General features: G+C 63.0%; 103 protein-coding genes (2 of these 103 running past the window's edge). 53 read left to right on the top strand and 50 right to left on the bottom strand.

Going from position 1 to position 114,321, the window contains the following annotated elements; genetic code table 11:
* Positions 1-165, bottom strand: the 5' end (the start) of a protein-coding gene (locus ASC48_RS05280) for a VOC family protein (RefSeq protein WP_055454723.1). It extends 219 nt beyond the left edge of the window; only the first 165 of its 384 coding nucleotides appear in the window; it begins with the start codon at positions 163-165; the stop codon falls past the left edge of the window.
* A 366-nt stretch (positions 166-531) separates the two neighbouring features.
* Between ASC48_RS05280 and ffh the strand changes: the two genes are divergently transcribed.
* The 4 genes from ffh to rimM are packed head-to-tail and all read left to right on the top strand — an operon-like array spanning position 532 to position 3,453.
* The gene (gene ffh / locus ASC48_RS05275; RefSeq protein ID WP_055454722.1) at positions 532-2,112 is read left to right on the top strand and encodes a signal recognition particle protein; all 1,581 of its coding nucleotides are present in this window, start codon (positions 532-534) and stop codon (positions 2,110-2,112) included.
* Positions 2,113-2,162: 50 nt separating this feature from the next.
* Positions 2,163-2,447 (top strand): chorismate mutase, encoded by a 285-nt coding sequence (locus ASC48_RS05270; RefSeq protein ID WP_094462857.1) that lies wholly within the window; start codon positions 2,163-2,165, stop codon positions 2,445-2,447.
* Between the two features lie 18 nt (positions 2,448-2,465).
* The gene (gene rpsP, locus ASC48_RS05265) at positions 2,466-2,837 is read left to right on the top strand and encodes a 30S ribosomal protein S16 (RefSeq protein ID WP_055454720.1); all 372 of its coding nucleotides are present in this window, start codon (positions 2,466-2,468) and stop codon (positions 2,835-2,837) included.
* 58 nt (positions 2,838-2,895) lie between these two features.
* On the top strand, positions 2,896-3,453 hold the full coding sequence (gene rimM / locus ASC48_RS05260) for a ribosome maturation factor RimM (protein ID WP_055454719.1): 558 nt from the start codon (positions 2,896-2,898) through the stop codon (positions 3,451-3,453).
* On the opposite strand, the gene ASC48_RS05255 is transcribed toward rimM, so the two are convergent.
* Positions 3,399-3,893 (bottom strand): VanZ family protein, encoded by a 495-nt coding sequence (locus tag ASC48_RS05255; RefSeq protein WP_055454718.1) that lies wholly within the window; start codon positions 3,891-3,893, stop codon positions 3,399-3,401. The genes rimM and ASC48_RS05255 overlap by 55 nt on opposite strands.
* A 246-nt stretch (positions 3,894-4,139) precedes the next feature.
* On the opposite strand from ASC48_RS05255, the gene trmD reads away from it, so the two are divergent.
* From trmD to ASC48_RS05225, 5 genes are all read left to right on the top strand, one after another.
* On the top strand, positions 4,140-4,838 hold the full coding sequence (gene trmD / locus ASC48_RS05250) for a tRNA (guanosine(37)-N1)-methyltransferase TrmD (RefSeq protein WP_055454717.1): 699 nt from the start codon (positions 4,140-4,142) through the stop codon (positions 4,836-4,838).
* Positions 4,839-5,063: 225 nt separating this feature from the next.
* A complete protein-coding gene (gene rplS, locus ASC48_RS05240) occupies positions 5,064-5,537 on the top strand; it encodes a 50S ribosomal protein L19 (protein ID WP_055454715.1) in 474 nt (157 codons plus the stop codon).
* A gap of 262 nt (positions 5,538-5,799) precedes the next feature.
* On the top strand, positions 5,800-7,212 hold the full coding sequence (gene leuC / locus ASC48_RS05235) for a 3-isopropylmalate dehydratase large subunit (protein ID WP_055454714.1): 1,413 nt from the start codon (positions 5,800-5,802) through the stop codon (positions 7,210-7,212).
* 284 nt (positions 7,213-7,496) lie between these two features.
* A complete protein-coding gene (locus ASC48_RS05230) occupies positions 7,497-8,054 on the top strand; it encodes an HNH endonuclease (protein WP_050474041.1) in 558 nt (185 codons plus the stop codon).
* Between the two features lie 141 nt (positions 8,055-8,195).
* Positions 8,196-9,641, top strand: coding sequence for a TadE/TadG family type IV pilus assembly protein (locus tag ASC48_RS05225; protein ID WP_055454713.1), 1,446 nt, complete (start codon positions 8,196-8,198; stop codon positions 9,639-9,641).
* A gap of 96 nt (positions 9,642-9,737) precedes the next feature.
* Here the strand turns inward: ASC48_RS05225 and acs are convergent, their stop codons facing one another.
* Both acs and ASC48_RS05215 read right to left on the bottom strand, forming a co-directional pair.
* Complete coding sequence (gene acs, locus ASC48_RS05220) at positions 9,738-11,675, bottom strand: acetate--CoA ligase (protein WP_055454712.1); 1,938 nt, start codon at positions 11,673-11,675, stop codon at positions 9,738-9,740.
* Positions 11,676-11,852: 177 nt separating this feature from the next.
* Positions 11,853-12,521, bottom strand: a complete 669-nt coding sequence (locus tag ASC48_RS05215; RefSeq protein ID WP_055454711.1) for a YggS family pyridoxal phosphate-dependent enzyme — start codon at positions 12,519-12,521, stop codon at positions 11,853-11,855.
* Between the two features lie 329 nt (positions 12,522-12,850).
* On the opposite strand from ASC48_RS05215, the gene leuS reads away from it, so the two are divergent.
* Genes leuS through holA form a run of 3 tightly spaced genes read left to right on the top strand, consistent with a single transcriptional unit; the run spans position 12,851 to position 17,063 of the window.
* Positions 12,851-15,457: a leucine--tRNA ligase gene (gene leuS, locus ASC48_RS05210; RefSeq protein ID WP_055454710.1), complete on the top strand. Its 2,607-nt coding sequence runs from the start codon at positions 12,851-12,853 to the stop codon at positions 15,455-15,457.
* The gene (gene lptE, locus ASC48_RS05205) at positions 15,444-16,007 is read left to right on the top strand and encodes an LPS assembly lipoprotein LptE (protein ID WP_055454709.1); all 564 of its coding nucleotides are present in this window, start codon (positions 15,444-15,446) and stop codon (positions 16,005-16,007) included. The genes leuS and lptE overlap by 14 nt, the downstream gene beginning before the upstream one ends.
* Before the next feature lie 12 nt (positions 16,008-16,019).
* Positions 16,020-17,063 (top strand): DNA polymerase III subunit delta, encoded by a 1,044-nt coding sequence (holA, locus tag ASC48_RS05200; RefSeq protein WP_055454708.1) that lies wholly within the window; start codon positions 16,020-16,022, stop codon positions 17,061-17,063.
* Positions 17,064-17,133: 70 nt separating this feature from the next.
* Here holA and ASC48_RS05195 read toward each other — a convergent pair whose 3' ends face one another.
* The 9 genes from ASC48_RS05195 to hemE form a co-directional block, all read right to left on the bottom strand.
* The gene (locus ASC48_RS05195; RefSeq protein ID WP_055454707.1) at positions 17,134-18,057 is read right to left on the bottom strand and encodes a ParB/RepB/Spo0J family partition protein; all 924 of its coding nucleotides are present in this window, start codon (positions 18,055-18,057) and stop codon (positions 17,134-17,136) included.
* Positions 18,058-18,167: 110 nt separating this feature from the next.
* A complete protein-coding gene (locus ASC48_RS05190; protein WP_019964314.1) occupies positions 18,168-18,992 on the bottom strand; it encodes a ParA family protein in 825 nt (274 codons plus the stop codon).
* On the bottom strand, positions 18,989-19,675 hold the full coding sequence (gene rsmG, locus ASC48_RS05185; RefSeq protein ID WP_055454850.1) for a 16S rRNA (guanine(527)-N(7))-methyltransferase RsmG: 687 nt from the start codon (positions 19,673-19,675) through the stop codon (positions 18,989-18,991). The genes ASC48_RS05190 and rsmG overlap by 4 nt, the downstream gene beginning before the upstream one ends.
* Before the next feature lie 13 nt (positions 19,676-19,688).
* Positions 19,689-21,569, bottom strand: a complete 1,881-nt coding sequence (mnmG, locus tag ASC48_RS05180; RefSeq protein ID WP_055454706.1) for a tRNA uridine-5-carboxymethylaminomethyl(34) synthesis enzyme MnmG — start codon at positions 21,567-21,569, stop codon at positions 19,689-19,691.
* Between the two features lie 347 nt (positions 21,570-21,916).
* Positions 21,917-23,269 (bottom strand): tRNA uridine-5-carboxymethylaminomethyl(34) synthesis GTPase MnmE, encoded by a 1,353-nt coding sequence (gene mnmE / locus ASC48_RS05175; protein ID WP_055454705.1) that lies wholly within the window; start codon positions 23,267-23,269, stop codon positions 21,917-21,919.
* Positions 23,270-23,505: 236 nt separating this feature from the next.
* Positions 23,506-24,081 carry a GNAT family N-acetyltransferase gene (locus ASC48_RS05170; RefSeq protein ID WP_055454704.1) on the bottom strand — a complete coding sequence of 192 codons (576 nt, stop codon included), beginning with the start codon at positions 24,079-24,081 and terminating at the stop codon, positions 23,506-23,508.
* A gap of 110 nt (positions 24,082-24,191) precedes the next feature.
* Positions 24,192-25,457 (bottom strand): transcription termination factor Rho, encoded by a 1,266-nt coding sequence (gene rho, locus ASC48_RS05165; protein ID WP_055454703.1) that lies wholly within the window; start codon positions 25,455-25,457, stop codon positions 24,192-24,194.
* A 280-nt stretch (positions 25,458-25,737) separates the two neighbouring features.
* Entirely contained in the window at positions 25,738-26,166 is a 429-nt protein-coding gene (hemJ, locus tag ASC48_RS05160) for a protoporphyrinogen oxidase HemJ (protein WP_019964308.1), read from the bottom strand.
* Positions 26,167-26,176: 10 nt separating this feature from the next.
* A complete protein-coding gene (gene hemE / locus ASC48_RS05155) occupies positions 26,177-27,205 on the bottom strand; it encodes a uroporphyrinogen decarboxylase (protein WP_055454702.1) in 1,029 nt (342 codons plus the stop codon).
* 432 nt (positions 27,206-27,637) lie between these two features.
* Between hemE and ASC48_RS05150 the strand changes: the two genes are divergently transcribed.
* The 5 genes from ASC48_RS05150 to dnaQ all read left to right on the top strand — a co-directional run bounded on the left by ASC48_RS05150 (position 27,638) and on the right by dnaQ (position 31,489).
* Positions 27,638-28,516 (top strand): pyruvate, water dikinase regulatory protein, encoded by an 879-nt coding sequence (locus ASC48_RS05150; protein WP_072242529.1) that lies wholly within the window; start codon positions 27,638-27,640, stop codon positions 28,514-28,516.
* A gap of 102 nt (positions 28,517-28,618) precedes the next feature.
* Positions 28,619-29,212, top strand: coding sequence for a Maf family protein (locus ASC48_RS05145; protein ID WP_055454701.1), 594 nt, complete (start codon positions 28,619-28,621; stop codon positions 29,210-29,212).
* A complete protein-coding gene (locus ASC48_RS05140; protein ID WP_208975536.1) occupies positions 29,209-30,051 on the top strand; it encodes a shikimate dehydrogenase in 843 nt (280 codons plus the stop codon). The genes ASC48_RS05145 and ASC48_RS05140 overlap by 4 nt, the downstream gene beginning before the upstream one ends.
* Positions 30,048-30,635 (top strand): dephospho-CoA kinase, encoded by a 588-nt coding sequence (coaE, locus tag ASC48_RS05135; protein WP_055454700.1) that lies wholly within the window; start codon positions 30,048-30,050, stop codon positions 30,633-30,635. Before ASC48_RS05140 ends, coaE begins: the two co-directional genes overlap by 4 nt.
* A 131-nt stretch (positions 30,636-30,766) precedes the next feature.
* Positions 30,767-31,489 carry a DNA polymerase III subunit epsilon gene (dnaQ, locus tag ASC48_RS05130; protein WP_055454699.1) on the top strand — a complete coding sequence of 241 codons (723 nt, stop codon included), beginning with the start codon at positions 30,767-30,769 and terminating at the stop codon, positions 31,487-31,489.
* 316 nt (positions 31,490-31,805) lie between these two features.
* Here the strand turns inward: dnaQ and ASC48_RS05125 are convergent, their stop codons facing one another.
* Positions 31,806-32,792 carry a 2-hydroxyacid dehydrogenase gene (locus tag ASC48_RS05125; protein WP_055454698.1) on the bottom strand — a complete coding sequence of 329 codons (987 nt, stop codon included), beginning with the start codon at positions 32,790-32,792 and terminating at the stop codon, positions 31,806-31,808.
* A 269-nt stretch (positions 32,793-33,061) separates the two neighbouring features.
* On the opposite strand from ASC48_RS05125, the gene ASC48_RS05120 reads away from it, so the two are divergent.
* Positions 33,062-33,616 carry an SH3 domain-containing protein gene (locus ASC48_RS05120; protein WP_055454697.1) on the top strand — a complete coding sequence of 185 codons (555 nt, stop codon included), beginning with the start codon at positions 33,062-33,064 and terminating at the stop codon, positions 33,614-33,616.
* A 385-nt stretch (positions 33,617-34,001) separates the two neighbouring features.
* Here ASC48_RS05120 and ASC48_RS05115 read toward each other — a convergent pair whose 3' ends face one another.
* From ASC48_RS05115 to ASC48_RS05100, 4 genes are read right to left on the bottom strand one after another with little or no spacing between them, the layout of a single operon-like run.
* The gene (locus ASC48_RS05115) at positions 34,002-35,054 is read right to left on the bottom strand and encodes a 4-oxalomesaconate tautomerase (protein ID WP_055454696.1); all 1,053 of its coding nucleotides are present in this window, start codon (positions 35,052-35,054) and stop codon (positions 34,002-34,004) included.
* Complete coding sequence (locus ASC48_RS05110) at positions 35,047-35,718, bottom strand: 4-carboxy-4-hydroxy-2-oxoadipate aldolase/oxaloacetate decarboxylase (protein ID WP_055454695.1); 672 nt, start codon at positions 35,716-35,718, stop codon at positions 35,047-35,049. The genes ASC48_RS05115 and ASC48_RS05110 overlap by 8 nt, the downstream gene beginning before the upstream one ends.
* Positions 35,719-35,721: 3 nt before the next feature.
* Complete coding sequence (locus ASC48_RS05105) at positions 35,722-36,684, bottom strand: VOC family protein (RefSeq protein ID WP_055454694.1); 963 nt, start codon at positions 36,682-36,684, stop codon at positions 35,722-35,724.
* A gap of 21 nt (positions 36,685-36,705) precedes the next feature.
* Positions 36,706-37,440, bottom strand: a complete 735-nt coding sequence (locus tag ASC48_RS05100; RefSeq protein ID WP_055454693.1) for a PIG-L deacetylase family protein — start codon at positions 37,438-37,440, stop codon at positions 36,706-36,708.
* A gap of 113 nt (positions 37,441-37,553) precedes the next feature.
* On the opposite strand from ASC48_RS05100, the gene ASC48_RS05095 reads away from it, so the two are divergent.
* The 5 genes from ASC48_RS05095 (at position 37,554) to ASC48_RS05075 (ending at position 42,788) form a co-directional block, all read left to right on the top strand.
* Positions 37,554-38,465: an NAD(P)-dependent oxidoreductase gene (locus ASC48_RS05095; protein ID WP_244270004.1), complete on the top strand. Its 912-nt coding sequence runs from the start codon at positions 37,554-37,556 to the stop codon at positions 38,463-38,465.
* Entirely contained in the window at positions 38,462-39,637 is a 1,176-nt protein-coding gene (locus ASC48_RS05090; protein WP_055454692.1) for a LysR family transcriptional regulator, read from the top strand. The genes ASC48_RS05095 and ASC48_RS05090 overlap by 4 nt, the downstream gene beginning before the upstream one ends.
* A 233-nt stretch (positions 39,638-39,870) precedes the next feature.
* Positions 39,871-40,368, top strand: a complete 498-nt coding sequence (locus ASC48_RS05085; protein ID WP_055454691.1) for a TRAP transporter small permease — start codon at positions 39,871-39,873, stop codon at positions 40,366-40,368.
* Complete coding sequence (locus ASC48_RS05080; protein ID WP_055454690.1) at positions 40,368-41,672, top strand: TRAP transporter large permease; 1,305 nt, start codon at positions 40,368-40,370, stop codon at positions 41,670-41,672. The genes ASC48_RS05085 and ASC48_RS05080 overlap by 1 nt, the downstream gene beginning before the upstream one ends.
* 126 nt (positions 41,673-41,798) lie before the next feature.
* On the top strand, positions 41,799-42,788 hold the full coding sequence (locus ASC48_RS05075; RefSeq protein ID WP_055454689.1) for a TRAP transporter substrate-binding protein: 990 nt from the start codon (positions 41,799-41,801) through the stop codon (positions 42,786-42,788).
* A 100-nt stretch (positions 42,789-42,888) separates the two neighbouring features.
* Here the strand turns inward: ASC48_RS05075 and ASC48_RS05070 are convergent, their stop codons facing one another.
* Positions 42,889-43,350, bottom strand: coding sequence for a MarR family winged helix-turn-helix transcriptional regulator (locus ASC48_RS05070; RefSeq protein WP_055454688.1), 462 nt, complete (start codon positions 43,348-43,350; stop codon positions 42,889-42,891).
* Positions 43,351-43,478: 128 nt separating this feature from the next.
* Here ASC48_RS05070 and ASC48_RS05065 point away from each other — a divergent pair, with 128 nt between their 5' ends.
* The gene (locus ASC48_RS05065; protein ID WP_055454846.1) at positions 43,479-45,395 is read left to right on the top strand and encodes an FAD-binding monooxygenase; all 1,917 of its coding nucleotides are present in this window, start codon (positions 43,479-43,481) and stop codon (positions 45,393-45,395) included.
* An 86-nt stretch (positions 45,396-45,481) separates the two neighbouring features.
* On the opposite strand, the gene fabI is transcribed toward ASC48_RS05065, so the two are convergent.
* The 3 genes from fabI to fabA form a co-directional block, all read right to left on the bottom strand.
* On the bottom strand, positions 45,482-46,294 hold the full coding sequence (gene fabI, locus ASC48_RS05060; protein ID WP_055454687.1) for an enoyl-ACP reductase FabI: 813 nt from the start codon (positions 46,292-46,294) through the stop codon (positions 45,482-45,484).
* Positions 46,295-46,372: 78 nt separating this feature from the next.
* Positions 46,373-47,587, bottom strand: coding sequence for a beta-ketoacyl-ACP synthase I (gene fabB, locus ASC48_RS05055; protein ID WP_055454686.1), 1,215 nt, complete (start codon positions 47,585-47,587; stop codon positions 46,373-46,375).
* Between the two features lie 111 nt (positions 47,588-47,698).
* On the bottom strand, positions 47,699-48,205 hold the full coding sequence (gene fabA / locus ASC48_RS05050) for a 3-hydroxyacyl-[acyl-carrier-protein] dehydratase FabA (RefSeq protein WP_055454685.1): 507 nt from the start codon (positions 48,203-48,205) through the stop codon (positions 47,699-47,701).
* Between the two features lie 500 nt (positions 48,206-48,705).
* On the opposite strand from fabA, the gene irrA reads away from it, so the two are divergent.
* Positions 48,706-49,146 carry an iron response transcriptional regulator IrrA gene (gene irrA, locus ASC48_RS05045; protein WP_055454684.1) on the top strand — a complete coding sequence of 147 codons (441 nt, stop codon included), beginning with the start codon at positions 48,706-48,708 and terminating at the stop codon, positions 49,144-49,146.
* Between the two features lie 4 nt (positions 49,147-49,150).
* Here the strand turns inward: irrA and ASC48_RS05040 are convergent, their stop codons facing one another.
* Both ASC48_RS05040 and nth read right to left on the bottom strand, forming a co-directional pair.
* The gene (locus ASC48_RS05040) at positions 49,151-49,687 is read right to left on the bottom strand and encodes a GNAT family N-acetyltransferase (RefSeq protein WP_055454683.1); all 537 of its coding nucleotides are present in this window, start codon (positions 49,685-49,687) and stop codon (positions 49,151-49,153) included.
* Positions 49,684-50,520, bottom strand: coding sequence for an endonuclease III (gene nth, locus ASC48_RS05035; RefSeq protein ID WP_055454682.1), 837 nt, complete (start codon positions 50,518-50,520; stop codon positions 49,684-49,686). The genes ASC48_RS05040 and nth overlap by 4 nt, the downstream gene beginning before the upstream one ends.
* Before the next feature lie 22 nt (positions 50,521-50,542).
* Here nth and ASC48_RS05030 point away from each other — a divergent pair, with 22 nt between their 5' ends.
* Both ASC48_RS05030 and ASC48_RS05025 read left to right on the top strand, forming a co-directional pair.
* The gene (locus ASC48_RS05030; RefSeq protein ID WP_055454681.1) at positions 50,543-51,082 is read left to right on the top strand and encodes a DUF2244 domain-containing protein; all 540 of its coding nucleotides are present in this window, start codon (positions 50,543-50,545) and stop codon (positions 51,080-51,082) included.
* 90 nt (positions 51,083-51,172) lie between these two features.
* A complete protein-coding gene (locus ASC48_RS05025; RefSeq protein ID WP_055454680.1) occupies positions 51,173-51,817 on the top strand; it encodes a DUF2799 domain-containing protein in 645 nt (214 codons plus the stop codon).
* A 15-nt stretch (positions 51,818-51,832) separates the two neighbouring features.
* Here ASC48_RS05025 and ASC48_RS05020 read toward each other — a convergent pair whose 3' ends face one another.
* Together ASC48_RS05020 and mutS are read right to left on the bottom strand one after the other, a co-directional pair.
* Positions 51,833-53,005 (bottom strand): MFS transporter, encoded by a 1,173-nt coding sequence (locus tag ASC48_RS05020; RefSeq protein ID WP_055454845.1) that lies wholly within the window; start codon positions 53,003-53,005, stop codon positions 51,833-51,835.
* Between the two features lie 232 nt (positions 53,006-53,237).
* Positions 53,238-55,982 carry a DNA mismatch repair protein MutS gene (gene mutS / locus ASC48_RS05015; protein ID WP_055454679.1) on the bottom strand — a complete coding sequence of 915 codons (2,745 nt, stop codon included), beginning with the start codon at positions 55,980-55,982 and terminating at the stop codon, positions 53,238-53,240.
* A gap of 144 nt (positions 55,983-56,126) precedes the next feature.
* On the opposite strand from mutS, the gene ASC48_RS05010 reads away from it, so the two are divergent.
* The 3 genes from ASC48_RS05010 to trpB all read left to right on the top strand — a co-directional run bounded on the left by ASC48_RS05010 (position 56,127) and on the right by trpB (position 60,377).
* Positions 56,127-58,409: an NADP-dependent malic enzyme gene (locus tag ASC48_RS05010; RefSeq protein ID WP_055454678.1), complete on the top strand. Its 2,283-nt coding sequence runs from the start codon at positions 56,127-56,129 to the stop codon at positions 58,407-58,409.
* A gap of 87 nt (positions 58,410-58,496) precedes the next feature.
* A complete protein-coding gene (locus ASC48_RS05005) occupies positions 58,497-59,156 on the top strand; it encodes a phosphoribosylanthranilate isomerase (protein ID WP_055454677.1) in 660 nt (219 codons plus the stop codon).
* Between the two features lie 15 nt (positions 59,157-59,171).
* Positions 59,172-60,377: a tryptophan synthase subunit beta gene (trpB, locus tag ASC48_RS05000; protein ID WP_055454676.1), complete on the top strand. Its 1,206-nt coding sequence runs from the start codon at positions 59,172-59,174 to the stop codon at positions 60,375-60,377.
* Between the two features lie 354 nt (positions 60,378-60,731).
* On the opposite strand, the gene ASC48_RS19490 is transcribed toward trpB, so the two are convergent.
* Positions 60,732-60,899, bottom strand: a complete 168-nt coding sequence (locus tag ASC48_RS19490) for a hypothetical protein (RefSeq protein WP_156367080.1) — start codon at positions 60,897-60,899, stop codon at positions 60,732-60,734.
* Positions 60,900-61,236: 337 nt separating this feature from the next.
* Here ASC48_RS19490 and trpA point away from each other — a divergent pair, with 337 nt between their 5' ends.
* The 3 genes from trpA (at position 61,237) to ASC48_RS04985 (ending at position 64,545) form a co-directional block, all read left to right on the top strand.
* Positions 61,237-62,064, top strand: coding sequence for a tryptophan synthase subunit alpha (gene trpA / locus ASC48_RS04995; protein WP_055454675.1), 828 nt, complete (start codon positions 61,237-61,239; stop codon positions 62,062-62,064).
* Between the two features lie 36 nt (positions 62,065-62,100).
* A complete protein-coding gene (gene accD / locus ASC48_RS04990) occupies positions 62,101-63,015 on the top strand; it encodes an acetyl-CoA carboxylase, carboxyltransferase subunit beta (protein ID WP_055454674.1) in 915 nt (304 codons plus the stop codon).
* A gap of 213 nt (positions 63,016-63,228) precedes the next feature.
* The gene (locus ASC48_RS04985; RefSeq protein WP_055454673.1) at positions 63,229-64,545 is read left to right on the top strand and encodes a bifunctional folylpolyglutamate synthase/dihydrofolate synthase; all 1,317 of its coding nucleotides are present in this window, start codon (positions 63,229-63,231) and stop codon (positions 64,543-64,545) included.
* A gap of 230 nt (positions 64,546-64,775) precedes the next feature.
* Here the strand turns inward: ASC48_RS04985 and ASC48_RS04980 are convergent, their stop codons facing one another.
* Positions 64,776-65,147, bottom strand: a complete 372-nt coding sequence (locus ASC48_RS04980; protein WP_055454672.1) for a cupin domain-containing protein — start codon at positions 65,145-65,147, stop codon at positions 64,776-64,778.
* A gap of 318 nt (positions 65,148-65,465) precedes the next feature.
* Entirely contained in the window at positions 65,466-66,992 is a 1,527-nt protein-coding gene (locus ASC48_RS04975) for a YifB family Mg chelatase-like AAA ATPase (protein WP_055454671.1), read from the bottom strand.
* A 156-nt stretch (positions 66,993-67,148) separates the two neighbouring features.
* Between ASC48_RS04975 and ASC48_RS04970 the strand changes: the two genes are divergently transcribed.
* Positions 67,149-67,970 carry a cyclase family protein gene (locus ASC48_RS04970; RefSeq protein ID WP_055454670.1) on the top strand — a complete coding sequence of 274 codons (822 nt, stop codon included), beginning with the start codon at positions 67,149-67,151 and terminating at the stop codon, positions 67,968-67,970.
* A 27-nt stretch (positions 67,971-67,997) separates the two neighbouring features.
* Here the strand turns inward: ASC48_RS04970 and gshB are convergent, their stop codons facing one another.
* From gshB to ASC48_RS04930, 8 genes are all read right to left on the bottom strand, one after another.
* Entirely contained in the window at positions 67,998-68,942 is a 945-nt protein-coding gene (gene gshB, locus ASC48_RS04965; protein WP_055454669.1) for a glutathione synthase, read from the bottom strand.
* A 204-nt stretch (positions 68,943-69,146) separates the two neighbouring features.
* On the bottom strand, positions 69,147-69,929 hold the full coding sequence (locus ASC48_RS04960; RefSeq protein WP_055454668.1) for a succinate dehydrogenase iron-sulfur subunit: 783 nt from the start codon (positions 69,927-69,929) through the stop codon (positions 69,147-69,149).
* A gap of 55 nt (positions 69,930-69,984) precedes the next feature.
* The gene (locus tag ASC48_RS04955) at positions 69,985-70,827 is read right to left on the bottom strand and encodes an FkbM family methyltransferase (RefSeq protein ID WP_055454667.1); all 843 of its coding nucleotides are present in this window, start codon (positions 70,825-70,827) and stop codon (positions 69,985-69,987) included.
* A 12-nt stretch (positions 70,828-70,839) separates the two neighbouring features.
* Positions 70,840-72,666, bottom strand: coding sequence for a succinate dehydrogenase flavoprotein subunit (gene sdhA / locus ASC48_RS04950; protein ID WP_055454666.1), 1,827 nt, complete (start codon positions 72,664-72,666; stop codon positions 70,840-70,842).
* 5 nt (positions 72,667-72,671) lie between these two features.
* On the bottom strand, positions 72,672-73,055 hold the full coding sequence (gene sdhD, locus ASC48_RS04945) for a succinate dehydrogenase, hydrophobic membrane anchor protein (RefSeq protein WP_055454665.1): 384 nt from the start codon (positions 73,053-73,055) through the stop codon (positions 72,672-72,674).
* 11 nt (positions 73,056-73,066) lie between these two features.
* Positions 73,067-73,471 carry a succinate dehydrogenase, cytochrome b556 subunit gene (sdhC, locus tag ASC48_RS04940; protein WP_019964266.1) on the bottom strand — a complete coding sequence of 135 codons (405 nt, stop codon included), beginning with the start codon at positions 73,469-73,471 and terminating at the stop codon, positions 73,067-73,069.
* Between the two features lie 253 nt (positions 73,472-73,724).
* Positions 73,725-74,660, bottom strand: a complete 936-nt coding sequence (locus ASC48_RS04935) for a glutaminase (RefSeq protein WP_055454664.1) — start codon at positions 74,658-74,660, stop codon at positions 73,725-73,727.
* Positions 74,661-74,702: 42 nt separating this feature from the next.
* Positions 74,703-75,371: a sulfate transporter family protein gene (locus ASC48_RS04930; RefSeq protein ID WP_055454663.1), complete on the bottom strand. Its 669-nt coding sequence runs from the start codon at positions 75,369-75,371 to the stop codon at positions 74,703-74,705.
* Between the two features lie 291 nt (positions 75,372-75,662).
* Between ASC48_RS04930 and ASC48_RS04925 the strand changes: the two genes are divergently transcribed.
* Entirely contained in the window at positions 75,663-76,391 is a 729-nt protein-coding gene (locus ASC48_RS04925) for a class I SAM-dependent methyltransferase (protein WP_055454662.1), read from the top strand.
* 12 nt (positions 76,392-76,403) lie between these two features.
* Here ASC48_RS04925 and recR read toward each other — a convergent pair whose 3' ends face one another.
* The 9 genes from recR to ASC48_RS04880 all read right to left on the bottom strand — a co-directional run bounded on the left by recR (position 76,404) and on the right by ASC48_RS04880 (position 86,289).
* Positions 76,404-77,012, bottom strand: coding sequence for a recombination mediator RecR (recR, locus tag ASC48_RS04920; RefSeq protein WP_050473994.1), 609 nt, complete (start codon positions 77,010-77,012; stop codon positions 76,404-76,406).
* 191 nt (positions 77,013-77,203) lie between these two features.
* Entirely contained in the window at positions 77,204-77,524 is a 321-nt protein-coding gene (locus tag ASC48_RS04915) for a YbaB/EbfC family nucleoid-associated protein (RefSeq protein WP_055454661.1), read from the bottom strand.
* Positions 77,525-77,541: 17 nt separating this feature from the next.
* Positions 77,542-78,621 carry a tryptophan--tRNA ligase gene (gene trpS / locus ASC48_RS04910; RefSeq protein WP_055454660.1) on the bottom strand — a complete coding sequence of 360 codons (1,080 nt, stop codon included), beginning with the start codon at positions 78,619-78,621 and terminating at the stop codon, positions 77,542-77,544.
* Between the two features lie 111 nt (positions 78,622-78,732).
* The gene (gene murJ / locus ASC48_RS04905; protein ID WP_055454659.1) at positions 78,733-80,343 is read right to left on the bottom strand and encodes a murein biosynthesis integral membrane protein MurJ; all 1,611 of its coding nucleotides are present in this window, start codon (positions 80,341-80,343) and stop codon (positions 78,733-78,735) included.
* A 22-nt stretch (positions 80,344-80,365) separates the two neighbouring features.
* Positions 80,366-83,185: a [protein-PII] uridylyltransferase gene (locus ASC48_RS04900; RefSeq protein ID WP_055454658.1), complete on the bottom strand. Its 2,820-nt coding sequence runs from the start codon at positions 83,183-83,185 to the stop codon at positions 80,366-80,368.
* Between the two features lie 129 nt (positions 83,186-83,314).
* The gene (locus ASC48_RS04895; protein ID WP_050473635.1) at positions 83,315-83,686 is read right to left on the bottom strand and encodes a helix-turn-helix domain-containing protein; all 372 of its coding nucleotides are present in this window, start codon (positions 83,684-83,686) and stop codon (positions 83,315-83,317) included.
* 37 nt (positions 83,687-83,723) lie between these two features.
* On the bottom strand, positions 83,724-84,338 hold the full coding sequence (locus ASC48_RS04890) for a Smr/MutS family protein (RefSeq protein ID WP_055454657.1): 615 nt from the start codon (positions 84,336-84,338) through the stop codon (positions 83,724-83,726).
* The gene (gene mltA / locus ASC48_RS04885; protein WP_055454656.1) at positions 84,335-85,435 is read right to left on the bottom strand and encodes a murein transglycosylase A; all 1,101 of its coding nucleotides are present in this window, start codon (positions 85,433-85,435) and stop codon (positions 84,335-84,337) included. Before mltA ends, ASC48_RS04890 begins: the two co-directional genes overlap by 4 nt.
* 128 nt (positions 85,436-85,563) lie before the next feature.
* Positions 85,564-86,289, bottom strand: coding sequence for a Tim44/TimA family putative adaptor protein (locus tag ASC48_RS04880; RefSeq protein WP_055454655.1), 726 nt, complete (start codon positions 86,287-86,289; stop codon positions 85,564-85,566).
* A gap of 277 nt (positions 86,290-86,566) precedes the next feature.
* Here ASC48_RS04880 and ASC48_RS04875 point away from each other — a divergent pair, with 277 nt between their 5' ends.
* The 3 genes from ASC48_RS04875 (at position 86,567) to polA (ending at position 91,289) form a co-directional block, all read left to right on the top strand.
* Complete coding sequence (locus ASC48_RS04875) at positions 86,567-87,052, top strand: FxsA family protein (protein WP_055454654.1); 486 nt, start codon at positions 86,567-86,569, stop codon at positions 87,050-87,052.
* Between the two features lie 157 nt (positions 87,053-87,209).
* Positions 87,210-88,205 carry an acyltransferase family protein gene (locus tag ASC48_RS04870; RefSeq protein WP_055454653.1) on the top strand — a complete coding sequence of 332 codons (996 nt, stop codon included), beginning with the start codon at positions 87,210-87,212 and terminating at the stop codon, positions 88,203-88,205.
* 75 nt (positions 88,206-88,280) lie between these two features.
* Positions 88,281-91,289 (top strand): DNA polymerase I, encoded by a 3,009-nt coding sequence (gene polA / locus ASC48_RS04865; protein WP_055454652.1) that lies wholly within the window; start codon positions 88,281-88,283, stop codon positions 91,287-91,289.
* A gap of 102 nt (positions 91,290-91,391) precedes the next feature.
* On the opposite strand, the gene ubiB is transcribed toward polA, so the two are convergent.
* Positions 91,392-92,975 carry a 2-polyprenylphenol 6-hydroxylase gene (ubiB, locus tag ASC48_RS04860; protein WP_055454651.1) on the bottom strand — a complete coding sequence of 528 codons (1,584 nt, stop codon included), beginning with the start codon at positions 92,973-92,975 and terminating at the stop codon, positions 91,392-91,394.
* Between the two features lie 3 nt (positions 92,976-92,978).
* Complete coding sequence (gene ubiE / locus ASC48_RS04855; protein WP_055454844.1) at positions 92,979-93,728, bottom strand: bifunctional demethylmenaquinone methyltransferase/2-methoxy-6-polyprenyl-1,4-benzoquinol methylase UbiE; 750 nt, start codon at positions 93,726-93,728, stop codon at positions 92,979-92,981.
* 268 nt (positions 93,729-93,996) lie between these two features.
* Here ubiE and mutM point away from each other — a divergent pair, with 268 nt between their 5' ends.
* From mutM to gyrB, 9 genes are all read left to right on the top strand, one after another.
* Positions 93,997-94,902, top strand: coding sequence for a bifunctional DNA-formamidopyrimidine glycosylase/DNA-(apurinic or apyrimidinic site) lyase (mutM, locus tag ASC48_RS04850; protein WP_055454650.1), 906 nt, complete (start codon positions 93,997-93,999; stop codon positions 94,900-94,902).
* 148 nt (positions 94,903-95,050) lie between these two features.
* Positions 95,051-95,824: an enoyl-CoA hydratase gene (locus tag ASC48_RS04845; RefSeq protein WP_055454649.1), complete on the top strand. Its 774-nt coding sequence runs from the start codon at positions 95,051-95,053 to the stop codon at positions 95,822-95,824.
* Positions 95,825-96,001: 177 nt separating this feature from the next.
* Positions 96,002-96,268: a 30S ribosomal protein S20 gene (gene rpsT / locus ASC48_RS04840; protein ID WP_019964246.1), complete on the top strand. Its 267-nt coding sequence runs from the start codon at positions 96,002-96,004 to the stop codon at positions 96,266-96,268.
* Positions 96,269-96,384: 116 nt separating this feature from the next.
* Positions 96,385-96,555 (top strand): hypothetical protein, encoded by a 171-nt coding sequence (locus tag ASC48_RS19485; RefSeq protein WP_156367078.1) that lies wholly within the window; start codon positions 96,385-96,387, stop codon positions 96,553-96,555.
* Between the two features lie 363 nt (positions 96,556-96,918).
* Positions 96,919-97,347, top strand: a complete 429-nt coding sequence (locus ASC48_RS04835; protein WP_055454648.1) for a rhodanese-like domain-containing protein — start codon at positions 96,919-96,921, stop codon at positions 97,345-97,347.
* Positions 97,348-97,514: 167 nt separating this feature from the next.
* Positions 97,515-99,002 (top strand): chromosomal replication initiator protein DnaA, encoded by a 1,488-nt coding sequence (gene dnaA, locus ASC48_RS04830; RefSeq protein WP_055454647.1) that lies wholly within the window; start codon positions 97,515-97,517, stop codon positions 99,000-99,002.
* A 211-nt stretch (positions 99,003-99,213) separates the two neighbouring features.
* Positions 99,214-100,332 (top strand): DNA polymerase III subunit beta, encoded by a 1,119-nt coding sequence (dnaN, locus tag ASC48_RS04825; protein ID WP_055454646.1) that lies wholly within the window; start codon positions 99,214-99,216, stop codon positions 100,330-100,332.
* Positions 100,333-100,771: 439 nt separating this feature from the next.
* Positions 100,772-101,884 carry a DNA replication/repair protein RecF gene (recF, locus tag ASC48_RS04820; RefSeq protein WP_055454645.1) on the top strand — a complete coding sequence of 371 codons (1,113 nt, stop codon included), beginning with the start codon at positions 100,772-100,774 and terminating at the stop codon, positions 101,882-101,884.
* A 175-nt stretch (positions 101,885-102,059) separates the two neighbouring features.
* Positions 102,060-104,513: a DNA topoisomerase (ATP-hydrolyzing) subunit B gene (gyrB, locus tag ASC48_RS04815; protein WP_055454644.1), complete on the top strand. Its 2,454-nt coding sequence runs from the start codon at positions 102,060-102,062 to the stop codon at positions 104,511-104,513.
* Between the two features lie 81 nt (positions 104,514-104,594).
* On the opposite strand, the gene ASC48_RS04810 is transcribed toward gyrB, so the two are convergent.
* A complete protein-coding gene (locus tag ASC48_RS04810; RefSeq protein WP_055454643.1) occupies positions 104,595-105,572 on the bottom strand; it encodes a sugar-binding transcriptional regulator in 978 nt (325 codons plus the stop codon).
* A 298-nt stretch (positions 105,573-105,870) separates the two neighbouring features.
* Here ASC48_RS04810 and ASC48_RS04805 point away from each other — a divergent pair, with 298 nt between their 5' ends.
* From ASC48_RS04805 to ptsP, 4 genes are read left to right on the top strand one after another with little or no spacing between them, the layout of a single operon-like run.
* Positions 105,871-107,280: a PTS galactitol transporter subunit IIC gene (locus ASC48_RS04805; protein WP_055454642.1), complete on the top strand. Its 1,410-nt coding sequence runs from the start codon at positions 105,871-105,873 to the stop codon at positions 107,278-107,280.
* Positions 107,277-107,744: a PTS sugar transporter subunit IIA gene (locus ASC48_RS04800; protein ID WP_055454641.1), complete on the top strand. Its 468-nt coding sequence runs from the start codon at positions 107,277-107,279 to the stop codon at positions 107,742-107,744. The genes ASC48_RS04805 and ASC48_RS04800 overlap by 4 nt, the downstream gene beginning before the upstream one ends.
* Positions 107,745-107,786: 42 nt before the next feature.
* Positions 107,787-108,074, top strand: a complete 288-nt coding sequence (locus ASC48_RS04795; RefSeq protein WP_050473617.1) for a PTS sugar transporter subunit IIB — start codon at positions 107,787-107,789, stop codon at positions 108,072-108,074.
* Positions 108,075-108,108: 34 nt separating this feature from the next.
* Positions 108,109-110,100, top strand: a complete 1,992-nt coding sequence (gene ptsP / locus ASC48_RS04790; protein ID WP_055454640.1) for a phosphoenolpyruvate--protein phosphotransferase — start codon at positions 108,109-108,111, stop codon at positions 110,098-110,100.
* Between the two features lie 123 nt (positions 110,101-110,223).
* On the opposite strand, the gene ASC48_RS04785 is transcribed toward ptsP, so the two are convergent.
* Positions 110,224-111,909 (bottom strand): tannase/feruloyl esterase family alpha/beta hydrolase, encoded by a 1,686-nt coding sequence (locus ASC48_RS04785; RefSeq protein WP_055454639.1) that lies wholly within the window; start codon positions 111,907-111,909, stop codon positions 110,224-110,226.
* Positions 111,910-112,197: 288 nt separating this feature from the next.
* On the opposite strand from ASC48_RS04785, the gene ASC48_RS04780 reads away from it, so the two are divergent.
* On the top strand, positions 112,198-112,671 hold the full coding sequence (locus ASC48_RS04780; RefSeq protein ID WP_055454638.1) for an arsenate-mycothiol transferase ArsC: 474 nt from the start codon (positions 112,198-112,200) through the stop codon (positions 112,669-112,671).
* Between the two features lie 146 nt (positions 112,672-112,817).
* On the top strand, positions 112,818-114,321 hold the 5' portion of the coding sequence (locus tag ASC48_RS04775) for a bifunctional DedA family/phosphatase PAP2 family protein (protein ID WP_082439984.1). Its footprint extends 518 nt past the window's final position; only the first 1,504 of its 2,022 coding nucleotides appear in the window; the start codon lies at positions 112,818-112,820; its stop codon lies beyond the right edge, outside the window.

The following is a 114,321-nucleotide window of genomic DNA, read 5'->3' as shown; positions in this document are numbered from 1 at the left end:
CTCGCAGATCCACACGGTAACCCCTTCGCCCTTGCCATCCTTCGAATATCCCTGCCAGCCGGGAAACTGCGCATGGGAAGCCCATCCAACCGTTGCCAGAACCGCATCATAAAAGGCGATGGAAGCAGCAAGGTCACGCGTGCCGAGGGTGATGTAGAAATTCATGATTGCCTCCCGTTGAAACTGTCCGGACCTTACGCCTTCAATAGGAACAAATAAAGAACATTGAGTCCGGAACGCGCGGAAATTCGCGCCAGTGCCCGGCTTTCCTTGACTCGCTTGCCGTTTCCGCTGTATGTCCGGCGCACTTCACGAAAGTGACGCCAGACATGATCAGCCGACCGGGACCCGCAAAGGTATAAAGAGCGCCCGGAGGTCAACACCCGGCAGCGCGATGCGCCCCCGGGTGTCAAACTGCTTTGTGCAAGGTTTCCCTGGCTCAAGGCTGGCGATCGGAACAGCGGCACCTTAGATGGAGGGGTACCGGCACGAGCGCCGGGGGCCGGACCGCAACACGAAAGGACGAGCGCCATGTTTGAAAGTCTGTCGGAGCGCCTCAGTGGCATTCTCGACAAGCTCACCGGCCGTGGTGCGCTGTCGGAGGCCGATGTCAACGAGGCCATGCGTGAGGTCCGCCGCGCGCTGATCGAGGCCGATGTTGCCCTTCCCGTGGTCCGCTCCTTCACCGACAAGGTGCGCAGCCGTGCCGTCGGCGCCGATGTGGTCAAGTCGATCACCCCGGGCCAGATGGTCATCAAGATCGTCCACGACCAGCTCGTGGAAATGCTCGGCTCCGACGCCGATCCGATCGACATCAACGCCCCCGCACCAGTCGCCATCATGATGGTCGGTCTGCAGGGCTCGGGCAAGACGACCACCACCGCCAAGATCGCCCGCCGCCTGACACAGCGCGACAAGCGCAAGGTGCTGATGGCCTCGCTCGACACCCGCCGCCCGGCGGCACAGGAGCAGCTGAAGGTTCTTGGCGAGCAGAACGGCGTCGACACGCTGCCGATCGTTGCCGGTCAGGGTCCGGTCGAGATCGCCCGCCGCGCCATTCAGGCCGCGCGCCTCGGCGGCTATGACGTGGTCATGCTCGACACCGCTGGCCGCATTCACATCGATGAATCGCTGATGCTGGAGATGGCCGAGGTCAAGGCCGCCGCCAATCCGCATGAAATTCTGCTGGTCGCAGACTCCCTTACCGGTCAGGATGCGGTGAACCTTGCCACCAGCTTTGACGAGCGCGTCGGCATCACCGGCATCGTGCTGACCCGTATGGATGGCGACGGCCGCGGTGGTGCGGCCCTGTCCATGCGCGCGGTCACCGGCAAGCCGGTGAAGCTGATCGGCACGGGCGAAAAGTCCGACGCGCTGGAGGATTTCCACCCCCGCCGCATCGCCGACCGTATTCTCGGCATGGGCGACATTGTCTCGCTGGTTGAGAAGGCTGCCGAAGCCATCGACGCGGAAAAGGCCGCGAAGATGGCGGCCAAGCTCCAGAAGGGCAATTTCGATCTGGAAGATCTGGCCGACCAGCTGAAGCAGATGGAAAAGCTCGGCGGCATGTCCGGCATGATGAGCATGCTGCCGGGCATTTCGAAGTTCAAGAAGCAGATGGATGCGGCGAATATCGATGAGCGCATGTTCAAGCGCCAGATCGCCATCATACAGTCTATGACCCCGGTGGAGCGGCGCAAGCCCGACATCCTGAAGGCCAGCCGCAAGAAGCGTATTGCCTCTGGTTCGGGCGTGGATGTGGCCGAGGTCAACAAGCTGCTGAAAATGCACCGCCAGATGGCCGACGTCATGAAAATGATGGGAAAAAACAAGGGCATGCTCGGCAAGATGATGGGCGCCCTTGGCGGCAGCATGGCCGGCGGCATGCCCAATATCGATCCCAAGCAGCTGGAAGAACTGGCCAAGAGCGGCAAGATCCCCGGCGCCGGTGACCTGCTGAAGGGCCTGCCCGATGGCGGCGCTGGTGGCCTTCCGGGTGGACTGCCTCCCGGCATGGGCGGCCTCGGCGGCCTGCCGAAGCTTCCGGGCCTGGGTGGCCTCGGCGGCATGGGCGGTTTCCCCGGCCTTGGAGGAAAGGGCAAGAAGCGATGAACGATCAGCACAAGACCGCCGCCGGCACCCTGCTCGGCGAAAGCCCCGCCATGACGGAGCTGCGCGCCCTGCGCGCCTCGATCGACAATATCGATGCCGCGCTGATCCACATGCTGGCCGAGCGCTTCAAGTGCACCCAGAAGGTGGGCCACCTCAAGGCCACTCATGCGCTGCCGGCCGCTGATCCGGCGCGCGAACAGATTCAGATCGAGCGGCTGCGGCGCCTTGCTGCCGATGCCAATCTCGATCCTGACTTTGCCGAGAAGTTCCTGGCGTTCATCGTCAAGGAAGTCATCCGGCATCACGAAGCCATTGCCGCCTCGAACGGCAACTGAACAACTGGAGAAACTCAAATGGCTACGAAAATCCGCCTCGCCCGTGGTGGCGCCAAGAAGCGTCCTTACTACCGCATCGTCGTTGCTGACGTCCGCGCTCCGCGTGACGGCCGCTTCATCGAGAAGGTCGGCTCCTACAACCCGATGGTTGCCAAGGGTTCCGCAGAGCGCGTCGTGCTCGACATCGACCGCGTCAAGCACTGGCTCGCCAACGGCGCAACGCCGACCGACCGCGTCGCCCGCTTCCTGGACGAGGCTGGCCTGCTGAAGCGTGAAGCCCGCAACAACCCGAAGAAGGCCGAGATGGGCAAGAAGGCTGCCGAGAAGGCCGCTGCTGCCAAGAAGAAGGCCGAAGAAGCAGCCGCTGCTGCAGCTGAAGCTTCCGAGTAATGCAAACTGCGGGCAGCGCCATGCGTGACATCAGCCTTGGGACACAGGAAGCCCGGCAATGACGAAAGCTCCTGAAAACAAGGTTCTGATGGCCGTGATTGGTGCCGCCCACGGCATTCGCGGAGAAGTGCGGGTCAAGCCTTTCGGCGATGACCCGCTCTCCTTCACGGATTATGGCCCGCTGGAAACCGCAGACGGCTCACGCCGCTTCACGGTTTCCAAAGCCCGAGTGCAGAAATCCGTCGTCGTCACCAAATTCAAGGAGATCGGCGACCGCAACGCGGCCGAAGCCCTCAACGGGCTGGAACTCTACATCCCGCGCGACCGTCTCCCCGAGACGGAAGAAGACGAGTTCTACCATTCGGACCTGATCGGCATGGATGCCGTGGATGCGGACGGAAATCCCGTCGGCAAGGTGGTGATGGTTCAGAATTTCGGCGCCGGTGACCTTCTGGAACTGCGTCCCGCCAGAGGCCGTTCCTTCTACATTCCCTTCACACGGGACTTCGTGCCCGAAATCAGCATGGCCGATCGCCGGATCGTCACCGCCATTCCGGACGGTTACCTGTCCGAGACACCGCGCGATGACGGGGATGAAGACAACCGGATAGGCTGAAGCTCTCCGAAGTCTCCCGTTTCGCCCGCTTGCCCTTCTGCGTCGATCTTCCGGCTTTCCATGCGCCACAGGGCAATGGCGGCAACGACCAGCACCACGCCGGTCCCATTGGCCACCGCGTCCAGCAGCGATGCATCGCGGCCGGGAAGGAACATCTGCACCCATTCGCCAGTGAAGCCCAGCGCCAGCGATGAGATTGCCGAAATCCGCAGGCGGCAGCAGAAGAAGGCGTGGATCGAAAGCATCAGCAAGCCGAAGAATCCGACATGCAGCATCTTGTCATATGGGTGCTGCAGGCCATGATTGAAGATCACCCCAGTCAGCAGTCCGAACAGGCACAAGGCCGCCAGAGGCAGCACGCGGCTGAGCGAAATGTCGATATAGTCCCGGTCCACATAATAGGCAATGACATGCGGCAGGGCGAAACGGATGCGGGGCAAGGGTCAACTCCGGTCTTGAGGGCCCCAGTCTCGGGCGGCAGGTGTTAAGGCCGGCTTGACCGCCGGGGCAAACCTGCCGGCATGGTTGATCACCCCCTTCCCCGATGCAGACAATCTGATCTTTTTCCGGCCATGACAGCCCGGCTGCCCTTGCCTATGCACTGCAAGATCCGTTTGCGTTGCAAAGCCGGACGTTTCATCGCATAGCAGCCGCAGGAATTGTGCCCCGCAGAACAGGAAACCGCGATGAGCTTTGCCGCGACCGTGCTGACCCTTTACCCGGAGATGTTTCCCGGCCCGCTCGGCATCAGCCTGTCGGGACGGGCGCTGAAGGAGGGCACCTGGTCGCTGGAAGCCCGGCAGATCCGCGATCATGCCACGGACAAGCACCGCTCCGTCGATGACACGCCGGCCGGCGGCGGAGCCGGCATGGTGCTGCGGGCGGACATTCTGGCCGCGGCCATCGACGCCGCCACCCTGCCCGGCGACACCCGCCCGCGCCTGCTGATGAGCCCGCGCGGCAAGCCGCTGACGCAGGCACGGGTGCGGGAACTGGCAGGCGGTCCGGGCGCCATCATCATCTGCGGCCGGTTCGAGGGCATCGATCAGCGGGTGATCGACGCGCGCCAGCTCGAGGAAGTGTCCATCGGCGACTACATCCTCTCCGGCGGCGAGATTGCCGCCATCACCGTGCTGGATGCCATCGTCCGGCTTTTGCCGGGCGTAATGGGCAATCAGGAGAGCGGCGAAACCGAAAGCTTCGAAACAGGGCTTCTGGAACACCCGCACTACACAAGGCCGGCCGAGTTCGAGGGCATGACTATTCCGGAGGTTCTGACCTCCGGCAATCACCGCAAGATCAACGAATGGCGCAAGGCAGAAGCCGAGCGGCTGACGCGGGAGCGGCGGCCGGATCTCTGGGCAGCCCATCAGGCGAAGGACTGACGCAGCTTTTCGGCCGGTTTTTCCAGATTCTGCATGACAAGGCAGCGGTCTTCCTGTAAGGAGCCAGCCGTTGTGGCCGGTTCTGTGCGCCGCGCATTGCTTTTGCGCGATCCTGCGGACAGCCGGGTGTCTCCAACATGGCCCGAAGACGGTGAACCCGTCCCTTCCACTTCACGTGGGCTGGACGCTCTGGCAGTCTTTGAAAACTGACAAGGGAAATATGCCATGAACCTGATCGAACAGCTGAACGCGGAAGAAAAGGCAAAGGTTGAAGCCGTCCGCAAGCTCCCCGAATTTTCTCCGGGCGACACCATCAAGGTCAACGTCAAGGTGACCGAAGGCAACCGCACCCGTACCCAGGCTTACGAAGGTGTCTGCATCGCCCGTTCCGGCGGCAGCATCAACGAGAGCTTCACCGTGCGCAAGATCTCCTACGGTGAAGGCGTGGAGCGCGTGTTCCCGGCCTGCTCGCCGATGATCGAGAGCGTTGAAGTCATCCGCCGCGGCAAGGTCCGCCGCGCCAAGCTCTACTACCTGCGCGACCGCCGCGGCAAGTCGGCCCGTATCGTCGAGGCCACCAATGTCCGCGCCAAGCGTCTCAACGAAGAAGCCCGCGCTGAAGCCATTGCTGCCAAGGCCGCTGCTGCTGCCGAGAAGACTGCTGCCGCCGAGGCTGCTGCCGCTGCTTCCGCCGAATAAGAACGGCGCTGCATCACAGATTTTCGGAAGGCGGTCTTCGGACCGCCTTTCTTTTTGCCAGCTTACAAGCTCCACGGCACGGCACCACTTGAACAAAGCTCAAGAGTGGCGGACTGCGAAGCATATTGACCCCCAGAATGCTTCGGGGCATTGAAGAAGCAAGACCGGAACAGGCTGGAAACGGCCAATCCGTGCAAGGGACAAGGGGCAGAACCGCCACGGCGGAGGATCAAGGCCCCGCCCGGTTTCAGGAGACACCCCGATGACCAAGCCAAGAACGCTCTACGACAAGATCTGGGATGACCATGTGGTCGACACCCAGGAAGACGGCACCTGCCTGCTCTACATCGACCGCCACCTCGTCCATGAAGTGACGAGCCCGCAGGCGTTCGAAGGCCTGCGCATGACGGGCCGCAAGGTGCGCCGTCCGGAGAAGACGCTGGCCGTCGTCGATCACAACGTGCCCACGACCGACCGCAGCCAGGGCATCGACGATCCGGAATCCGCACTTCAGGTGCAGACGCTGGCCGACAACGCGGCTGAATTCGGCATCGAATATTACAGCGAGCTGGATCACCGCCAGGGCGTCGTTCACATCGTCGGCCCCGAACAGGGCTTCACCCTGCCCGGCATGACCATCGTCTGCGGCGACAGCCACACCTCCACCCACGGCGCTTTCGGCGCGCTGGCCCACGGCATCGGCACCTCTGAAGTGGAACATGTTCTGGCCACCCAGACGCTGATCCAGAAGAAGGCCAAGAACATGCTCGTCCAGGTGGACGGCAAGCTGCCGGAAGGCGTCACCGCCAAGGACATCATTCTCGCCATCATCGGCGAGATCGGCACTGCCGGCGGCACCGGCTACGTCATGGAATATGCGGGCGAAGCCATCCGCTCGCTGTCCATGGAAGGCCGCATGACCATCTGCAACATGTCGATCGAAGGCGGCGCCCGTGCCGGACTGATCGCGCCGGATGAAACGACCTTCGCCTATATCCAGGGCCGTCCGAAGTCTCCGAAGGGCGAAGCACTGGAGCGCGCGATTTCCTACTGGAAGACGCTGCACACCGACGAAGGCGCGCATTTCGACAAGGTGGTGAAGCTGGACGCTGCCAACCTGCCGCCCATCGTCACCTGGGGCTCCTCTCCCGAAGACGTGATCTCCGTGACCGGCGTGGTGCCGAATCCGGACGACATCGCCGACGAGAACACCCGCAAGTCGAAATGGCGCGCGCTGGAATACATGGGTCTGAAGCCGGGCACGAAGATGACCGACATTCCGGTGGATGTCGTCTTCATCGGCTCCTGCACCAACGGCCGCATCGAGGACCTGCGCGCAGCCGCTGCCATGATCGGCAACGGCAAGGTGAAGGACGGCGTCAAGGCCATGGTCGTTCCGGGCTCCGGCCTCGTGAAGGAACAGGCGGAAGCCGAAGGCCTCGACAAGGTGTTCAAGGCGGCCGGTTTCGAATGGCGCGAGCCGGGCTGCTCCATGTGCCTTGCCATGAACGCCGACAAGCTGCAGCCGGGCGAGCGCTGCGCCTCGACCTCGAACCGCAACTTCGAAGGCCGTCAGGGCTTCAAGGGACGTACCCATCTGGTCTCCCCGGCCATGGCCGCAGCAGCAGCCATTGCGGGCCATTTCGTTGATATCCGCGAGTGGCAGAAGCCCTGATTCGCTTTACCTGGAAGCATGTGGACGGGCGCCCTCTGCGGCGCCCGTTTCTTTTTGGCCAAAATCCTTTCCCGGCTTTACCCTTGAAGCGCGAAGCCTTTTTGATTTCAGAGAGTTGATAGTCAGATGGAGCCTAGTAGGGCAGCTTCTCCATCTTCGGCACTACGGCGCTTTTACAGGCTTCACAAGAGTGTCACACCGGCACTACTATATGTCTCGCATGTAGAGGTAGAACCCGGCATCGGGTCTGCGGTGCCGGTACCTTGAGAGACAAGGAGCCGAAGGTGACGATAGCCGTACCATCGGGCGCCCATCCGGCCTTGGTGCTGAATGCGGACTACAGGCCCTTAAGTTATTACCCCCTGTCACTGTGGTCGTGGCAGGACACTATCAAGGCTGTGTTCCTCGACCGGGTGAATATCGTGTCGGAATACGAGACCACGGTTCGAAGTCCGAGTTTCGAGTTCCGATTACCCAGCGTGGTTTCCCTCAAGACCTTCGTCAAACCGTCGCGCCACCCGGCCTTCACCCGTTTCAACGTTTTCCTGCGCGACAGATTCCAGTGTCAGTATTGCGGTTCCCGCGAGGATCTGACCTTCGATCACCTGATCCCGCGCTGCCGCGGCGGCCAGACCACCTGGGAAAACGTGATCACCGCCTGTTCACCCTGCAATCTGCGCAAGTCGAACAAGTCCTGTGAACAGCTGGACATGTGGCCGATGCACATGCCGTTCAGGCCCTCCATCCAGGACCTGCACAACAACGGCCGCGGCTTTCCGCCAAACTATTTGCACGAAAGCTGGCTTGACTTCCTGTACTGGGATACTGAACTGGAACCGTAAACCGAGAATAACCGCCCCTGCGCAAACTGCTTAAACACTCGTAAACCAAGGATCGATTTCCGATCCGGATTGACTATAATTTTAGTGTTGCGCAATGAATTCCGGTGAATATGAACTCCAGAAAAGCTTTGGAGTTCACCCATGTACAGATTCAGATTCCGCCAGCTCCTGCGGATGATACGCCAGTACAGCCGGAACCAGAACGGCTCCATCCTGCCTCTGGCGGCCTTCCTGATCCTGTTCATGATCGTCATCGCCGGTTCGGGCGCCGATTATGGCCGTGCCGTTATCGTCCGCAGCGCAGTGGCAAATGCACTGGACGCCGCCGTTCTGAGCGTCGCCCGTCAGCTTTCGACCACCGTTCTCACCGACAGCCAGATCAAATCCGCGCTGGAGTCGGCATTCAACGCCAATCTGACATCGACAGGCGTGGACAACGTCCAGCTGGCAAATCTCAGCTATACGCTTGATCCGGCAGAAGGCATCATCACCGCCAATGTCACCGGAACGATCGATACCTATTTCATCTCCATCGGCGGCATCGGCCCCGAGACAATACCGGTACGCTCCTCTTCGCAATCCACCTATTCCAGGTTCGATGTGGAGCTGTCACTGATCGTTGACGTTACGGGATCCATGTCGGGAGACATGGATGCGCTGAAATCAGCAGCAAACAGTGTGGTTGACATTCTGCTGGCCGATCAGACCAGCAATTCCCTGTCAAAGGTTCGCATTTCGCTTGTTCCTTATAGCCAGGGTGTCAATCTCGGCAGTTACGCCAAGACCGTCACAAACGGCGCTGCCCTCGGCGCCAATTGCGTGACGGAACGCATGGGCCCTCAGCAATTTACCGATGCAGCCTATAATTATAACGGCACAAACTCAGAGTTCTTCGGCGGTGGCTCCAACGCCTGCTCCTCCGGCTCATCACTTCTGCCCCTGACCAGTTCCTCAAACGACTTGAAAACAGCCATCAAGAATCTGGTTGCCAGCGGCGGCACCGCGGGCCAGATCGGCATCGCCTGGGGCTGGTACACACTGTCGCCAAACTGGTCGAACCTCTGGCCATCCGCCAGCGCCCCCACCGCTTATGGCAGCAACAAGGTCAAGAAGATCGCGCTCATCATGACGGATGGTGACTTCAACGATTTTTATGACAAGACCTCGCTGACGCAGTCTGTTTGCCGTACCAGATCAGGTTATACAACAAGAAGTCCAACCTACAAGGGATACAGCTCCCACGACACAAGATCTGGTTATTACTGGATTTACGAAACTCTCACGGTTGGATGCAGCTCATCTACCAAATCATACTGGCTTGGACAGTATTTTAACGATGCAACGTACAATGATCAGCCGGCCGTTCGTGCAAGAAAATTCTGTGATGCCATGAAGGAAAAGAACATCACAATTTATACTGTTCTCTTCCAGAACACTTCTGGATCACTGCCCTCATCTGAGAAATTGATGAAATACTGCGCGACCAGCGAAGCAACTACCTATTTCAAGGCGACAGACAGCGCGACCCTGATCAACGCCTTCTCGAACATCGCACGGCAGATCCAATCGATCTATCTATCCAAGTGAGCCCCCGCCAACGGGAAAGGGCACGAACGAAAACAAAGGGCCCGCAACGCGGGCCCTTGATGCTTTGATGGTATAGATCGAGTGCGCCGGAGGGGATCAGGCCCGGTTCTGGCGGTTCTCGATCAAGTCATCCACCACCGCCGGATCGGCCAAAGTGGAGGTGTCGCCCAGGTTCTCGAAGCTGTCCTCGGCGATCTTGCGCAGAATGCGGCGCATGATCTTGCCGGAGCGGGTCTTCGGCAGGCCGGGGGCAAACTGGATGAGATCGGGCGAGGCAATCGGGCCGATTTCCTTGCGCACATGCGCCACCAGTTCCTTGCGCAGCGCCTCGCTGGGTTCCTCGCCCGCCATCAGCGTGACATAGGCATAGATGCCCTGCCCCTTGATGTCGTGCGGATAGCCGACGACAGCCGCCTCAGAGACCTTGGGATGGGCCACCAGCGCGCTTTCCACCTCGGCGGTACCCATCCGGTGGCCGGAGACGTTGATCACGTCATCGACGCGTCCCGTGATCCAGTAATAGCCATCCGCATCGCGGCGGCACCCATCCCCGGTGAAATACATGCCCTTGTAGGTGGAGAAGTAGGTCTGAACGAAACGCTCATGGTCACCATAGACCGTGCGCATCTGGCCGGGCCAGCTGTCGAGTATGACGAGATTGCCCTCCGTCGCTCCGTCCAGAATGTTGCCTTCCGCATCCACCACCGCCGGCTGCACGCCGAAGAAGGGGCGCGTTGCCGAACCCGGCTTCAGCGGCGTTGCGCCCGGCAGCGGCGTGATCAGAATGCCGCCGGTTTCCGTCTGCCACCAGGTGTCAACGATCGGGCAGCGCTTGTTACCGACCACGTTGTAATACCACATCCAGGCTTCCGGATTGATCGGCTCGCCGACCGAGCCCAGCAGGCGCAGGCTTTCGCGCGAGGTGCGGGTGACATGCTCGTCCCCTGCCCCCATGAGGGAGCGGATCGCCGTCGGCGCGGTGTAGAAAATGTTGACCTTGTGCTTGTCCACCACGTCCCAGAAACGGCCTGCGTTCGGATAGGTCGGAATGCCCTCGAACATCAGCGTCGTCGCGCCATTGGCGAGCGGACCATAGACGATGTAGCTGTGGCCGGTGACCCAGCCCACATCCGCCGTGCACCAGTAGATATCGCCGTCGTGATAGTCGAAGACATATTGATGTGTCATCGATGCATAGACGAGATAGCCGCCGCTGGTGTGCAAGACGCCCTTGGGGCTGCCTGTGGAGCCTGAGGTGTAGAGGATGAACAGCGGATCTTCCGCATTCATCTCCGCCGGGATGTTTTCGGCAGAAACTTTGGCCGCTTCCTCGTGATACCAGATATCGCGGCCACCGGTCATGGCAACGGTGCCCCCCGTGCGCTTCACCACGATCATCGTATCCACCGGCGCCTTTTCGGCCGCCCGGTCGGCATTGAGCTTCAGCGGCACGGTGCGCCCGCCGCGCAGGCCTTCGTCAGCCGTGATCAGGCAGGTGGACTTGCAGTCCGCAATGCGCTGCGCCAGGCTGTCCGGCGAGAAGCCGCCGAAGACGATGGAGTGGACCGCGCCAATGCGGGCGCAGGCCAGCATCGCATAGGCCGCTTCCGGGATCATCGGCAGGTAGATGGTCACCCGGTCGCCCTTCTTCACCCCATGAGCCAGCAGCACATTGGCGAAGGTGCAGACCTCGCGGTGCAGGTCCTTGTAGGTGATAATCTTGTGGTCCGCCGGATCATCACCTTCCCAGATGATCGCCGGCTGATCGCCGCGCGTCTCCAGATGCCGGTCGATGCAGTTGGCCGAGACGTTCAGCGTGCCGTCCTCAAACCATTTGATCGAGACATTGTGCGGGTCGTAAGAGGTGTTCTTGACCTTGCTGAAGGGCTTGATCCAGTCGATGCGCTTGCCGTGCTCCCCCCAGAAGCCTGCAGGGTCATCAACCGATTTCCGGTACATTTCCAGATATTTGGCGTTATCGGCGAGCGCACGCGATGCGACCTCGGCCGGAACCGGAAAAACGTTATCCGACATGCCTTCCTCCCAGGATGAAACAGGCGGGCATGCTCTTGGCGGCAACCCGCATTCCGGGCGCATTATGCTGCCGGGATGCAGGCAGGTCTATACGGGATCGCTCGAACTTTCGTAGAGTCTGCCGTGACTTGTGCCGAAACTGCTACATAATGCCGGGATTGCTGCGGCAGGATCCGTTTAACCTCTGCCTCCAAAGATGGCCGAACCGACGCGCACATGGGTGGCGCCGAAGGAGACGGCAATCCCGAAGTCGGACGACATCCCCATGGAAAGCTGCGTCAACCCATTGCGGCGGGCGATTTTTTCCAGCAGCGCGAAATGCGGGCCGGGCGCCTCATTGACGGGCGGGATACACATCAGGCCAGTCACGTTGAGGCCGATCTCTTCCCGGCACAGGCGGATGAAGTCATCCGCCTCCTTCGGCGCGATGCCGGCCTTCTGCGGCTCTTCCCCGGTGTTAACCTGAATGAAACACGGCAGGTCCCTGCCCTGCGCCGTCATTTCGGCCTTCAGCGCCCGGGCGATCTTCTCACGGTCGATGGTGTGGATCACGTCGAAGGTAGCAACCGCCTCCCTCGCCTTGTTGGACTGCAGCGGACCAATGAGATGCAGTTCGATGCCGGGATAGTCCGTCCGCAGCTGCGGCCACTTGCCCATGGCTTCCTGCACCCGGTTTTCGCCGAAGATGCGCTGGCCTGCGTCCAGTACCGGGCGGATATCTTCCGCCTCGAAGGTCTTGGACACGGCCACCAGGCAGACGCTGCCTGCCTCCCGGCCATGCGCGGCCTCCGCCTCGCGGATACCGGAGAGCACATCGTTGAGCTGGGCGGCGGCGCTGTGAGCCATGTCATGATCCTGATCGCAAGGGAAACGGGCCGAAGAATGCCAATCCGGCCATGGTATAGGGCGCGGGCAAGGCCGGTTTCAAGAGTTGAGCCGGGCCATGGCCTGACGCGCCTGCAAAATACGCCGCTTTTCCTGCCAACCGTGTTGACCCATGAGGGAATTTCTGGTGACAGTCCCGCAGACATGTTTTTGGTTTGTGCGCCGCCTCCCGGCGCGCAGACATCTGGTTTGCGCGCTCTCTGGCGCGTGAATTTACGGTTTGCGCGCTGACTGCGCGCGGGTTCTTGGTTCATGCGCCTTGAGGCGCAGGGGTTGAAACGGCGGAATTGATGGCAACGGAACGCTATAACGCGCGCGAAGTGGAAGCGCGCTGGCAGAAGCTCTGGGATGAGAAGGACGTGTTCAAGACGTCCAACGACGATCCGCGCGAAAAATACTACGTGCTGGAGATGTTCCCCTACCCGTCCGGCCGCATTCACATGGGTCATGTGCGCAACTATGCCATGGGCGATGTGGTTGCCCGCTACAAGCGCGCCAAAGGCTTCAACGTTCTGCACCCGATGGGCTGGGACGCCTTCGGCATGCCGGCCGAAAACGCCGCCATGCAGAACAATGTCCATCCCAAGGACTGGACCTATGAAAACATCGCCTTCATGCGCGGCCAGCTCAAGATCATGGGCCTGTCGCTGGACTGGAGCCGCGAATTCGCCACCTGCGACGTGGAATATTACACCCAGCAGCAGCGCCTGTTCCTGAAGTTCCTCGAGGCTGGCCTCGTCTACCGCAAGAAGTCCAAGGTGAACTGGGACCCGGTCGACATGACCGTACTGGCCAACGAGCAGGTGATCGACGGCCGCGGCTGGCGCTCCGGTGCCCTGGTCGAGCAGCGCGAGCTGACACAGTGGTTCTTCAAGATCACCGATTATTCCGAGGATCTTCTCGAAGCGATCGACACGCTCGACCGCTGGCCGGAAAAGGTCCGGCTGATGCAGAAGAACTGGATCGGCAAGTCGGAAGGCCTGCGCGTCCGCTTCGAGTTCACAACTCCTGCTCCGACCGGCGACAAGACCCTCGAAATCTTCACCACCCGTCCGGACACCCTGTTCGGCGCGTCCTTCATGGGCCTGTCGCCGGACCACCCGGTTTCGGCAAAGCTCGCCGAAACCAATCCGCAGATCGCCGCCTTCATCGAGGAATGCCGCCGCATCGGCACCTCGGCCGAGGCCATTGAAACGGCGGAGAAGAAGGGCATCGACACGGGCCTGCGCGTCAAGCATCCGCTCGATGCGTCCATCGAGCTGCCGGTCTATATCGCCAACTTCATCCTCATGGACTACGGCACCGGCGCCATCTTCGCCTGCCCGGCCCATGATCAGCGCGACCTCGACTTTGCCCGCAAATACGGCCTGCCGGTGCGCCCCGTGGTGCTGCCGAAGGATGCGGATGCGGCCAGCTTTACCGTGGCCGATGTGGCCTATACGGATGACGGCACCATCTTCAACTCCGGTTTTCTGGACGGCCTCAGCATTGCGGACGCCAAGGAAACGGTGGCGAAGAAGCTGGAAGCCATCGAGATCGATGGCGCACCTCAGGCCGCCCGTCAGGTGAACTACCGCCTGCGCGACTGGGGCATCTCGCGTCAGCGCTACTGGGGCTGCCCGATTCCGGTGATCCACTGCGATGACTGCGGAGTGGTGCCAGAAAACGATGCGAACCTGCCGGTCAAGCTGCCGGACGACATCAGCTTCGACAAGCCGGGCAACCCGCTGGACCGCCACCCCACTTGGCGTAACTGCAGCTGCCCGAAATGCGGCAAGCCGGCCCGGCGCGAAACCGACACCATGGACACCTTCGTGGACAGCTCCTGGTATTTCGCCCGTTTCACCGCCCCGCAGTGCGATCAGCCGACCGATCCGGTTGCCGCCAACGGCTGGCTGCCCGTGGACCAGTATATCGGCGGCATCGAGCATGCGATCCTGCACCTGCTTTATTCGCGCTTCTTCACACGTGCGATGCAGAAGGTCGGCGCGCTTGATCTGAAGGAGCCGTTCAAGGGCCTCTTCACGCAAGGCATGGTGACACACGAAACCTACAAGAGCGCGGAAGGCAAGTGGCTGAGCCCGGCCGAGATCCGCTTTGTGGAAGGTGCCGAGCGCAGGGCCGTGGAAGTTGCCACCGGCGCTCCGGTCACCATCGGCTCCATCGAGAAAATGTCGAAGTCGAAGAAGAACACGGTGGACCCGACCGACATCATCGAAACCTACGGCGCCGATACGGCCCGCTGGTTCATGCTGTCGGATTCGCCCCCCGAGCGTGACGTGATCTGGACCGAGGAAGGCGTTCAGGGTGCCTGGCGTTTTGTCCAGCGCGTCTGGCGCCTCGTGTGCGAGATCGCCGCCACCCCGGCCCGCAGCAGCACGGCACCGGAGTTCAGCGATGCCGCGCTGGAACTGCGCCGCACCACACACAAGACGCTGGCAGCAGTGTCGAAGGACATCGAGACCCTGTCCTTCAACCGGGCCGTCGCCCGCATCTATGAGCTGGTCAACCAGATCGGCAAGACGGTGCATGGCGGACTGACCTTCGAGGACGTGTCCTGGTCAGCGCGCGAAGCAGCGGAATGCCTTGTGATGATGATGGCCCCGATGATGCCGCATCTGGCCGAGGAATGCTGGAAGGAACTGGGCCACACCGGCCTCGTTGCCGAGGCCAGCTGGCCGGCCGTGGACGAAAGCCTGCTCGTCGAAGACAGCATCGTCCTGCCGATCCAGATCAACGGCAAGAAGAAGGGCGAGATCACCGTTGCACGAGACGCTTCCAACGAGGTGGTCGAAGCAGCTACTCTGGCCCAGGATTTCGTCCAGAAGGCGCTCGAAGGGCGCCCGCCCCGCAAGATCATCGTGGTGCCGCAAAGGATCGTGAATGTCGTTGCCTAACGCCTCTGGCCGCACTGGCGGCACCAAACTGACCCTTGCCCTGCTCGTTGCCGGCGCCGCCCTTCTGGGCGGCTGCCAGGTGCGCCCGCTCTATGGCAGCCTGACGCCCGGTGATGCCTCGACGGCATCCCATGTGCAAAGTGACCTGGCAGCTATCCGGATCGACACGATCGATACGCTCGGTGCCAATACGAGGCGGGTACTTCTGACGGAGCTGATGTTCAACTTCGAGCGCGGCAATTCAACGGCAGAAAAGAAATATGACCTGAGACTCGTCGGCAATGTCAGCTCCACGTCCATTGGTGTCGAGCAGCTGGCCGATGTCCCGGCCTCCTATACGATGACGATGAATGTCACCTTCGTGCTCTATGAAAGGGCGACACAGCGCACGCTGATGACCGGCAAGTCCTTTGCCAGCGCCTCCTATGACTTCTCCAGCCAGCGTTTCGCCAACCTGCGCGCCCAGCGGGATGCGGAAGAGCGTGTGGCCAAGCAGGTGGCGCAGGACATGACTGCCCGCATCGCCGGCTACTTCGCCACGCGCAAGTAAGGACAGGTTTCCGTGGTCGCGCTCAAAGCCGGTGACATTGACAGGTTTGTCGCCAAGCCTCCGGCCAGTGTCCACGCGATCCTCGTCTATGGCCCTGATACGGGCCTGGTGTCCGAGCGGACCCAGGCCCTTGTGGCCGCCGTCAGCGACGGCAACAACGATCCCTTCAGCCTCGCCAAGATCGATGCCAGTGACATCGTTTCAGACCCGAATCGTCTGATCGACGAGGCCCTGACCATTCCCCTTTTCGGCGGCAAACGCACCATCTGGGTCAAGGATGGCGGCGGCAAGAACCTGTCTCCGGCCGTCACGCCGGTCCTTGCCCTCACGGATTGCCCGGCCGTGGTCGTCATCGAAGCCGGAGACCTGAAGAAGGGCACGGGCCTGCGCAAGCTTTTCGAGGCCGACAAGCGCGCTGTTGCCATTCCCTGCTATGCCGACACCGCCCGTGACCTGGAAGCGCTCATAGACGAGGAAACCCGCCTTGCCGGGCTTACCATCAGCCGTGAGGCGCGCCAGAGCCTGCACGGGCTTCTGGGCGGTGACCGGATGGCCAGCAGGGGCGAGCTGCGCAAACTGTGCCTCTATGCCCTCGGCAAGGGCCGTATCGAGACGGACGACATCGAAGCCATCATCGGCGATGCCTCGTCCTTCGAGCTATCGGAGCTGATTGATGCGGCTGCAGGCGGCGACCTTGCCGCCCTTGATCACGGCCTTGAACGGCTGGAAGCAGCTGGCAGCAATGCCTCCGTCATCGCCGGTCAGGTGCTCGGCCACTTCCAGTGGCTGCACCGGCTGCGGGCAGACGTGGATTCCGGCGGACAAGCTGCCACCATCATCGAAAACGTCAAGCCACCGGTGTTCTTCAAGCGCAAGGCCGCCCTCACCCGCCAGCTGTCCATCTGGGCCGCGCCCGATCTGGAACGGGCCATGACACGGCTTGCCGAGACCATGCGCACCGCCCGCCTGAATGACCGGATCGGCATGCCGGTTCTGTCCGAAACGCTACTGACCCTCGCCCGCGTCGCCCGCGCCCGCAGCGCCGCCCGCCGTTGATCTTCCCCGAAACAAAAAACAGCCCGGATTCGCATCCGGACCGCTTCCGATTCGACTTCGTTAACGCCTGTTAACGTGTCTCGATGCCCAGCCTGCGGCACAGCTCATCCAGCTGCTCCAGCGAGGCATATTTGATCTTCAGCTCGCCCGCATCCTTGCCCGGCTTGTGGCCGATGGCGACCTTGAGGCCCAGCGTATCGGTCAGCCGCTTTTCAAGGGCGCGGGTGTCTGCGTCCTTTTCGGCCCGGGTCACCGGATCCTTGGGACCAGAGAGTTTGGAGAGGATTTCCGGGTCTTGAGCCAGCTTCTCCGCTTCGCGTACGGACAGGCCCTTCTCCACGATCAGCTCCGCCAGCGCCGAAGGATCCTCCAGCGTGATCAGCGCCCGGGCATGGCCGGCAGTGATCAGGCCTTCGGACAGATAATCCTTCACCGCATTCGGCAGCTTCAGCAGGCGCAGGGTGTTGGCCACGTGGCTGCGGCTCTTGCCGATGAGCTTGGCAAGTTCGCCCTGGCTGTAGTTGAATTCGGCCGTCAGCTGCTCATAGCCGAGCGCTTCTTCGATCGGGTTAAGATCCGCGCGCTGCACGTTCTCGATGATCGCCAGTTCCAGCGCTTCCTGATCGGTGATGTCGCGGATGATCACCGGCACTTCATGCAGGCCTGCGCGCTGCGCCGCCCGCCAGCGGCGTTCACCGGCGATGATCTCGAAATGGTTCGGCTTGCCTGCTGCCGGGCGCACGAGGATCGGCTGGATGATGCCCTTCTCCCGGATGGAGTCGGTCAGTTCCGTCAGATCCTTCTCCACGAAGGTCTTGCGCGGGTTGCGCGGGTTCGGCTCCAGAAACTCGACCGGCACCTTGCGCGAATCCCGCGGCGGCGCCTTGTCCGCGCTCTGTGCCGCCGGTTCTGCAGCCGTGGTAATGCCCGCATCACCGATCAGGGCTGCCAGCCCGCGTCCCAGCCGCTTGTTGCGTCCGCCTTCTTCCGCCATTGGTCTTCTCCGCTTGCGCGTCACATCATACGAATGAAAGAACGCGGGCCCTGCCCTCACAGGGGCTTTGCTCCGCGTTCCATGAAACTTTCAAGCCTGTGCCGTCAGCCTCAGGCTGCCACTTTCCGCAGCTCCCGCTCGCGCTGAATGATCTCGGACGCCAGCCGCAGATAGGCCTGGCTGCCTGCGCATTTCAGATCATAAAGCAGCGCTGGCTTGCCATAGGACGGGGCTTCCGAGATACGCACGTTGCGCGGGATGATGGTCTCATAGACCGCATCCCCCATCGTCTCGCGCACATCGGCCACCACCTGGCTGGAGAGGTTGTTGCGGCTGTCATACATGGTCAGGACGATGCCATGGATGGTCAGCTCGTTGTTCAGCGCATTGCGCACCTGCTCAACCGTGGAGAGAAGCTGCGACAGACCTTCCAGCGCGAAGAACTCGCACTGCAGCGGCACCAGAATGGAATGCGACGCCGACAGGGCATTGATCGTCAGCAGGTTCAGCGACGGCGGGCAGTCCACCAGCACATAGGTGAACTTCAGCTCCGCAAACAGCGCCGACGTTGCAAACCGCTCGATGGCCTTGCGCAGACGGTAGGCCCGATCGGCGCTGGAGGCGATTTCCAGCTCGAGGCCGAGAAGGTCCATGGTGGACGGTGCGACCCAGAGGCGCGGCACGGCGGTTTCCTTCACCGCTTCTTCCAGCGAGCAATCGCCGCAGAGCACGTCATAGGTCGAGAGATTCCGGTCGCGCCGGTCAATGCCAAGACCGGTGGAAGCGTTACCCTGCGGATCGAGATCGATCACCAGAACGCGTTCACCAATAGCGGCCAGCGCGGTGCCGAGGTTGATGGCAGTGGTGGTCTTGCCCACACCGCCCTTCTGATTGGCCAAAGCCAGCACGCGCGGCAATTCAGGAAGCCTGCTCATCCGTGGGATCCTTCCTTGATAGAACCGGCCTCGTTGGATCGGGGCGACACGCTGGAGAGGGTCAGCATGCGGCTCTCGGGATCAATGAGACTGATCCGTTCTACCAGATCAAAACTCCAGGCGTGAGACGCTTCATCAATCTCCCGCTGAAAATCGCGCCCTTTGTGGAAAACAGCCACAGCTCCCTCCGCGAGGAAGGGATGGGAATAGTCCAGAAGCTCGGCCAGAGAAGCCAGCGCCCGGGCGGAAACTGCATCCACCTTGCCATGGGGCCATTGTTGCGCCACCGATTCGATCCGCTCCGGCATCACCGTGCCTTTCGAACCGGTCTCGCGCAGTGCCGTGCGCAGGAAGGCTGCCTTGCGCTGATTGCTCTCGACGAAATAGACATGGGCCTCCGGCACCTCGGCCAGGAGGATGGCCGTGACGATGCCCGGAAAGCCTGCCCCGCTGCCGAGGTCCACCCAACGCCTTGCCTCCGGCCGGCACAGATGCGGCTGCAGACTGTCCGCCACGTGCCGCCGCCAGATCTCCGGAATGGTCGAAGGCGCAATCAGATTCTGGGCCGGCTGCCAGCGCAGCACAAGATCCACATAGATCTTCAGCCTCTCCTCAGTTTCACGTGAAACAGAAACAAACTCTTGCAGGATCTGAGGGCCATCCCTCAGGTTCTTCACAGCCATATCCACAGGCCCCTCAGGCGGCGCCGCGGCGTTCATGCCGCTTCACTTGAGACAGAAGCAGTGTCAGCGCGGCAGGCGTCATGCCATCCATGCGCGCCGCCTGCCCCATTGTTCCGGGCCGCACCAGTTCCAGCTTCTGCCGCACTTCATTAGACAGACCGGCGAGCGCGGAGAAATCAAAGTCCTCCGGAATGGCCAGCGCCTCATCCCGGCGCAGGGCAGCAATGTCGGAAGCCTGCCGGTCGAGATAGACCGAGTAGAGCGCGTCCGTCGCCACCTGTTCGGCAATGGCGGGTTCGACACCTGCCAGCTCCGGCCACACGCCGAAGAGCCGGTCAATGGTCATGTCCGGATAGGCCAGCAGATCGAAGGCACTGCGCCGCACCCCATCCTGATTGACCGGCAAGCCATGTTTTGCCGCTTGCGACGGGGTTACGGTCAGACCCTGCATCAGCTCGCGGGCCGCCTCAAGCTTACCGAGCTTTGCATCAAAGACCTCACGCCGGTCACTGCCGATGCAGCCCAGATCCAGACCGGCCGGCGTCAGCCGCTGGTCCGCATTGTCGGCACGCAGGGACAAACGGTATTCCGCCCGCGAGGTGAACATGCGGTAGGGCTCCGTGATGCCGCGGGTGACGAGATCATCGACCATTACGCCGATATAGCCCTGCCCCCGGTCCACCACGAAATCGCGCGAGCCGCCCGATGCCACAAGCGCGGCATTGAGACCGGCGAGCAAGCCCTGCGCCCCCGCCTCTTCATAGCCGGTGGTGCCATTGATCTGACCGGCCAGGAACAGCCCCTTGCAGCGCTTGGCTTCCAGCGTCGTCTTCAGCTCGCGCGGGTCCACATGGTCATATTCTATGGCATAACCGGTCTGCAGCACCTCGACCTTTTCCAGACCGGGGATGCTGCGCAGGAAGGCATGCTGGGCATCTTCCGGCAGCGAGGTGGAAATGCCGTTCGGATAGATCGTGTGATCATCCAGCCCCTCCGGCTCCAGAAAAATCTGATGCCCATCCCGGTCACCGAAACGGACGATCTTGTCCTCGATGGACGGACAGTAGCGCGGCCCCCTGCCCTTGATCTCGCCAGAATACATGGCCGAGCGGTGAAGGTTCTCGCGGATGATGCGATGCGTCTCTTCCGTGGTGCGGGTGATATGGCACGGCACCTGCGGCGTGGTGATCGCCGTTGTCAGCGTCGAGAACGGCACCGGCTCGTCATCACCCGGCTGCTCTTCCAGCCGCGCCCAGTCAATGGTACGGCCATCGAGGCGGGCGGGCGTCCCTGTCTTCAGGCGGCCGAGTGCAAAGCCGAGGGCTTCCAGCGAAGCGGAAAGACCCATCGCGGGCTGCTCGCCCACCCGGCCCGCCGGGATCTTGCGGTCACCGATATGAATGAGCCCGCGCAGGAAGGTGCCGGTCGTCAGCACCACCGCACCACAAACGATCCGGCGGCCATCCGCCAGTGTCACTGCCGAGACACGGCCATCCGCAGTCTCTAGGCCATGCGCCTCACCTTCGACGACGGTCAGGTTCGGCATCACCCGGATCTCTTCCTGCATCGCCGCCCGGTAGAGCTTACGGTCTGCCTGAGCCCGGGGACCACGCACCGCAGGCCCCTTGCGCCGGTTCAGCAGCCGGAACTGGATCCCTGCCCTGTCGGCAACCCGGCCCATCAGACCATCCAGCGCGTCAATCTCGCGGACGAGATGCCCCTTACCGAGACCACCAATCGCCGGGTTACAGGACATGACACCGATGGTTTCGAACTTGTGCGTCACCAGGGCCGTGCGCGCACCCATGCGCGCCGCAGCCGCAACTGCCTCACAGCCCGCATGCCCGCCACCGATCACCACCACATCAAAGGTCAGAGACTGATCCATCGCCATTCAAATCCCGATCCCGGACGGGCACATGACTGCACCCGCCAGCGCCGATCACCAGACAAGAGAAAATCACAGCCAGCACCCGAGACCCCTCACAAGGAACCACCAGAAAACAGACCGGCCAAACTGACTTCCTTATACGGAAATCACCTGTCAGGGGTCAAAGCCATTTCACGTGAATCACGCAGGCGAGACCGGAACGGATTCACGTGAAACATTCATCACGCCTCAGATATGATTCACGTGAAACACCCTCAAGACACATTCCGGAGGAGAGATGATTCACGTGAAACAGGCAGATCCATTCTTCGAAACCGGAGCCGAACCAGATTCACGTGAAACACCTCGCCTCACTTGCCGATGCAGAATTCCCGGAAAATCACATCCAGAAGATCTTCCACATCGATCCGGCCGGTGATCCGCCCCAGCGCATCAGCGGCCCGGCGCAGGTCTTCCGCCCGGAGCTCAGCCGGAAGATGATCCCGGCTCACCGCATCCTGCAGGGCACCTAGGCAATCAGTGAGATAATGACGGTGCCGTTCGCGGGTCGCGAGTGCCACCTCACCGCTTCCGAACATATCAGAAGCAAAACGTCCAAGGGCCTTAAAAAGGTTATCAAGACCGGTGCCTTTGGTAACAGATACAGGAAAATACAGCATCGTTCCGGAAAAGTTTCGTTTCGTAGGAGTCTCAAGATCTGCCTTGGTGGAGATGATCCAGACCGGAACCGATTCAGTGCGGATTGCCTCCGGCAGCCCTTGCCCTTCATCCTCCGGCAGAGGACCACCCGGCTCCACCGCCCAGAGGATCAGGTCTGCCGCCCGGCCCTTCTCCATCGCCCGGCGGATGCCTTCCTGCTCCACCCGCCCTGCCCCGCTGCGCAGGCCGGCCGTGTCGGCAAGCGTCACGGGATACCCATCAAGGTCGAGATGCACCTCGATGACGTCCCGTGTCGTGCCGGCCTCTTCGGTGACGATGGCCACTTCCCGTCCGGCTATGGCATTCAGGAGGCTCGACTTGCCGGCATTCGGCGCCCCCATCAGCACCACCAGCAGACCATCGCGCAGCCGCTCGCCGGAACGGGACCGATTCAAATGATCTGCCACTTCGCGCTTCAGAATGGCAGCTTCACCCCAGACCGTGTCTGCCACACTGCCAGGCACGTCCTCTTCATCGGCAAAATCGAAGTCTGCCTCGATCATCGCCCGCATGTGGACGAGCCGCTTACGCCAGCCCTCATAGAGCCGCCCCAGCGCCCCATCCATCTGCCGGAACGCCTGCCGCCGCTGTGCCTCGGTCTCGGCAGCGATGAGATCGGCCAGGCCCTCCACTTCGGTAAGATCCAGCCTGCCCTTCTCGAAGGCCCGGCGGGTGAACTCACCGGGTTCGGCAGGCCGCATGCCGGGCAGGTCCCCTAGCGACTTAAGAACAGCTGCCACCACTGCGCGGCCCCCATGGCACTGAAGCTCGACAACGTCCTCACCGGTGAAGCTGGCCGGACCGGGAAAGGTCAGCACCAGCGCCTGATCCAGCGGCTCCTGTGTCTGCGGATCCCGCAGCACCCTCAGAGCTGCCTGACGCGGCTGCGGCATGGAGCTGCACAGAGAGCCAAGAGCATCAAAGGCTGACGGCCCGCTCAAGCGGATCACGGCGACGCCGGAAGGAAGCGTACCGCTGGAAAGGGCAAAGATTGTGTCCTGCATGAGAGAAGCCTTGGCAGCTGAAAATCCATGCCAAGGCCCATACCTGCTTCGCCCTTCCCTGCAAAGGGGGAACCACCCAATCAATCCGCATCCGATTCAAATGAGCAGGATCAAATGTACCTCATCCCTCAATCGTCATCCCAGGCTTGGGCCGGGACGGTGACGATGGGGTCGATGACCTTCAATACGGACCCGATTCATTTTCTCCCCGCATCCGCCGGGGTGTTTCACGTGAATCAACGTGAAACATGTTCCGCTCCAAAAGCCTTCCAGTTCTCCCGAGAAAGCCGGTAGAGCACATGCGGCCTAAGGGGATGGTCCTCTGGTACGGACGGATGATCGAAGTCATCTGCCGGATCATGGCTCATGCCCAGCCGCTGCATCACCTTGCGCGATGGCGTGTTCGTCACGGTGGTGAAGGCCACGATCTCGTTCAGCTGAAGCGTTTCAAATCCGAATCGAAGCCAGCTTCCCGCTGCCTCGCTGGCATAGCCCTGCCCCCATGCGTGCCGGGCCAGACGCCAGCCGATCTCGACACAGGGCGTGAACGGCACTGGCTCTGGAAACACAGGACGCGACAGTCCGACCATGCCGACGAGGGTCCCATCCGCCTTGCATTCCACCGGCCGGAAGCAGAAGCCGTCCGCGGCTTCTTTCTCCCTCGCACGGGCGATCAGGGCTGCGGTCTCCTCAAGGGTCAGCGGTTTCAAGAAATAGCGCATGACCTGCGGGTCGCCGCAGAGCGCGGCAAAGGGTTCAAGATCTTCATCCCGCCAGGGCCGCAACACCAGCCGTTCCGTTTCGATGATCATAGCTGTTCTCCTACCCGAAACTGATTGATACGAAACCGAATCCATAGGCTCAAACAAAAACCCCCGGCCGTTGCCTGCCGGGGGTTTGAATGAACCGTATCCGAATCGGATCAGGTGTTCATGCTGTCGAAGAAATCATCGTTCGACTTGGTCTGTTTCAGCTTGTCGAGCAGGAACTCAACCGCATCGACTGTGCCCATCGGGTTGAGAATGCGGCGCAGGACGAAGGTCTTCTTGAGACGCTCCGGCGGCACCAGCAGCTCTTCCTTGCGGGTGCCGGACCTCTGGATGTCGATCGCCGGATAAACGCGCTTGTCGGAGATCTTGCGGTCCAGGATGATTTCGGAGTTACCCGTGCCCTTGAACTCTTCGAAGATCACTTCGTCCATGCGGCTGCCGGTGTCAATCAGCGCGGTGGCAATGATGGTGAGCGAACCACCCTCTTCGATGTTACGCGCGGCGCCGAAGAAGCGCTTCGGGCGCTGCAGGGCGTTGGCGTCCACACCACCGGTCAGCACCTTGCCGGAGGACGGCACGACGGTGTTGTAGGCACGGCCAAGGCGGGTGATGGAGTCGAGAAGAATGACCACATCGCGGCCATGCTCCACCAGGCGCTTGGCCTTCTCGATGACCATTTCGGCCACCTGCACGTGGCGGGCGGCCGGCTCGTCGAAGGTGGAGGACACCACTTCACCCTTCACGGTGCGCTGCATGTCCGTCACTTCTTCGGGACGCTCATCGATCAAGAGAACGATGAGATAGCATTCGGGGTGGTTCGTGGTGATGGACTTGGCAATGTTCTGCAGGAACACCGTCTTGCCGGTGCGCGGCGGCGCGGTGATCAGGGCGCGCTGGCCCTTGCCGAGCGGTGCCACCAGATCGATGATGCGGGAAGACAGATCCTTGGTCGCTGCGTCGGCGACTTCCATCTTGAAGCGCTCATCGGGATAGAGCGGCGTCAGATTGTCGAAATGCACCTTATGGCGGGTCTTTTCCGGATCTTCAAAATTGATCGTATTGACCTTGAGAAGCGCAAAATAGCGCTCACCCTCTTTCGGGCTGCGGATCTGGCCTTCGACCGTATCGCCGGTGCGAAGCGAGAAACGCCGGATCTGCGAGGGGGAAACATAAATGTCGTCGGGGCCCGGCAGGTAATTTGCGTCGGGCGAACGGAGAAAGCCGAAGCCGTCCTGGAGTACTTCAACAACACCTTCGCCGATGATCTCAACATCCTGGGCTGCAAGCCGCTTGAGGATGGCGAACATCAGCTCCTGCTTGCGCATTGTGCTGGCGTTCTCGACTTCGAGCTCTTCGGCGAAGGCCAGCAGCTCGGTGGGTGTCTTCTCTTTGAGGTCTTTGAGTTTCATTTCCCGCATCAATAGGGATCAATCTCTGTTGGAGGGTGGGTATGTGAAAAGATGCTTCTGATTCTGGAATGGGAAAACGGAAACAGAAGTGGAGACTGTCACGGAAGACCGGTCGAGGGGATAACCGGCTTTGCTTCGGCAGTGGTGTATCCGGGATTTGAGCCTCGGCGCACCTTACGTGAAGTTGACGCGGACCATAACTCTTAAAACGAAACCCCGCAAGAGCCTTTTGCTCTCGCGGGGCCGGTCAAATCGATTGTATCCGCTGCGTCAGAACGGCGCAGACATGTCAGAATGGCTTACCAATCACAAGAATGACGATAAGGATCATCAGAACCGTCGGCACTTCATTGAGGATCCGGTAGAACTTCGCAGGCTTTGTGTTTTCGTCACGTGCGAATACCTTCACCCGTCCTGCCAGATACCCATGGGCACCGCTCATCAGCAGAACCAGCGTCAGCTTCGCATGGAACCAGCCGTCCCTGAAGGCATTGATTTCATAGGCAAGCCACAGTCCGAAGATCCAGGATGCGATCATCGCCGGGTTGATGATTGCCTTCAGCAGCCGGCGTTCCATCACCTTGAAGGTCTCCGACTGGGCCGATCCCGGTTCGGCGCTGCAGTGATAGACGAAGAGCCGCGGCAGATAGAGCATCCCGGCCATCCAGGCGATGATCGAGATGACATGCAGCGACTTGAGCCAGAGATAGAGATCCATTTTATCCTCCTCAGCCCTGACGGACGCGTTCGACCATACGCGCCACATGCGCCGGATCGGTTTCAGGTGTTACGCCATGGCCGAGATTGAAGATCAGCGGCCCCTGCCCCAGCACCTTCAGAACGTGGGTGATGCCGTCATCAAGAGCGGCCCCGCCGGCCACGAGCCGCATCGGATCCAGATTGCCCTGCACCGGAACCTTTTTCTGGATCGCCTGAGCCACATGAACGGGTGCGGTCCAGTCCAGACCCACCGCATCCACGCCCGTGCCGGCCACATATGCCTCCAGACGGGCCGAAGAGGCCTTCGGGAAGCCGATGATGCGGGCGCCGGGGCGGGCACCCTTCACACCCTCGACGATCGCTCTGGTAGGCTCAATAGACCACCTGCGGAAGCCTTCCTCATCCAGAACCCCGGCCCAGGTGTCAAAAATCTGGACTGCATCGGCGCCTGCATCGAGCTGGCGGATCAGATAACGGATCGAGGCGGTCACCAGCTGATCGATGAACCGCTGCATCAGGGCCGGATTGCGGTAGGCACCCACACGCGCTGCCGTCTGGTCCTGTGTCGTATGTCCGGCGACCGAATAGCAGGCAACGGTCCATGGGGCACCGCAGAAACCAAGGAGCGTTGTCTCCTCAGGGAGCTCGCGGCGCAGCCGCGTTACAGTCTCGATCACCGGATCGAGATGCTTGTCTGCCCGTGACTGGTCCAGCTTATCAAGGATCGCTTTGCTCAAGGGCTCAAGCACAGGACCACGTCCTTCTTCAAAGCGTACCGGATAGCCGATGGCATCGGGAACGACGAAGATGTCCGAGAACAGGATCGATGCATCAAAGCCATAGCGGCGGATCGGCTGAAGTGTGACTTCGGTTGCCAGATCCGGATTGTAGCAGAAATCGAGGAAGTTCTTCGCCTTCGCCCTGACCTCCCGGTACTCCGGGAGATAGCGTCCAGCCTGCCGCATCATCCAGATGGGGGGCGGCCACAGGCGTTCGCCTGCGAGCACCCTCATGACGGCACGGTCGGATGACTTCATGGATTTGTCCTTTATCCCAGGCAGGCCCCTATAAAGGGAGTCTCTGATTGATTTGAATCTGTTTCTTATTCTTGTGAGTGGATTACCGGGATCATTCGTTGTCCACAATCGGTTCAGGTCATTTTCGCGCCGGGAGAAAACGCCGCAGTTTCTGGACAACAGATTTTATTAAAATTGTACGGAACCTGTTACCTGAATGAAATCAGAGGCATGGCCATTTTTTAAGGATCTCTTAAGGAATTGGGCATGAGTGGATAACCTGCCGGCAACGAGTCAGTCCATGTTAATCCACATGTGCGGGAAACCGTTTCGGCGCCGGTTGCCGGAAATTTACGCTCTGTTAAGAAGACAAAGCCTGCGGGCATAAATTTTGGCCTCCAGGGGCCACAAGGGTGATTTGTCCCCGCCCGTCAACAGCGGTGAGGTTTTGTTGTGGGAAAGTCGACACATTACTTTCACCTCCATCTCGTGTCCGATTCGACCGGCGAAACGCTGATGACGGTCGCCCGGGCGGCGACGGTCCAGTATGACGATGTGCAGTCTATCGAGCATCTCTATCCGCTGGTGCGCAGCCACAAACAGCTGGACCGGGTGACGGCTCAGATCGAGTCCGCTCCGGGGATTGTGCTCTATACTCTCGTCGATCCGGAGATTTCCGGCCGTCTGGAACGGTTCTGCCGCGAGATCGGGGTGCCCTTCGTCAACATCCTCGACCCGGTCTTTGCCGTCTTCCAGGCCTATCTTAATGTGCCGCTGACCCGGCGGATCGGCGGCCAGCACGCGCTGGATGCGGAATATTTCAAGCGGATCGACGCGCTGAACTACACCATGATGCATGACGACGGGCAGATCGCCGGAAAGCTGGAAGAGGCCGATATCGTTCTTGTCGGCATTTCGCGCACTTCCAAGACACCCACCTGCATCTATCTCGCCAACCGTGGAATCAAATGCGCCAACGTGCCGATTGTTCCCGGCATTCCCCTGCCGGACCAGCTTCTCGGCCTCCGCTATCCGCTGGTCGTCGGCCTCATCGCTTCGCCCGAGCGGATCCAGCAGATCCGCCAGAACCGGGTGTTGTCCCTGAATGCCGACGGTTACGGTGACACCTATGTGGACCGGCGGGAGATTGCCCGCGAGATTGCCGCGACCCGCCGGCTTTGCGTCGAACAGGGCTGGCCCTTGATTGATGTGACGCGCCGCTCCATTGAAGAGACTGCAGCCGAGATCATGGAGCTGTTCCGGGACCATCGTCAGACAGCCCGGGAAGCGGCGGCTTCTAGCCTCAGCCTGGGTCAATCAGAGCCTGACTGAGACTGGTTTCTTTGTTTTCGTTTGTCTTTTCGGGAAAACCGGTGCCCACTTCTCCCTGACAAACTCCAAGATCAAGACGGAAAGCCTGGAGGAATTCCCCATATGACCCTTGTTCTGGCCAGCGGCAGCAGCATCCGCGCGACGCTTCTGCGCAATGCAGGGCTTGATTTTGCCGTCGATCCGGCCGGCGTGGACGAGCGCGAGATCGAGCGCCCGCTGCTGGAAGCCGGTGCCGAACCGCAGGAAATCGCCCTTGTTCTCGGCAAGGCCAAGGCGCTGGATGTGGCGCTGCGCCGCCCCGGTGATCTGGTGATCGGCGCCGATCAGGTGCTGGGGCTCGGCTCCACCCGCTTCACCAAGCCCGCTGATCTTGCCGCCGCCCGCGCCCAGCTGGCGCTGCTCGCCGGCAAGACGCATGAGCTGCATTCGTCCGTGGTTGTGGCGAAAGGCGGCGAGGTGCTCTGGAGCCATATTTCCACCGCCTGCCTGCAGATGCGCGTCTTGAGCGATACGGAGCTTGATGCCTATCTGGCGATGGCCGGGTCTGCGGCCCTGTCGAGCGTCGGCTGCTATCAGCTGGAAGGCCTTGGTATCCGTCTGTTCGACCGGATCGAGGGCGATTATTTCACTATTCTCGGGCTGCCGCTGCTGCCCCTTCTTGGATTCCTGCGGGAGAAGGGAGAAATTCACCCATGACTGCCATCCGCCGCGCCGCCATCACCGGCTGGCCCGTCACCCATTCCCGTTCGCCCCTCGTTCACAGCTACTGGCTGAAGAAGCACGGGCTTGAGGGAGAATATATCCGGGTGGGCGTCGAGCCTGAGAGAGCTGAAGCCTTCTACCGGGATCTTGCCGCCGCTGGCCTCACCGGCGCCAATGTCACCGTGCCGCACAAGGAGCTGGTAGCCGGGCTTTGCGATTGGCTGGACCCGGCTGCCGAGGCCATGGGCGCCGTCAACACGCTCTGGCTGGAAGATGGCCGCCTGATGGGCGCCAACACCGACGGGCTCGGGTTCCTGGGCAATCTCGACCAGTGGGCCCCGGGCTGGGACAAGGCCGGCGGCACGGCCGTGGTTCTGGGCGCGGGCGGCGCGGCCCGTGCGGTCATCTGGGCGCTGCTGTCGCGAGGCTTCACACAAGTTCATGTTGTCAACAGAACCGAGGAAAAGGCCAGCATTCTTGCTGGTCATTTCGGATCCGCTGTTGTGGCTCATGGGTGGGACAAGCTGGGGACAGTGCTTGGACAAGCTTCTGTCCTCGTCAACACCACATCACTGGGCATGACCGGCAAGCCGCCGCTGGAAATCGATCTTGCCCCCCTGCCCGGCAAGGCGCTGGTGACGGATGCGGTTTATTCGCCGCTGCGGACGGATCTGCTGAAGGCTGCGGCGCAACGCGGCAATCCCACAGTGGATGGCCTCGGCATGCTGCTGCATCAGGCGGTCTATGGCTTCGAGCGCTGGTTCGGCATCCGGCCGGAGGTGGATGCGGAGCTGCGCAGCCTCATACTCAAGGATCTGGGTGTCACGGAATGATCCGTCTCGGCCTCACCGGGTCCATCGCCATGGGTAAGTCGGCCACCGCGAAGATGTTCGCCGAGGCCGGCGTGCCGGTGCATGACGCTGATGCCGCCGTGCATGCGCTCTACGCCGGGCGCGCCGTGCCGCTGATCGAGGCCGCCTTTCCCGGCACCACGGCAGAGGGCAAGGTGGACCGCACACGCCTTGGTGAGGCCGTGCTCGGCAAGCAGGAAGCCATTGCAAGACTGGAAGCCATCATTCATCCGCTGGTGCATGAGGCCGAAGCGAGTTTTCTTTCCAGGGCAAGGGCGGAAGGCCGCCGCATGGTGGTGCTGGATATTCCGCTGCTGTTCGAGACCGGCGGCGAAAGGCGGATGGATGCGGTGGTGGTCGTGTCTGCCCCCGCAGAGGTTCAACGTGAGCGGGCCCTCGCCCGCCCCGGCATGACGGTGCAGCGGCTCGATGCCATCCTCGCCCGCCAGATGCCGGATGCGGACAAACGCCGCCGGTCGCATTTCATCATTGAGACCGGTTCCGGCCTCGAACCGGCGCGCCGGGCGGTCCGTTCGGTCATCCGCGCGCTCTCCGGGAAAGCCTGAGCGAAAAAGCCTCAGGGCAAACGGCCAAGCGGCCGGGGAAAAGCCGAGGAAAGCCTTGCGCCCTGCCCCGTCCGTTCCCACACTCGTCCGGAATACTGGCGGATGCCGGTGCATCAGGATGACAGACAGCCATGCGCGAGATTGCCTTCGATACCGAAACCACGGGCCTTGACCCGCGAAGCGGCGACCGGCTGGTGGAAATCGGCGGTGTGGAACTGATCAATCATGTCGCCACAGGCCGTACCTTCCACGTCTACATCAACCCGGAGCGGGACGTGCCGGAGGGCGCCTTCGCCGTTCACGGCCTTTCTACCGAGTTCCTTTCGGACAAGCCGAAGTTTGCGGAAATCGCGGATGACTTTCTCGCCTTCGTTGGTGACGCCACGCTGGTGATCCACAACGCTTCGTTCGACATGGGTTTCATCAACATGGAGCTGGGGCGGCTCGGCCGCCCGCCGATCCCGCAGAGTCAGGTGCTTGATACGCTGGCTATGGCGCGGCGGAAGTTTTCCTCTGGCCCCTATTCGCTGGATGCGCTGTGCTCTCGTTTCGGCATCGACAATTCCCGCCGCACCAAGCACGGCGCGCTTCTCGACAGTGAGCTGCTGGCGGAAGTCTATCTGGAGCTGCTGGGCGGCCGCCAGACGGCGCTGGGGCTCATGGATGAGGCGGAACGCAAGTCCGGCAGTTCTGACGATACCTCCGGCGGCCCGCTGGTGGCAGCGCCTGCCCGCCCCCGGCCCCAGCCGCTGGCACCACGGCTGACAGAGGATGAAAAGGCCGCCCACGCGGCTTTCATCGCCAAGATGGGCGAGAGCGCCCTCTGGAAAAAATACGAGCCTGCGGGGGAATAAGGGGCTGGAGAGTTGTGCCTTGCGCAGGCGTCTCTCTTGTCTCTCCGTCATGCCATGACTTGATCATGGCATCCATGCCGTGACGCCAACGGCGAGTCAGACCTTTAAAAAATAAAGGTTTTCCTTCGCGCCGCATTTCATGTTTCTGTGCGTGTGCGGCAAGGGAATGGATGCCAGGGGCGAGCCATGGCATGAAGAAAGCTGATGGGCCCGTGTTCACTTTTCCCCTCAGCACTCCGGATACCGGCAACGAACCACCCAACAAAAAGGCCGGAGATCATCCCCTCCGGCCTCTTTTCAGATCCTCGACCGCTCCTCAGAGCATCGACGGCAGCACGCGGTCGGGCGGGCGGTGGCCGTCCATGAAGGTCTTGATGTTGATGATGACCTTCTCGCCCATTTCGATACGGCCCTCTATGGTGGCCGAACCCATATGCGGCAGCAGCAGCACGTTCGGCATCTGCGCCAGCTTCGGGTTCACGGCAGGCTCGTGCTCGAACACGTCGAGACCGGCACCGGCCAGATCGCCGGACTCCAGCTGGCGGATCAGCGCGGTCTCGTCGATCACCTCGCCACGGGCCGTGTTCACCACATAGGCGTCTTTTTTCATCAGCTTCAGGCGGCGGGCTGAAAGCAGATGGAAGGTGCCGGGGGTGTGCGGGCAGTGGACGGATACAACATCCATGCGCGCCAGCATCTGGTCGAGGCTGTCCCAGTAGGTCGCTTCCAGCGCATCCTCGATGTCCGAATGGAGGCGGCGGCGGTTGTGATAGTGGATCGACATGCCGAAGGCCTTGGCGCGGCGGGCAACGGCCTGGCCAATCCGGCCCATGCCGATGATGCCAAGGCGCTTGCCCCAGATGCGGCGGCCCATCATCCAGGTGGGCGACCAGCCGGTCCACTCACCTTTCTCCATCACCTTCATGCCTTCCGCGATCCGGCGCGGCACGGCAAGGATCAGCGCCATGGTCATGTCGGCGGTGTCTTCGGTCAGCACCCCCGGCGTGTTGGTGACGTTGATGCCGCGGTTGTTGGCGCTGACCACGTCGATGTTGTCGACGCCATTGCCGAAGTTGGCGATGAGCTTGAGGCTTGGCCCGGCCTGGGACAGAACGGCAGCGTCAATCCGGTCCGTCACGGTGGGCACCAGCACATCGGCCGTTCGCACGGCCTCCACGAGCTCCGCCTGCGTCATCGGCCGGTCGCTTTCGTTGAGGCGGGTTTCGAACAGCTCTCGCATCCGCGTCTCGACCACATCGGGAAGCTTGCGAGTCACGACAACCAAAGGCTTCTTCTTGCCCATGCCACTAGCCTTCTGCGTTGCGTTGAGGGTGCTTTAACCCTAACGGACCTAGGTTCTCACCATGCGGTATCCCCGCATGGCGGTTCGCTCCTGTTTTCCTTATCAGATGGCCTGCGAGAAACAAGGGGACCAGCCCTTCGGCCAGTATCGACCTTGGTCGGGTGCCGAAGGCCGCAGGCGGCATTTGAGGGACAAAACCGCACCGCTGCATCTGGCCACGGGGGGTGGCTTTCGCTAAAGGGAATGCAGAAGAGGTGAATGAGGACGGCATGACCCGGTTTGATCAAACCCTGTCTGGCACGATAGCCCGCAAACTCCGGCAGCTGGCCGCCGCTGCCGCGGCGCTGATGCTCGTTGCGCCGCAGGTTCTGGCGCAGACCGCCCAGACCGGCTCCACCGGCCTGCCGCTTCCCCGTTTCGTCAGCATCAAGTCTGACCGGGCCAATGTGCGCATGGGCCCCTCGCGCGAGCATGAGGTGGCCTGGACTTATGTTCAGGGCGGGCTGCCGGTGGAAATCACGCAGGAATTCGAGAACTGGCGCCGGGTGCGCGACTGGGAAGGCAAGGAAGGCTGGCTGTTCCACACCCTGCTCTCGTCGCGCCGGACGGCGCTCGTGACGCCCTGGGAGCAAAGCGAGAATACGCCGCTGTATGTGGAGCCGCGTCCGGAGGCGGCCATCAGGGCCTATCTGGCGCCCAAGGTGCTGACGGACATCAAGTCCTGCAATGGCACCTGGTGCCGCGTTCAAGGCCGTGGGTATGACGGCTGGGTGGAGCAGGTCAGGCTCTTCGGCGTCTATCCCAACGAGAAAATCAGCAACTGACCGGATGCAGCGCGTTCAGCAGCGCACATGACAAAGGGGCCGCGCGGGCCCCTTTGCTGTTTCACGAGACTGTTTCACGTGAATCGTGTGGCACGATTAGAGGTGCCTCGGTTGATCTGAACAGCCGGGGCAGCGTCTGCTGAAAGCCCTGGGCGGCGCCAGATCCCGGTATCCGGCTGAGGCACCGGACCGGCAGGCTGCACATGGAGTTCCCGTTCGCGGGCAGCCGGATGCTGCAGGGGCTGAGTGCTTCACGTTGCGACGCTGATGAAGCGCATGGGTTAATGCGGTGCATTATCGCAAGCCGAACACCTCGAAACCCGGATCAAGGCACAAGATTCATCCCCCATTTCTATGATCCTCGCGCTAAAAGTTGTCCTTCCGCCTATGCAAACACCCTGCCGCTGAAGAGCTTGCGGGCCGTCCGGATGTTTCCGGCACCACGGATCGTCCCGTTCTCGGCAATGTCGAGGAAGATCTCCATGTCGCCAGTCGGATGTTCGATGCGGTAGCGGCCGTCGGCAGGCGAATGGCAAAACTCGGCCGCCGGGCTTCCAGCAAGCCGCGTCGCTGTTGCTATGGTGATGGCGGCAAACACACCGACGGAGGCATGGACGCGATGCGGAATGAAGCTGCGCGTGGCGATGGCACCGCCTTGGTCTGGCGCGGAAACCAGCGTCATCTTCGGCACGGATGCCTTTTCGACGTCGCCGAGGTTCATCATCGGCCCGGCCTTCAGGCGGATGGCCTCGATCCGCTCCTTGATTTCGGTCATGGCCTCGAGCTCGTCACGTGCTTCCTTGCCGGACAGGCCAAAATCGGCGGCACGCATGATCACGCATGGCATGCCATTGTCGATCAGTGTGCAGTCGACGCCATCGATAACGTCTATCGTGTTACCGGTCGGCAGAAGTGAACCGCACATCGAGCCAGTAATATTGAGGAAGAGCAGTTGCACAGCCGCATGGGCACCGGGAACGCCAGCAATCCGGGTGCTGCCGGCATAGCTGACCTGACCGCCAGGTGTCTGGATGCGGGCAAGAGCGATCTCACCGCTGTTGACCATGTGGATGCGCACCTGCGTTTCGTCGCCGGCTGCCGGGACAAGGCCGAGTTCGATTGCGGCCGGGCCGACGCCGGCGAGGATATTGCCGCATGCCTGCGCATCACTGACGAGTGCCTGATCCACGAATACCTGCAGAAACAGATAGTCGACATCCGCGTCTGTGCGGCTTGGAGGCGACAGGATGGCGACCTTGGAGGTAAGAGGATCGCCGCCGCCGATGCCGTCGATCTGGCGAGGATCTGGCGAACCCATGATTTTGAGCAGAAGGCTGTTTCGCGCCTTGGAATCGGAGGGCAGATCCTGGGCGAGAAAATAGGCTCCCTTGGAAGTGCCGCCGCGCATCCACAGGCAGGGAATGCCGTCCTCATACATATTTCAGGCCCTTCCCGGCGAGCCGGGCGCGCATATCGTAGATATCGAGCCCAAGTTCGCCCGCGGCCAGCCGTTTACGCTTGGCGTCTTCTGCCGCCATCCGCGTTTCGGCAGCGGTGAGCACCGTGCCTGCCTCCTTGTGCGGGACGACGCAGACCCCGTCATCATCGGCGACGATGATGTCGCCCGGATTTACCTGCGCGCCGGCGCAGACGATCGGCACGTTGACCGAGCCGAGCGTTTCCTTCACCGTCCCCTGAGCCGAGATTGCCTTCGACCACACCGGGAAGCCCATCGACGTCAGGTCGCGAATATCACGCACACCAGCATCAATGACGAGGCCACGGCAGCCCCGGGCCATGGCCGAGGTCGCCAGCAGGTCGCCGAAATAGCCGTTATCGCACGGCGATGTCGGGGCCAGCACCAAAATGTCGCCTGCCTTCAGCTGCTCGATTGCCACGTGAACCATCCAGTTGTCGCCGGGAGGTGCGGAAATGGTGACGGCGGAACCGGCGATCTGTGCGCCGGAATAGATCGGCCGCATATAGCTTGCGAGCATGCCCTTACGGCCCTGCGCCTCATGAACGGTGGCAACGCCGGCTGCCGCGAGCCTTTCGATGATCGATTGATCGGCGCGAGCGATGTTCTGAACAACGACGGCCATGGCTCAATGTCCTTTCTTGTCCACCGGTGGCGTACCGTGAGTGTGGAATGTCTCAATGGTCTTGAGCCCCCAGGCCTGACCCTTTTTGCGGTCTTTTTCCGTCCAGACGACCGGCTTCCAGTCGGGAGCGAGGATGAGCCGCGCACCGGAATTGGCAAGCTCGACGCGGTTTCCCGCCGGCTCCCAGATATAGAGGAAGAAGGTGCCCTGGACGGCATGCTTGTGCGGGCCCGTTTCGATGTGGACGCCGTTCTGCAGGAAGATATCCGCGGCGCGCAGTATGTCCTCGCGCTGGTCGGTCGCATAGGTGACATGGTGCAGCCGCCCCTGGCCGCCGCCATGCTCTTCCGTGCAGGCGAGATCATAGGTCTTGTTGTTGATCGTGAACCAGCAACCGCCGAGCCGGCCGTTGTCGAGCTGGATCATTTCGGTCACGCGGCTGCCGAGGCAGGTTTCCATGAAGTCGCGAAACTCCGTGACGTTTTCGGACAGGAGATTGAGGTGGTCGATCCGGCGTGGGGCCGCGCCCGTGAAGGCAGATGCGGTGTTTTTCAGCGCTGCCTTCTCTGCCTCCTCCTGCGCCTCATACCACACGGTATCCCAGTAGATTTCGAAGACATGGCCGAACGGGTCCTCGAAGCGGAAGGCCCTGCCGTGGCCCCGGTCGCCGTCGACCCAGCCGATCACCTTGTATTTACTCTCCTCGATCGCCTTGACACGGCGCATCAGGGCAACCTGCGACGAGGCACGATAGGCGATATGCCCGACGCCGGTAGTATGGTGGCGCGTGAGCTTCAGCGAATGGAATTCATAGTCATCCCAAGCGCGCAGATATGCGGAAGTCTCGTCCATGCCGGACAGCTTCAGCCCGTAAACCCGCGTGAAGAAATCGAGACTTTCCTCGAAGCGGTCGGTGTACATCTCGACATGCGCAAGATGGGCAAGATCCAAGCAGGGTTCCGTCATCGTATCCTCCCGAAGTTCCGATCAGAGTTCATCGACCGTGCGGGGGAAAATGGACTGGAAGCCCTCGGCATATTTGCAATCGCGCCCACCCGCCTGGCCGCCCGAATTTCGCTTGAAGTGGTTGGCGCGATTGATGGCGACCCGGGTGTAGTATTCCCACAGATGCTCCTGGCCTTCCATGCACTCAATCGCGGCGCGTTTCTTCTCCCACACGGGGGTGATGTCGAGAAAGGTGTCCGGCTTCCAGCCCATCTGCTCGGTCTGGTGTGGTTCGAACAGGTAGAGCTGCGGCGCGCCAAGCACCTTTTCGCCCGGATTGTGCCCCCAGGCCTGAGCGATCATCCGGCACTCCAGCGCCACCTGCGTGGCGTACATGTGATCTGTGTTGTAGGGATCGTATTGTGAATGCGACAACATGAAAGAGGGCTGAACCTTGCGAATGACATCAACCAGGCGGTTCTTGTCGTCGCGGGAAAGCTCCAGCGGATAATCGCCGAGATCCAGGCAGATGAGATCGTGGACGCCAAGCACTTCCGCGGCTTTCTCTGCTTCTGCGCGGCGGGCCTGCTTGACGGCATCCAGCGTCATGCCGGGCTGCTTCCAGAGCTTGGCGGACTCACCGCGCTCGCCGAAGGACAGGCAGACGACGGTCACCTCATAACCTGTGGACGCATGAAGGGCGATGGCGCCGCCGCAGCGCCAGACGAAATCCGCAGCATGGGCAGAAACCACGAGGGCGGTTTTCTTGGCTGACATGTACTCTCTCCTTGGTCTTCGTTGCCTGAGACATTCCATGCCGCCGCCTGTTCAGACAATTCGAAAGCCTGTGCCCTGGCATAAGTTCAGGCTATGATGACTGGCAAAACCGGATGCTGATTACCATTCTGCGGAGAGGGTTGGAGATCGGCATGAAAAGCAATTGCGGCAAGATTCAGCAGCTTGCATTCATCGGTTTCGGTGAGGCTGCCATGGCATTTGTTTCCGGCTGGGGAGAGCGGCGCCCCCGTAAGGTTTCCGCTTTCGATAGTGATGCGGGAGCGGCGATGAGGGCACGATACGTGTCGCATGACGTCTTTGGCTGCGAAACGCTGCAGCAGGCGCTTACCGGCGTGGACGCCGTCTTCTGTGTGGTCACCGCCGATCAGGCGCTGAGCGCGGCGCATGCTGCCGCCAGTGGCATTACTGCCGGCACCTTCTGGTTCGACTGCAATTCCTGCGCACCGGGCACAAAACGCAGTGCGGCGGAGATCATCGAGAAGGCCGGCGGCCGCTATGTCGATGTGGCGATCATGGCACCGGTTCACCCCAAGCGCCATCACGTCCCGATGCTGGTGTCCGGTCCGCATGCCGAAGAGGCGGTCGCTGCGCTACAATCGCTTGACATGCGCCCCGAGATTGCGGGAAGCGAAGTTGGGCAGGCGTCGTCGATCAAGATGATCAGGTCGGTGATGGTCAAGGGCCTCGAAGCGCTGACGGCGGAATGTTTCCTGGCCGCGCAGCGGGCTGGCGTGAGAGAAAGCGTCATTGCCTCGCTCGAGGCGTCTGACCCTGCACTCGAATGGCGCCGCCGTGGTACCTATAACCTGGAACGTATGATGGTGCACGGCATGCGCCGGGCGGCGGAAATGCGGGAGGTAACACTGACGCTCCAGGAACTCGGCATTTCCGGGGCAATGAGTGCTGCCACCGCCCAATGGCAGAAAGAGATCGGCAGGCTGCAAGCAGATCCAGGTCCCGCTGACCTCGGCGCCCGCCTCCAGACTGTGCTGGACCGCACGTGATTTCCCGCAATCTCCGCCATCTCCGTCTGTATCTGTGGGTCGCCAGCACCGGTTCGCTGAGCCAGTCGGCGGAGGCCTGCCATGTATCGCAACCCGCAGTCACGCAGGCGATCGGTAAGCTGGAGAACGAGGCCGGTGGACTGCTTTTCGACCGCACCCGGCAGGGGTTCTTTACCACGCCGCGCGGTGAGGTTCTTGCCAACCGGGTGCAGCGTGCCTTCGCGCTTCTCGATCCGGCGCTCTCCGATATCTCGCCGAGGCTCCGGCTGACCGCCACCACGGCGCAGCTGCAGGCTTTGGTCGCGGTCCACGAGACCCAGAATTTCACGCTTGCCGCCCGCAGACTGGGCCTCGCCCAACCTACCGTGCATCGGGCCATCTCGCAACTCGAGCAGGAGGCTGGCCGCAATCTGTTCGAGCGCACTGCGTTCGGCTCGATTGCCGGGCGCGCGACGCGCACTCTGGTTCAGGCGGTGATGCTCGCCTTTCGCGAACTGGATCAGCTTGAGTCTGATCTCGCCGAGCTCGACGGAGGGGATGCGGGCCGCATTGTCATAGGCGCGTTGCCACTGTCGCGCTCCGTGCTGTTGCCCCGGACGCTTGTGCGCTTCCGTCAACAGCGTCCTTACCATGGCGTGCTGATCATGGACGGACTCTATGACGAATTGCTGGGCGGGCTGAGGCGGGGTGAAATCGACATGATCGTAGGGGCGCTGAGGGTGCCTGCACCGATTGGCGACATCGTTCAGGAGCCGCTGTTTGCGGACAAGCTCACGGTGCTGGCCGGAAACCATCATCCACTGGCGGGCCGGGACGATGTCAGTCTGGCGGAGCTCAGGGATTGCGCATGGGTGGTCCCCCGTCAGGGTACGCCCGCCCGCGACCAGTTCGACGCCTTCTTCGCCGGTGTTGGCCAGCCGGAAAGCATCATCGAGGCTGGCTCGATCCTGTTCATGCGGGAAGTCCTCGACAACAGTGATCATCTCGGCTGCATTTCCAGTGCGCAGGCGCGCGCGGAAATATCCAAGGGATTGGTCACGGAAATCGCGGTCGATGCCGGGTGGAAGGTGCGCCAGATCGGGCTGACCTATCGTGCCAGCTGGGCTCCCACCAAAGCCCAGGAACTGCTTCTGAGGTTGCTGCGCGACAGCGTTGAAGAGGAAGCGCTATAGCCTGAACTAATTCAAGGCCGCCGCCTTTGAATTGGCTAATCAGGATCTTTTTCCAATAGTCTGAAGCCATGAGGCCGACAGGGCTTCGTGCGCAATTTGAATGGGAGGTCGAATGGTGCCGGCGATTATGAACCTGCTGACAAAGGGATGGACCTGCTGGGTTGCGGCAGGTCCATCCCGGTCAACCCAACGGCGCCACTGCGAAGCCGGTTGCGCGGGGGCCTTGCGAAACGATGCGTGACGCCATTGATATCTGGCCGGCCCGGTTCGGGAAGGCAGCCTTCCATCTGGCTGTGGTTGGCGCCATCTGTCTCTTGGCGATTGTCGTCATCGTCACCATGGGTGTCGTTACGCGCTACGTCCTGGGCATTCCAATCCTGGGCGTCAACGAATTCGTGCAATTGACCGCCGTCGCCCTGATCATGGCATCCCTTCCCTACTGCACCGTCAGGCGCGAACATGTCGCCGTCGATGTCTTCGATCGCATTCTCGGCAGATGGGGCCGGTTCATCGGCGACATTGCCGCCCACTGCCTGTCGGGGTTCGTCATGGCCATCCTGGCGCAGCGCGCCGCCCTGAAGGCGCTCGATGCGCTGGAGTGGGGGGATGCTACCAACATGCTGCGCATGCCGATCTGGCCATTCTACAGCATCCTCGCTGCCGGTGCGGCGCTGTGTGTGTGTGTCTTTGCCATGCAACTCGTTGTCCTTCTTGTACAGGGGGCAAAGTAATGACGCCTTTCGCTGCCGGCTTTGTGGGTATAGCCTGCCTGTTTGCTCTTCTTATCGTTCGTGTCCCTGTTGCCTTCTCCATGTTGATCGTCGGTTTCGGCGGCTATTGGGTCCTCGAAGGGGCGCGCAGCGCCGGCGGCGTCCTGCTGACGGAAAGCTATTCGGCCATAGCCAGCTACAATCTCATCGTCGTGCCGATGTTCGTGCTTTTGGGCAATGTGTCATCGGCGGCGGGCTTCAGCCGCGGCCTCTATGACGCGGCCTTCGCCTGGGTTGGCCAGTTCAGGGGTGGTCTGGCCTCGGCCTCGGTGCTCGGCTGTGCAGTCTTCGCTGCGGTCTCTGGTTCTTCCGTTGCCACCGCCGTGACGCTCGGCAAGGTAGCGCTGCCTGAAATGCGCCGCCTCAGCTATGCGCCGGGGCTGTCCACCGGAGCGATTGCGGCGGGCGGTACGCTTGGCTTTCTCATACCGCCCTCGACCGGTTTCGTCCTCTACGCCATCCTCACCGAGCAATCGATCGGCCGGCTTTTCATGGCCGGCGTTGTACCGGGACTGCTGTTGACTGTCCTGTTCATGACCACGGTCTGGGTCATCTCGTTCCTCGACCCCAGGGCCGGTCCGCGGGGTGAGTCCATTGCACTTTCTGATCGCTTCCGGATTTTGTGGGAGGCCGCGCCGCTTCTTCTGGTCATTGTGCTCTCCATCGGCGGCATCTATGCGGGCATCTTCACGCCCGTCGAGGCCTCAGGCGTCGGCGCAGCGCTGGTGATTCTGCTCGCCGTCATCAAGCGGCGCCTGTCTTTGATAGAGTTCCGCGAAGCGGTGATGAGCACGCTCAGTACCTCGGCCATGCTCTATGCGATCGTCATCGGCGCCAATGTACTCAATCCGTTCTTTGCTGTGACCCGCATCCCGGCAACGCTTGGCGACGGACTTGGCGCACTCGGTCTCGGTGCCTATGGCACGCTCTTCGTCATCATCCTCGCCTATATTGTGCTGGGCATGTTCATGGACGGCTTGTCCATGCTTGTCATCACGATCCCGATCGTCTTTCCGGTCATCACGGCACTTGGCTTCGATCCCGTCTGGTTCGGCGTCGTTGCCGTGATCGTTATCGAAATGGGCATGATCACGCCCCCCGTCGGGCTGAACGTTTTCGTGGTCCGGGCTGTGGCGGGGGACGTGCCGCTGACAACCATCTTCCGCGGTGTCGCGCCGTTCCTTCTCGCCATGATCGTCGGCCTGCTGCTGGTTATCGCGATACCCGGGATTGCTCTGTTCCTGCCTAACACGATGTTCGGGTGAGCCGCATGAAGGTTGGAGGGCTCATAGGCTCACATGCCACCCGGGTGTGGTTACGCCGGTTCAATGGCCAGAACCTGCAGAGCTGGTCTGGCTACGTTCAGTCATCCCAAAATGGAGGAATACAGGATGAAACTGAAGACACTCAAGGCTGCACTGGCAGCGGCGTTCACGCTGGCTGCATCCGTTGCATCCGCCGGAGATCTCAAGCTCGCCGACTTCCAGCCGCCGACCCACTTCGTGGTCGATTCCACCTACAAGCCGTTTGCCGCCACCATCGCCGAGAAAACGGGTGGCGCGGTGACGGTTACGCTCTACATGGGCGGGGAGATCGGTCCGGGACCGGCCGAGCAGTATAACCGGGCGCTCGAAGGCGTCGCCGACATCTTCTTCGGTCTTCCGGGATACACGGCGGCGAATTTCCCCAAGACGCTCCTGGCCGAATTGCCGGGCGTGATCACCGCCGACAACGGTACGGAGCGCATGCTCGCCAATCTCGACAAGCTGTCGGACGAATACAAGCGCGTGGTCCTGCTCGGATTGTGGAACAACGCGCCCAATCTGCTGTTTACGGGTGAAAAACCGATCCGCAGCCTGGATGATCTGAAGGGGCTGAAGATACGTGTACCGTCGCGCAATGCCGGTCTCGTCGTCGAGGCCTGGGGTGCCACACCGGTCTCGATGCCGGCGACGGAAATCTACAATGCGATGCAGACCGGCGTTATCGACGGCGCGATGATCGACGCGACGGCGCTCACTTCGTTCAAGCTTGCCGAAGTCACCAAGTACATCACGCAAGGCATGAACACCACGATGTCCGACTTCTTCCTGATCATGAACCGGGACAGCTTCCGGGACCTGACCGAAGACCAGCAGAAAATCGTGCTGGATGCGGGCCGCACCGCTGCAGTCAACGGCAACAAGGCATGGCTCTCGGTTGCCGGCAAGGCGTTGTCGGACTTCGCAGCCACCGATGGCAAGGAAGTCATCACGCTGGCGCCGGAAGAAGCCGCCAAGTTCAACGCCGCCAGCAGCGCGGTCGTCGACAAGATCGTTGCCGACGCCGATGCCCAGGGGCTCGAGGCAAGCGCCTTCGTCGAGGCCCTGAAGGGTAACTGAGACAGGCACCGCGACGGGGAACAAGGATCCGGCGCGCACCGCAGACAAAAAGATGGCCCGCCTGGACAACCGGGCGGGCCATCGCCGTTTCGACCGGACGTCAATCCCCGTTCACGGGTTCACCCGACCGGGCGGCCTTGGCCGCGAGTGCGATGAACTGACGGTACTCGTCCTCGCTCAGCCCTGCGAGAATCTCTTTTTGCAGATCGGCGACGACCGGCATCAGCACTTTAAGCGCACGGCGGCCTTCGTCGGTCAGCGTCAATTCTCGGGCGCGCTTGTCCTGATCGCTGACAACGCGCGTCAGCAGTCCTTTCTGCTCCATGCGGTCAACGACCGCACCCACAGTTGCGCGGTCCTTGGCGATGGAATGTGCGAGGCTGGCCTGGTCGGCGCCCGGCTGTTGATGAATGGCGTCCAGAGCGGCGAACTGGACGGGTGTCAGGTCTGACCCCGCCTCGCGGATCCTCCGCGCAAAAACCTGGGTCGATATCTGGTGCAGGCGCCTGATCAGATGTCCCGGCATCATGGCGCTCCAGGTACTGCCGCTCTCTTCCGTCATCACTCTTCCTCGCGGTTCCGCTCTTTATAGCAAAAAACGATAAGTAGACATACTTTCTTAATTGACCTTCCTGGGACGCTGACGAATTGTAAGTCAACTTACTAATTATCATCACAGGGAGGACTATGATGCAATATCACCTCAATGGATTTCGCCCCGGCGATCCGGAGCTCGAGGCCGCAGGCGCCGGCCGGGATGGCCCCCAGAGCGCCCTGCCCGAGACGGTCGATGTTCTCATCATAGGTACTGGCCCTGCCGGACTGACGCTTGCTGCCCAGCTCTCGGCCTTTCCCGATATCTCCACGCGCATTGTCGAACGCCGGCCCGGCCCGATGGAAAAAGGGCAGGCTGACGGCATTTCCTGCCGCTCCATGGAAATGTTCAACGCCTTCGGCTTTGCCGAGAAGATCCTCAAGCAGGGCTATTGGGTGAACGAGACCACCTTCTGGAAACCGGACACGGCCAATCCCGAGCACATCACCCGCAACGGGCGCATCAAGGATGTAGAGGACGGTTTGTCGGAGATGCCGCACATGATCCTCAATCAGGCCCGCGTGCACGACATGTATCTTGAATTGATGCGCAAGTCGCCATCCCGGCTCGAGCCGGATTATGGTTGGCAATTCGCTGATCTGACGGTTGACCTGCAGGCTGCCGACTACCCCGTCACCGTGTCGCTTGAGCCGTCAGACGGCGGGACCACGAAGCAGGCGAGAACGCTCAGGGCACGCTATGTGGTTGGCTGCGACGGCGCAAGAAGCATGGTGCGGCGGGCGATTGGCCGCGAACTGACCGGCGATTCCGCGAACCAGGCCTGGGGCGTAATGGATGTACTGGCCGTGACCGACTTCCCGGATATCCGCTGCAAGACGCTGATCCAGTCGGCAAAAGAGGGCAATATCATCGTTATCCCACGGGAGGGCGGCTATCTCGTGCGCCTTTATATCGAGCTCGACAAGCTGAAGGCTGGCGAGCGGGCCGCCAATCGTAACATCACGATCGATCACCTGATCGCGGCGGCGCAACGCATTTTCAAGCCGTTCTTTTTCGAGGTCAAAGATGTCGTCTGGTGGTCGGTCTACGAGATCGGCCAGCGGCTCACTGAAAAGTTCGATGACGTTCCGCAAGAGGCGGCCGGCAACCGCCTTCCGCGCGTCTTCATCTGCGGTGACGCCTGCCATACTCACAGTCCAAAGGCGGGACAAGGAATGAATGTATCCATGGGCGACGCTTTCAATCTCGGCTGGAAGCTCATCTCCGTTCTGCAGGGACGCTGCCGGCCCGAAATCCTCCATAGCTATTCTGCCGAGCGCCACGCGGTGGCTGAGGACCTGATCGCGTTTGACCGCGAATGGTCGCGGATTATGAGTGAAAGGCCGGAACCCGGAGAGGGTGGGGACGAGCCCAAGTTCCAGCGCTACTTCATCCAGCATGGGCGCTATACGGCCGGCATGTCGGTCGTCTACAAGCCTTCGGTGCTGACCGGTGGCCAGACGTGGCAGTCACTGGCACCCGGCTTGGAGATCGGCGCGCGCTTCCATTCCGCGCCGGTCGTGCGGCTTGCCGATGCCAAGCAGATCGAGGCCGGCCACCTGGTCAAGGCCGATGCGCGCTGGCGGCTGTTTGCCTTCAGCCCGTCAGGCGATCCTGCCGCGGAAGGCTCGCCGGTACGCCGGCTTTGTGCCTTTCTCGACAGTTCCGCCAATTCGCCGATCCGCCGATACACACCGTCCGGCGCAGACATCGACTCGGTGATCGACCTGCGGGTGGTCTTTCAGCAGCATAGCCGCGATCTGGCCCTGGAAACGCTGCCGGCCTTCCTTCTGCCGCGAAAGGGCAAGTTTGGGCTGATCGACTACGAAAAGATCTTCTGCGCCAATCCCGTAGAGGGACGGGATATCTTCGACCTGCGGACAATCGATCGCGAACAAGGATGCCTCGTGCTTGTACGGCCCGACCAGCATGTCGCACAGGTCCTGCCGTTCGACGCGCATGACGAGCTGGCGCGGTTCTTCGACGGCTTCTTTCTGCCGGCTGCGAAGTGAAAATTTGGTGAGGCCGGTCATCGGCTGCTGATTTGCGCCGAGAACCGGCCCGGGGCTCGCGCCGAGACGTGACCCTCTTCTCGTTATCAGTCGTCGCTGCGGTCCTGACGCTTCAGCTCGTCGAGACGCGGCATGGACACGATGTTGTAGCCGCTGTCGACGAAATGAATCTCGCCGGTCACGCCGCCCGAAAGTTCGGACAGAAGATAGAGGCCGGAGCCGCCGATCTCGTCCAGCGTCACGGTGCGGGCCAGCGGCGAGTGGCGCTTCTGGAAATTGTACATCAGGCGTGAATCCGAGATGACCGAGCCGGCGAGCGTGCGCACGGGGCCGGCGGAAATCGCGTTGATGCGGATGCCCTGCTCGCCGTAATCCATCGCCAGATAGCGCACGGAGGATTCCAGCGCGGCCTTGGCAACGCCCATGACGTTGTAGTTCGGCATGACGCGGGTGGAGCCGCCATAGGTCAGCGTCACCACGGCACCGCCGTCCGGCATGATGGCCGCTGCGCGCTTCACGATCTCGGTGAAGGAGAAGCAGGAAATCAGCAGTGCCTTGCTGAAATTGTCGCGGCTGGTGTCCGCATAGCGGCCGCGCAGCTCGGTCTTGTCCGCATAAGCAATGGCATGAACGAGGAAATCGATCTTGCCCCACTTTTCCTTCAGCACGTCAAAGACGTTGTCGACGGAAGCAATGTCTTCCACGTCGCAGGGCAGCAGGATGCTGGAGCCGATGGACTCGGCCAGCGGCTTGATGCGCTTTCCGAAAGCTTCACCCTGATAGGTGAAGGCCATCTCGGCGCCGTGTGCGGCAAGGGTCCTGGCAATGCCCCATGCAATGGAGTGGTCATTGGCGACACCCATGACAAGCCCGCGCTTGCCCTTCATCAGCCCTTCCATAAAAAACTCCTGTCGGACCGCCTTTGAGGCGCGCGGGAGACGTCTCGAACGTCCCCGGCGCGCCGGCAATCAATCTGTTTAAGCGTATCGTTTGAAAACCACGGAGGCGTTGGTGCCGCCAAAGCCGAAGCCGTTGGACAGAACGCAATCAAGCTTGGCGTTGTCGACGCGCTCGCGCACGATCGGCATATCCGCAAAGGCGGGATCAATGGTTTCGATATGGGCCGAGGCAGCGATGAAATTGTGCTGCATCATCAGGATCGAATAGATCGCTTCATGCACGCCTGCCGCCCCCAGCGAGTGGCCCGAAAGGGCCTTGGTGGCGGAAATCTGCGGGATCTTGCCGCCGAACACGGCACGGATCGCCTCGATCTCCTTGATGTCACCCACCGGCGTGGAAGTGGCATGCGGATTGAGGTAGTCCACCGGCAGGTCCACGGTGGACAGGGCAAGGCGCATGCAGCGCTCGGCACCTTCACCCGAGGGAGCCACCATGTCGTAACCGTCAGAGGTTGCGCCATAACCCACGATCTCGGCATAGATTTTGGCACCGCGCGCCTTGGCGTGCTCCAGCTCTTCCAGAACCAGCACACCGGCACCGCCGGCAATGACGAAACCATCGCGGTTGGCGTCATAGGGGCGCGAGGCGGTGGACGGCGTCTCGTTGTACTTGGACGACATGGCGCCCATGGCGTCGAACAGGGAGGAGAGTGTCCAGTCCAGTTCCTCGCCGCCGCCGGCAAAGACGATGTCCTGCTTGCCCCACTGGATCAGCTCGGCCGCATTGCCGATGCAGATGTTGGTAGTCGCACAGGCTGCGGAGATGGAATAGTTCACGCCGCGGATCTTGAACGGGGTGGCTAGCGTCGCCGAGTTGGTCGAGGACATGGCTTTCGGCACGGCCGTGGGTCCGATGCGCTTCGGGCCTTTCGTGCGGGTGATATCCGCTGCTTCCACAATGGCGTGCGTGGACGGGCCGCCCGACCCCATGATGATGCCGGTGCGCTCGTTGGAGACGTCGCCGTCCTCAAGGCCGGCATCGGCAATCGCCTGCTGCATGGCGATGTAGTTCCAGGCGGCGCCCTGACCCATGAAACGGGTGGTGCGGCGGTCCAGCGCCTCGAAGGGGTTGAGCTTCGGAGCGCCGTGCACCTGGCAGCGGAAGCCGAGATCGGCATATTCCTGCGCCTTGACGATGCCGGAACGGCCCGCCTGCAGGCTCTCCAGAACCTCCTGAGCCGTGTCGCCAATCGAGGACACGATACCCATGCCGGTAACAACCACCCGCCTCATCGCGGTCTCCTGTCTTTCCAGGCTGCCTATGCGCACGGCGGCGCGGCAGCAAACTCATTCGTCAGATGTTGGATGGGCGCGGGCAAGCCGCACCCATGGGCTGATATGGTATCAGGTCTTGGCGAGGCCAACCCGCAGGTCGGCCGCCTTGTAGATCTGCTCGCCATCGGCCTTCAGCCAGCCATCCGCTATGCCGAGCACGAGCTTGCCCTTCATGATGCGCTTGAAATCGACGCCATACTCGACCTTCTTGACCGACGGCGTGACCATGCCCTTGAACTTCACCTCGCCGGTGGACAGGGCCATGCCCTTGCCCTCGAGCCCGAGCCAGCCAAGGTAGAAACCGGTCAGCTGCCACAGGGCATCAAGGCCGAGGCAGCCCGGCATGACGGGGTTCCCCTGGAAGTGGCAGGGGAAGAACCACAGGTCCGGATGGATGTCGAATTCGGCGCGGGCAAAGCCCTTGTCATATTCTCCGCCGGTCTCGGAAAGCTCCGTGATCCGGTCGAACATCAGCATGGGCGGCAGCGGCAGCTGCGCGTTGCCGGGTCCGAACAATTCCCCGCGTGCACAGGCAAGGAGGTCTTCATATTCGTAGCTCGAGCGCCGATCGGTCATTCCGTTCCCGTTTATTTGTTGTTCTGCCCGCCCGGTGAGGCTTGCATTTTCTGCCGCAGGGGCAAGCGGTTCAGCAGTCGTGTGTTCGAGGCCTTCCTAACACAGCAGGTGCAGCTTCGAAAGATCACCAAACGCACAAGACGGGCGAAAGCGGGGCCTGAAGGCAAGGATGTCGCTGCGTCACTTGCTGCGGAGGCCTCCCCCGGGGCCTTGCTACGGCCTGCAGCTCGCCGGACTGAAGGACGCAGGGCTGCTTCTGCGGCCCGCCGGGGCTGTTTCATCACACCGGCGGCAGGACATTTGACCGGTAATTCAAGGAAAAACTTGCATTCCCGGTCCAAGAAATGGCAAAATTGGATTGTTGATATGAAAAAGTCCCCTGCAAAGGGCCATAGAGACCATCAGGACAGGCCTTCAAAGCACCGCGCTGCGAATGCCCATGAATAGCACTAGGTTCCGCCGCTGAGGCTGGCCGACGAGACAGAGATCCAAAGTCAGATATGACCGCGCCCGATCACGCCGACCACCACCACAGCCATGATGTGACTGAAATGCTGCGCGTTTCCGGGCTGCGCCCGACTCGTCAGCGTGTCGCTCTTGCTGAATTGCTCTATTCCAAGGGCCACCGCCACATCTCTGCGGAAATCCTGCATGAGGAGGCGGTCCGCGCTTCCGTGCCCGTTTCGCTGGCGACGGTCTATAACACCCTGCACCAGTTCACCGAAGCCGGCCTGCTGCGGGAAGTCGCCATCGACGGCACCAAGACCTATTTCGACACCAACGTCCACGATCACCATCACTTCTTCATTGAAGGAGAAAACCGGGTCGTTGACATTCCCCACGATGGCATCGGCATTGGCCGCGTGCCCAAGGCGCCCGAAGGCATGGAGATCGTGCGTATCGACGTGGTGGTGCGGGTGCGTCCGAAGGGCGCAGCCTGATCTTTCAGGCCGCGCGCTCCCATCTTTCCCTTTCGAGGCAATGCAGAAGTTGCGGCCGGCCCGGTGCGTTCGGCAGCCGGTAATCCTGCACGGCTATCTCAAAGCCGAGGCGGGCCAGCAGACTGTTTGACGCCTCGTTCCCCGGACTGGTGATGGCGAGAACACGCGGCAGATCCAGCGACCCGAAACCATAGGCGAGCACGGCCCGGGAGGCCGCCATGGCATGTCCCTGTCCACGCGCTTCCGGCAGCAGGGCATAGCCCAGATCCGGCAGATCCAGATTGTCACGTTTGGCAAGGCCCGCCATGCCCAGCGCCGCGCCGCTCGCCCTGTCAGAAATCACCCAGAAGCCATAGTTCTCGCGCCGGTAGGCCGGGCGGATGGCGCTGCGGATGTAGTTGCGGGCATCCTCAACCTGTCTCAGGCCCCGGTCGCCGATATGTTCGATGAACGCGGCATCGTTCATCAGCCGCATGAGGAATTCAGCGTCTGACGGTTCGAACTGGCGGAAGGAAAGCTGCGGACAGTCCGGGATTCTCATGATGCCGCAGCTGCCCCTGCTTCTGCCCCTGCCTGTGTCCCGGACTGTCTTGCGGCAATCTCCGCCGCCGTGCGCAGCGCGATGTCCGGCACCGCATCCATCGGCACCTTCTCATGGCTCTTGCACAGGTCATAGATCAGGCAGCGTGCGCATTCCGGCTTGCGGGCCTTGCAGATGTAACGGCCATGCAGGATCAGCCAGTGATGGGCATGCAGCCCATATTCGGCCGGGACGATCTTCTCCATCGCCAGTTCGACCGCCAGCGGCGTTTTGCCGGGAGCAATGCCGATGCGGTTGCCCAGGCGGAACAGATGCGTGTCCACCGCAATGGTCGGATGGCCAAAAGCCATGTTCAGCACCACATTCGCCGTCTTGCGGCCGACACCTGGCAGCGCCTCCAGCGCCTCGCGGCTTTCCGGCACCTTGCCGCCGTGATCACGCAGCAGCTGTTCGCACAGGGCGATGACGTTCTTCGCCTTGGTCTTGAACAGGCCGATGGTGCGGATTTCCTCGCGCACCCGGTCCTCGCCCAGCGCCAGCATCTTCTCCGGCGTATCGGCAATGCGGAACAGGGTCTTTGTCGCCCGGTTCACACCCACATCCGTTGCCTGCGCCGACAGGACCACGGCGACCAGCAGCGTGAAGGCATTCACATGGTCCAATTCGCCCTTTGGCTCCGGATTATCCGTATGGAACCGGTCGAAGATCGCGTGGATTTCGGCCTTTGTGTAGCGCGGCGCGGCTCGCTTGCGCCGCGATGGACCGGGCGTTTTCGCCGCCGCCGCAGCGGTCTTGCCCTTTTTTGGTGCTTTTGTGATCTTTGCTTGCGTCATGCCTCCTCTATAAAGCTTTCTCATGAGCGGCACCAAGAGCAATCCTGACGGTCCTGATGACGCGGCGCTGGCGCCGGGCGAACGGCCGGTTTTTGCTGCCGTTCTGACGCCGCACCGCTCGCTGGGGCCCAAAGGCTTTCTGGTTCTGATGCTGGCCACGGGGGCGGTCTGTTTCGCCGCCGGGCTTTTGTTCCTTTCCATCGGCGCATGGCCGGTCTTTGGGTTCTTCGGGCTGGATGTGCTGCTGGTCTGGATGGCCTTCCGGCTGAATTATGCGGCAGCCAACCGCTGCGAGGAAGTGACGGTCAGCGCACACGAGATTGTCGTCCGCAAGACCGGGCCGGGCCGTCAGCGGCAGGAATACCGCTTCAACCCCTTCTGGGTGCGGCTTTCGGTGACGCGGCTTGAAGATGAAGGCGTCACCCGCATCACCCTGAGTGCCCGCGGTGACACCATAGGCATCGGCGACTTCCTCAACCCGCCGGACCGGACAAGCTTTGCCACTGCCTTCGCCGCAGCCATTGCCGATGCCAAGGCGGGGCGTATCCCGGCCGTTTCCTGATATTGGACCCATAATTTGCCGCAAATCCGCCTTCCGGTTCCCGTCCATGAGGCGTATCACTCTGGTCTGGGCATATTGGGGAGGCTTTGCATGAAATTCTGGCTGGGGGCCGCTGCGGCCGTGGGCCTTGCGCTGCTTTTGAGCGGCTGCGACACGGTTTCGAAGGAACAATGCCAGGCCGGAGACTGGCGCGCGCTGGGCCGGGCGGATGCTGCATCCGGCCATGCGGCCAACCGGATCTCCAAGGTGGCGGAAGACTGCGGCCAATATGGCATTTCTCCGGATCCGGCGGCCTATCAGTCTGGCTGGCAGGAGGGTGTGCAGATTTATTGCACCCCGCTCAACGGCTTCAACATCGGCCGCCAGGGTGACACCAAGTCGGATATCTGCCCGCCCGCTCTCGCCGGTCAGTTTGAATATGCCTATCAGCTCGGCAACCGCATCTATTCCGCCCGGCGGGAGGTCGAAAATGTCGAATCCCGCCTGCGGTATCTGGAATCCTCCACAGACAGCGCCCGCTTCGACCTGTCGCGGCTCGACTGCGGCTCCGGCAGTCCCGACGAGCGCAACGCCTGCCGCCAGAAGGCAGACCGCCTCCGCGACCGGATCAGCGATAGCCGGTTCGAGATCCAGGACCTGCGCTTCCGTCTGATGCAGCGGCAGGGCGAATATGCGGCAACGGAGGCGGCCGTCAACGCCGAGGCCCGGCGTCTCATTTCCGGCTACGGCGGCTGAGGCTGCAAGGGCGCCTCAGATTGCACCCCGCGGCGGGCGCAGCTGGCTGAGGGCCACCAGAACGGCAAGGCCACTGCCGGCTGCCACGAAGACAACAGTGCGGAAATCAAAGGCGCTGGCGATCAGCCCCATGGAGACCGAGCCGATGAAGGAGCCGAGAAACAGCCCGTTCATGTAGAGCGCCGTGGCCCGCCCCGGCTTGTCCGGCGCATAGCTCTGCACGAAGGAAATCGCGACCCCGGCGAAAAGGCCATAGTAAAGCCCCTCGATGGCCGAGAGGATCACCACATGCAGCACGCTGCTGATCTGGGTGAACAGCAGGAAGGTGACCACAGCGAGCAGCGAAGCACCATAGAGCACCGTTCTTGCGCCGAAACGCGCGGCAATGCGCGCGGCAAGGAAAATGGCGATGACCTCGACGATGCACTTGAAGGACAGTGACAGGCCGGGCGTATAGCCGGGCAGGCCCACTTCCCTGACATAATAGAGCGGCATGGCGGCGGTGAAGAGCACATTGCCAACGGCGAACAGGGTGCAGGTGAAGGCGGCAAGCAGGATGGGCCAGTCGATGCCCTCCAGCCCAGCCGCGCCGCGCGGGCGCTGCGGCGCGCGGAAGTCCCCCGGCACGCCCAGATGCCACAGCAAAAGCCAGATCACCGCAAGGCCTGCCGAAATCAGATAGGCCACCCGGAAACCGGCAAGATCAAACAGAATGAAGGTCATGGACGGCCCGATGACCCAGGCCAGCGACACGACCATGCGCAGCCAGGCATTATACTCGGCAATATCAAGGCCGGTCCGCTCTGCATAAAGCCGGCCGTAGGTGAACTCGGTCGAAGTCGCGCCATTGGCCACCGCCATGATGGGCGCACCGGCAAGCACCAGCACCAGAAAATCCGGAATGGCCGCAAGCAGCAGGGCCATCGCCATATAGGCCAGGATCGAGATCAGCAGCAGCGGCTTCACCGCCACCGCGCCATCCAGCTTTTCGCCAAAGGTCCGGTTCACCACCATGGTCATCGGCGCCACGAGCCCGGTGTAAAGGCCAATCTGCCAGGGCTCCTGCTTCAACCCTTCGACGATGAAATAGCCCATCGCCGGAATGAGCGAGGAGGTGCACAGCGCGCCGAAAAAGACGAGCAGCAGGATGAGGACTGCCTGACGGGGCAGCTGCAGGACGAAAGACATGAGACGGTCCGGGCCGGTCAAACCGGCAAGGGCAAGGCGCAGCGCACGGTCTGCACGCTGAATGGAGGGACCACCAGAATAAGGTGATTTGACGGCTTTGCGCCAGTCCTTCGTGGGGAAAGGGCTGTCACCCTTGCCTGCTATACCAGCGCTCGGTGAGCCCGGCTTATCAAGAGCTGGTCAAGCCCTTGCAGCACCTGAGCAAATTCAAGGCTTGATGCGTCAGCATTCACTACCCCTTTGCCTTGAGCGCCTTCAGCCGGTAGAGCGCTTCCAGCGCCTCACGTGGGGTGAGGTCATCGGGATTGATTTCGCCGAGCGCTTCCAGCACCGGATCGGCCTTGGCCGCAGGTGCAGTGGCGGCCGCCTTGGTGGTCTGGACGACGGCAGCAAACAGCGGCAGTTCGTCGATCAGGGTTTCCGCCGGGGAGCGGCGGTCCTTTTCCTCAAGCTGGGAGAGAACGGACTTCGCCCGCTCCACCACCGCCGCCGGAAGGCCCGCAAGCTTGGCCACCTGAATGCCGTAGGACCGGTCTGCGGCGCCGGGTATGATCTCGTGCAGGAAGACCACGTCGCCGTTCCACTCCTTCACGGAAACGGTGGCATTGGTCAGCCTTGGCAGGCGCTGGGCCAGCGCTGTCAGCTCGTGATAGTGGGTGGCAAAGAGCGCGCGGGAGCGGTTCACCTCATGCAGGTGCTCGATGGCGGCCCAGGCGATGGACAGGCCGTCGAAAGTGGCCGTGCCGCGCCCGATCTCGTCCAGAATGACCAGCGCCCGCTCGCCCGCCTGATTGAGGATAGCCGCCGTTTCCACCATTTCCACCATGAAGGTGGAACGGCCGCGCGCCAGATCATCGGCCGCGCCAACGCGGGAGAACAGCCGGTCCACCACGCCCAGATGAGCGCTGGCGGCAGGCACGAAACTGCCCATCTGCGCCAGAACCGCAATCAGCGCATTCTGCCGCAGGAACGTGGACTTACCGGCCATGTTGGGACCGGTGATCAGCCAGATCTGGCCCGACACTTCCTTGCCCTGCGGCCCGAGGTTGCTGTCATTGGCCACGAAGGTGGCACCGCCACCGCGCCTCAGGGCCTGTTCCACCACCGGATGACGGCCGCCCTTAATGGCAAAGGCAAGGCTCATGTCCACCAGCGGGCGGCAGTAATTCTCGTCCTGCGCGAGCTTCGACAGGGCTGCGGCTACGTCGATCACGGCCAGCGCACGGGCTGCCGCCTTCACCGGCTCGCTGTCTGCCACCAGCTGGGCGGCAAGCCGGTCGAAGATCTCCAGCTCGATGGCCAGCGCCCGCTCGCCTGCACTGGCGATGCGCGATTCCAGATCAGCCAGCTCCGTGGTGGTGAAGCGCATGGCGCCCGCCATGGTCTGGCGGTGGATGAAGCGTCCCGGATCCGCCGACAGCTTGTCCGCCTGTCCGGCCGGCACTTCGATGAACCAGCCCAGCACGTTGTTGTGCTTGATCTTGAGCGAGCGCAGGCCAAGCTCTTCGGCATAATCCGCCTGAAGCCGGGCAATCACCTTGCGCGAGGCATCGCGCAGATCACGCAGCTCATCCAGGTTGGCGTCATAGCCAGCCGCAACGAAGCCGCCGTCGCGCTTGAGCAGGGGCGGCTCGGGATCGAGCGCACGGTTCAGCTCGGCGCCCAGATCATGGGGGGCGGCGGCCAGATCGCGCCAGGCACTGGCGAGTTCGGGCGGCAGATCCTCGGCGCTCTTCATCTGCGTCAGAATACGTGCCGTTGCCTCAAGCCCTTGCGCGATGGCCAGAAGGTCGCGCGGGCCGCCGCGCTGCATGGCAATGCGGGACAGGGCGCGGGCCAGATCGGGCGCGGCCTTCAGCTCGGCTCTCAGGCTGTCGCGCAGGATCTCGTTGTCGAGGAAGAAGGCGACAGAGTCCTGCCGCGTGGCAATTTCGGCCGGATCGGTGAGCGGCCCGGCAAGACGGCTGGCCAGCAAGCGTGCGCCCGCACCCGTCACCGTGCGGTCGATGGACGACAGAAGACTGCCCTGCCGCTCGCCGGAAAGCGTGCGCGTCAGCTCAAGATTGGCGCGGGTGGCCGGATCGATCAGCATGCGCCCGCGTGCAGCTTCGCGGGTGGGCGGGTCCAGTGGCGGGCGCTCGCCCAGCTGGGTCTTCTCCACATAGGCGAGAATGCCGGCCGCCGCGGTCAGCTCGGCGCGGGAGAAATTGCCGAAACCGTCGAGGGTCTTCACCCGGAAATAATTCGTCAGCCGGTCCGCCGCCGTTGCCCCGTCGAAGAAGGCACGCGGCACGGGCGAAATGGCAGCGCCCTGCCCTTCCACCAGATGGCGGATTTCGGTTTCCTGAAGCAGATTGTCCGGCAGCACGATTTCACGCGGGTCAATCTGCGCCAGATCCGCCGGAAGCCGCTGCAGATCCGTCTCGGCCACCTGGAAGCTGCCGGTGGACATGTCGATCCACGCAAGGCCGAAGACGCCCTCGCCTGCATCCGATCCGGCGCGCAGCCTTGTCAGCGCCAGCAGGAAATTGTTGCTTGCCGCATTCAGTAGCCGCTCTTCGGTCAGCGTGCCGGGAGTGACAAGGCGGATCACATCACGCCGCACGACCGATTTGGAACCGCGCTTCTTCGCCTCTGCCGGGTCTTCCATCTGCTCGCAGACGGCAACCCGGTGGCCAAGGCCGATCAGCTTCTGCAGGTAGTCATCCGCCGCATGCACCGGCACGCCGCACATCGGGATGTCCTCGCCCTGATGCTTGCCGCGCTTGGTTAGCGTGATGCCCAGCGCCTGCGAGGCGATCTCCGCGTCCTCGAAGAACATCTCGTAAAAATCGCCCATGCGGTAGAACAGCAGGCTGTCCGGATTGGCGGCCTTGATCTCGATGAACTGGGCCATCATCGGCGTCACGCGGGCATCGCTCGCGCCGGATGCGGCATCGTTCGGGGCAGGGGTATAGGGGCTCTGATCTGTCGGCATGTGCGGACCCTAGCAAAGCCCTCTGCAGCTTTCACAGGTCCTGTGCCCAAAGGTGCCTTGAGGCGGTAATTTTCCGGGGATAAGGTCTTGGTCCAGATAAGAGAAGCGAAGGCTTCGCAGCACGAGGGAAGGACCGGCCAGACCATGTCGTCATCAGGCAAGAAGGGCAAGACAGGCGTCAGCTTTACAGACCAGGAGGCCCTGCTGTTCCATCAGGAAGGCAAGCCCGGCAAACTCGAAATCAACCCCACCAAGCCGATGGCGACGCAGCGCGACCTGTCTCTGGCCTACTCCCCCGGTGTGGCGGTGCCCGTGCGGGCCATCGCGGAAGACCCCTCGCGGGCCTATGACTACACGACGCGTGGCAATCTGGTCGCGGTCATCTCCAACGGCACGGCCATTCTCGGCCTCGGCAATCTCGGTGCGCTCGCCTCCAAGCCGGTGATGGAAGGCAAGGCGGTGCTGTTCAAGCGTTTTGCCGATGTGGATTCCATCGACCTTGAGGTCGATACGGAAGACGCGGACCAGTTCATCAACGCCGTGCGCTATCTCGGGCCCTCCTTCGGCGGTATCAACCTTGAGGACATCAAGGCGCCCGAATGCTTCATCATCGAGCAGCGCCTGCGCGAGCTGATGGACATTCCCGTCTTCCACGACGACCAGCACGGCACCGCCATCATCGCTGCCGCCGGCCTGATCAATTCGCTGCATCTGACGGGTAAGGACCTGAAGTCGGTGCGCATTGTCTGCAACGGCGCGGGCGCAGCCGGCATTGCCTGCATCGAACTGGTCAAGGCGCTGGGCGTGCCGCATGAGAACGTCATCCTCTGCGACACCAAGGGCGTCATCTATCAGGGCCGCACCGATGGCATGAACCAGTGGAAGTCCGCCCATGCGGTGAAGACCGATGCCCGCACCCTCTATGAAGCGCTGAAAGGCGCGGATGTGTTCCTCGGCGTGTCGGTGAAGGGCGCGCTGACGGAAGACATGGTGCGCGCCATGGCCCCGAACCCGATCATCTTCGCCATGGCCAACCCGGATCCGGAAATCACGCCGGAAGAGGTGGCGGCCATCCGCGATGACGCCATCATCGCCACCGGCCGGTCGGATTATCCCAACCAGGTCAACAACGTGCTCGGCTTCCCCTATATTTTCCGCGGTGCGCTGGATGTGCGGGCGACGACGATCAACGATGCGATGAAGGTCGCCTGTGCGCAGGCGCTCGCAGCCCTTGCCCGCGAGGAAGTGCCGGACGAAGTGGCCGCCGCCTACCGGGGCAGCCGCCCGAAATTCGGCCCCGACTACATCATCCCGGTGCCGTTTGATCCGCGTCTTATCTCCACCATTCCGCCCGCCGTGGCGCAGGCGGCGATGGACACGGGCGTTGCCCGCCGCCCGATCATCGATATGGACCAGTACAGGCACCAGCTTTCCGCCCGCCGCGATCCGGTGGCCGGAACCCTGCAGCGCATCTTCTCCAAGGTGCGCCAGGCGCCCAAGCGCGTGGTCTTTGCCGAAGGCGAAGAAGAACCGATGATTCGCGCTGCCGTCAGCTTCGTCAGCCAGGGGCTTGGCGAAGCCATACTGATCGGCCGCGAGGATGAAATCCGGGAAGCCGCCGCTGGCGCTGGCGTCGATCTTGCCCGTTCCGGCATCAGCATCCAGAACGCCCGCAATTCCACCCGAAACGGCGACTATGCGCAGTATCTCTACACCCGGCTGCAGCGGAAGGGCTATCTGCTGCGCGACTGCCAGCGCATGGTCAACAACGACCGCAACTACTGGGGCGCCATCATGGTGGCGCGGGGCGATGCAGATGCCATGGTCACCGGCATCACCCGCAACTATTCCGTCGCGCTCGACACCATGCGCCAGTGCATCGACACCAAGCCCGGCCACCGGGTGATCGGTGTGTCGGTGGCGCTGTGCCGTGGCCGCACCGTGCTCATCGCCGACACCACAGTGCATGACATGCCCAATGCGGAGGAACTGGCCGATATCGCCGAAGAGGCAGCCCATGTCGCCCGCCGGCTTGGCTACGAGCCGCGTGTGGCCATGCTCGCCTATTCCACCTTCGGCCATCCGAAGGGCGAGCGCGCCGAGCGGGTGCAGGAAGCCGTGCGCATCCTCGACCGCCGCCGCGTTGATTTCGAGTATGACGGCGAAATGGCGGCGGACGTGGCGCTCAACATGGACAAGATGGCAGCCTATCCCTTCTGCCGCCTGACCGGTCCGGCCAACGTTCTGGTCATGCCGGCCTTCCACTCGGCCTCCATCGCCACCAAGATGCTGCAGGAACTGGGCGGTTCCACCGTCATCGGTCCGCTGCTCGTCGGCTTTGACAAGCCGGTGCAGATCGTCCCCATGGGTGCCAAGGACAGTGACATCGTCAACATGGCCGCAATTGCAGCCTACAACGTGACGTGATCTATCAGGGTGCCGCCTGCGTCCCGTCCGGGCCAGCCAGGCAGCACCCACTGTCCGTCAAAGATGCGAAAGCCGCAGGAATTCAGAATGCCCAAAACCATCATCAAGATCTGCGGTCTTTCGACCCCTGAAACCATGGAAGCTGCCGTCGAGGCCGGGGCGGATATGGTTGGGCTGGTGTTCTTTCCCAAGAGCCCGCGCCATGTGACACTCTCCGATGCCTGCCGTCTGGCCGATATTGCCCGCGGGCGCAGTGAGATTGTTGCGCTGACGGTGGACATGGACCTGCACGGCCTGCAGCGCATCAATGAGCTGGTGCAGCCGGATATTTTCCAGTTTCACGGCCAGGAAACACCAGAAGCCTGTGCTGCCGCACGGGTCATGATGCGCCGGCGCATCATCAAGGCAGTTGGTGTGAGCAAGAGGGCTGACGTGGAGGCCGCTCTGCCCTATGTCAATGTGGCTGAGCGGATCCTGTTCGACGCCAAGCCCCCGAAAGACTCCGATGTGCCCGGCGGCCACGGGGTACCGTTTGACTGGACGCTGCTGAAGTCGCTTGACCTGCCGTGCCCCTTCATGCTTTCCGGGGGACTGGATCCGGAAAACGTTGCGCAGGCAATTGTGCTCAGCGGTGCCACCGCAGTCGATGTCTCTTCCGGCGTCGAGCGGAGCAAGGGCGTGAAGGACAGCGGGTTGATACGTGCTTTCGTGGCGGCAGTCCGGAGCGCGGAACAGGCGAAGGAGTAACGAGAGTTGACCACAATGGCAAACACCCTGCGGTCCGGCCCGGACGAGCGGGGCCATTTCGGGATTTTCGGCGGCCGCTACGTGGCCGAAACCCTGATGCCGCTCATTCTCGATCTGGAAAAGGCCTATGACGACGCCAAGGCCGATCCGGCCTTCAAGGCCGAGTTGGACAACCTCAACACCCATTATACAGGCCGGCCTTCGCCGCTCTACTTTGCCGAGCGCCTGACCGAACATTTGGGCGGCGCCAAGGTCTACTTCAAGCGTGACGAGCTGAATCACACCGGCAGCCACAAGATCAACAACTGCCTCGGCCAAATCCTGCTGGCCAAGCGCATGGGCAAGACGCGCATCATCGCCGAGACCGGCGCCGGCCAGCACGGCGTGGCAACGGCCACCGTCTGCGCCCGCTTCGGCCTGCCCTGCGTGGTCTATATGGGTGCCACGGATGTGGAACGGCAGAAGCCGAACGTCTTCCGCATGAAGCTTCTGGGCGCTGAGATCGTTCCGGTCACCGCTGGCGCGGGCACTCTGAAGGATGCGATGAACGAGGCGCTGCGTGACTGGGTCACCAACGTTGACAACACCTATTACCTGATCGGCACCGCCGCAGGCCCGCATCCCTATCCGGAGCTGGTGCGCGATTTCCAGTCGGTCATCGGCAAGGAAACCCGCGAGCAGATTCTTGCCGCCGAAGGCCGCTTGCCGGACGCGATCGTTGCCGCTGTCGGCGGCGGTTCCAACGCCATCGGCCTGTTCCACCCCTTCCTTGATGACAAGAGCGTCGAGATCTGGGGCGTTGAAGCCGGTGGACGCGGACTTGACGGCCACGAGCACTGCGCCTCGCTGAATGCCGGCAAGCCGGGCGTGCTGCATGGCAACCGCACCTATCTGCTGCAGGATGACGATGGCCAGATCCTGGAAGGCCATTCCATTTCGGCAGGCCTTGATTACCCCGGCATTGGGCCGGAGCATTCCTGGCTGAAGGAAATCGGCCGCGCCAACTATGTGCCGATCACCGATGACGAGGCGATGGCCGCGTTCCAGCTTCTGACCAAGGTGGAGGGCATCATCCCGGCGCTGGAGCCGGCCCATGCGCTGGCTCAGGTGGTCAAGATGGCGCCGAAGATGGGCAAGGACCAGATCATCGTCATGAACCTGTGCGGCCGCGGCGACAAGGACGTCTTCACCGTCGGCAAGATGCTCGGCTTCGACCTGTGATCTGAGGTTTTTGCCATATCCGGCAGGGTCAGTTCCATACCCTGAGTCGCCCCGGGCCGAACGTCGTGAGGACCCGGGGCTTACTCGTTTGCAGAGCGTGGCCGTTATTTCAAGCCGCGCGGCAGGGATGTCCTGTTTGGCCATTGTACCGGGCTCATCTGGCCGCTCTGCAAGCGAGTGGGCCCCGGATCGCGCTGCGCTTCGTCCGGGGCGGCGCCGGATATCTGGCGTGGCCCAGTGGCCACCCCTCCGAACCTGCACGCCAGCCGGGCCAATTCCCCGCAGACCTTCCCACAAACGCAAAGGCCCCGCAGCCTTCTGAACTGCGGGGCCTTTGCATGAAAAACGGTCCGGTCAGCGGCCGGTCAGGCCGCCTGCAAACATGGCGGTGAGGTAAAACTCGAATGCGCCCGGGCCGTTGTGGTCCTTATGCGGTGCAGCGGCCTGCGGTTCATGGCCGCTGAAGATGCGGCCAATTCCGGCGAGGCGCTTTGTCTTGCGAGGGGTGGTCTCAATGATCATGGGGGAGGCTCCTTTTCTTGTTGTTCCTGGCCAACCCGGCCTTGTCTTCAAGACATAGAGACGCACAATGTGCGCTTCAAGACCCCCCCGTTGCAGACCAAGCCTGCAACCGCTGCATGGCTCAAAGGACAGGATTTCTGCCGCTGATGCGTCTTCCCCTTGCAGGAAAAGCGGCGCGATTCAGCCTTTCTTGCCTTTACCTGCCGCGATGCGTTGACAGAAGGCCTTGAAGCCCCCTACATCCAAGCGCTGGTTTCAAGGTTCAGCGCGCCCGCCCTCCGGGCTGCCTGCCCGGCAAACCAGATCTGCGAACAGATCGTCGAGGATGGGAAGCTGAATGACCGGGACGCGCATCGACCGCCGATTCAAGGCCTGTGCCGAAAAGGGGCGACCGGCCCTTGTCACCTTCATCACGGCAGGCGATCCGGATCTGGCCACATCGCAGGCAATCCTTGAGGCGCTGCCTGCGGCCGGCGCCGATGTGATCGAACTGGGCATGCCCTTTTCCGATCCGATGGCGGAAGGCATTCCCATCCAGCTTGCCACCCAGCGGGCACTGAAGGCCGGCCAGACCATGGACCGGACGCTCGCCATGGTACGCAAGTTCCGCGAGAAGGATCAGGACACACCCATCGTGCTGATGGGCTATTACAACCCCATCTATGTGCGCGGCCCGGAGGCTTTTGTCGCCGGGGCACGTGAGGCGGGCGTGGATGGCCTGATTGTTGTCGATATTCCGCCGGAAGCTGACGACGAGCTGTGCATCCCGGCGCTGAAGGGCGGCATCAACTTCATCCGCCTGGCGACGCCGACCACCGATGACCGCCGCCTGCCGGCGGTGCTGAAAAACACGTCCGGCTTCGTCTATTATGTCTCCGTGACCGGCATCACCGGCTCTGCGGCCCTCAACACCGCCAATGTTTCGGCAGCGGTGAAGCGGATCAAGGGCCACACGGACCTGCCGGTCGCCGTCGGCTTCGGCGTCAAGACGGCTGAGGATGCCGAGGCCATCGGTAAGGATGCAGACGGCGTGGTCGTCGGCTCCGTGCTGGTGGAGGCGATCCGCAACAGCCTCGATGCAGATGGACAGGCGACGGACAAGACCGTTGCCGCCGTGACAAATCTTGTGTCCTCCCTGGCCGGAGGCGTGGCGCGCGCCCGCTGACCGGCCAACAGGCACCAACAACGAACGGGATTTGCCGTGAACTGGATCAACACTGTCGTACGGCCCAAGCTGCGCAGCTTCCTGTCGCGCCGCGAGATGCCGGAAAACCTCTGGATCAAATGCCCGGAAACGGGCGAGATGGTGTTCCACCGCGATCTGGAAGCCAACCTGTGGGTCGTGCCGAATTCCGGCTACCACATGCGCATTCCGGCCAAGAAGCGCCTTGAATCCTTCTTCGACGGCGGCAGCTATGACCGGGTGGCAACGCCTTCCGTGACGGCTGATCCGCTGAAGTTCCGCGACACCAAGAAATACGCCGACCGCCTGAAGGAATACCGCACCCGCACCGGCGAGGAAGACGCGGTTCTGGTGGCGCGCGGCCGCGTCAACGGCCTTGATTTCACCGCTGCCGTGCAGGACTTCGACTTCATGGGCGGCTCGCTCGGCATGGCCGCAGGCGAAGCCATCCTGACCGGCATGATGACCGCCGTGGAGCACAAGACCCCGTTCGTGCTGTTTGCTGCCTCCGGCGGCGCCCGCATGCAGGAAGGCATCCTGTCGCTGATGCAGATGCCGCGCACCACCATCGGCATCCAGATGCTGCGCGAGGCACGCCTGCCCTACATCGTTGTGCTGACCAACCCGACGACGGGCGGCGTTTCGGCCTCCTACGCCATGCTGGGGGATGTTCACATCGCCGAGCCGGGCGCCCAGATCGGCTTTGCCGGCCGCCGCGTCATCGAGCAGACCATCCGCGAGAAGCTGCCGGATGATTTCCAGAGCGCCGAATATCTGCTGGCTCACGGCATGGTGGACATGGTGGTGAAGCGTCACGACCTGAAGGACACCATCTCGCGCCTTGCCGGCATCTTCATGAAGCGTGAGCTGACCCTGCCGGACCTTGATCCGCCCGCGGACGAACCCGCCCGGGATCAGGCTCCCGCCGCCTGAAAAATAGCCCGCACGGCGGCCTGCCGATGCTTCATGTCTGTTTGACACAAGCATGAGAGGCTCGCCTTGCGGGATCATCCCTTCCCGCAAGCCAGAGCAGGGCCGTTCAAGCGGCCTGCCTGAAAGCAAAGAGACGGGGCTTGCCCGGCAGACCAGTGCCGCCGGGCGGCTCCAGAATGTTTGTGCCATCCGCAGGGAAACTCCAGGGACGCCATGGACCAGATCACCGCCATTCTTGACCGGCTTCTCGCCTTGCACCCGCGCCAGATCGACCTGTCGCTGGACCGCATGCACCGCCTGCTGGCGGCGCTGGGCAACCCGGAACGGCGCCTGCCGCCCGTGATCCATGTGGCGGGCACCAATGGCAAGGGCTCCGTCACGGCCACCATGCGCGCCATTCTGGAGGCCTCCGGCAAGCGCTGCCATGTCTATACGTCACCGCATCTGGTAGCTTTCAACGAGCGCATCCGCCTCGGTGAGCATGGCAAGCTGGTCGATGATCCACGCCTGATGGCCGCGCTCGACCGCTGCGAGGAGGCGAACGGCGGGAACGAGATTACCTTCTTCGAAATCACCACCGCCGCCGCGCTGTTGCTGTTCTCGGAAGAGCCGGCGGATGTGCTGTTGCTGGAAGTGGGCCTAGGCGGGCGGCTCGACGCCACAAACGTGATTGACCGGCCGCTCGTGTCGGTCATCACCTCCATCTCGTATGACCACGAGAAATTTCTCGGCAACACCTTGAGCGAGATTGCAGGCGAGAAGGCTGGCATCATCAAACCCGGCTGCCCGGTTGTCTCAGCCCCCCAGGAAGATGAGGTGCAGGCAGTGCTGGACCGGGTTGCCGCCCGCAACCGTGCGCCCATCGCCCGCTTCGGTCAGGAATATACCGCCAGCGAGGATCAGGGCCGGCTCTGCTATCAGGACGATGACGGGCTTTACGACCTGCCGCTGTCGAGCCTGACCGGCGGCCACCAGATCATCAATGCGGGGTTGGCGATTGCGGCGCTGAAGACCGCATGCCTGCTGCCGGATGAGGCCACCATCGCAAAGGGCCTCAAGCATGTGGTCTGGCCGGGGCGTCTGCAGGTGCTGACCCACGGACCCTTCGTCGAGCAATGCCCGGAAGGGGCGGAAATCTGGGTCGATGGCGGCCACAATCCGGGCGCTGCCTTGCGCGTTGCCGCCTTCATGGGCGAGCAGGAGGAGCGCCACCCGCGGCCGCTCTACATGATCTCGGCCATGCTGACGACCAAGGACCCGATCGGCTTCTACCGCGCCTTCCACGGCCTCGTGCGCCATGTGGCGACCGTGCCGGTGAAATCCACCAACGCAGCGCATGATCCGTTCGAGCTGGCCGATTTCGCCCGCACCGCCGGTCTGGAAGCCACGCCCTTCGACAGCCTGCAGGCCGCCGTCGCCGACATCAGCCGCTGCGCCGCCCGCGACGGCGAGCCCCCCCGCATCCTCGTCTGCGGCTCGCTCTACCTCGCCGGCGACGTCCTGGCCGCCAACGGCATGGCACCGAAGTAGGGGCCCGAAGGAGCATCCGCCTGCGAAGACGCGTGAGCGGGCAAGCCCTTCCTCCCCGACGGAGGTCATTCCGGTTTGCCGCAGCGCCCCTTCTCCCCTGAGCTACTGCATGCACACGTCATGCCTGAAGCCGGAGACAGCTTGGGGAAAGCCTGAAGTCTGGTCACCTTGGCACGGTCTTTCAGCCCCCTCCCCACGAGGGAAAGGGGGCGGAGAGGCCCTGCCACCAATCAGATCCAGAGAACGTTCTGCGCGGTGCGGTCTCCGCCGGTGTGGCCGGTGTTGAGGGCGCCGCGCGGTTCGATCAGCAGAAGATGCACTTCCTGCTCCGCATAGGGCTTGTGCTCCACGCCCTTGGGCACGACGAACATCTCTCCGGCGCCAATCGAAATGGCGCCGTCGCGGAAGTCGATCCTGAGCAATTCCTTCAGCACGATGAAGGTTTCATCGGTCTCCGGGTGGCCGTGCCAGACGAATTCGCCCTCGATCCGCACCAGCTTGAACTGATATCCATTCACTTCGGCGGCAACGCGGGGCTGCCAGAGCGCGTCGATCAAGGTCAGTTTTTCAGCGAAATTGATGGCCTTGTATGTCTTGTCCATGCTGTACGCCGGACAATGTGCAGCCGATGGCAAAGGTATAATGCCTGTGCGGCTGGTAGGCAGGTCCCGAAAAATAGGCTTCTATGCGCTCGCAGCCCTCCGCGCCGGACGCCAGATTGATCCAGCCCGCAGCCCTGCCGCCCGGCGTCTCCTCCAGCTTGCCCGTATCTGCATGCAAGATCTTGTCTTTCCTGATCATCCCGGCGCATGGCTTGCAAAGCCGGTAAGCCCGGAACGTATTCCCGGTCTTCCCTGATTATGCCGCCGGGCGGAGCGGCGGGCAACCGGGAGGACGTGGCGGGGAACCGGCGTTCCCCCTCACGCTGCCTGCTTGAGGACATCCTGGCCTCTGTAACTGAGAGCTTCGGCTAGGTGAATGCGGGTGACGGTGGGGCCGCCGTCGAGGTCGGCGAGGGTGCGGGCGAGTTTGAGGACGCGGTGATAGCCGCGGGCGCTGAGGGAGAGGCTGTTGGCCGCATCGGTGAGGAACTGGCGGCCTGACGGGTCCAGCGCCACCACCTCCTCCACCACGGCAGCGGGCATCTGCGCATTGGTGCGGGCGGAAAGGCCCAGCGCCCGGTAGCGCGCCTCCTGCTGATCGCGGGCCATGGCCACCCTTTCGGCCACGGCGGCAGAGCTCTCCGCGCGGCCGGGGGTAAGCAGATCGCTGGCGGTGACGGCGGGAACCTCGATCCTGAGGTCCAGCCGGTCGAGGAAGGGGCCGGAAACGCGGGACTGATATTCGCTGGCGCAGCGCGGGCCACGGCGGCACTCGTGGCCCGGCTCGCCCGCATGGCCGCAGCGGCAGGGGTTCATCGCCGCAATCAACTGGATGCGCGAGGGATAGGTGACCCGGTGATTGGCCCGGGCAATGATGGTTTCCCCTGCCTCCAGTGGCTGGCGCAAACTGTCGAGCACCTGCGGCTGGAACTCCGGCAGCTCATCCAGAAAGAGCACACCATTGTGGGCGAGGGATACTTCCCCCGGCCGCGCCCGCAAACCGCCGCCGACGAGCGCTGCCATGGACGCCGAGTGATGCGGCGCACGGAAGGGGCGCCGGTCGGTCAGCTTGCCATCGGCCAGCTCTCCGGCGAGGGAGGCAATCATCGAGACTTCCAGCAGCTCCTTCGGCGACAGCGGTGGCAGGATGGAGGCAAGACGGCTGGCCAGCATCGACTTGCCCGCGCCCGGCGGGCCAACCATCAGCATGTTGTGGCCACCGGCTGCGGCAATCTCCAGCGCCCGCTTGGCCGTCTCCTGCCCTTTAACATCGGCCAGATCCGGCAGGTTGGCCGGCAGGCCCCGCAGGCGCGGGGAAGGCCGGGAGAGCACCTGCGTGCCCTTGAAATGGTTCGCCAGCTGAATGAGCGATCGCGGGGCAAGAATGGACATCTCTCCGTCTGCCCAGGCCGCTTCCGGCCCGCAGTCCTCCGGACAGATCAGTCCCTTGCCGAGCCCGTTGGCGCCCATGGCCGCAGGCAGCACTCCGGCCACCGGCGCCAGAGTGCCATCCAGCCCAAGTTCCCCCAGCACCACGTAATCGGCCAGCATGTCCGGCGGAATGGCGCCGATGGCGGACATGATGCCCAGCGCAATCGGCAGATCGTAGTGGGAACCTTCCTTCGGCAGGTCGGCAGGGGCGAGATTGACGATCACCCGCTTGGCCGGCAGCGCCAGGCCCGAGGCATGCAGGGCGGCACGCACCCGCTCCCGGCTTTCGGCCACTGCCTTGTCCGGCAGGCCCACCACGGTGAAGGCCACCATGCCGGGCCCCACCTGCACCTGCACATCAACGGGCACTGCCTCGATGCCCTGAAATGCAACCGTCGTCACCCGGCTTACCATACGCGCCTCCCTCATGGGTCGCATTCGAGATTACGGCAACTTCTCAGGGAGTCAAGAACGTAAACAGAACATTAACACCGCTTCTTTGGCCTTGCGCTTTTCCGGCACAGGTTGCAGCATCTTTCCATAAGCCTGAACAGGCAAAGGGGAGCAGCCATGTGTGATGTGTGTGTGATGAATGCCGTGAAGGACCGCATGCTGTCGCGGCGCGATCTTTTCCGGGCCGCAGCCGTTGGCGGGGCGGTGGCGGCCGCTGCGGCGGTGAGCGCGCCCTTTTCCGCCATGGCGGGGGTGCCCAGCAAGGTCAGCGACCTGACCCATGAGCTGCACGAGGCCTTCCCGACCTTCTTCGGCCAGCAGCAGTTCTTTGCCGAAAAGCTGTTCGACTACGCCAAGGACAAGTTCAACCTGTTCGAGCTGCGGGTGAACGAGCACACCGGCACCCATGTGGATGCGCCACTGCATTTTTCGGCTGACGGGCTGCCGGTGGCGGAAATTCCGGTGGCCAATCTCGTCGTGCCGCTCTGCGTCATCGACATCCGCGCAAGGGCTGCGGAAAATGCCGATGCGCAGCTCACCCCTGATGACATCAAGGCCTGGACGGCGGCAAACGGCGATCTGCCGGAAGGCGCCTGCGTTGCCATGCTGTCCGGCTGGGACAAGCATGTGAACACGGAAAAGTTCCGCAACGCCGATGCGGAGGGCAAGATGCATTTCCCCGGCTTTCACGTGGAAGCAGCGCAGATGCTGATGGAAACGGGCAGCATCTCGGGCATTGCCGTGGACACGCTGTCGCTGGACTACGGCATGTCGCCGGATTTTGCGGTTCACTACGCCTGGCTGCCGTCGAACCGCTGGGGCATCGAGTGCATCGCCAATCTGGACCAGCTGCCGGCCAAGGGCGCCACGCTGGTGGTTGGTGCGCCCAAACACCGTGGCGGCACAGGCGGCCCGGCCCGCATCTTCGCGCTGTCGTGAAGGCTGAGCAGGAGAGAGAGCCGGGCTTTACGCCCGGCGCTTGGCCTCGATCACGTCCCAGACGCGCACAGCAATATCCGGTCCGCCGAGGCGCTTGACGGCGCGGATGCCGGTGGGGGCGGTGACGTTGATTTCCGTCAGGTTGCCGTCGATCACGTCGATGCCGACGAGGATCAGCCCCTTGGCCTTGAGGGCGGGCGCGAGGCGGGCGCAGATCTCGCGCTCGCGGTCACTCAGCTCGGATTCCTTCGGCGAGCCGCCGCGCACCATGTTGGAGCGCAGATCGCCCGGTGCTGGCACCCGGTTGACGGCACCGGCATATTCGCCGTCCACCAGCAGGATGCGCTTGTCGCCGTGCTTCACATTCGGCAGGAAGCGCTGGATCACCCAGGGCTCGCGGAAGGTGGCGGCGAAGAAGTCGTAGAGCGAGCCGTAGTTGAGGTCATCATTGGTGATGCGGAACACCGCCGCCCCGCCATGGCCGAACAGCGGCTTCATGACGATGTCGCCATGCTCCTCGCGGAAGGCGTCGATCTCAGCCCGGTCGCGGGTGATCAGCGTCGGCGGCATCAGATCGGCAAATTCGGTGACGAACAGCTTTTCGGGCGCGTTGCGCACCTCGGCCGGATTGTTGACCACCAGCACCTGCGGGTGGATCTTCTCCAGAAGATGGGTGGCGGCCACATAGGCCATGTCGAAGGGCGGGTCCTGACGCATCAGGATCACATCGATCTGCGACAGATCCGTGCGCTGCTTTTCGCCCAGCGTAAAGTGGTTGCCTTTCTCGTCGCGCACCGTTACCGGCTCCAGCGCGGCGAAGACCTTGCCGTCCTTCAGCGCCAGCCGGTCAGGCGTGTAATGGTAAAGCTCGTGCCCGCGCGCCTGCGCCTCCAGCATCAGCGCAAAGGCGCTGTCACCGGCAATGTTGATGGACGAGATATGGTCCATCTGGACCGCGACCTTCAGGGCCATGCCTGTTCTCCGGAAAGCTTCATGTCAGGGGCCGCTTTGCGGCGGGGCACATACATATGTGATTTCTGGACCGGTTTGTCCAGAATAGGAAACCGGATCAGAAACCGGCGGCCTTCAACAAAGAAGGCCCGCTCTGCCCAGGTTCCTTGCGGAAGGGGCAGAGCGGGCCCGGATCAGCTGCAAGCTGTGTGGCCTTGAGCCGGGTCAGACGCGGCGGTCCACCAGCATCTTCTTGATCTCCGCGATGGCCTTGGCCGGGTTCAAGCCCTTCGGGCAGGCCTGCGCGCAGTTCATGATGGTGTGGCAGCGGTAGAGGCGGAACGGGTCTTCGAGGTTGTCGAGACGCTCGCCCTTGGCCTCATCGCGGCTGTCGATGAGCCAGCGGTAGGCCTGCAGCAGCACGGCCGGGCCGAGGTAGCGGTCGCCGTTCCACCAGTAGGACGGGCAGGAAGTGGAGCAGCAGGCGCAGAGAATGCACTCGTAGAGGCCGTCCAGCTTGGTGCGGTCCTCATGGCTCTGGCGCCATTCCTTTTCCGGCGCCGGCGAAACCGTCTTCAGCCAGGGCTCGATGGAGCGGTGCTGGGCGTAGAAGCGGGTCAGATCCGGCACGAGGTCCTTCACCACCGGCATGTGCGGCAGCGGGTAGATGCTGATGGCGCCCTTGGACACTTCATCCATGCCGCGGGTGCAGGCAAGGGTGTTGGTGCCGTCGATATTCATGGCGCAGGAGCCGCAGATGCCTTCACGGCAGGAGCGGCGGAACGTCAACGTCGGGTCGATCTTGTTCTTGATGTAGATGAGACCGTCCAGGATCATCGGGCCGCAGTCGTCGAGATCGACGAAATAGGTGTCGATGCGCGGGTTGCGCCCGTCATCCGGACTCCAGCGGTAGATCCGGTATTCGCGCAGGTTGGTGGCGCCCGCCGGCTTGTCCCAGACCTTGCCCTCGGTCACCTTCGAGTTCTTGGGAAGCGTCAGCTGAACCATTATCGTCGCTCCGCGTTACGGCGCCGGATGAATGTCCGCGCCAGTCAGTTCCCCGTCAGGCCGCCAGCCGGAACAGGATGTTGTCTCTGGTTTCACCGGCCTTGACGTAACCGAGATCTGCCAGAAGGGTCAGGCAGTCCTCGGCCCAGTGCGGCCGGCAGTTTGTTTCAATCAGGATCGCCCGGGGCCAGAGGTCCCGGTTTGCCGTCCGCAGATAGGGCAGGAGGACACGGTCCTCAAACCCTTCCACGTCCAGCTTCATGACATCCACCCGCTCAAGGCCTGCCTCGCTGATCACATCGAACAGCGGGCGCACCGGAACGGTGACATTGGACCAGTTTCCGGCCCATTCGCCGGTGGTCAGATCTTTCACCACGGTGGCAAAACCGGCGTTGGAGGGCTCGCGCCAGAGGGACAACTCCCCCTCCCGGTCCCCCACCGCCGTGCGCACCAGCGTGATGCTGCCCGCGCCATTGGCCGCGATGTTGAAGGCAAGCTTTTCCGCCGTCTCCTCGCTTGCCTCAACCGCCAGCACACGGGCACCGGCAGCAGCGGCAAACAGGGAATAGGTGCCCACATTGGCACCCACATCAACGAAAACCGCGCCCCGGTGGATGAGCGGTGCCAGAAGGCCGTGCTCGGCCCGCTCCGGCAGCCGGCCGCGGGCCAGCATCTTGCGGTCGTCGTAGTTGGCGCCCGGATAGACGCGGAACTTCAGCCCTTCCACCACCGTGTCATAGGGGCCGCCGAACAGGCGGGCCACCAGTGACCTGATCCGCTTGCGCAGAAAGGCGGAAATGTCATGCCGGTCCGCAAGCCCCCAGGCAAGACGCACCAGACCCTCGGCACGGTACGTGCCGAAAGGGGAACTGGTGTCTGGCCGGGCGGTTGCGGACATCGGGTGCCGTCCTTAGTAGACGCGTGCCTTGGGGGCGATCTTCTTCGGGTCGATGCCGCCCTGCTCGTAGGGCGTCAGCGGCTCGAGGACGACCGGACGGTAGTCCAGCTTGACGTTGCCGGCCTCGTCCACCCAGGACAGGGTGTGCTTGCGCCAGTTTTCGTCATCACGGCCACCCAGCGGACCATCCTTGTAGTCCTCGCGGGCATGGGCACCACGGCTCTCCTTGCGGGCCTCGGCGCCGTAGACCGTGGTGATGGCGTTGACCATCAGGTTCTGCAGCTCGAGGGTTTCCACGAGATCCGAGTTCCAGACCATGGACCGGTCAGAGACCTTCAGGTCGCTCATTTCGCCCCAGATGGCGGAGAGGCGCTTGCAGCCCTGCTCCAGGCTTTCCTGGGTGCGGAACACGGCCGCGTCTTCCTGCATGGCGCGCTGCATCTTCTCGCGCAGGGCGGCTGTCGGCGTGCTGCCGCTGGCGTGGCGCGTCTTGTCGAAGCGGGCCATGATTTCTTCGCAGGAGCGCTCGTTCGGCGTGGGCACTGCGGACTTCCGATCGACAACCTCGGCTGCGCGGATGGCAGCGGCGCGGCCGAAGACCACAAGGTCGATCAGCGAGTTGGAGCCAAGGCGGTTGGCGCCATGCACCGATGCGCAGCCCGCCTCACCCACGGCCATCAGGCCCGGCTGGATGCGGTTCGGGTTGGCGGCATCTGCGTTCAGCACTTCACCCCAGTAGTTGGTGGGAATGCCGCCCATGTTGTAGTGCACGGTCGGCAGAACCGGGATCGGCTCCTTGGTCACGTCCACGCCCGCGAAAATCTTCGCGGATTCGGAAATGCCCGGCAGGCGCTCGGCAAGCATGGCCGGGTCCAGGTGATCGAGGTGAAGGAAGATGTGATCCTTGTTCTTGCCGACGCCGCGGCCTTCACGGATCTCAAGGGTCATGCAGCGCGACACCACGTCACGGGAGGCAAGGTCCTTGGCGGAGGGGGCGTAACGCTCCATGAAGCGCTCGCCCTCCGAGTTGACCAGATAGCCGCCTTCGCCGCGGGCGCCCTCGGTGATGAGGCAGCCCGAGCCGTAGATGCCGGTCGGATGGAACTGCACGAATTCCATGTCCTGCAGCGGCAGGCCCGCACGGGCCACCATACCGCCGCCGTCGCCGGTGCAGGTGTGGGCCGAGGTGGCGGAGAAATAGGCGCGGCCATAGCCGCCGGTCGCCAGAACCACCATCTTCGCGGAGAAGCGGTGAATGGTGCCGTCATCGAGGTTCCAGGCGATCACGCCCTGGCACACACCGTCTTCCGACATGATCAGGTCGAGCGCGAAATACTCGATGTAGAACTCGGCATTGTGGCGCAGGGACTGGCCATAGAGCGTGTGCAGGATGGCGTGGCCGGTACGGTCCGCCGCCGCGCAGGTGCGCTGGACCGGAGGGCCTTCGCCGTAGTTCTGCATGTGGCCGCCGAAGGGGCGCTGGTAGATGCGGCCATCCTCGGTGCGCGAGAAGGGCACGCCATAGTGCTCCAGCTCATACACGGCCTTGGGGGCCTCGCGGGCGAGATACTCCATGGCGTCGGTGTCACCGAGCCAGTCGGAGCCCTTCACCGTGTCGTACATGTGCCATTCCCAGCAGTCCGGGGTCATGTTCTTCAGCGAGGCGGCAATGCCGCCCTGTGCTGCCACCGTGTGGGAGCGGGTGGGGAACACCTTGGTGATGCAGGCCGTGCGCAGGCCCTGCTCGGCCATGCCGAGGGTGGCGCGCAGACCGGCACCGCCGGCGCCGACCACCACCACATCGTGGGCGTGCTCGACAAATTCATAGGTCTTGGCCATGTGGATCAGCCTCCAAAGGCAATCTTGATGACCGCGAACACCAATCCGAGGCCGACAGCGGCACAGAAGAAGATGTTGGCCATCAGGGCGAGGAACTTCACGCCGTCACCGTGGACATAGTCCTCGATGATGACCTGCATGCCGAGCTTCATGTGATAGATGCCGGACAGGATGACCAGCAGAAGCAGGATCGACAGCAGCGGGTTCTTCAGAGTTGCAATCAGTTCTGCATGGCTTGAGCCCTGCAGGGAAATGACCAGCACGATGAAGAACGAGATGAGGAAGACGTTGGCAAAAGCCGTGACGCGCTGGCGCCAGAAGTGCTCGGTACCCTCCTTGGCGGAGCCAAGGCCGCGAACCTTGCCGAGGGGAGTGCGCATATCGCTCATGATCTATCTCCTCAGCGGACCATATAGCCGATGATCCAGAGCAGGATCGTCAGCGTCACCGAACCGATGATGGTGGCACGGGCCAGCCATTCGCGCGCTTCACGGCCGAAACCGGCGCCCATGTCCCAGATGAAGTGGCGGATGCCGCCCAGCATGTGGTGAACAAGGGCCCAGGTGAAGCCGAACAGCACCAGGCGGCCAAGGATCGAACCCATCAGGCCATTGACGAAATCATAATAGGCCTCGCCGGAGGCGGCGGCGATGAGCCACCAGGCCAGCAGCAGGGTCCCGAAATACAGCGCCCCACCGGTGATGCGGTGGAGGATCGACATCACCATCGTCAGGATCGGCTTGTAGATCTGAAGATGGGGCGACAGAGGGCGGCTGCCCTTCACATCGACATCCGGCATGGACATTCTCTCCCGTCCGACGCCATGCTGACGTTTACGTAAACGTCAGCAATCTGCGGCGTTGTCTAGTGGGGTAATAGCGCCAAGAACACGGCTCGTCAAAGTATCCTGAGGGTGAAAACTGCATTGAGTTTCTTTCCCTCGAATACGAAGCGCGGATTCTCGCGGGTTTGAACGATTGAAAGACCAGAGCGGGTTAATATGGCGTGAAGTTTAGGCAGGTGCTGAAACGGCTTTAACTTGACGGGAGCCTTCAGGTTTATCCAAAGACAGACCAGCCCGTCTTGCGCGCAAAGGTCTCCATGGCCTCTGTGCCCAACTTGGAATTGCCATACTGGTTCAAGCCCGGAGACCAGACGGCGATGGAAGCCCGGCCCGGTGCAATGACGAGAATTCCGCCGCCAACGCCGCTCTTTCCCGGCAGGCCGACGCGGAAGGCAAAGTCGCCCGAGCCGTCATAGTGGCCGCAGGTCATCATCAGCGCATTGATGCGCCGGCGCCGGTCGCGCGAAATCAGACGCGGCATGCCCGGCCCTTCCAGCAGCAGCCGCCCGGCCAGCGCAAGCTGGCGGCAGCTCATGTCGATGGCGCATTGGTGACAGTAAGTGCCAAGTACCTTGTCGGTGCTGTTCCGCAAATTGCCAAAGGAAGCAAGGTAATGGGCAAGGGCGAAGTTCCGGTTCGAGGTTGCAATTTCTGACTGTGCAACATTCTGGTTGATGCGAATGTCCTCAAAGTCGCAGGCTGCCTGCACAAAGCGCACCATCTGGCCCAGCGCTTCGCGGGGCGAGGAGTCCGCCAGGTAGGTGTCCGTTGTCACCAGTGCTCCGGCGTTGATGAAGGGGTTGCGCGGAATCCCATTTTCGTGCTCAAGTAGCAAAAGACTATTGAAGGCAAGGCCCGAAGGCTCCCGCCCCACCCGGTGCCACAGCTGGTCCCCCACCTTTCCCAGCGCCAGAGCCAGCGCGAACACCTTGGACACCGACTGGATCGAAAAGGGCGTGTCCGCATCCCCGGCGGCATAAACCTCGCCGGATACGGTGGCCACGCAGATGCCGAACTGATTCGGATCCACCCGGGAAAGCTCCGGGATATAGTCCGCCACCTTGCCCCGCTCGCCCGAGGCCATGGCGTCACTGACGATTGCGTCCAGAAGATCCTGCATCTGCTCCCGCCCAAGTTCTGTCACCGGCATGCGGCAGGCTCCTCCTCAGCCGTCACCGGGTGGCGGACACAATCATATCCGGCGGGTCAAGGAAAGCCGTTTGAAAAGATGGACCATGAAAATCGTCGCAAAGACCGGCGTGACCAGGTTCAGCAGCGGTACGGCGAGAACGCCCGCAATCAGCAGGCCCGCCATGAACACCTTGCCGCTGTTTGCCTGCCGCAAGCGGCGGGCTTCCGTTAACGGCATGAAGCGGGACGCGGCGAATTCGAAGAACTCGCGGCCCAGCAGATAGGCATTCACCACGAAAAAGGCGATGAGGTTGATGCCCGGCACCAGCAGCAGCACCAGCGCAAAAAGATTGCCCAGAATGACCACGCCCGTGAACCGCAGGGTCGAGAGCAGCGAAGTTCCAAGTGGCAGCGCCTTGCCCGGCAGATCGGCCGGATAATTGGTCCGCTCGACGATTTCTGCCACATCATCCTGGAAGAACCCGGCGAAAAGCGCCGTCACCGGCGCCACCAGAAAGCCCAGCGCGAAGATGGCGCCGATGCCGGTCAGGATCGTCACCACCGTATCGAGCCATGGATAGGGCAGGTCCACAAACCCGGCGACCAGCGCCTGAAGCCCGATCCATACGGCCATCAGCACGGCCAGCGTGAACGCCAGGGATTTGATCAGGATTGCCCGGAAAGCCGGCTCGAAAACCTGCCCCAGAGAGCGGATTGCATCGGAAATCATCGGCAGTTTCCAGTCCTTGCGCGTGTCATAACAACTTTCGATGCGCCCGGTTCGCCGGGAGTTTATCGAGCCCATCGGGCATCTGAGCAATTTCAAGGCGTGATGCGTCAGCATCGAAAGCCCTGGTGTCACAGTCTTTCATGGCAGAGATAAGCGCGGCCTGCACCGGCCACAAGCCAGGGAACGCGGAACCGCTTTTCACAGTTGAGGCTGCAACAGCGTCCATTGGTGACCCGGGTAAATTGGTGTACCATGCGGGACGGTTGCGGCCTATTTCCGTGGGAGGAGAGCATGCCGGCAAGCAGCAAGCAGAATGCGGCGGATCTGTTCCGCTTTGAATGGGGCATCTACCGCAAGCTCACCAGCACCGGGCTGTTCGGCCATGTGGAAGTGGCCGAAGTGCTGGAGCGGGAGATTTCCGCCCGGTTTGCGGCGCCCTTTTCCATTCTGGAACTGGCCTGCGGCGATGCCACCGTCACCAGCAGCGTGCTGAGCCGCTGCCCGGTTTCCACTTATCGCGGCATCGATCTGTCCGCCATGGCCCTGTCGCTGGCGCGGAGCAACTTCGCCGCTGCGCCCTTCCCGGTGACGCTTGAGGAAACCGACATGCTGGCGGCCCTGTCGCCGGAAAGCACCGGGCCGGTGGATGTGATCTGGTGCGGCCTGTCGCTGCATCACTTGCCGCAGGACGAAAAGCGCCAGCTCTTTGCCCTTGCCCGCAACGCCTTGCGCAAGGGCGGGATGATGGCGGTCTATGAACCGGTGCTGCCGGACAGGCTGACCCGTGACGCCTTCATGGCGCGGATGGCGGGCGAATTGCGTCAGGCCTGGGCCGTGCTTGCCCCGGACGAATTCGACCACATGTGGCAGCACATCAACAGCTTCGACTTTCCCGAGACGCTGGACGGCTGGAAGTCCCTCGGCCTTGCCGCAGGCTTTGCCCAGGCGCAGGAGGTGTTCCGTCTGACCGGGCCCATGCCCTGTTCCTTCCTCGTCTACGAGGCAGGTCCGTCTCACTGACACGAAAAAGGGTCAAAGCCGGGTACGGGCCTTCAGGGCCTGTGCCAGCGTGCCTTCATCCAGATAGTCCAGCTCCCCGCCCACCGGCACGCCGTGGGCGAGGCGCGAGACGGTGACGCCGGAGGCGGCCAGTTCGCCGGTGACGTAATGGGCTGTCGTCTGCCCTTCCACCGTGGCACTGATCGCCAGGATCACCTCGCGGATGCCGCCCCGGTTCACCCGCTCCACCAGCGAGGCGATGTTGAGGTCTTCCGGGCCGACGCCATCCAGCGGCGACAGGGTGCCGCCGAGCACGTGATAGCGGGCATTGAGGGCCGCCGCCCGCTCCAGCGCCCAGAGATCGGCCACATCTTCAACGACGACCAGCAGCCCCTCGTCGCGGGCCGGATCGCAGCAGATGGCGCAAGGGTCGGACGTGTCGACCGTACCGCAGACCGAGCAGACGCCCACCTTCTCCACCGCCACAGCCATGGCGGAGGCGAGCGGCACGAGCAGCAGCTCCTTTTTCTTGATCAGATGCAGCGCTGCCCGGCGCGCCGAGCGGGGGCCAAGGCCCGGCAGCTTCGCCAGAAGCTGGATCAGGCGTTCAATCTCGGGTCCTGCAACCTTCCGGCTGGCCATGATGCTCCTTTGTGATCCGTAGCTGACGCTGATCAGAAACCGCGGTTCTTCTGTTTGCGGGCAAGCGCCCGCAGATACAAGCCGTTGACCAGGGCACCCCTCTCCCCCTCAAGGGGGGAGAGGGGCGCTGCGGCCAAAGGAAAGTGGCTTCCTCTTCTCTTGCAACCGGAGGCAGCCCCGGCCCAATTCCCTCAGAACGGCAATTTGAAGCCTGCGGGCAGGCCCATGCCGCTCATGAGTTCCTGGGTCTTTTCCGCCATCATCGCCTCGGCCTTGGCCTTGGCATCATTGTGGGCGGCGAGGATCAGGTCTTCGAGGATTTCCACCTCGTCTTCCTTGGCCAGCGAAGGATCGATCTTCAGGCCCTTCATGTCGCCCTTGCCCGACAGGGTGACGGTGACAAGACCGGCGCCGGCGCTGCCGGTCACTTCAAGGGCGGCCAGGCTTTCCTGCAGGGAGCCCATCTTCTCCTGCATCTGCTTGGCCTGCTTCATCATCTTGAGGAAGTCCATGGGTGTCTCCTTGTGGTTCAGCGCACGTCGAGGAAGCCGATGATCTTGCGCATGTCGCGCAGCACCGGTTCGGCAATCGCAGCCGCGCTTTCAGCGCCAGCCTTCAACACCTTGTCGATTTCGGCCGGGTCGGCCATCAGGCGGCGCATTTCGCCCGAAAGCGGCGCCAGCTTGTCGACGGCAAGATCCGCCAGCGCCGGCTTGAAGACGGAGAAGGGCTGCCCGCCGTAATCGCGGATGACCTCTTCCTTCGTCTTGCCAGCAAGAGCTGCGAAAATACCGACCAGATTGTCCGCCTCGGGGCGGCCCTTGAGGCCTTCCACTTCGCCCGGCAGCGGCTCGGGATCGGTCTTGGCCTTCTTGACCTTCTTGGAGATGGCGTCTGCATCGTCAGCAAGGTTGATGCGGGACAGGTCGGACGGGTCCGACTTCGACATTTTCTTGGTACCGTCACGCAGGCTCATGATGCGGGTGGCGGGGCCTGCAATCATCGGCTCGGGCAGCGGCAGATAAAGTTCATCGCGCACTTCCGGCGAGGGGGTGGGGTTCGGCACGCCGATGCCCAGCTCCTTGATGCGCTCTGCAAAGTCGTTGTTGAACTTCTGCGCAATGTCGCGGGTCAGCTCCAGATGCTGCTTCTGGTCATCGCCCACCGGCACATGGGTGGCGCGGTAGGCCAGAATGTCGGCGGCCATCAGGTTCGGATAGGCGAACAGGCCAACAGAGGCGTTCTCGCTGTTCTTGCCGGCCTTGTCCTTGAACTGGGTCATCCGGTTCAGCCAGCCCATGCGGGCGACGCAGTTGAAGATCCACGCCAGTTCCGCATGTTCCTTCACCTGGCTCTGATTGAAGATGATGGAGCGCTTCGGATCGATGCCGGCGGCGATATAGGCGGCGGTCACCTCACGGGTCGCGCTCTTCAGTTCGCCCGCATCCGGGAACCCGGCCGTGATGGCATGCAGATCAACGACGCAGAAGATCGACGGCATCTGATCCTGCAGCGGCACCCAGCGGGAAACGGCGCCCAGATAATTGCCGAGATGAAGATTGCCGGTTGGCTGGACACCAGAAAAACAGCGGGGCTGGAAAGCCGTCATGATCAAGTCCCTGAGAGTTGGCCGGTTGGAAGGGCCCGGTAATGGGAAGGCAGAATGCCGCTGTTCTTATGGCGAACCGCTGGCGGCAAGGCAAGCCGGGAGCTTTGGGCTTCAATCGGACATGAAGCCGGGCATGGCATCGCGTTTGCCGTCTTCGCCGTTTTCCCGGCCCTTGCGCAGGCGGCGGGTAAAGCCGATGAGATCGGCACCGCCGGTAATCTGCGCAAAGACCGCGAAAATGGCCATGCCGGATCCCGTCAGGAGCAGCAGCCCGGCAAGACGGATGGAGAGATGGCCACTGGTCAGCAGCGGTTCAAGCGGCCCGGACAGGAGTTCCACCGCCGCGCCCATCAGCAGGCTGGCGAGGAACAGCAGCGCCACCTTGCGCAGCACCAGCCGGTCCGGCACGAAATAGCCGCTGCGCCACAGGGCAAGGCCCAGCAGGCCGGTGTTGACCCAGCCCGAAATGCTGGTGGCGGCGGCGATCCCTATATGCCGGAAGTCCGGGAACAGCAGCAGCGACAGGACAAGGTTGATCACGGCGCTGATCCCTGCGCACCACATGGGGGTGCGCATGTCCTCCCGGGCAAAAAAGCCAGGGGCAAACACCTTGTGCAGCACGAAGGCAGGCAGGCCCCAGGCAAAGGCGGCCAGCGCCAGCGCCGTGCCCTCCACCGCCTCCCGGCCGAAGGCGCCGCGCTGGAACAGCACCGAGACGATTTCCTCCGGGATCAACACCAGAGCCACTGCGGCTGGCAGCGTCAGGGCAAGGGCAAATTCCATCGCCCCGTTCAGCGTCTGGCGGAAGAGCCCCCCCTGACCCGATCGCAGCTGCCGCGTCAGGCTGGGCAGCAGCACGACACCCACGGCGATGCCGATGACACCCAGCGGCAACTGATACAGCCGGTCGGCATAATAGAGCAGCGCATTGGCGCTGGCCTCGCCCGAGGCAATCACCTGCCCGACGACGATGTTGATCTGGGTGATGCCGCCGGCAATCACCCCCGGCACGCCGAGAAGCGCAAGCCTGCGCACGGCCGGCGTCAGGCGCGGGCGCAGCACGGGCACGCGGAAGCCGAGGCGTTTCAACCCCGCCAGCACGAAGACAAGCTGCACGATGCCGGCCAGGGCAACGCCGCAGCTCAAGGACAGAGCCAGGGTCCGCTCGCCGGAGACACCGGCAAATGCAATGGCTGCGAGGACGGCGCACATCACCACATTCAGCATCACCGGGGCAAAGGCCGCCGCAGCGAAGCGGTGATAGGTGTTGAGAATGCCGGCGGCAAAGGCCAGCATCGACATGAACAGGAGATAGGGGAAGGCAATCCGTGACATCAGCACGGTGAGGTCGAACTTCTCCGGCTCTGCCGCAAAGCCCGGCGCCAGCGCCCGGACCACCGCCGGCATGAAAACCTGCGCCAGCGCCGTCAGCGCTATTAGCGTCCAGAACAGGGCTGCGGCAATCTCCCCGGCCACCCGGCGGGCAGCTTCCTCGCCCTCTTCCTCCAGTGTCCGGCCGAAAAGCGGCACGAAAGCGGAATTGAAGGCACCCTCCGCAAACAGGCGGCGGAAGAGATTGGGCAGACGGAAGGCGACGACAAAGGCATCGGCCACCGGCCCTGTACCAACGACGGCCGCCAGCATGGCATCGCGCGCGAAGCCGATCAGGCGGCTGGCGAGGGTGGCGCCGCCGACAGTGGCAAAGTTCCGCAGCATGCTCATGGGGTGTAGATCCGCCCGCTGGTCAGGATTGCGTCACCAGTGCCGCCGCCCCGGAATTTGTTTCAAGCTTGCCGTCGACCGCCTGCACCAGCCGTTCGCGGATCACGTCCTGCCGGGCAATGTTGGAGATCTTCTGCCCCGTCAGGTCGGTGACATAGAACACGTCCACCACCCGCTCGCCGAAGGTGGAAATATGGGCCGAGCCGATGTTGAGGTTCAGCGTCGCCATGGCGCGGGTAAGGTCATACAGAAGGCCCGGCCGGTCGAGGCCGCTCACCTCGATAATGGTGTAATTGTCCGAGGACGAGTTGTTGACAATAACATCCGCCGTGATGCGGAAGGCCTTCATCCGGCCCTTCACCGCTGTCTTCTTGCTCACATGCTCGGGCAGCGGCGCGTCACCGCGCAGGGTTTTGAGGATAAGATCGGTGATCCGCTCACCCCGGCGCTTTTCATCCGCATCATCGGGCAGCTCGCGGCTGACGAAGATCGTGTCCAGCGCAAAGCCATCCGTGGTCGTGTCGATCTGGGCATCGACGATATTGGCGCCCGTGACGAAACAGGCCCCGGCGATGGAGGACAGAAGGCGCGGATGATCCGGTGCCAGCAGGGTGATTTCGGTGACGCCCTCGAAGGCGCGGGTGGTGACGGCGGCGGCAAAGCGCTCATGCTTGAGATCGGCGTTGTGGATCAGCTCGGCATGAGCCAGCGTGCGCTCCGGCTCGGTGCGCAGCCAGTAGGCCGGATAATGCCGCGCCACATAGTCCTTGCGTGCCGCCTCCGGCCAGGACGACAGCTTTTCTTCCAGCCGCGCCTTGGCATCGGCCACCCGTTCCTTGCGGCTCAGCTGGCTGTGGCCGCCGGTCAGCAGCGGTTCGCATTCGTAATAGAGCGTGCGCAGCAGCTGGCCTTTCCAGCCGTTGAAGACGCCCGGTCCCACGGCGCGGATATCGGCCACGGTCAGGATCAGCAGCAGCTTCAGCCGCTCCATGCTCTGCACGATATGGGCAAAGTCGGTGATGGTCTTGCGGTCGGAGAGATCGCGCGACTGGGCATAGGTGCTCATGTCGAGGTGATGCTCCACCAGCCAGGCGACCGTATCGGTCTCCGAGGCGCTGAGGCCGAAGCGCGGGCAGATCTTGCGGGCAATGCGCGCCCCGGCGATGGAATGATCCTCCGGCCGGCCCTTGGCGATGTCGTGCAGGAACATGGCCACATAGAGAACCTTGCGGTTCTGGATGGTCTTGATCAGCTGGGTGGAGAGCGGATTGCCCTCGCCCGCATCGCCGCGTTCGATTTCGGCCAGGACGCCGATGGAGCGGATCAGATGCTCGTCCACCGTGTAATGATGGTACATGTTGAACTGCATCATCGCCACCACCTTGCCGAAATCCGGCACGAAGCGGCCCAGCACGCCGGCCTCGTTCATGGCGCGCAGGGTTTCTTCCGGGTGGTTGCGGGAGGTGAGGATGGAGAGGAACAGCCGGTTGGCTTCCGGATTGTCCCGCAAGGCCCCGTTGATCAGCGACAGGGAGCGGTGGATCCGCTTCATCAGCTCCGGATGGAGATGGTGCTCCAGTCTGTCGGCCAGCTGAAACACACGGATCAGGTTGACCGGATCATCCTTGAACACGGTGTCCGACGTGGCATTGATGCGGCCGTTCTCGACAACGAAACCAGGGGCCTCGCGGATCGGCTGCACGTTGCTGCCGCGCGCGCCGCGCAGGCGCAGCATCAGCCCGCCGATGCCCGAGCCATGCGGCTTTTTCACATGCTGGTCTTCCAGCGCCGAACAGAAGATGCGCGTCAGGTCGCCCACATCCTTGGCCACAAGGAAGTAGTGCTTCATGAAGCGCTCCACATCCTTCTGGCCGGGATGCTGGGTGTAGCCAAGGCGGATGGCGATTTCCCGCTGAAGATCAAACGACAGGCGTTCTTCCGGGCGGCCGGTGAGGAAATGCACGTGGCAGCGCACCGCCCACAGGAAGTCCTCGCATTTGATGAAGCGGTTGTATTCGGCCCGCGACAGCACACCCTGCGACACGAGATCGGACTGGGTGCGCACGCGGTAGTGATACTTGGCGATCCAGTACAGGGTATTCAGGTCGCGCAGGCCGCCCTTGCCTTCCTTGATGTTCGGCTCGACGAGATAGCGCGAGGTGCCCTGCCGCTTGTGCCGGTCATCGCGCTCGGCAAGCTTTGCAGCGATGAATTCGGAGCTGGTACCGGCCACGACTTCCGCATCAAAGCGGGTCTGCAGATCCTCGAACAGCGGCTCCTCGCCCCAGATGAAGCGGGCCTCCAGAATGGCCGTGCGGATGGTCATGTCCTGCCGGGCAAGGCGGATGCATTCGTCGATGTTGCGGGTGGCGTGGCCAACCTTGAAGCCCAGATCCCAGAGCATGTAGAGGATGTATTCCACCACCTGCTCGCCCCAGGGCGTCTGTTTGTAGGGCAGCAGGAACAGCAGATCGATGTCGGAGCCCGGCGCCAGCGTGCCGCGCCCGTAGCCGCCCACCGCCACCACGGCCATGCGTTCGGCAGCCGAGGGGTTCTTGATCTGGTAGACGTGCCAGAGGGCAAAATCATAGATGACGCGGATCAGTTCGTCCTGCAGATGGCTCAGGCGCTGGGCGCAGGCAAGGCCGCTGCCATCGCGCTTCAGGCCTTCCTGCGCCAGATCTCGGCCGGCCTTGTAGGCTGCCTTCAACTCGCCCAGCACGGCAGCGCGCACCTTAAGGTCCGTGCCCTTGCCGTCATGGGGAACGGTCAGGGCGGTCAGCCTTTCGCGCAGGGCCGCTGCATTGATAAGCTCATTCAGGTCTTCTGCGGGAAGCTTCATGTCTGCTCGTCCTGTCTGGGCCTGCCCCGTCAGGACAGTGCTCCGGCGCGCGGGACCCTATATCGGCGCAGCGCGCCCCGAAAGCCTCTAAACTGTGCAAGGCCTGACTTTGGGAACCGTTCCCTAACGTCAGACACCATCCCTGGCGGCAACGACCCGCAGCTGATGCAGCAGATGATCGAGGGAGTCCGGGGACAGGCCCTCGATCTTGCGCGCCAGCAGATTGGTGAACTCCGTCGCCTTCGGGTCCAGCCCAGAGGTGTCGATGGTCACCTTTGGATCGGAAATCTCCGCCAGACGCTGGATTTCCTCTGCTTCATCCCAGATGACATTGAAAAACGTTATGATTCGCTGAACCAGGAACCATGTGGGCTTGCCGCGCTTGCCATGTTCCAGTGCCGAGAGATAGGCGCTGGAGACGGCAAGGCCCGCCGCCATTTCCTTCAGCGAGATGCCGCGCTTGGCTCTCAGTTCCCTGATTTTGGCTCCCAGCGGTGTCATGCCGTCTCTTGCCCCTGCCACTGTTCCTGCTTTGCCGTCATGCCTTGCGCTTGCGCAGGCGCACATAAAGCGCGCCGGACCCGCCATGGGTCAGATGTGCTTCCTCGAATCCCAGCACGATATGCCGCAGATCGGCCATGGCAAGCCATTGCGGCACCACGCGGCGCAGAATGCCGCGCTCGTCCATATAGGGCGCGCGATGGCCGGAGCCCGGCCCGCTGCGTCCACCCTTGCCGGTGATGACAAGCACGATCACATGGCCGCGCTGGTAGGCTACATGCAGGAAGCCGCGCAACCGGTCATGTGCTTCCTGCTGGGTCAGGCCATGCAGATCGATCCGCGCATCAAAGCTGCGCATGCCGCGTACGATCTTCTGCCGCACCCGCCGCTCCAGCGGCGCCAGTGGCGGCGGGCCTTTGGGCTGGGCGGGGGAGCGGATGGCCGTTTCGGGCGCGCCTGCGCACTGTCCTGCGCCCGTCATCACGATACCGGCCCGTGCCATTTCCTCGGCAAGGCTCAGCTCCTGCTCCAGATCCGGGTCCGGCTCCAGAGGCTGCGTAGTCTTCAGCGGCGTCAGTGTTGCCGCCACTTTCGACCAGATCTGCCTGTCTTCGGTCGAAAGGTCCTTGTTGCGCCCGCGCCGTCCGCTCATGAGCCTTGTCCCAAGGGGTTTGGTGTCAGGACACGCGGCAGCAGAATGGTGAAGCTGGCCTTGTGGCGCACGGCTCCGGCCGCAGCCCCTGCCGCATCGCCCGAGCCCATGAAGATGTCGCCGCGTGCGGCCCCACGAATGGCCGAGCCCGTGTCATCGGCAATCATCAGCCGCTGCCACTGCGGCTGCGCCAGACCTGCACCGGACAGATCCGCTCCGACGAAGACCGGCAGACCATAGCTGTGAAAGCGCGGGTCAATGGCAAGGCTCCGGCCCGGCACCAGCGGTAGGCCCGCCGCGCCAATGGGACCAAGCTCCGGCCCCACCTCTGTCACCTCGCGGAAGAAGATGAAGGAGCGGTTGCGGCGGAAGAGGCCGTCCCTCCGCTCCGGATTGGCCTTCAGCCAGGCACGCAGGCCCTGCATGGTGAAGTCCTCGGGCGTGCCTTCACCTGCGTCCACCAGCACCTTGCCGATGGCGGTGTAGGGATGGCCGGTCTTGCCGGCATAGCCTGCCCGCATCACCGAGCCGTCTTCTAGACGGATCCGGGTGGAACCCTGCACATGGACAAAATAGGCATCAACCGGATCGGCCAGCCAGACGAGCTCCAGCCCCTTGCCCTTCAGAGCTCCATCCATGATGGCGCCCCGGTCGGGCATTTCGCGGAAGCCCTTTGACGTCTTCAACGCATGGGTCAGCCCGGACAGCGCTTTCGGGGTGCTTTCCGGCCTCAGCGTGGTCAATCCCTCCGGCGCCCGGTAGAGCGGGGCCGTAAAGGCTGGAGAAGGCTGGCGCGAACCGCGCACTTCCGGCTCGAAATAAGCTGTGACGAAGCCATCAGCTGCAACGCGGTAAGGCCGGAACTCCCGCTCGAAGAAGGCACGGGCAGCAGCATCCGTTGCCGGAGCTTCGGCCTGCGCCTTGCGGCAGGCCGCCGTCAGGGCGCGCTGCAGGCTATTGCGTGCCTGAGCGCCTTGCTCATCGCTGGTGCAAAACCGGAGAAAGGACCGGAGGGCCGCCAGGTGGCCGTCCTGCGCCCAGCCCGGGAGGCTGGAAAAATCCGCCGGTTTCAGCGGCAGTTCCGTATCGAATGTCATGGCCCCTGCCCCGCCGGTTCCCCAAAGGCACAGCGCTGCGGTCAAAGCCCGCAACGTCTGCCGCCGCAAACGCAGAAAGGCCGCAGCAGGGGCTGCGGCCCATCGCAATGCCTGTTCTGACTGCACCGTCATCCTGCCGATTCGGTTGCGACCAGCTTCCAGTTCGGATCGCGTGTCGTGGTGTCGCGCGCGAAGGTCCAGATGTCCACCACTTCCGTGACGCGGTTGGGATCGCCATCAATCACATGGCCGTCCTTGTCGCGGGTGGCGGAAATCAGCTCGCTCTGCAGGCGCACGGTCACCTGGGCGATGCTGCCCTTCATGCTTGCTTCAACGATATCGGCCTTGTCGATGCCGACAAAGGTGGACTCGATGGTCTCCCCGCGCGCTTCGCGCTCGGAGATGGCGCTGTTGAAGCCGTCGAAGACCTCGCGCGACAGGAGCGGCTTGAGCGTCTTGCGGTCGCCCTCGGCAAAGGCGGTGACGATCATCTCGTAAGCCGCCTTGGCGCCTTGCAGGAACTGCTCGGGCTCAAAGCTGCGGTCGGCGGACAGAACCTGGCGCAGGGCCTCGTTCAGCGCGGAACCGGCCGGAGCCACCTTGTCGGCCAGCTGGTCCGGGCTTGCCTGCTCGTCCGGTTCCTGGCGCTGATGTGAACCGGGCAGCGGCACCACGTTGTCGCGCGGGCTTTCGGCGCGGGCCTGGCCGTTCTTGCCCGGTGCAGGCTTGGAATAGGGATCATACGGCGGGCGCTCGCTGCCGGTGCGGCGGCCCAGCACGGAGCGCAGCTTGAAGAAGATAAAGACCGCAAGCCCCAGAAGAATGATGTTCGTGACGTCAAAGATATCGTTCATTTGGTGCTACCGGGCTCTCTCCGCGATCCACAGTCTCCCGTGACCGGCCTGACCGGCCGGAAAGGACTGCGGGACAATCATTCAATCCCATATGTAGGTTCTGTTGAACCAGCATCCAGTGCGCGGGGCAAGTGTCTTGTCCATCCGGATGGTCCAGATTGGGGACATAACCGCCCTGCCCCGGCGGAAGAGTGGCAAAAATGCGCAGATCCCTCGCATTTCCCTGAGCCAGACCCTATCTTGTTCACGTTATATAACTGTCAACGGGTTTGAATCTTTGCCTCTGCTGATCCTGGGCGGCCTGCTGTTGCTGCCGCTTGCCGAAATTGCCGTGCTCATTCTGGTCGGGAAGGCCATCGGCGTGCTGGCGACAATCCTGCTGACGGTGTTCACCGCCGTCGCCGGAACGGTGCTGCTTCGCCAGCAAGGGCTTTCCCTTGTCCGCCGCATACAGTCCGAGCTTGATGCCGGGCGCGTGCCGGGCGACGACATGATGCAGGGCGCGATGATCGTTCTGGCAAGCCTGTTCCTGCTGCTGCCGGGCTTTCTGACCGATGCAGTCGGCCTTCTGCTGTTCATTCCGCCGCTGCGCGTGGCGCTGGCGCGGTTTTTCTCCCGCCGTGCCTCCGTCGTGGCCGTCAACCGCCGCCGCAAGCAGGGCGAGCCGGTGGTGGATCTGGACGGCGCCGAATGGACCAGCACCCGCCACAAGCCTGGTGATGACAGCGCCCCGCGCATCAGTCCCTGGCGCGATGGCAACTGACCTCTGCGGCAGAGTGCCCCTCACACAGAAGTGACTGCTGCCATCCGCCGTTCGGTCCGATAAGTTTCCGCTGGCTCTTGGAATTCTGGACCGCATCACTCTCCTGAAGGAATGCTGTGGTCCGGAATGGACGGCGAGGCCGTAGGGGAGACGCGGAATGGGGCAAGAGGGGCGAATCGGCTGGGTGGATCACGCCAAGGGCATCTGCATCATCTTTGTCGTGATGATGCATTCGGTGCTGGGTGTTGAGGAGGCCGCCGGGCAGATGGGCTGGATCCACCCGGTGGTGCAGTTCGCCGCGCCCTTCCGCATGCCGGATTTCTTCATGATCTCCGGGCTCTTCACCGCCCTTGTCCTGTCACGGTCCTGGCGGCTCTATGCCGACCGCAAGGTGCTGCACTTCGCCTATTTTTACGTGCTGTGGCTGACGATCCAGTTCGCGCTCAAGGCCCCGTCCTTTGCCGTTGAACTCGGCTGGTGCGGCGTCTTGCGGGAGTATCTCATTTCCTTCGTTCAGCCCTTCGGCACGCTCTGGTTCATCTATCTGCTGGCCGTTTTTTTCGTCATCACGAAGGTCCTGCATGACCTGAGGGTGCCCTGGCAGCTGACGCTGACGGCTGCCGCCCTGCTGCAGATCCTGCCGGTCGAGACGGGTATCTACATCGCCGATTATTTTGCCGAACGGTTTGTCTATTTCTTCGGCGGCTATGTATTTGCGAGCCGCCTCTTCGTGCTGGCGGACTGGGCTGCCGCCCATCGCGGCGCTGCAACGGTGGGGCTTGGGCTCTGGGCGCTGGTCAACGGTCTTGCCGTCTTTGCCGGCTTCAGCGAACTGCCGGGCGTTTCCCTGGCGCTTGGCTTTGCCGGAGCTGTGGCCATCGTGCTCGTCTCCAGCCTGCTGGCGCAGCTTCCCCTACTCGATCCGCTGCGCTTCATCGGCCGGAATTCCATCGTCATCTATCTGGCCTTCTTCCTGCCCATGGCGCTGTCCCGCGTGCTGCTGCTGAAAGCCGGTGTGCTGGATATTGGCACGGTTTCCCTGCTGGTGACGCTGGTGGCAAGCCTCGCCCCGCTGCTGCTCCTGTGGTTCATCCGGCGCACCGGCTGGCTCGGCTTCCTCATCGAGCGGCCCGGCTGGGCGCGGATTGCCTGAGATGAAGAAGGCAACGGGCAGAAGCTGATTGGGCAAAGCCACTATTAGCCCTTTCATCCGCACCCGTTCCCCGGCATGATCCGCGCCATGTCGAACGATGCTTCCCTCCCCGCCCTCACCGCCAATGACCACCTGATCCTGGTCGATGGCTCCACCTTCATTTTCCGCGCCTATCACGCCCTGCCGCCGCTGACGCGCAAGAGCGACGGCCTGCCGGTTGGCGCCGTCTCCGGCTTCTGCAACATGCTGTGGAAGCTGCTGACTGAGGGCCCGACCCCGGAGAAGGGCGACGAGCCGACGCATTTCGCCGTCATCTTCGACCATTCGGCCAAGACCTTCCGAAATGACATCTACCCCGCTTACAAGGCGCAGCGCCCGGAGCCGCCGGAGGATCTGATCCCGCAGTTCGGCCTGATCCGGCAGGCGACCCGCGCCTTCAACGTGCCCTGCATCGAGCAGGAAGGCTTCGAGGCGGACGATCTGATCGCCACCTATGCCACGCAGGCCGCCGCCATGGGCGCCCGCGTCACCATCGTCTCCGGCGACAAGGACCTGATGCAGCTGATCAGCCCGCGCATCGGCATGATTGACACGATGAAGAACAAGATCATCGGCGAGCCGGAGGTGTTCGAGAAGTTCGGCGTCGGCCCGGACAAGGTGATCGAGGTGCAGTCGCTCGCCGGTGACAGCGTCGACAACGTGCCCGGCGTACCCGGCATCGGCCTGAAGACGGCCGCCCAGCTGATTCTTGAATATGGCGACCTTGAGACCCTGCTGGCCAATGCCTCCAGCATCAAACAGCCCAAGCGCCGCGAAAACCTGATCGAATTTGCCGAACAGGCCCGCATTTCGAAGCAGCTGGTGACGCTGAAATGCGACGTGCCGGTGGAAACCCCGGTCACCCATTTTGCCGTGGAAGCCGTCAACGGCCCGCAGGCGGTCGGTTTCCTCAAGGCGATGGAATTCACCACGCTCACCCGCCGTGTGGCCGAGGCAACCGGGGCGGAGACGGCCAATATCGACCCGGCGGAGCTGACCATCCCCGGCTGGCATGCGCCCGACGCCAAGGGCCGCATGATGGAGCGCGGCCCTGCCGCAGCCCCGGGTTCTGCGGCTTCTGCCCCGGCCGGTTCCGCAGATCCGTCTTCCGCGTCCGCGGTGGCCGCGCCGGATGGCATGATGACGCCGCAGAGCCTTGCCGCTGCACGGGCGGAAGAAATCCGCCGCATCCCGGTCGATCATTCCACCTATGAAACGGTAACGGATATCGAGCGCCTCAAGGCCTGGGTGGCAGAGGCGATGGAAACGGGCATCGTTGCCTTCGACACGGAAACCACCTCGCTCGATGCCATGCAGGCCGAGCTCGCCGGCGTGTCGCTCGCCACCCGTCCTGGCCGCGCCTGCTATGTGCCGCTGGGCCACGTGGACGGAGAGGGCGATCTTCTGGGTGGCGGCTGTCTCGTGCCCGGCCAGATTCCGCTGCGGGCGGCGCTCGATGTTCTGAAGCCCATGCTGGAAGATCCCGGCGTGCTCAAGATCGCGCAGAACTTCAAGTATGACTGGCAGGTGATGGCCCGTCACGGCATCGAGGTTGGCCCGCATGACGACACCATGCTGCTGTCCTACACGCTGGACGCAGGCAAGGGCGGCAACGGCATGGACGAGCTCTCCGAACGCTGGCTTGGCCACACGCCCATTCCCTTCAAGGAGGTGGCCGGGTCCGGCAAGTCGATGGTCACCTTCGACAAGGTGGAGATTTCGCGCGCTTCGGCCTATGCCGCCGAGGACGCGGATGTGACGCTGCGCCTGTGGCTGGTGCTCAAGCCTCGCCTTGCGGCGGAAGCCATGGCCACCGTCTATGAAACGCTGGAGCGGCCCATGGTGCCGGTACTGGCGCGGATGGAGCAGCGCGGCATTTCCATCGACAGGCAGATGCTCTCGCGCCTTTCCGGCGAATTTGCGCAAGGCATGGCCGCCGTGGAGGCGGAGATCTACGCCCTTGCCGGGGAGACCTTCAACATCGGTTCACCCAAGCAGCTGGGCGACATCCTGTTTGGCAAGATGGGTCTGCCCGGCGGCAAGAAAACCAAGACCGGCGCCTGGTCCACCTCGGTTTCGGTGCTGGATGATCTGGCCGCCGAAGGCCACGAGCTGCCGGTGAAGATCGTCGAATGGCGTCAGCTTGCCAAGCTGAAGTCCACCTATTCAGACGCATTGCCCGGCTTCATCAATCCGGAAACGAAGCGGGTCCACACGTCCTATTCGCTGGCCTCGACCACGACCGGGCGCCTGTCCTCGTCCGAGCCGAACCTGCAGAACATTCCGGTGCGCACGGAAGCCGGCCGCAAGATCCGCAAGGCCTTCGTCGCGGAAAAGGGCAACAAGCTCATTTCCGCCGACTACAGCCAGATCGAACTGCGCGTGCTGGCCCACATTGCCGACATTCCGCAGCTGAAAAAGGCCTTTGCCGATGGCCTCGACATTCACGCCATGACGGCAAGCGAGATGTTCGGCGTGCCGGTGAAGGATATGGACCCGATGGTCCGCCGCCGCGCCAAGGCGATCAACTTCGGCATCATCTATGGCATCTCGGCCTTCGGCCTCGCCGCCCAGCTCGGCATTTCACGCGGGGAGGCTGGTGACTACATCAAGATGTATTTCCAGCGCTTCCCCGGTATCCGCGACTATATGGAAGCGGTGAAGAAGGAAGTTCACGAAAAGGGCTTTGTGACCACGATCTTCGGGCGCAAGGCGCATTATCCGGATGTGAACACGTCCAACCCGTCCATGCGCGCCTTCTTCGAGCGGGCCGCGATCAACGCCCCCATTCAGGGATCGGCTGCCGACATCATCCGCCGCGCCATGCTGCGGATGGAAGATGCGCTGGCGGATGCCGGCCTCAACATCCGCATGCTGCTGCAGGTGCATGACGAACTGATCTTCGAGGCGGAAGAGGCGGAAGTCGAAGCAGCCATCCCGGTCATACGCCGGGTGATGGAAGGCGCCTGCGAGCCGCTGCTGAAGCTGTCCGTGCCGCTGCAGGTCGACGCCCGCGCCGCAGACAACTGGGACGAAGCGCACTGACAGGGCTTTCGATGCTGACGCATCACGCCTTGAAATGGCTCTGGCGCCGCCCGGGCTTGACCGAATCCCGATGAGCCAAGCTCATCGGGATTCGGTCTGGTTTCAGAACCAGGCTTTGGCGGCAATCGCTGCCATGGACAGGGCGATGATCCAGAGCGCGATCCGGCCCGAGCGGTTGTGGCGGGCTTCGGAGCGGCCGATGGCCTCAGCTGTGGCGGCATCAAAGCGCAGGCCTTCGTGGGCCATTTTTTCCAGCTCTTCCGACATGCGGCCCACCCGGTCGGCGAAGATGGGCAGATCGCTGGCGATGCGGCCAAGCGCATTCACAGCAGCGCCAGCATCGCGCAACCGGCCCGCAGGCCCAAGGTGCTGGGCGATCCAGGCCCCCACGACCGGCTCGGCCGTACGCCACATGTCGAGGCGGGGGTTCAGCGTCCGGGCAACGCCCTCCACCACCACCATGGTCTTCTGCAGCATGATCAGCTGCGGCTGGGTGTGCATCTGGAACAGCTCCGTCACCTCGAACAGCTGGGTGAGGAGCCTTGCCATGGAAATTTCGGATGCATCATGGCCGTGGATCGGCTCACCAATGGCGCGGATCGCCTGAGCGAACACATCCACATCCTGATCGGCGGGCACGTAACCGGCCTCGAAATGGACCTCCGCCACCCGGCGGTAGTCGCGGGTGATGAAGCCATAGAGGATTTCGGCGAGGAACCGGCGCTCCGCCTTGCCGAGGCGTCCGGTGATGCCGAAATCGACCGCCACCAGCGTGCCATCGGCCTCGACGAAGAGATTGCCCTGATGCATGTCGGCATGGAAGAAGCCGTCGCGCAGGGTGTGGCGCAGGAAGCTCTGGATCACGTTGGCGGCCAGAAGCTCCAGATCGAGGCCCTGAAGGGTCAGCCCCTCCACATCGGACATCTTGGTGCCGTCGATCCATTCCATCGTCAGCACGCCCTTGGCGCTGCGCATCCAGTCCACGGAAGGCACGCGGAAGCCGGGATCCTCAGCAGTGTTCCCGGCCATTTCGGACAGGGCGGCAGCTTCCAGGCGGAAATCCATTTCCAGCGCCACGGAGCGGGCCAGAGTGTCGACCACGGCGAGCGGCCGCAGGCGGCGGGAGGGCTCGTGGAAGCGCTCGGCGAGGCGTGCGGCCAGATAGAAGCTCTCCAGATCGCGCTGGAAGCGGCGGGCGACACCCGGCCGCAACACCTTGACGGCCATCTTGCGCAGCGAGCCGTCGCTCTGGCGCACAATGGCGGGGTGAACCTGCGCGATGGAGGCGGCGGCAACCGGTTCGCCGAACTCCACGAAGACCTCGTTCACCGGCCGCATCAGCTGCTCGGCGACCCAGGCCTCGGCCTCGCTCTGGCTGAAGGCGGGCAGCCGGTCCTGCAGATGGGCAAGCTCCGCCGCCGCTTCCTTGCCGACCACATCGGCGCGGGTGGCGAGAAACTGGCCAAGCTTCACATAGGACGGCCCCAGCCGGTTCATCGCATCGGAGAGGCGCGAGCGGGCGCTCTTGTCGCGCACGGAGCGGCGTTCGAACAGGCGGGCAAAGCGCAGTGCCAGCCGCGCCGCGGGCGGCAGGTCCGGAATGTTGAACAAGCCGAAGACGCCTTCACGCGCCAGAACGAAACCGGCCTGCGCCAGACGCAGCAAGGGACGTATCGCAAGGGCCATGGATCAGAGTTTCCAGCCCGAGTGCAGGGCGGCAATGCCGCCGGTGTAGTTGCGGTAGGTCACCCGCTCGAAACCGGCGGTGCGGATCATCTGCGCAAAGCGTTCCTGATTGGGGAACTTGCGGATGGATTCCACGAGGTAGCGATAAGGTTCGCCATCGCCTGTCACCGCCTGCCCCATCGCCGGAATGACGTGGAAGGAGAAGGCATCATAGATCCTGTCGAGGCCGGGCATGTCGACTTCGGAAAATTCGAGGCACAGGAAGCGGCCGCCACGCTTCAGCACGCGGTAGGCTTCCGACAGCGCCTTGCCGATTTCCGGCACGTTGCGGATGCCGAAGGCGATCGTATAGGCATCAAAGCTGCGGTCCGGGAAGGGTAGCACTTCCGCATTTCCCTGCGAGAAACGGATGGAGCCGGAAAGCCCCGCCTTGTTCGCCCGGTCCTGCCCCACGGCCAGCATGGAGCCGTTGATGTCCAGCACCACGGCTTCCACCGCACGGCCCGAGCGCTCGACGATGCGCGTGGCAATGTCGCCGGTGCCGCCGGCCACATCCAGCACCTTCCAGCCACGGCCCGGTGTGTGCGGAGGGGCAAGGGTGGAGACCATCGCATCCTTCCACACCCGGTGCAGGCCGCCGGACATCAGGTCATTCATGATGTCATAGCGGTTGGCGACCTTGTGGAACACGTCGTTGACGAGGCCCTGCTTCTCGCCTTCGCGCACGGTGCGGAAGCCGAAGCTGGTCGGCATGTCCTCGGGCGCGCGGCTGGAGGCATAGGCGCCTGCGGAGGAAAAGCCAGTTTCGTCGGTCATGCGGGTCACTCCCTGAATGACGGTCACGGAAGCAGCACTGCTGCCGCAACGCGCGGCCCGGGGCCGGTGTTCCGGGCACAGGCCACAATTGCGCGGACCTTAGTACAAGCCGCAGGCCAGCGCCATTGTTGCGCCGGGCCCGGGTCTCATATAGGCGGTTTGTGCAGTCCATATAGTCTTTTGTTCAAGATCGGTAGGTCCTCCCATGCCCGAATTGCCCGAGGTCGAGACGGTCAGGCGCGGCCTGCAGCCGGATTTTGAAGGCGCGCGCATCCTGAAACTCGAATGCCGCCGCCCGGATCTGCGCTTTCCCTTCCCCGAACGCTTCGTGGAGCGGCTGGAGGGGCGGATTGTCACAGCCCTTTCCCGCCGGGCGAAATATCTGCTGGCCGATCTCGACAGCGGCGAGGTGCTGGTCATGCATCTGGGCATGTCCGGCTCCTTCCGGGTGGAGCAGCAGTCGGACAGTTTTCTGCCGGGTGATTTCACCCATGCCCGCTCGCGTGATGAAAAGCACGATCATGTGGTGTTCCACCTCTCCGCCCCCGGCAGTCTGGGACCGGAGGCGGCGAGCCGGATTGTCTATAATGACCCGCGCCGTTTCGGTTTCATGCAGCTGGTGGCGCGCAGCGGCCTTAGCTCCCATCCGCTCTTCGCCGCCATGGGCATTGAGCCGCTTGGCAATGCGCTGAATGCGGATCTGCTCGACCGGCTGTTTGCGGGCAAGTCCGCGCCATTGAAGGCCGCGCTTCTGGATCAGCGGCTGATTGCCGGGCTTGGCAATATCTATGTCTGCGAGGCGTTGTGGCGCTCCGGCCTCAGTCCGGAGCGGGCGGCAGGTGACATCACGGGGCCGGGCAAGGCGCGGGTGACCGCGCGCGAGCGTCTGGCAGCTGCAATCCGCAAAGTGCTGGAAGAGGCGATTGCCGCCGGCGGCTCCACCCTGCGCGACCATGCGCAGACCGACGGCACGCTCGGCTATTTCCAGCACAGCTTCGCCGTCTATGGCCGCGAGGGCGAACCCTGCCGCACGGAAGGCTGCAAGGGTACGGTTCTGCGGCTTGTGCAGTCGGGCCGCTCCACCTTCCACTGCGCGAAGTGCCAGCGCTGAGGCTCCGCCAAAAAGGCGGGAGGACAGCGCCTTGCACGTGTGCGGCGCGTCAGCTACCCCTTGTTGCCATGGCCCGGCCAGCGGGGCACCACCGGGTGCCGCCGCCGGGCGCTGCCACAGGGGCAAAGCCCGTCAGCGGAGGACTGCAATGGCATATGAGAACATCCTGACCGAAAAGCGCGGCAAGGTGGGCATCATCACGCTCAACCGGCCCAAGGCCCTCAACGCCCTGAACGCGGCCCTGATGGCTGAAGTGGCGGCAGCGCTTGACGCCTACGAGGCGGATGAACGCGTCGGCTGCGTCATCATCACCGGCTCGCAGAAGGCTTTTGCCGCCGGGGCGGACATCAAGGAGATGCAGCCCTTCGATTTCGCCAAGGCCTATATGACCGATCTCATCACACCCTGGGACCGGGTGGCGCGCAACCGCAAGCCGGTGATTGCTGCGGTGGCCGGCTATGCGCTCGGCGGCGGCTGCGAGCTTGCCATGATGTGCGATTTCATCCTGGCCGCCGACAATGCCAAGTTCGGCCAGCCGGAGATCACGCTTGGCGTTCTGCCGGGGGCCGGTGGCACCCAGCGCCTCACCCGCTTCATCGGCAAGTCCAAGGCCATGGAAATGTGCCTGACCGGCCGGCTGATGGATGCCGTGGAGGCCGAGCGCTGCGGCCTCGTCTCCCGCATCGTGCCGCTGGATGACCTCATGGAGGAGGCCATGAAGGCGGCGGAGAAGATCGCCGACTTCTCTATGCCCGTGGTGATGATGACCAAGGAAAGCGTCAACCGCGCCTACGAGACGACGCTGAGCGAGGGTATCCGCTTCGAGCGCCGCATGTTCCATGCGGCCTTTGCCACGGAAGACCAGAGCGAGGGCATGGCCGCTTTCATCGAAAAGCGCACGCCCCAGTTCCGTAACAAATGACGCTTTGACTCGGGTTTTGGCATTGACGGACCGGTTGGGCGGGACTATAAGCCTCGGCCAACCGGTGGCGATCAAATCGCCGCTGCATTCGTTTGACGCGGGGCGGTTTCAGGCCTATGTCTGCCGCCCTGATGTTCAACGGAATTTTTGTTTCACACTCGGACCAGGATTGAGCCAATGGCCAACACTCCCTCGGCCACCAAGGCGGCCCGCAAGATTGCCCGCCGGACGGCTGTTAACAAGGCACGGCGGAGCCGCGTGCGCACCTATCTGCGCAAGGTCGAGGAAGCCATTGCTTCCGGCGATTACAACGCTGCCACCGAAGCTCTCAAGGCTGCCCAGCCGGAGCTGATGCGCGCCGCTTCCAAGGGCGTCGTTCACGGCAACACCGCCTCGCGCAAGGTGTCCCGTCTGAACGCCCGCGTGAAGGCTCTGCAGGCCTGATAACGCCTGTCATAGAATCTTCAAAACCCGGCCCGAAAGGCCGGGTTTTTTGTTGCCTGAACGGCACATGAAAAAATTCTCACGATAAAACTATCACTGCATACCAGCAAATATTCATGCTGGGCTTTGTCAGTTTTTTCTCATATTTTTCAATTGGTTATGGGCATGTCGGCATGGATCCGGCCTCCCCTGCCCGATTCAACCTGAGTCAAGTACGTGGCGAAGTTTTTTTTTGGAGAAGTGCCAGCCTGTTGGCCTCTTCCGAGCACATCAAGAAAAGGCCTTGAGTCAGAACGGATTTGGCCCGGAAGCCGTTCACGAAGGCGTTAATCTGACCGCCCGGAAAAGCCGTCTGCGGCCATTTTGTTAATAGGCAACTGTTGCCGCGTTCCGGCTGCCTGTGTATGTTCAATCCATCGGGGCAAGCTCGAAATTTAAATAAAAAACACAGCAAAACGTGGACTAGGAAAATGGCAAGGCAGGCAAAGAGACATAACTGGCAGAGTTCAGGAGCAGTTTCCTTGCATACCAATGTTATTTTTACGGGTCCAACGAAGTTCGAGCTCTTCTAAGCCCAAATTTCTCCTCAGATTTTGGTATCGATGGTGCGCAATACTCGATATTGCGAAGGGGGTCATTTGTCGAATTCTATGCCTTATGCGGGCGACGTCGACGTTAGGGCGGCTTATGAGGCGCTGACTGCCAGCCCCAATACTGTGCTGGTTGATGTGCGTACCCGGGCCGAATGGAATTTCGTCGGCGTACCTGATCTCCGAGCCATTGGTAAGGAGGTCATCTTTACCGAATGGCAGGGTTTTCCGGCCGGTTCACCCGTTCCGGACTTCGTTGCCACACTTTCGGCCGAACTGGAGCGGAAAGGGCTGGACAAAACGGTTCAGATCTATTTTCTGTGCCGCTCCGGCGCCCGGAGCCTGAATGCAGCCATTGCGATGACGCAGGCAGGATACGGGTCGTGCTTCAACATTGCCGACGGTTTCGAGGGCCCGCTTGACGGGACCGGTCACCGGGGCAGCGCCGGCGGATGGAAGGCCTGCGGCCTTCCCTGGATCCAGAGCTAGGGTCCTTCTTTAGACACTCAGGCAGACCCAACGGGACCACCTCCCCTGGTCCCGGCAGGTTCTGCCGTTCTTGAAACACGGGACAGCCCTCCAGGCGTCCCGACCGTATGAAACGGGAAAGCGGCTGTGGCGGACTGCTTTCCGGAACGAACGAGAGGCGAGGTGACATGCAAGTTCAGGAAGATATGGGCGCTGAACAATGGAACCGCGTCAAAAAAAGCCTGCGGGCCGAGCTGGGCGATGACGTCTTCTCCAGCTGGTTTGCACGCGTTGACCTGGAAGAAAATGCAGATGGCACCGTGCGTCTGTCCGTACCCACCCGCTTTCTGAAGCAGTGGATCCAGTCTCATTACCGCGACCGGCTGATGGGCCTTTGGAAGCGTGAATGCGAAAACGTGCATCGCATCGAACTGACCGTGCGCGGCGCCATGCGCCCCCGTCAGGTCGAGATGCCAATGGCCAGCAGCAGCAGCCTGTCCGCGCCCGCCCGCCCGGTGGCTCCGGCTGCCGCCGAGGCGCGCCCGATTTCGCTGAGCGAGCCGACCAATGCGGTCGCCGCTGCGCAGGCCGCGACCGCCGCTCTTGCCCGCGCCGAAGCCGACATGGGCAGCCGCGACGTGCTGCAGGGTGCAGCGCTCGATCCGAAATACACGTTCGAGACCTTTGTCGAGGGCGAATCCAACGGCCTGGCGCTTGCTGCTGCCAAGCAGGTTGCCGCCGGCGGCGCCGTCACCTTCAATCCGCTCTATCTTCATGCCTCGGTCGGCCTCGGCAAGACCCATCTGATGCAGGCTGTCGCCGCCAAGGCGCGTGCTTCCGGCCGCAAGGTGCTTTATCTGACAGCCGAGCATTTCATGTACCGTTTCGTTGCGGCGCTGAAGGCCCAGTCGGCCCTGTCCTTCAAGGAAACCCTGCGCAGCATCGACCTTCTGCTGATCGACGACATGCAGTTCCTGCATGGCAAGCAGGTGCAGCAGGAATTCTGTCACACGCTGAACGCCCTCATCGACGGCGCCCGTCAGGTCATCGTGGCTGCAGACCGCGCCCCATCCGAACTGGACACGCTGGATGACCGGGTGCGCTCGCGCCTGTCCGGCGGCCTGGTTGTCGGCATCAACGAGCCAGACTTCTCCCTGCGCCGCAACATCCTGTCGGCCCGCGTAGCCAATCTGAAGAAGTCCTACCCGGCTTTCTCCGTTCCCGACATGGTTCTGGATTATGTCGCCCGCCACGTGGTGTCCTCCGGGCGCGACCTGGAAGGCGCGCTGAACCGGCTCGTTGCCCATAACCAGCTCACCAACCAGCCGGTGACGCAGGAAATGGCCGAGATGACCCTGCGGGACCTCATCCGCTCCAGCGAACCGCGCAGGGTGAAGATCGAGGACATCCAGCGGATCGTCTCCAAGCACTATAATGTGACCAAGGCCGACCTGCTGTCGGCCCGCCGCACCCGCACCATCGTGCGTCCGCGCCAGATCGCCATGTATCTGGCCAAGGTGATGACGCCGCGCTCCCTGCCGGAAATCGGCCGCCGCTTCGGCAACCGCGATCACACCACGGTTCTGCATGCCGTGCGCAAGATCGAGGAAATGGCCCGCGCCGATGTGAGCCTGGCGCAGGAGCTGGAGCTGCTGAAGCGCATGCTGGACGCGTGAGCCCAAAGGCTTGCGCGAAGACTTGGGATAGTGGGGGAAACTGCCGCCGTCCTTGCGAAGATTGATGTTTTGAGGGCGTCCAACCGGGCGCCCTCTTGCATTTTGTGGCCATAAAGGGCAGGTTCGGTGCCCCGCTCCTGCCCTGCCGGAGCATACGGTTTCCTGCGTCAGGCCACCTGGTCTGACCGTCACGAGTACACGGAAGACGCGCATGAAAGCGACCCTCGAACGGACCGACCTGCTCAAGTCCCTGACCCACGTGCACCGGGTTGTCGAGCGCCGCAACACGATCCCGATCCTGTCGAACGTGCTGCTGCGCGCCGATCAGGGCTCGCTCAAGCTCAAGGCGACGGACCTTGACCTTGAGGTCGTGGAGACGGTGCCTGCGATGATCGAGCGGCCCGGCGCGACGACCGTGCCCGCGCATATGATCTATGACATCGTGCGCAAGCTGCCCGAGGGCTCGCAGGTCGTGCTGGAAACCTCCAGCGACAATGCCACGCTGGAACTGAGGGCCGGGCGCTCGCGCTTTGCGCTGCAGATGCTGCCCGAGACAGATTTCCCGGATCTGACAGCCGGTACCTTCACCCACCAGTTCACGCTGGCAGGCGGTGCGATCCGCAAGCTGATCGACACGACCCAGTTCGCCATCTCCACCGAGGAGACGCGCTACTATCTGAACGGCATCTACCTGCACACGGTTGCCGGGGAGCAGGGCCAGATGGTGCGGGCGGTTGCCACCGACGGCCACCGCCTTGCCCAGGCCGAAGTGCCCGCGCCGCAGGGTGCTGCCGGCATGCCGGGCATCATCGTGCCGCGCAAGACGGTGGGCGAAGTCCAGAAGCTGCTGGAGGACCGCGAGGCCGAGGTGACGGTGGAGATCTCCAGCACCAAGATCCGCATCACCAACGGGCCGGTGGTTCTGACGTCCAAGCTGATCGACGGCACCTTCCCGGATTACGGCCGCGTCATTCCGCAGCACAATGACAAGGAATTGCGCGTCGACCGGGACGAGTTCAAGGAAGCGGTGGACCGCGTGTCGACCATTTCCTCCGAGCGTGGCCGGGCCGTGAAGCTGTCCATGTCGGAAGGCCGTCTTGTGCTGGCCGTGAACAACCCGGACTCGGGCAGTGCAACGGAAGAACTGGCCGTCGAATATGATGCCGAGCCGATGGAAATCGGCTTCAACTCCCGCTACCTGCTGGACATCGCAGCCCAGCTGACGGGTGACACCGCCCTGTTCCGCCTGGCAGATTCCGGCTCCCCCACCCTCGTTCAGGACAACGCCAACGGCGACAGCCTCTTCGTGCTGATGCCGATGCGGGTGTGAGGGGGCCCTTAAGCGGGGCAAGATTTGACAAGCCGGTTGCGGACATGTGTGCGCAGTGCTGCATCTGGCTTATGGCAGGGCCTTTGCTCTCCCCTCCCGGCGAAGAGGCAATTGTTGATATGGACGCAAGGAGGAGCGAATGCTCTCTTTTGCCGCAGCGCCCCTCTCCCCCCTTGAGGAGGAGATGTCTGCGTCAGCAGACAGAGGGGGGCAGCGTTTCAGCAAAGCAGGGTCTCTCCCAAGCAGACAGTCCGTTACCTCCCTCTGCCCCCTGCCGGGGGCATCTCCCCCTCAAGAGGGGAGAGGAATTTGTGCCCTGGTCAGGCAGGGGGAAACGCAGCCCCGCCGGAGGGAGGGGGGCGGAAAGGCTGCGCGAGAGAGAACAAGCAGCCCCTATGCCTCTGCGTCCTGCCACACCCCATTGCCATGACGGGACACCATGACCGGTATCAGCCAGGTGGCGATTGAGCGCCTCACGCTGACGGATTTCCGCAACTATGCGCAGTTTGTCCTAGCGCCAGAGCGGAAACTCGTGGCGCTGGCCGGAAACAATGGCATCGGCAAGACCAACATTCTGGAAGCCATTTCTCTCCTGACCGCCGGCCGCGGCCTGCGCCGCGCCAGCCTTCCGGATATTGCCCGGCGCGGCGGCGAGGGCGGGTTTGCCGTCAATGCGCTGATCACCGGCCCCCTGGGCGAAACACGGCTCGGCACCGGATATGGGGCGGGCGACAGCGGCCGCCGGGTGCGGATCGATGGCATGGAAGCGCGCTCCTCCGAAGTGCTGCTCGACTATCTGCGCGTCCTCTGGCTGGTTCCGGCCATGGACGGGCTGTTCACCGGCCCTGCCGGCGACCGGCGCCGCTTTCTCGACCGGTTGACGCTGTCGATCGATCCGGCGCATGGCCGCCGGGTGAATGATTTCGACAAGGCGCTGCGCCACCGCAACAAGCTGCTGGAGGATGGCGGTTCTCCCGCCTGGCTGGAGGCCATCGAGGCGCAGGTGGCCGAGCTTGGCGTCGCGCTGGCGCTCGCCCGGCGCGAGACCGTCAGCCTGCTGCAGGGGCGGATCGAGGCGCTCGACCAGCTGGGCCTGCCCTTCCCCCGTGCGCTGCTGGTGCTGGACGGCGAATTCGAGAGCGAGGCCACCGGCCTTGCCGCCAGCGATCAGGAAGACCTGTTGCGCCGGCGGTTACGCGAGGGCCGTGCGCGCGACCGGGCGGCGGGGCGCACCCTCACCGGCCCGCACCGCAGCGATTTTCTCGTCACCCATGCGGCCAAGGTGATGCCCGCAGCACTCGCCTCCACTGGTGAGCAGAAGGCGCTGCTGATCGGACTGGTGCTCGCCCACGCGGATCTGACGGCGGCGGTCTCGGGCATGACGCCCATTCTGCTTCTGGACGAGGTGGCGGCGCATCTGGACCCGGGCCGGCGGGAAGCGCTTTTTGCCCGCCTGACCGCGCTGGAAGCCCAGGTTTTCATGACAGGCACGGACAAGGCCCTGTTCGATGCCCTGCCGGACAGCGGCGAGATTCATCTGCTGGGCAGCTGAGCGGCGGACAGCTTGCTGCCGCGGCGCAACATCCGCCCTCAAAAGGCCGGTTTCCTATGGTTTTTCCACCGGTGAAACCCCTCACACCCGGCCATTTGGCCGGGTTGGTTGAACCCTCCGGCCAGTGCCGTATAAGGGTACATTGATCCCCTGGACCGAATGGTGACTGATTCGGATGAGCGATACTTCGATTCCCGAGAACACCCCGTCTGCGGAAAGCTCTGCAGCACAGGAATATGGCGCTGACAGCATCAAGGTGCTGAAGGGCCTCGACGCTGTGCGCAAGCGCCCGGGCATGTACATCGGTGACACCGACGACGGCTCCGGCCTGCACCACATGGTCTATGAGGTTGTCGACAACGCCATCGATGAGGCATTGGCCGGTCATGCCGACCATGTGACCGTGACCCTCAACGCCGATGGCTCCGTCACCGTGACAGACAACGGCCGCGGCATTCCCACCGACCTGCACCCGCAGGAAGGGGTATCTGCAGCTGAAGTCATCATGACCCAGCTGCACGCGGGCGGAAAGTTCGACCAGAATTCCTACAAGGTTTCCGGCGGCCTGCACGGCGTGGGCGTTTCCGTGGTGAATGCCCTGTCCACCTGGCTGGACCTGCGCATCTGGCGCGCGGGCAACGAGCATTACATGCGCTTCCGCCATGGCGATGCCGAAGCCCCGCTGAAGGTGACCGGCCCGGCCAACGGCCGCAAGGGCACGGAAGTGACCTTCCTGCCCTCGCCCGAGACTTTCACAAAGACCGAATTCGATTTCGACACGCTGGAGCACCGCCTGCGCGAGCTGGCGTTCCTGAACTCCGGCGTGCGCATCATCCTGACGGACAAGCGCGGCGTCGAGCCGCGTGTGGTCGAGCTGTTCTATGAGGGCGGTCTGGAAGCCTTCGTGCGCTATCTCGACCGGGCCAAACACCCGCTGCTGGATGCGCCCATTTCCATGTCGGCCGAGCGTGACGGCATCACGGTCGAAGTCGCCATGTGGTGGAACGACAGCTATCACGAGCAGGTGCTGTGCTTCACCAACAACATTCCCCAGCGCGATGGCGGCACGCATCTGGCCGGTTTCCGCGGGGCGCTGACCCGTCAGGTCACCGGTTATGCGGAAAGCTCCGGCCTTCTGAAGAAGGAAAAGGTGTCGCTGACCGGCGATGACTGCCGCGAGGGCCTTACCTGCGTTCTCTCCGTCAAGGTGCCGGACCCGAAGTTCTCGTCCCAGACGAAGGACAAGCTGGTGTCCTCCGAAGTGCGCCCGGTGGTGGAGAACATCATCAACCAGGCGCTGGCCGAATGGCTGGAGGAAAATCCGGCCAAGGCGAAGGCGGTGGTGTCCAAGGTGGTGGAAGCCGCTTCCGCCCGTGAAGCGGCGCGCAAGGCGCGCGAGCTGACCCGGCGCAAGGGCGCGCTCGACATCGCCTCCCTGCCCGGCAAGCTCGCCGACTGTCAGGAGCGCGACGCTTCCAAGGCCGAACTCTTCCTCGTCGAGGGTGACTCGGCAGGCGGCTCGGCCAAGCAGGGCCGCCACCGCGAGAACCAGGCCGTGCTTCCGCTGCGCGGCAAGATCCTCAACGTGGAGCGTGCGCGCTTCGACAAGATGCTCTCTTCCAACGAAATCGGCACGCTGATCACCGCGCTCGGCACCGGCATCGGCAAGGAAGAGTTCAACGTCGAGAAGCTGCGCTACCACAAGATCATCATCATGACGGACGCCGACGTGGACGGCGCCCACATCCGCACCTTGCTGCTGACCTTCTTCTTCCGGCAGATGCCGGAGCTGATCGAGCGCGGCTACATCTATATTGCCCAGCCGCCGCTCTACAAGGTGAAGCGCGGCCAGTCGGAGCAGTATCTCAAGGACCAGACGGCGCTTGAGAACTATCTGATCGGCACCGGCCTTGAAGACACGTCCCTGGCGCTCGCCAATGGCGAGGTGCGCATGGGCGCGGATCTGCGGCAGGTGGTGGAGCAGGCGCGCGCCATCAGCGGCATTCTCGACGGCCTGCACTCGCGCTATGACCGTGCGGTGGTGGAACAGGCGGCGATTGCCGGCGCGCTCAATCCGGACACGCTCAACGACCGGGAAAAGGGCGAGCAGGCGGCTGCCTATATCGCCCGCCGTCTCGACATTCTCGCCGATGAATTCGAGCGGGGCTGGACGGCCGGGGTGCGTGACGATGGCGCGCTCGTCTTCCGCCGCACCGTGCGCGGTGTGGATGAGGTGGCCACCATCGATCCGGCGCTTCTGGCCTCGGCCGATGCCCGCCGCCTCGATGCCCATTCAGCCCATCTCAACGAGATCTATGGCAAGGCCGCCGTTCTGCGCCGCAAGGAAACCGAGACGGCGATCCGCGGGCCGCAGGCGCTGCTGTCCACCATCTTCGCCCTCGGCCGCAAGGGCCTTAGCCTGCAGCGCTACAAGGGCCTTGGCGAGATGAACCCGGAGCAGCTGTGGGAGACGACGCTGGACCCGAATGCCCGCTCGCTGCTGCAGGTGAAGGTCAAGGAGGCCGATGCGGCCGATGACATCTTCACCAAGCTGATGGGTGACGAAGTGGAACCGCGCCGCGAGTTCATCCAGGACAACGCCCTCAGCGTTGCCAATCTGGACGTGTGATGCCGGATCCGGCGGGCTGACCCGCCGGATTTCCTCCCGCAGGGGCTGGCTTCATGCCAGCGCGGATGTCTCAGGCCCAATTCACGCCCCCTTGCGGGCCAGTGCCTGGGCGATTTCCTGATCAATGATGATGGTGCGGGCAAGACCTGCCTTCATCACCGCCTTCAGGGGCTCGGTCTTGCGGGCACCGGAAGCGATGATGACATTGGTGCCGCGTTTCAGCGCCCCGAAGGAGATGCCGACGCGGCGCTCGTTGAGGGCGCAGTCCACCAGACTGCCATCGGCGGCCAGCAGAAAGCCGCCGATCTCGCTGACGGCGCCAGCGCGGATAGCGTCCTCCACCTCTGCCGCACCGATCCCCGCCAGCCGGAAGAAGGTGCCGCCCGGCTGCACGCCGCCGCAACTCAGCAGATTGAGCGCCGCCGTCTCTCCCTTGTCCAGCATCGCCCGCAGCACCGGGTCCTGCTCCAGTGTCTGGCGCGTTTGCGGGCTGCCGACGTGGCTGGGCAGGGGCAGGGTGCGGGCTGGGCAGCCAATGGTGGCGGCCAGCTGCAGGGCCACCGAATAGGAACTCACCCCGTCATCAATGGATGAGGCACCGATCATCGCCACAACGAGGCAGTCGCTTTTGGAAAGCTGGCGCATGGCATCGGCCATGCGGGCAATGGTCCGCCCGCCGGCAACGCCCAGGATCATATCCGGGGTGCTCAACAGAATGCGGGACAGGTAATTGCTGGCGGCAATGCCGACCGCCTCGCGCCCCAGCCGCTCGGCCAGTTCCGGCTCGGAGGACTGGGCCTCCAGCGGCGGCGTCAGCACGCATTCCTCCACCCCATAGCGCTGGCTGATCCAGTCGCTGAGCGCGAGGGTTTCCGCCATTTCATGCTCGACGGAGATCTTCACCAGCCCCGTGTCGCGGGCCTGTGCCAGCAGCCGGGTGACCTTGGTGCGCGACAGGTTGAGCCGCCGGGCCACCTGTTCCTGCCCCAGTCCATGGACGTAATAGAGCCATGCGGCGAGCACGCCCAGATCGTCATCACCGGACTTGGGTCTTGCCATGTTTCCTCCCTCGGACATTGCCGGAGCATTTCACCTTGCACCTAAATGATGCAGACAGTGCGCCACAGCAATCTGAACAAATGTTCAATATCAGCACGCTTGACACATATCTACATCCGGGTTTAGACAAAAGTGCACAAGATGCACATTTGCCCAATCCTTTGCCGGAGAAGGCCATTGCGCATCGGGCTGGCGGAAAGTGCAGCAGGCCTCCTGGAGGGAGAGTGCCTGCCGCGTTAGGAGCTTTCCGTCCCGGGCCTGCCCGGATTTCTGGCCGGAACCTTGGGAGGAAAAACACATGGATAGCCTGTTGTCTGGGCTGAAGACTGTCGTCGACGGATTGGGCGCGACGGTTCTGCTGCCGGTCATCATCTTCATCATTGCCGTGGTTCTGGGCGCCCGCCCGGGCAAGGCGTTCCGTGCCGGTGTCACCATCGGCGTCGCCTTCATCGGCATCAATCTCGTCATCGGCCTGATGTGGACCAACCTCAGCGAGGTGGCGCAGGCCATTGCCACGAACACCGGCGTCACCCGCGACATCGTCGACGTGGGCTGGCCATCTTCGGCCGCCATTGCCTTTGGCTCGCAGGTCGGCCTCTGGATCATCCCCATCGGCATTGCCGTGAACGTCGTGATGCTGCTCGCCGGCCTCACCCGCACACTGAACGTGGATGTGTGGAACTTCTGGCACTTTGCCTTCGTCGGCTCGCTGGTGGTCGCGGCCACCAATTCGCTCGGCATGGGCCTTGCTGCCGCTGCCATCATTGCCGTCATCTGCCTGATCTTCGCCGACTGGAGCGCCAAGGCCGTGCAGCGCTTCTATGGCCTGCCGGGTGTTTCGGTGCCGCATCTTCTGTCTGTCCAGATCCTGCCCATCGCCGTGGCGGTGAACTGGGTCATCGGCCGTATCCCCGGCCTGCGCGACATCGACCTCAGCACCGATCACATCCAGGAGCGTCTTGGCGTGCTGGGTGAACCGGTGGTGCTGGGTCTCGCCATCGGCGTGGTGCTGGGCACCATCGGTTTCTGGAACCCGGATGATGTTGCCGGCATGATCACCAAGGTGCTGAAGACCGGCATCAACCTTGCCGCCGTGATGCTGCTGCTGCCGCGCATGGTGAAGATCCTGATGGAAGGCCTGATCCCGGTCTCGGAAGCCGCCCGCGACTTCGTTCAGAAGCGCGCCGGCAGCCGCCAGATCAACATCGGCCTCGATTCGGCAATCCTCATCGGCCATCCGGCGGCCATCTCCAGCGCGCTGCTGCTGGTGCCGATTGCCATCTTCCTGTCGGTGGTGCTGCCGGGCAACCGGGTGATCCTCTTCGCCGACCTTGCCGTGATCCCCTTCGTCGTGGCCCTGGCCGCGCCCATCGTGCGGGGCAACGTGCTGCGCATGGTGATCATCGGCACGGTTACGCTGGGCCTCGGCTTCTACATGGCTGGCGCACTGGCCCCGCTCTTCACCAAGGCTGCGGTATCCTCCGGCTTTGCCATGCCGGAAGGCGCCTCGCAGATCACGGCCATAGGTGACGGCTTTGTCTGGCTTGTCTGGGCAACGCTGGAGCTGGTCCAGGTGTTCGGCATCCTCGGACTGGTGATCCTGGCCATCTGTGCTGCTGCGGCCCTGCTCGCCCTTGTCACCAAGCGCGCCACGCTGGAGAAGCTGGCAGGCGGCGAAGACGATGCTGCCAACGGAGCGAATGCATGACGCAATCCCTTGCAGACTGCGTGGTTGAGGACGGTATCTTCCTCAAGGCGCAGGCACAGGACGCAACCTCGGTGATCGGCCTTCTGGCCGGTCACCTCAGGGCCAAGGGCCTTGTCGCAGACACCTATGTGCAGGCTGTCATCGACCGGGAAAAGGTGATGCCCACCGGCCTGCCAATGGAAGACGGGCTGGCGGTGGCGGTGCCCCACACCGATCCGCAGCATGTCATCCGCTCCGGCATTGCCATCGCCACGCTGGCGGAACCTGTTGCCTTTGCCAGCATGGACGATCCGGACAATCAGCTGGCCGTACGGGTGGTTTTCGCGCTGGCGCTGAAGAGCAAGGATGAACAGATCGGCATGCTTCAATCCATCGGCAGACTGCTGCAGGATGGGGCGCGAATCCGCAAGCTGATCGAGGCATCCGATCCTCACGAAGCACGGACGCTTCTGAACGCCGCCTGACCCGCAAAGCGGGCGGCGCAGAAGAACAACAGGAGGAAACTGATGGCGCAGACCAAGACCGTTCTCGTGGCATGCGGCACCGCCGTCGCCACATCCACCGTGGTGGCCAACAGCCTGGAAGAGGCCATGGCCGCGCGCGGCATCCGCATCGAGACCCGCCAGTGCAAGGCAACCGAGGTGCCCAGCCTGATCGATCAGGCCGATCTCGTCGTCTCCACCACGCCGCTGCCGCCCAACCTGCCCAAGCCCGCGATCGTCACGCTCGCCTTCCTCACCGGCATTGGCCGGGATGCGGAAATCGAGAAGATCGCCAAGATCCTCGCAGGCTGAGCCTCGTCTGATACACGAAAACGGGACAGGACCGATGGAGACGATGAAGCGCGTGCGCGTTGGCGTTGAGGGGGGCTTGCATGCCCGCCCGGCTGCCGAGCTCGTCCGCCTCGCCAAGGGCTTCGAGGCAGAGATCGTGATCGGAGCCGGAGCGCAGACCGCCTCGGCCCGCTCCGCGCTGAAGCTGCTGCTGCTTGGCGTCAAGGAAGGCGACGAGGTGGAGCTGCGCACCAGCGGTCCGGATGCCGCCGAGGCCCTGTCCGCCGTCTCCGGCTTTCTGACCGGCGGAACGGCACATGAATCCGCCGAAGCCCCCGTCTCTGTAGCCAGCAAAGCAATCCCTGCCTCTGCTGAGGAACATGCTCCTGCCGCTGGCGCAGGGCCCGCTGGCGCCCTCAAGGGCATCGGGACGGGTGGCGGACCTGCCATCGGTCCGGTGTTCCATTTCATCCAGCCCGCGCTGGAGGCTCCGGCCGGCCCCACCCCGCCGGAAGCCCGCAGCGCAGAGCTGGAGAAAGTTGAAGGCGCCCGCGTCCGGCTGCTGCAGCAGATCCATGACGATGCAGCCCGCGCCGTGTCGCCTCAAAGCCGCGACATTCTGACCGCCATCGCCAGCCTTGCCGAAGACGCAGACTGGGCCGCAGCCATTGCCGCCCATGTGGCTGACGGACAACCGGCCATCACCGCCATTCTGACCTCAGGGCGTGAGACGGCAGCCGCCCTTGCTGCCCTGCCGGACCCTTACGCCCGCGCCCGCGCCGAAGACATGAATGCGGTGGCCCGGCTGCTGGCACTTGCCGTCAACGGCCTGAAGCCGGTCTCCCTTGCTGATTGCCCGGAAGGGGCGGTCATCGTGGCCGAAGATCTCACCGCTCTGGAAATCGGCGCGGCAGACCTGCGCCGCACTGGTGGCCTCATCTGCCGCAATGGCTCGGCCACCAGTCATGCCGCCATTCTGGCCAAGGCCTTCGGCATTCCCGCCGTATTCGGTGTGGCTGACCCGCAAGGCAAGCTTGGCGCCGCGCGGACGGCCGCGCTGGATGGCACATCGGGGCTGGTCTACCCGGACCCTTCATCTGATATCGCGGAGGAGTTCACGGCACGCTGCGCACAGGCGCGCGCCGAGGCGGAGCGGCTCTCCGCGCTCCGGGATGTGGCACCGGTCACGCGCGATGGCACACCGGTCATCGTGGCCGCCAACATCGGCTCGGTGAAGGACATTGAGCTGGCAAAGAAGCACGGCGCCATGGGCGTCGGACTGATGCGCACTGAATTTCTGTTCCTGAGGCGCACCGCCCTGCCGGATGAGGAAGAACAGTTTTCCACCTACCGGACCGTGCTGGAGGCTTTCCCCGGACATCCGGTGGTGATCCGCACCCTCGACATCGGCGGCGACAAGCCGGTGCGCGGCATTTCTGTGCCGCAGGAGGAGAACCCCTTCCTCGGCCTGCGCGGCGTCCGGTTGTGCCTCGCCAATCCGGGTCTGTTCAAGGTGCAGCTGCGGGCGCTCTTGCGCGCGGCCCCTTACGGCGATCTCAAGGTGATGCTGCCCATGGTCAGCGATCCGGCGGAAATCGCCAGCACCCGCAAGCTCATCGCAGCCTGCGAGGCAGAACTGACAGCAGAGGGGAAAACTTTCGGGAGCTTTGATCTCGGCGCCATGGTGGAAACGCCGGCCGCCGCGCTCATCGCCGATGATCTTGCGGCAGTCACGGCCTTCTTCTCCATCGGCACCAATGACCTCACGCAATATGTCATGGCCGCCGACCGGATGAACCCGTCCGTCGCCAGTCTCTGCCAGACGGACCATCCGGCTGTTCTGCGCGCCATCCGCATGGTGGCGCAAGCGGCTGAGGCGCATGGCATCTGGTGCGGCATCTGCGGCGAGGCTGCGTCCGATGCGGGCCTGCTTCAAACCTTCCTTGATGCGGGCGTGCGCGAGCTCAGCATGGCGCCAGCCTCCATCCCCCGCATCAAGCAGGCCATCGGCGCTGCCACCCTCTCCTCCCCGCCTCAGACCCCCTGAGGTCAAACGCCACCTGCCCCGGAAGACCGCTTCCGGGGCATTTTTCTTGGCTAAGCCCGTGCGGCGCTTGAGCATCTTCAAGGCGTAATGCGTCAGCATCGAAAGCCTTGGTATTATGGGGTCTCACTGACAGGTGAAGCTCTCCGCCAAAGCCGGATCGCTGCCGGTGTAGCGGGCCACCTGCGGATGCGGGCAGAGCTTGCGCGTCACCCTGCCCAGCGCCGCCATGCCCTCCCTGTTGCCGTCCGTCACGGACGCAATCACCGCACCGGGCGCTTTGCCCTTTTCCACCCAATCGGTCAGAGAGGTGAAAAAGTCGAAACCGTCTGCCGTGGGGCCACTGGCGCCGTGGGGCATGCCGGCAATCCGGTAGTAGCGGATGAAGCCGTCCAACTCCGCGCCTGCATTGGCCGAGAGTTTTTCGAACCAGCTGTCCGTGTCGCGGATCGAGAACACCGGATCACCCGCCCCATGGAACAGGACAATCTTGCCTCCGGCAGCCCGGAACGCAGTCAGATCCGGATTATCCGCGCCCGGCGGGGTCATGAACTCCATGGCGGATTCGGGAAACTCTTCCGTCTTCGCAAAGATCTTCGGCGCGTCCGTGTCGAAGTTGAAGGCGGCAAGATAGGCCATCAAAGCTTCGGGCGATCCTTCGACGCGGGTGGGTGGAGTGGTGAAGATCTGCGCCAGTGAAGGAGCACCCAGCGCCACGATACGCGGCAGATTGGCAAAGGCCTCCGCTTCGCTGTTGATCCGCCACATGCGCCAGTTGGACGAGGCCATGCCGGCATCCCAGACCCAGGGGGCGTAAAGCTGCCCGCCCTTGCTGTTGTGCGGCCCCTTGAGGATCGTCTGCAGCGCATCAATCTTGGGCTGGCTCAGGCAGCCGGTTTCCCGCCCGGCCTTGCAGGCAAGCGCGGAGACATCAAAGGCCTTCTGGCAGCCATCGATATCCTGCGCCAGACCATCCTTCAGGCCGTCCAGCCCGTCGCAGGCGTCCAGAATTCCCCTCGCCAGAACATCTGTATCGTCCTTTGACAGGGACGTGCGGATGTCGCCGGAGATGGCGGCCAGTGCCTGCAGGTCATGGGCGTGCTGCACGGCGGCCTTGGGCAGATTGAAACCGGGATAGGCAATCAGCAGCCCGTCAAAGGCATCGGGCATCCGTTCTGCCGCCACCATGGCATGGCGGCCGCCATTGGAGCTGCCAAGCCCGTAAGACCGCTGCACCGGCTGGCCGTAGAAGGCCTCTATCATCTGCAACGCCACCGGGTTGAGCCGGGCCACGGCACCATAGCCATAGTCTCTGCGTGCCTGAGGATCGAAGCCGAAGCGCGCTCCGCCTGCGAGACCGGCATCCTTCACCGCCGCGCCATCATGCCCTGCATCACTGGAGACGACTGCATAGCCCCGGCCAAGCGCCGTCTGGCTCCTGTCGCCGCCCAGCACCTGACCAAGGGCGGGCACCACGCGGCCATCATTGCCGCCATTGAACTGATGCACGAAGCCGCCGTTCCAGTTTTCCGGCAGGCGCAGTTCAAAGGAAATGGCGTAGGGCTGGCCATCCACACCGGTGCGCTGATCCAGCTTGCCCCGAACCACACAATGGGAAACGGGCGACACATCGCTGCGGCCAATCGCGGCATCCTTGGCAACCGCATCGCTGCCGGTGACGTCCAGCCCCTCGATCTGGAACAGGCCCGCAGCGGCGGCGCAATCTGCCGCCGCCTGCACGTTTTCCGTGGCCGCCAGAGGCAGCAGCGGCGCCGCCAGCAGGCTGGCAAGCAAGGCTTGTCTGAATTTCATTTCCGTCCTCCCGAAACAAAATCCGGTCTGCATCGTTTTCTGCCTGTGACTCAGCTCCTCCTGTGGTCGCAGCCAGTAAGTGCAGTCCGGATGCAATCCGTATTGCAGGTCGTATGCTAGCGGGCATCCTTTTGGCTGGACAAGTCAAAACCGCGCCACGGTCATGCAGCCGCCACCTTGCTGGCCGTGCCGCGGCATCCGGTTTTGCACGAACTGCCGCTGTCACACGTCCGTAGTGTCATCTGACTAAACAGACGCCCAAGGGGCGATGATTCGAAGAGGCCTGGAATGACCCCGTCGACTGTGCTTTTCGTCTGTCCGGACAACGCTCTGCTGGGGCCGCTGGCCGAGGCGTACCTGAACAGCCTTGCGCCGCAGGGGATTCGTGCCTTTTCTGCAGGCCCCAATCCGCGCGGCACACTGCATCCGCTTGTGCGGCGCCTGCTGCAGGACCATGGCCTCGATGCGCAGGGCCTTGAGCCCAAGAGCTGGGACATCTTCATGCTGCCCCATGCGCCGCAGCCCGACCGCGTGGTGGCGCTGACGGACAGTGTGGCTGGCGGCCATCAGCCGGACTGGCCGGGCAACCCGCGCCGCACCCTGTGGCAGGTGGCGGCCTGCGAGGCTGACAGCCGTCCGGAAAGCCTTGCGGCCTGCAGCGAGTATTTCCGCCGAATCCGCCGCTGTATCGACCAGACGCTGGCCCAGCATAGAGCTCCCATAGAGCGGCAGGCGCAGGAACTGCTCATCGCATCCTGTTGAAGCCGCATGCACCTTGCCGAAACTTTCTGGTGCTAGATACCTGTTGAGCACATAGGCCGGTACTTATATGCAGGCGGCCTTGGCCCGCGAAACTTCCGGCCGAGCATTGGCGCTGCAAAGATGTTGCGATCAGGTGGAAGCCGTTCTTGACCGAGTATCTCAATCAGATCGTCACGTTCCTTGGGGATAATCCCGAACTGGCCGGGCTCATCTGCTTCCTGATTGCCATGGGCGAGGCGCTCTTCATTGTCGGCCTCTTCGTGCCCAGCACCGTTGTGCTGGTCGGCGCGGGCGCGCTCGCAGGTCTCGGCAAGCTCGATCCGGTGTCGATCTTTCTGTGGACCACTCTCGGCGCGATTGCCGGTGACGCGATTTCCTATTGGGTCGGCTATTTCTACAAGGACCGGCTGCGCAATGTCTGGCCGCTGTCCCGCTACAAGAGCATCATGGAGCGTGGCGAGGCCTTCTTCCGGCTGCATGGCGGCAAGAGCGTCTTCATCGGACGCTTCGTGCCGGGGGTGAAATCCGTTGTGCCGGGCATCGCCGGCATGGTGGGCATGGACGCCTGGTACTTCACCTTCGTCAACGTCATCTCGGCCATTGCCTGGGCCGTCTCGCACCTCGGACCCGGCTTCATTGCCGGTACGGCGCTGAGTGCCATCGGCGAGGTCAGCGGCCGTCTGGCGGTGATGCTGGGCGTGCTCTGCGTCATTCTCTTTGTCGTGATCATGCTGGGCCGCTGGCTCATCCAGATCATCATGCCGCTGTTCGCCGGCACTCATGGCGCCATCATCGGCTGGTTTGCCCGCCGTCCCGGCACGGTCTCGCAGTGGGTGGCCCGCTCTTTCGATCCGCAGCATCCCCGCTCCACCGGCATGCTGGCATCCGCGCTCCTGCTGATCATCACCATGCCCGCCTTCTTCTGGCTGGTGACGCAGCTGACGCCGGGCGACAGCCTGACCCAGGCGGATCTGGCGATCCGCAACCTGTTCGAGAGCCTGCGCTCGCCGCTGGGTGACCGCATCCTCGTGCCCATCACCATGCTGGGCGATGGTTTTCTGCTGACCATCTTTGCGCTGCTGGCCGCAGCCTATCTGTTTGTCCGCAAGGCCTGGCGCCGGGGCACCGGTTTCCTCATCGCCGTCAGCACGACGGCGCTGTTCGTGCCCCTGATGAAGGCTCTCGTCGTGCGTGACCGGCCCAATGCCTTTGGTGACGGTGTGCACAGCTTCAGCTTTCCCTCCGGCCACACGACGGTCACCACCGTCATTTTCGGCATCATTGCCGTGCTGATCGCTCATGAGCGCTCGGCCTGGTCCAAGGCCGGCATTTTCACCATCACCGCCATCTATGTGCTGACCATGGCTTTCTCCCGGGTCTATCTCGGGGTGCACTGGACCAGCGATGTGCTGGCGGGCCTGCTGTTCGGCACCGCCATGGTCTCCGCCTTTGCCTTCGTATTTGGCCATGTCCACAACGAAAAGGTGGGCCGGGGCGTGCTGGTGGCGATTGTCGCCAGTGCCTTCGTGGTGTTCGGCGGCTGGCACATCACCCGCAACCTGCCTGCAGCCCTTGCCACCTACAGCCCCGTGGCGAACGAGCAGGTGCTGGACAAGGCGGACTGGCTCGACAGCGGCTGGACCCGCGTTG

Origin of the sequence: Pannonibacter indicus (genome assembly GCF_001418225.1) — a bacterium.
In the GTDB taxonomy this organism is placed as follows: domain Bacteria; phylum Pseudomonadota; class Alphaproteobacteria; order Rhizobiales; family Stappiaceae; genus Pannonibacter; species Pannonibacter indicus.
Note: the sequence above shows the minus strand (reverse complement) of the source record. Positions and strands in the feature narration are given on the sequence as shown.

Bases quoted from the DNA above. Each gene is read 5' to 3' on its own strand.
- trpA (WP_055454675.1), top strand. From the start codon at position 61,237: ATGACCGGGACGCGCATCGACCGCCGATTCAAGGCCTGTGCCGAAAAG.
- hemJ (WP_019964308.1), bottom strand. From the start codon at position 26,166: ATGGATCTCTATCTCTGGCTCAAGTCGCTGCATGTCATCTCGATCATC.
- ASC48_RS05025 (WP_055454680.1), top strand. From the start codon at position 51,173: ATGAAATTCTGGCTGGGGGCCGCTGCGGCCGTGGGCCTTGCGCTGCTT.
- ASC48_RS19490 (WP_156367080.1), bottom strand. From the start codon at position 60,899: ATGATCATTGAGACCACCCCTCGCAAGACAAAGCGCCTCGCCGGAATT.
- ASC48_RS19485 (WP_156367078.1), top strand. From the start codon at position 96,385: ATGCTGGGCTTTGTCAGTTTTTTCTCATATTTTTCAATTGGTTATGGG.
- mutM (WP_055454650.1), top strand. From the start codon at position 93,997: ATGCCCGAATTGCCCGAGGTCGAGACGGTCAGGCGCGGCCTGCAGCCG.
- ubiE (WP_055454844.1), bottom strand. From the start codon at position 93,728: ATGCCGACCAGCTTCGGCTTCCGCACCGTGCGCGAAGGCGAGAAGCAG.
- polA (WP_055454652.1), top strand. From the start codon at position 88,281: ATGATCCGCGCCATGTCGAACGATGCTTCCCTCCCCGCCCTCACCGCC.
- rho (WP_055454703.1), bottom strand. From the start codon at position 25,457: ATGCGGGAAATGAAACTCAAAGACCTCAAAGAGAAGACACCCACCGAG.
- rpsT (WP_019964246.1), top strand. From the start codon at position 96,002: ATGGCCAACACTCCCTCGGCCACCAAGGCGGCCCGCAAGATTGCCCGC.
- ASC48_RS05270 (WP_094462857.1), top strand. From the start codon at position 2,163: ATGACGGAGCTGCGCGCCCTGCGCGCCTCGATCGACAATATCGATGCC.
- ASC48_RS04800 (WP_055454641.1), top strand. From the start codon at position 107,277: ATGACGCAATCCCTTGCAGACTGCGTGGTTGAGGACGGTATCTTCCTC.
- coaE (WP_055454700.1), top strand. From the start codon at position 30,048: ATGATCCGTCTCGGCCTCACCGGGTCCATCGCCATGGGTAAGTCGGCC.
- ASC48_RS04915 (WP_055454661.1), bottom strand. From the start codon at position 77,524: ATGGACTTCCTCAAGATGATGAAGCAGGCCAAGCAGATGCAGGAGAAG.
- ASC48_RS04960 (WP_055454668.1), bottom strand. From the start codon at position 69,929: ATGGTTCAGCTGACGCTTCCCAAGAACTCGAAGGTGACCGAGGGCAAG.
- ASC48_RS05145 (WP_055454701.1), top strand. From the start codon at position 28,619: ATGACCCTTGTTCTGGCCAGCGGCAGCAGCATCCGCGCGACGCTTCTG.
- ASC48_RS04835 (WP_055454648.1), top strand. From the start codon at position 96,919: ATGCCTTATGCGGGCGACGTCGACGTTAGGGCGGCTTATGAGGCGCTG.
- ASC48_RS04955 (WP_055454667.1), bottom strand. From the start codon at position 70,827: ATGTCCGCAACCGCCCGGCCAGACACCAGTTCCCCTTTCGGCACGTAC.
- ASC48_RS05105 (WP_055454694.1), bottom strand. From the start codon at position 36,684: ATGACGGAACCCTGCTTGGATCTTGCCCATCTTGCGCATGTCGAGATG.
- rimM (WP_055454719.1), top strand. From the start codon at position 2,896: ATGACGAAAGCTCCTGAAAACAAGGTTCTGATGGCCGTGATTGGTGCC.
- nth (WP_055454682.1), bottom strand. From the start codon at position 50,520: ATGACGCAAGCAAAGATCACAAAAGCACCAAAAAAGGGCAAGACCGCT.
- acs (WP_055454712.1), bottom strand. From the start codon at position 11,675: ATGTCGGATAACGTTTTTCCGGTTCCGGCCGAGGTCGCATCGCGTGCG.
- trpS (WP_055454660.1), bottom strand. From the start codon at position 78,621: ATGACGGCTTTCCAGCCCCGCTGTTTTTCTGGTGTCCAGCCAACCGGC.
- mltA (WP_055454656.1), bottom strand. From the start codon at position 85,435: ATGACATTCGATACGGAACTGCCGCTGAAACCGGCGGATTTTTCCAGC.
- ASC48_RS04805 (WP_055454642.1), top strand. From the start codon at position 105,871: ATGGATAGCCTGTTGTCTGGGCTGAAGACTGTCGTCGACGGATTGGGC.
- ASC48_RS05070 (WP_055454688.1), bottom strand. From the start codon at position 43,350: ATGACGGAAGAGAGCGGCAGTACCTGGAGCGCCATGATGCCGGGACAT.
- mutS (WP_055454679.1), bottom strand. From the start codon at position 55,982: ATGCCGACAGATCAGAGCCCCTATACCCCTGCCCCGAACGATGCCGCA.
- fabI (WP_055454687.1), bottom strand. From the start codon at position 46,294: ATGGAAGGGCTGATGAAGGGCAAGCGCGGGCTTGTCATGGGTGTCGCC.
- ASC48_RS04845 (WP_055454649.1), top strand. From the start codon at position 95,051: ATGGCATATGAGAACATCCTGACCGAAAAGCGCGGCAAGGTGGGCATC.
- recR (WP_050473994.1), bottom strand. From the start codon at position 77,012: ATGGCCAGCCGGAAGGTTGCAGGACCCGAGATTGAACGCCTGATCCAG.
- murJ (WP_055454659.1), bottom strand. From the start codon at position 80,343: ATGAGCATGCTGCGGAACTTTGCCACTGTCGGCGGCGCCACCCTCGCC.
- ASC48_RS04810 (WP_055454643.1), bottom strand. From the start codon at position 105,572: ATGGCAAGACCCAAGTCCGGTGATGACGATCTGGGCGTGCTCGCCGCA.
- mnmE (WP_055454705.1), bottom strand. From the start codon at position 23,269: ATGCAGGACACAATCTTTGCCCTTTCCAGCGGTACGCTTCCTTCCGGC.
- rsmG (WP_055454850.1), bottom strand. From the start codon at position 19,675: ATGGCTGTGAAGAACCTGAGGGATGGCCCTCAGATCCTGCAAGAGTTT.
- sdhA (WP_055454666.1), bottom strand. From the start codon at position 72,666: ATGGCCAAGACCTATGAATTTGTCGAGCACGCCCACGATGTGGTGGTG.
- ASC48_RS04870 (WP_055454653.1), top strand. From the start codon at position 87,210: ATGGGGCAAGAGGGGCGAATCGGCTGGGTGGATCACGCCAAGGGCATC.
- ASC48_RS04935 (WP_055454664.1), bottom strand. From the start codon at position 74,660: ATGCCGGTGACAGAACTTGGGCGGGAGCAGATGCAGGATCTTCTGGAC.
- ASC48_RS04880 (WP_055454655.1), bottom strand. From the start codon at position 86,289: ATGAACGATATCTTTGACGTCACGAACATCATTCTTCTGGGGCTTGCG.
- ASC48_RS04980 (WP_055454672.1), bottom strand. From the start codon at position 65,147: ATGGACAAGACATACAAGGCCATCAATTTCGCTGAAAAACTGACCTTG.
- mnmG (WP_055454706.1), bottom strand. From the start codon at position 21,569: ATGGCGATGGATCAGTCTCTGACCTTTGATGTGGTGGTGATCGGTGGC.
- ASC48_RS05100 (WP_055454693.1), bottom strand. From the start codon at position 37,440: ATGTCAGCCAAGAAAACCGCCCTCGTGGTTTCTGCCCATGCTGCGGAT.
- ASC48_RS04795 (WP_050473617.1), top strand. From the start codon at position 107,787: ATGGCGCAGACCAAGACCGTTCTCGTGGCATGCGGCACCGCCGTCGCC.
- ASC48_RS05040 (WP_055454683.1), bottom strand. From the start codon at position 49,687: ATGAGAATCCCGGACTGTCCGCAGCTTTCCTTCCGCCAGTTCGAACCG.
- ASC48_RS05010 (WP_055454678.1), top strand. From the start codon at position 56,127: ATGTCGTCATCAGGCAAGAAGGGCAAGACAGGCGTCAGCTTTACAGAC.
- gyrB (WP_055454644.1), top strand. From the start codon at position 102,060: ATGAGCGATACTTCGATTCCCGAGAACACCCCGTCTGCGGAAAGCTCT.
- trmD (WP_055454717.1), top strand. From the start codon at position 4,140: ATGAGCTTTGCCGCGACCGTGCTGACCCTTTACCCGGAGATGTTTCCC.
- ASC48_RS05065 (WP_055454846.1), top strand. From the start codon at position 43,479: ATGCAATATCACCTCAATGGATTTCGCCCCGGCGATCCGGAGCTCGAG.
- ASC48_RS04895 (WP_050473635.1), bottom strand. From the start codon at position 83,686: ATGACACCGCTGGGAGCCAAAATCAGGGAACTGAGAGCCAAGCGCGGC.
- ffh (WP_055454722.1), top strand. From the start codon at position 532: ATGTTTGAAAGTCTGTCGGAGCGCCTCAGTGGCATTCTCGACAAGCTC.
- dnaN (WP_055454646.1), top strand. From the start codon at position 99,214: ATGAAAGCGACCCTCGAACGGACCGACCTGCTCAAGTCCCTGACCCAC.
- ASC48_RS04985 (WP_055454673.1), top strand. From the start codon at position 63,229: ATGGACCAGATCACCGCCATTCTTGACCGGCTTCTCGCCTTGCACCCG.
- gshB (WP_055454669.1), bottom strand. From the start codon at position 68,942: ATGGCCCTGAAGGTCGCGGTCCAGATGGACCATATCTCGTCCATCAAC.
- ASC48_RS05095 (WP_244270004.1), top strand. From the start codon at position 37,554: ATGCTGATTACCATTCTGCGGAGAGGGTTGGAGATCGGCATGAAAAGC.
- irrA (WP_055454684.1), top strand. From the start codon at position 48,706: ATGACCGCGCCCGATCACGCCGACCACCACCACAGCCATGATGTGACT.
- ASC48_RS05030 (WP_055454681.1), top strand. From the start codon at position 50,543: ATGAGCGGCACCAAGAGCAATCCTGACGGTCCTGATGACGCGGCGCTG.
- ASC48_RS04970 (WP_055454670.1), top strand. From the start codon at position 67,149: ATGTGTGATGTGTGTGTGATGAATGCCGTGAAGGACCGCATGCTGTCG.
- ASC48_RS04925 (WP_055454662.1), top strand. From the start codon at position 75,663: ATGCCGGCAAGCAGCAAGCAGAATGCGGCGGATCTGTTCCGCTTTGAA.
- ASC48_RS05085 (WP_055454691.1), top strand. From the start codon at position 39,871: ATGCGTGACGCCATTGATATCTGGCCGGCCCGGTTCGGGAAGGCAGCC.
- ASC48_RS05125 (WP_055454698.1), bottom strand. From the start codon at position 32,792: ATGGGCAAGAAGAAGCCTTTGGTTGTCGTGACTCGCAAGCTTCCCGAT.
- ASC48_RS04890 (WP_055454657.1), bottom strand. From the start codon at position 84,338: ATGAGCGGACGGCGCGGGCGCAACAAGGACCTTTCGACCGAAGACAGG.
- fabB (WP_055454686.1), bottom strand. From the start codon at position 47,587: ATGAGGCGGGTGGTTGTTACCGGCATGGGTATCGTGTCCTCGATTGGC.
- rplS (WP_055454715.1), top strand. From the start codon at position 5,064: ATGAACCTGATCGAACAGCTGAACGCGGAAGAAAAGGCAAAGGTTGAA.
- ASC48_RS05020 (WP_055454845.1), bottom strand. From the start codon at position 53,005: ATGTCTTTCGTCCTGCAGCTGCCCCGTCAGGCAGTCCTCATCCTGCTG.
- ASC48_RS05080 (WP_055454690.1), top strand. From the start codon at position 40,368: ATGACGCCTTTCGCTGCCGGCTTTGTGGGTATAGCCTGCCTGTTTGCT.
- ASC48_RS05190 (WP_019964314.1), bottom strand. From the start codon at position 18,992: ATGAGCAGGCTTCCTGAATTGCCGCGCGTGCTGGCTTTGGCCAATCAG.
- ASC48_RS05005 (WP_055454677.1), top strand. From the start codon at position 58,497: ATGCCCAAAACCATCATCAAGATCTGCGGTCTTTCGACCCCTGAAACC.
- ASC48_RS04930 (WP_055454663.1), bottom strand. From the start codon at position 75,371: ATGATTTCCGATGCAATCCGCTCTCTGGGGCAGGTTTTCGAGCCGGCT.
- ASC48_RS05140 (WP_208975536.1), top strand. From the start codon at position 29,209: ATGACTGCCATCCGCCGCGCCGCCATCACCGGCTGGCCCGTCACCCAT.
- ASC48_RS05075 (WP_055454689.1), top strand. From the start codon at position 41,799: ATGAAACTGAAGACACTCAAGGCTGCACTGGCAGCGGCGTTCACGCTG.
- ASC48_RS05170 (WP_055454704.1), bottom strand. From the start codon at position 24,081: ATGATCATCGAAACGGAACGGCTGGTGTTGCGGCCCTGGCGGGATGAA.
- ASC48_RS05225 (WP_055454713.1), top strand. From the start codon at position 8,196: ATGTACAGATTCAGATTCCGCCAGCTCCTGCGGATGATACGCCAGTAC.
- sdhD (WP_055454665.1), bottom strand. From the start codon at position 73,055: ATGAGCGATATGCGCACTCCCCTCGGCAAGGTTCGCGGCCTTGGCTCC.
- ASC48_RS05110 (WP_055454695.1), bottom strand. From the start codon at position 35,718: ATGGCCGTCGTTGTTCAGAACATCGCTCGCGCCGATCAATCGATCATC.
- leuC (WP_055454714.1), top strand. From the start codon at position 5,800: ATGACCAAGCCAAGAACGCTCTACGACAAGATCTGGGATGACCATGTG.
- dnaA (WP_055454647.1), top strand. From the start codon at position 97,515: ATGCAAGTTCAGGAAGATATGGGCGCTGAACAATGGAACCGCGTCAAA.
- ASC48_RS04900 (WP_055454658.1), bottom strand. From the start codon at position 83,185: ATGAAGCTTCCCGCAGAAGACCTGAATGAGCTTATCAATGCAGCGGCC.
- ubiB (WP_055454651.1), bottom strand. From the start codon at position 92,975: ATGGCCCTTGCGATACGTCCCTTGCTGCGTCTGGCGCAGGCCGGTTTC.
- ASC48_RS05195 (WP_055454707.1), bottom strand. From the start codon at position 18,057: ATGGCGGAAGAAGGCGGACGCAACAAGCGGCTGGGACGCGGGCTGGCA.
- sdhC (WP_019964266.1), bottom strand. From the start codon at position 73,471: ATGTCCATGCCGGATGTCGATGTGAAGGGCAGCCGCCCTCTGTCGCCC.
- ASC48_RS04785 (WP_055454639.1), bottom strand. From the start codon at position 111,909: ATGAAATTCAGACAAGCCTTGCTTGCCAGCCTGCTGGCGGCGCCGCTG.
- ASC48_RS04975 (WP_055454671.1), bottom strand. From the start codon at position 66,992: ATGGTAAGCCGGGTGACGACGGTTGCATTTCAGGGCATCGAGGCAGTG.
- dnaQ (WP_055454699.1), top strand. From the start codon at position 30,767: ATGCGCGAGATTGCCTTCGATACCGAAACCACGGGCCTTGACCCGCGA.
- lptE (WP_055454709.1), top strand. From the start codon at position 15,444: ATGTCGTTGCCTAACGCCTCTGGCCGCACTGGCGGCACCAAACTGACC.
- ASC48_RS04780 (WP_055454638.1), top strand. From the start codon at position 112,198: ATGACCCCGTCGACTGTGCTTTTCGTCTGTCCGGACAACGCTCTGCTG.
- ptsP (WP_055454640.1), top strand. From the start codon at position 108,109: ATGGAGACGATGAAGCGCGTGCGCGTTGGCGTTGAGGGGGGCTTGCAT.
- trpB (WP_055454676.1), top strand. From the start codon at position 59,172: ATGGCAAACACCCTGCGGTCCGGCCCGGACGAGCGGGGCCATTTCGGG.
- ASC48_RS05120 (WP_055454697.1), top strand. From the start codon at position 33,062: ATGACCCGGTTTGATCAAACCCTGTCTGGCACGATAGCCCGCAAACTC.
- recF (WP_055454645.1), top strand. From the start codon at position 100,772: ATGACCGGTATCAGCCAGGTGGCGATTGAGCGCCTCACGCTGACGGAT.
- hemE (WP_055454702.1), bottom strand. From the start codon at position 27,205: ATGAAGTCATCCGACCGTGCCGTCATGAGGGTGCTCGCAGGCGAACGC.
- leuS (WP_055454710.1), top strand. From the start codon at position 12,851: ATGGCAACGGAACGCTATAACGCGCGCGAAGTGGAAGCGCGCTGGCAG.
- ASC48_RS05215 (WP_055454711.1), bottom strand. From the start codon at position 12,521: ATGGCTCACAGCGCCGCCGCCCAGCTCAACGATGTGCTCTCCGGTATC.
- rpsP (WP_055454720.1), top strand. From the start codon at position 2,466: ATGGCTACGAAAATCCGCCTCGCCCGTGGTGGCGCCAAGAAGCGTCCT.
- fabA (WP_055454685.1), bottom strand. From the start codon at position 48,205: ATGACCGATCGGCGCTCGAGCTACGAATATGAAGACCTCCTTGCCTGT.
- ASC48_RS05115 (WP_055454696.1), bottom strand. From the start codon at position 35,054: ATGTATGAGGACGGCATTCCCTGCCTGTGGATGCGCGGCGGCACTTCC.